This is a genomic window from Pseudomonas sp. LBUM1646 (assembly GCF_059716165.1).
Map to the genome: position 1 here is coordinate 6,049,021 of NZ_CP166810.1, position 114,025 is coordinate 6,163,045.

Genomic DNA, 114,025 nt, shown 5'->3' on the forward strand with positions numbered 1-114,025 from the left:
CAATTGCGGGCAAGTCTTGCTCGTACAGGGTTCGTGTTGCCCGAATTCGGGGTTACACAATCTGTAGGCGCAAGGCTTGCCCGCGATTGGGGCGCCACGGTTAAAAGATCTACTTCTCAGGCATCGGCATCGGAAACGGCATCACATTGCCGACCGCTCCACGGGCTTCGCTGATTTTCGGCGTACCCAGGCGCTCGACTTCATCGATGCGCACAATCGAATGCATCGGCACAAAACTGCGCACCACGCCCTCGAACTGAGCCTTGAGTTTCTCTTCGCTCGGATCGACGACCACTTGCGTGCGCTCGCCAAAGACGAACTCTTCCACTTCCAGGAAGCCCCACAGATCACTTTGATAGATCTGCTTGGCATACATTTCGTACACCTGGCCCTGGTTGAGGAAAATCACCTTGTAGATTGGGGCTTCACGTTTGGTCATGGTGGGCGGGCAACACATTGGGGATAAAAATGAGGGCGCGAACTATAGCATAGCCGCCGGACGCACAACGGTAGGAACCTGGGGACATGTTCCCTATAATGCGCGGTTCTTTGAATCACGTGATGACTCTGTCCATGGCCAAGAAGCTTTACATCGAAACCCACGGTTGCCAGATGAACGAGTACGACAGCTCGCGCATGGTCGATCTGCTGGGTGAACACCAGGCCCTGGAAGTCACCGCTCGCGCTGAAGATGCCGACGTGATCCTGCTCAACACTTGCTCGATCCGCGAACGCGCCCAGGACCGGGTGTATTCCCAGCTCGGTCGCTGGCGCGAACTGAAACTCGCCAACCCGGACATGGTGATTGCCGTCGGCGGTTGCGTGGCCAGCCAGGAAGGCGCCGCTATCCGCGACCGCGCACCGTACGTGGACGTAGTCTTCGGCCCGCAAACCCTGCACCGCCTGCCGGAAATGATCGACGCCGCCCGCGCCACCAAGCTGCCGCAAGTGGACGTCTCGTTCCCGGAAATCGAAAAGTTCGACCACCTGCCCGAGCCGCGCATCGATGGCCCGAGCGCCTATGTGTCGGTGATGGAAGGTTGCAGCAAGTACTGCACCTTCTGCGTGGTGCCCTACACCCGCGGTGAAGAAGTCAGCCGTCCGTTCGACGACGTGATCGCCGAGATCATTCACCTGGCCGAAAACGGCGTGCGCGAAGTGACCCTGCTGGGGCAGAACGTCAATGGTTATCGCGGCACTACTCACGATGGTCGCCTGGCGGATCTCGCCGAACTGATCCGCGTGGTCGCCGCCGTCGATGGCATCGACCGGATTCGCTACACCACTTCGCATCCGCTGGAATTCTCCGACAGCCTGATCCAGGCCCACGCCGACGTGCCGGAACTGGTGAAACACTTGCACTTGCCGGTGCAATCGGGCTCTGACCGCATTCTGTCGGCGATGAAGCGCAACCACACCGCGCTGGAATACAAATCCAAACTGCGCAAGCTGCGGGCCGCAGTGCCGGGAATCTGCATCAGTTCCGACTTCATCGTCGGCTTCCCGGGCGAGACCGAGAAAGACTTCGAACAGACCATGAAGCTGATCGAAGATGTCGGTTTCGACTTCTCCTACTCGTTCGTTTATAGCCAGCGCCCGGGCACTCCGGCAGCAGACCTGGCCGACGAAACACCGGAAGCGCTGAAAAAAGAACGCCTGAACGCCCTGCAGCATCGCCTGAACCAGCAAGGCTTCGAGATCAGCCGACAAATGGTCGGCTCGACCCAGCGCATCCTGGTGACCGATTATTCGAAAAAAGACCCCGGCGAGCTGCAAGGTCGGACCGAGAATAACCGTATCGTCAACTTCCGCTGCGACAATCCAACCCTGATTGGTCAGTTCGCCGACGTGCACATTGATGCCGCACAGCCGCACTCGTTGCGGGGCTCGCTGATTCAATAATCACCACACAACCTGTAGGAGCAAGGCTTGCCCGCGATGGCCACGCCGCGGTCTATCTGATAGACCGCGTTATCGTTCATCGCGAGCAAGCTTTGCTCCTACAGGGGCGGTGATCGACGGCGGGTTATTTAAGAGCTTTCGCACCCAGCCCACTGGCGTTATCCTTGATTTCATCTTAATTGCCCCAGGGCGGCTAAATACGACCTTGAACGCACCCATCGAACCACATCGTTTCATCCTCGAGCCCTTTGAGGCTCGCCGCTTCGCCAATCTGTGCGGGCAATTCGACGAGCATCTGCGCTTGATCGAACAGCGCCTGACCATCGAGATCCGCAATCGCGGAAACCAGTTCGAACTGATCGGCGAACCCAAGCACACCACCTCCGCGGAAAACCTGATCCGCCGCCTGTACCGGGAAACCAAGGGTTCAGAGCTGTCGCCGGATACGGTTCATCTGTTCCTGCAGGAATCGGCCGTCGAGGAAATGGACAACATCTCCCCCGCCGAACCTTCCGTCGCCCTGCGCACCAAGAAAGGCATGATTCGCCCTCGCGGCTTGAATCAACTGCGCTACGTGAAGGAAATCCTCGGGAACGACATCAATTTCGGCATCGGCCCGGCCGGTACCGGCAAGACCTATCTGGCCGTTGCCTGCGCGGTAGACGCGCTGGAACGCGAACAGATTCGCCGCATCCTGCTGGTGCGCCCGGCGGTTGAAGCGGGCGAGAAACTCGGCTTCCTGCCCGGCGACCTGTCGCAGAAGATCGACCCATACCTGCGTCCGCTGTACGACGCCCTGTATGAAATGCTCGGCTTCGAATACGTGGCCAAGCTGATCGAGCGCCAAGTCATTGAAGTGGCACCGCTGGCCTACATGCGCGGTCGCACGCTGAACAACAGTTTCATCATCCTCGACGAAAGCCAGAACACCACCGTCGAACAGATGAAGATGTTCCTGACCCGCATCGGCTTCGGCTCCACTGCGGTCATCACCGGTGACATCACCCAGGTCGACCTGCCGAAAGGCACCAAGTCCGGGCTGCACCATGTGATCGAAGTGCTCAAGGACGTGCCGGGCATCAGCTTCACTCACTTCAAGCCCAAGGACGTCGTACGCCATCCGCTGGTGCAACGCATTGTCGAAGCCTACGAGCGCTTCGAAAATCGGGTAGCCGATGAAGCGCCAAAGGACAAACGCCACGATGCTTGAGCTTGATCTGCAACTGGCCACCGAAGCGCCTGTTCCCAACGAAGCCGAGTTCCGCCAATGGTGCGAACTGGCCCTGCGCCAGCGCACTGCCGATTCCGAAATGACCATCCGTTTGGTCGATGAAGAAGAAGCCCGCGAACTCAACTTCACCTGGCGGCAGAAAGACTACGCCACTAACGTCTTGTCGTTTCCGGCCGATGTCCCCGACGAGTTTCTCGACATTCCCCTGCTGGGCGATCTGGTGATCTGCGTGGCGGTGGTCGAGCGTGAAGCCGCGGAACAAGGCAAGGAACCAAAGGCCCACTGGGCGCATCTGGTCATTCACGGCTGCTTGCATCTGCTTGGTTACGACCATATAGATGACGACGAAGCCGAGGAAATGGAAGCACTGGAACGAACGTTGCTTGCTGAGTTGGGCTATCCCGACCCTTACGCGGACGACGAAACAGACACATCCCCTATCGTTACAACAAAGGATTCAGAGTAATCGCTATGAGCGAAGATCGATCGAGCAACGGGCAGAAGTCATGGCTGGGTAAGCTCACCCAGGCTTTTGCCCACGAGCCGAAGAACCGCCAGGAGCTGCTGGAGCTGCTGCGCGACGCACACCAAAACAAACTGCTGGACAGCGAAGCGCTGGCCATCGTCGAAGGCGCCATCCAGGTGGCTGACCTGCAAGTACGGGACATCATGGTCCCGCGCTCGCAGATGATCAGCATCAAGGCGACCCAGACCCCTCGCGAGTTCCTGCCCGCCGTGGTCGACTCGGCCCACTCCCGCTACCCGGTGATCGGCGAAAGCCACGATGACGTGATGGGCGTGTTGCTGGCCAAGGACTTGCTGCCGTTGATCCTCAAGGAGAACGGCGACAGCTTCAACATCAAGGACCTGCTGCGCCCGGCCACTTTTGTGCCGGAGTCCAAGCGCCTGAATGTGCTGCTGCGTGAGTTCCGCGCCAACCACAACCACATGGCCATCGTCATTGACGAATACGGCGGTGTGGCGGGTCTGGTGACCATCGAAGACGTGCTGGAACAAATCGTCGGCGACATCGAAGACGAACATGACGTCGAAGAAGACAGCTACATCAAGCCGTTGCCCAGCGGTGACTTCCTGATCAAGGCGCTGACGCCGATCGAGAACTTCAACGAGTTCTTCGACAGCCAATTCTCCGATGACGAATTCGACACTGTCGGCGGTCTGGTGATGAGCGCGTTCGGGCACTTGCCAAAACGCAACGAAATCACTGAAATCGGCCCGTATCGCTTCCGTATCTTGAATGCTGACAGCCGTCGGATTCACCTGCTGCGCCTGACACCTATTGCCCGTTAAGGAATGACATGCTCCGCGTAACCCGCCCCGGCTGGCCCGGTAACCTGCTGGCCGTGGTGGCCGGTGCAATCACCACCCTGGCGTTGGCGCCGTACGATATCTGGCCGCTGGCATTGCTGGCGGTCGGTTTCTTCTATGCCGGTTTGCGTGAACTGAACCCGCGTCAGGCCTTGGGCCGTGGCTGGTGTTTCGGTTTCGGCCTGTTTGGTGCCGGCACCAGCTGGATCTACTACAGCATCCACCACTTCGGCGGCGCTTCGGTGCTGCTGGCCGGTTTCCTGATGCTGATCTTCACCGCGGCGATTGCCTGGTTCTTCGCCCTGCCGGCCTGGATCTGGGCACGCTGGTTGCGCCGTAACGAAGCGCCACTGGCCGATGCCTTGGCGTTTGCGGCACTGTGGGTCGGTCAGGAAGCGTTTCGTGGCTGGTTTCTCACCGGTTTCCCATGGCTGTATTCCGGTTATAGCCAGCTCAACGGCCCGATGGCCGGGCTCGCGCCGGTTGGCGGGATGTGGCTGATTTCCTTTGCCCTGGCCCTGACGGCAGCGCTGATCTGGAACGCTCCACGTCTGGTTCGTACGGGCCGTAAAGGCTTCATTGCGGCTGGCGTGGTGTTGCTGGCTGGGCCATGGGTTGCGGGCCTGTTGCTCAAGGAACATGCCTGGACCACCCCGGCCGGTCCGCCCCTGAGCGTCGCCGCCATTCAGGGCAATATCGAACAAAGCATGAAGTGGGACCCGGCGCAGCTCAATTCGCAACTGGCGCTGTACCGCGACATGAGCCTCAGTTCCAAGCGTGTCGACCTGCTGATCTGGCCGGAAACCGCAGTCCCAGTGCTCAAGGAGTCCGCCGAGGGCTACTTGACCATGATGGGAAACTTCGCCGCAGAGCGTAAGACTGCGCTGATTACCGGTGTACCGATTCGCCAGGAAGTCCGGCATGAGCGACGTTTCTTCAATGGCATCACCGTGGTCGGTGAAGGCGACGGCACGTACCTCAAGCAGAAACTCGTGCCGTTCGGTGAATACGTGCCGCTGCAGGATGTATTGCGCGGACTGATTGCGTTCTTCGACCTGCCGATGTCGGACTTTGCCCGCGGGCCTGCCGATCAGGCGATGCTGCAAGCCAAGGGTTATCAGATTGCGCCGTTCATTTGCTATGAAGTGGTCTACCCGGAATTCGCTGCCAGCCTCGCCGCCCGCAGCGATCTGTTGCTGACGATTAGTAACGACACCTGGTTCGGCACCTCCATCGGCCCGCTGCAACACTTGCAGATGGCGCAGATGCGCGCACTTGAAGCCGGCCGCTGGATGATCCGCGCCACCAACAATGGCGTGACCGGCTTGATCAACCCGTTCGGGCAGATCACTACGCAGCTTCCACAGTTCGAACGCGGGATTCTGTATGGCGAAGTGGTGCCGATGCACAACCTGACGCCGTACCTGGAATGGCGTTCGTGGCCGTTGATTATTCTTTGTGTGTTGTTGTTTGGCTGGGCGTTGATGGCTAGCCGGATGGCCAAGACCGTTTAATCGCGGCGCTGAATGATCGTTCCCACGCTCTGCGTGGGAATGCCGCCAGGGACGCTCCGCGTTCCGCTTGCGATGTGACGCGGAGCGTCACGGGATGCATTCCCACGCGGAGCGTGGGAACGATCATCTTCAGCGATAGAACATCGAATACCCGATCTGCCCCACCGCCTCGTTCAACAACTGCCCACTCTGCCAGATCGATTTGAACTCCGGCATCCAGCCGCCCAGCGGCCGGGCATTGTCCACGCCCAAAAACCCCACCGGCGCTGGCACCACCTCAAATCCTGCCTGCTTAAAGCTCCAGACCGCCCGCGGCATGTGCCAAGCCTGCGTAACCACCACCACGCGCTTGATCCCTTGCGGCAGCAACACCTCGGCACTGAACTGCGCATTTTCCCAGGTGGTGCGGCTACGCCCTTCCTGCCAACGCACGGTCACGCCGAAATCGTCGAGCAGCGAATCCGCCATCAATTTGGCCTCGGTGGGCGGCGTGCCGTAATGCAGGCCGCCGCTGGTGAGGATCGGCAAACCCGAGGCCTTGGCCAGTCGCGCGGCATAACGTTGACGCTCCAGGCCCACGCCGGTCGGCTGATCGGCGCCCCAGGCCGAATCGCCCCGCTCACGCCCCGATCCCAACACCACGATCGCATCCGCACGCTGAGCCAGAGTTGCCCATTCATCAAGCGCCAGCGCCGGCTCTCGCTCCAGCGCCTTGGCGCTCCATTGCACGACCACCGGCAGGCTCATCAGCCAGAACCCGCCAAGCCCCAAAGCAAAGCACAAACCGGCCAGTCGCGGCCTGGAACGGCGCAACCACCACGCAAGCGCGAGCAGCAGCAAAAGAATGCCGGGAGGCAGAAGAAGTTGTTTCACGAAATAACGAAAAGGCATCGAGCATCTCCAGAGATGCCCGAAGCCTAAGTGGGTTGACGCAATGCGACAACTAATGCGGAAGGACTATGCTGCAAAAAACCATTCGTCATGGCTTCAAGTGCCCTTACTTGAATTGCAGAGACCGGACCTTTACCGCGTCCCTGCCGGGTGTTTTGTCCTTGAGCCAGATGATCTTGGCCGAACGTGGTGCGTCGAGTTGCTTCACTGCGTCTGACAAGCATCCGTGTGTTTCACGTTCACTGCGATCCAGATACGCCTTGACCAGTGCAAACTCTGCGGGGCTCAGGCCACGCAACTCCAGCTCCAGGGGACGTTCATCACGCAACCGACTGGCGGTTTTCGCCGCGTCCAAGGCCATCCCCAGACGATCGATCAGTCGTTCATACAGCTCCGGCTTTGTAACTTTACGTTGTGACTCAACCATCCCTCACCTCATTGAAGATAAGACTCACTCCCCAATTAGGAGCTTAGCTTCCATGAACAAACCGGCTGAACACTGCGACCAACGGCCCTCGCGGCAGGTTTGGAGCGACATTTCGGCTGTAATCAGGGTTTCCCTCGATAGAGTGCGGTCATGTATGCTACGGCGCTTCCTGTAACTCCACTTCCAGCTCGTCTGGACACCGAACCGCCGATTTGGCGTGATCACCGTCCAACGTTGCATTGAAGAGGATTAGGCCACCCCTATTCAGTTCAAAAGTAGCCATGCACGAACAATATCAGCCCCGTGAAATCGAAGCCGCCGCCCAGTCGTTCTGGGACGAGCAAAAGTCCTTTGAAGTCAGTGAACAGCCAGGCAAGGAGACTTTCTATTGCCTATCGATGTTCCCTTACCCCAGCGGCAAGCTACACATGGGGCACGTGCGCAACTACACCATCGGCGACGTGATCTCCCGCTACCAGCGCATGCAAGGCAAGAACGTCCTGCAACCCATGGGTTGGGACGCCTTCGGCATGCCGGCGGAAAACGCCGCGATGAAAAACAACGTAGCGCCCGCCAAGTGGACCTACGAAAACATCGCCTACATGAAAACCCAGCTGCGCAGCCTGGGCCTGGCGGTGGACTGGTCTCGCGAAGTGACCACCTGCAAGCCCGATTACTACCGCTGGGAACAATGGCTGTTCACTCGCCTGTTCGAAAAAGGCGTGATCTACAAAAAGAGCGGCACCGTGAACTGGGACCCGGTCGACCAGACCGTCCTGGCCAACGAACAGGTGATCGACGGTCGCGGCTGGCGTTCCGGCGCGCTGATCGAAAAACGCGAAATCCCGATGTACTACTTCAAGATCACCGCTTACGCGGATGAACTGCTGTCGAGCCTCGACGATCTGCCGGGCTGGCCTGAACAGGTCAAGACCATGCAGCGCAACTGGATCGGCAAGTCTCGTGGCATGGAAGTGCAGTTCCCGTACAACGTCGATTCCATCGGCGAAAGCGGTGTACTGAAAGTCTTCACCACCCGTCCGGACACCCTGATGGGCGCGACCTACGTTGCCGTGGCCGCCGAACACCATTTGGCCGCCCTGGCCGCACAGAACAACCCTGAGCTGCAAGCGTTCATCGCTGAATGCAAGGGCGGCAGCGTCGCTGAAGCCGACGTCGCCACTCAAGAGAAAAAAGGCCTGCCGACCTCGTTGTTCGTCGAGCACCCGCTGACCGGTGAGAAACTCCCGGTGTGGGTCGCCAACTATGTGCTGATGCATTACGGCGATGGCGCCGTGATGGCGGTGCCGGCGCACGACGAACGTGATTTCGAGTTCGCCACCAAGTACAACTTGCCGATCAAATCCGTGGTGCGCACAAGCGCAGGCGACACCAACCCGTCGCCATGGCAAGACGCTTACGGCGAGCACGGCACGCTGATCAATTCCGGCGAGTTCGACGGCCTCGACTTCGAAGGCGCCTTCGACGCCATGGAAGTCGCGCTGATCAAGAAAAACCTCGGTGCCTCGCGCACCCAGTTCCGCCTGCGCGACTGGGGCATCAGCCGCCAGCGCTACTGGGGCTGCCCGATCCCGATCATCCACTGCGAAACCTGCGGTGATGTACCGGTCCCGGAAGATCAACTGCCGGTCATACTGCCGGAAGACGTCGTACCGGATGGCGCGGGTTCGCCACTGGCACGCATGCCCGAGTTCTACGAGTGCAGCTGCCCGAAATGCGGCGCACCGGCCAAGCGTGAAACCGACACCATGGACACCTTCGTCGAGTCCTCGTGGTACTACGCCCGCTACGCCTCGCCGCACTATGAAGGCGGACTGGTGGAAAAATCGGCAGCCGACCACTGGTTGCCGGTGGACCAGTACATCGGCGGCATCGAACACGCGATTCTTCACCTGCTGTACGCACGCTTCTTCCACAAGCTGATGCGTGACGAAGGCCTGGTGAGCTCCAACGAGCCGTTCAAGAACCTGCTGACCCAAGGCATGGTGATCGCCGAGACTTACTACCGTCGCGAAGCCAATGGTGCTTACACCTGGTTCAACCCGGCGGACGTGGAACTCGAACGCGACAGCAAGGCCAAGGTTGTTAGCGCCAAGCTGATCGCAGACGGCCTGCCGGTGGAAATCGGCGGTACCGAGAAGATGGCCAAGTCCAAGAACAACGGCGTCGACCCACAGTCGATGATTGACCAGTTCGGCGCAGACACCTGCCGTCTGTTCATGATGTTCGCCTCGCCACCTGACATGAGCGCGGAATGGTCCGACTCCGGGGTCGAAGGTTCGCACCGTTTCCTCAAGCGCGTCTGGCGTCTGGCGCAAGCACACGTGACCCAAGGCCTGCCGGGCAAACTGCACATCGCCAGCCTGAACGACGGGCAGAAAGCCATTCGCCGTTCGATCCACCAGGCCATCAAGCAGGCCAGCCACGACGTCGGCCAGAACCACAAATTCAACACCGCCATCGCTCAGGTGATGACGCTGATGAACGTGCTGGAAAAAGCCCCGCAAGGCACCGAACAGGATCGCGCATTGATTCACGAAGGCCTGGAAACCGTGGTCCTGCTGCTGGCACCGATCACCCCGCACATCAGCCACGAGCTGTGGAATCAACTGGGTCACGCTGCCCCGGTGATCGACGCAAGCTGGCCGGTGCTGGATGAGAGCGCGTTGGTGCAGGACAGCCTGCAACTGGTGATTCAGGTCAACGGCAAGCTGCGCGGGCACATTGAAATGCCAGCCAGCGCCACTCGCGAAGAAGTCGAAGCGGCCGCACGGGCCAATGAGAACGTGCTGCGCTTCGTCGATGGCCTGACTATTCGTAAAGTGATCGTAGTGCCCGGGAAACTGGTCAATATCGTCGCCAGCTAATTGGATCAGGCGCCAGGTGAGCCTGGCGCCAAGTTAAACCTTTCGGGCCGCACGGTCGGCCCACATGGTTTCAAGGGGAGCAACAAAATGATCAAACGCAATCTGCTGGTGATGGGCCTCGCAGTCCTGTTGAGCGCCTGCGGTTTCCAGCTGCGCGGCACCGGTACCACTGAACTGGCGATCAAGGAACTCGACGTGAGCGCCCGCAACGCTTATGGCGAAACCGTGACGCAATTGCGTCAGGTGCTGTCGAGCAGCGGCGTCAAGGTTTACACCGGTGCACCGTACAAGCTGATTCTGACCGACGAGCAGGAAAGCCAGCGCATCCTCAGCTACGCCGGTGCCGGTCGTACGGGTGAGTATCAGGTGACCACCGTGCTGAACTACGACATCCGTGGTGAGCACGACCTGGCCCTGATGAGCGACAAGCTCGAAGTGGAGAAGATCTTCATCCACGACGGCAACAACCTGGTGGGTTCTGACCAGGAAGCCTCGACAGCCCGCGCAGAAACCCGTCGCGAACTGGTTCAACGCATGATTCTGCGCCTGCAACAGATCACCCCGGCGCAACTGGATCAGCTGCAGCAGACCGCGACTGCCCGTGCCAAGGCTGAAGCCGATGCACTGAACGCAGCACAGAAGGCTGAAGCGGAAACCCCGCGCCAGTCGCCAATCGAAATCCCGCAGCAATAAGACTTACGGGGCGCCCAGGCGCCCCGTTCGCCCTCTCTTATGAAACTCGCCCCCGCCCAACTCGCCAAACACCTGCAAGGTGCCCTCGCACCGGTCTACATCATCAGTGGTGATGACCCGTTGCTGTGCCAGGAAGCGGCCGACGCCATTCGCGCTGCGGCTCGCCAGCAAGGTTTCGATGAACGCCAGGTCTTTGCCGCCGACGCCAGTTTCGACTGGGGAACGCTGCTACAGGCCGGTGCCAGCATGTCGCTGTTCGCCGAAAAGCGTCTTCTGGAGCTACGTTTGCCTTCCGGCAAGCCTGGCGACAAAGGTGCCGCTGCGTTCATCGAATACTGCTCGCGCCCGGCCGAAGACACGATCTTGTTGATCAGCCTGCCCAAACTCGATGGTGCTGCGCAGAAGACCAAGTGGGGCAAGGCGCTGGTGGAAGGCCAACAGACTCAGTTCGTGCAGATCTGGCCGGTGGATGCCAACCAGTTGCCGAGCTGGATTCGCCAGCGGTTGTCCCAAGCCGGGCTGTCTGCCAGCCAGGACGCTGTGGAACTGATCGCCGCGCGGGTCGAGGGCAACCTGTTGGCCGCCGCTCAGGAAATCGAAAAGCTCAAGCTGATGGCTGAAGGCGGCCAGATCACCGTCGAAACCGTGCAGGCGGCCGTCGCCGACAGTGCGCGCTTTGACGTGTTCGGCCTGACCGACGCGATTCTCAACGGCGAAGCCGCCCACGCCCTGCGCATGCTCGAAGGGCTGCGCGGCGAAGGTGTCGAACCGCCGGTGATTCTCTGGGCCCTGGCCCGGGAGTTGCGCTTGCTGGCCAACCTGTCGCTGCAATACAGCCAGGGTGTGCCACTGGACAAAGCGTTCAGCTCGGCCCGACCGCCGGTCTGGGACAAACGCAAACCGCTGATGAGCAAAGCCCTGCAACGCTACTCGGCGCAACGCTGGGCGCAACTGTTGCTCGAAGCCCAGCGCATTGATGCGCAGATCAAAGGGCAGGCAGCAGGTTCGCCGTGGATGAGTTTGAGTCGATTATCGTTGTTGATGGCTGGGCAGCGGCTGAACTTGCCCGCAGAGTAACCTGTAGCAGTTGGCGAAGCCTGCGTTCGGCTGCGAAGCAGTCGCCAAGCCAGTAGACGCGGTGTGTCAGGGTTATCCGGAATTCAGAGTTTACGACGGCTTCGCAGTCGAACGCAGCCTTCGGCAGCTGCTACAGGCCCGCAATTAGCGAAAGGTCCTACGCAATGTTGGGCTAGACAGAACCCCAACTTCAGCAGATTATTTCCCCCGCAAAATCCACTCAATCCGAGAGATCCGATCATGAGCAAAAAGCCATCTAAAAATGGCCCGAACAAGGCCAAATCCATCATCGCCCAGCCACTGTTCCGCAGCCGTCAGGAACGAGCCGGCAAGGGCAAAGGCAGCTACCGCCGCGAAGCCTTCCAGTCTAATAGCTGGGAGGCTTCTTACTTTCTGGCCGCTTAAAGCGCTGCCCCCCTTCTCCATGTTAAGGTCTGCACCTGATTCGTATTCTCTGGACCTGTGCATGCCCCTTTGTCTTTCCCGTCGTTGGCACCTACGCCAATTGATTGCTGCCTCCAGCCTCATTTTGCTTGTCGCTTGCGCGGAAAAACCGACCGCCGCCGACGCCCAACCGCTTCAGACAGTCCCCGTCGCGACCGCTCCTGCGGTGATTCCGCCGGTGGTGCCGAGTGGTGAAAACCTCGACATCCAGCCGACCCAGACCTTCGCTGAGTGGCAGGCCGGTTTCCGTAAGGACGCCCTGGCCGCCGGTATCCGCGCCGATCTGTTCGACCGCGCCTTCGCCAATGTCAGCTTCGACGACAGCGTGATCCGCGCCGACCGCAGCCAACCTGAGTTCTCCCGCCCGGTATGGGAATACCTCGACGGTGCGCTGTCGCCGCTACGGGTGCGCAAAGGCCAGGCCCTGGTCAGCCAGTACGCCGACATTCTGCAAAGCATCGAACAGCGCTACGGCGTAGACCGTCAGGCGCTCGTTGCGGTGTGGGGCATGGAGAGTAACTTCGGGCAATTCCAGGGCAGCAAGTCGGTGATCAATTCCCTGGCGACTCTGGCCTATGAAGGCCGCCGCCCGGGCTTTGCCCATGCGCAACTGATTGCCGCCCTGCAGATTCTGCAACAGGGCGATATCACGCCAGAGAAAATGCTCGGTTCCTGGGCGGGTGCCATGGGTCAGACCCAGTTCATCCCGACCACCTACAACACCCACGCCGTGGATTTCGATGGCGACGGTCGCCGCGACATCTGGGGCAGCCCGGCCGATGCCCTGGCCTCGACCGCGCATTACCTGCAAAGCTCTGGCTGGCAGAAAGGCCAGCCGTGGGGCTTCGAGGCGCAACTGCCTGGCAACTTCAATTACGTCCTGGCCGACGGCACGATTCGCAAGAGCGTTGCCGAATGGCTGCAACTGGGCGTGACCCTGCCCAATGGCGCACAGGTCCCGGCGGGTTCCGAACACTTGTCGGCCGCCCTGCTACTCCCGGCCGGCTATCGCGGCCCGGCGTTCCTGGTCCTCGACAACTTCCGCGCGATCCTCAAGTACAACAACTCATCGTCCTACGCCCTGGCGGTGAGCCTGTTGTCCGAGCGCTTCAACGGTGCCGGCCTGATCAATGGCACATGGCCAAAGGATGATTTGCCACTCAGCCGTAGCGAGCGGATCGAACTGCAAAACCTGCTGAGCGCCCAGAACTACGAAGCGGGCACCGCCGACGGCATCATCGGCGCCAATACCCGCAAGGCGATTCGCAGCGCACAGCAGTCGTTTGGCTGGCCGGCGGATGGGTATCCGACGCACAAGTTGCTGGAAGGATTGCGTAACCGCTAAAAGCAAAAGATCGCAGCCTTCGGCAGCTGCTACAGGGTTTTGTGTACACCCGTAGGAGCTACCGCAGGCTGCGATCTTTTTTTGCGACGCGTTATTACCTGACCACTACATCCTGCTCCAACACCAACACCTTGTTCCCCGCGTCCAGCTTGACCAACGCCCCCATGGGCAACGTCAGGTTCGGATCACAATGCCCGCTGCGCCACCCGGCCAGTACCGGAATCCGCAACGGCTCGAAGGTCTGCTTGAGCAATCGCTCCAGCGCCTTCGTATCAACACCCGCCACATCCCCCACCAGAACCCCACGCAACTTGCCGAGCGTGCCGGCCAGGCGCAGATGGGTCAGCAGCCGGTCGATGCGATACAGCGGCTCGTTGATGTCCTCGATGAACAGAATCACGCCCTGGGCATCGATTTCGTATGGCGTGCCCATGGTCGCCGCGATCAGCGACAGATTGCCCCCCAGCAAGCGCCCGTGAGCGATGCCAGGCTCGATGGTGCTCAACGGGTAGGCCACCGGGTGCGTCAGCACACTGCCGGCCTTCACCTGCCCACGCAGCATGTTGAAGAATGACGACTCGGTAGGCTTTTGCTTGTCGCCCAATAAATCAGCGTTGAGCAACGGACCATGGAAAGTCACGAAACCTGCATAACGGCTGATTGCCAGATGCAACGCAGTGATGTCGCTGTAACCGATAAAGGGCTTGGCGTTGGCACGCAACAGATCGAAGTCGAGGCGATCAAGCAACCGCGGCGTACCGTAACCGCCGCGCAAGCAAATGATCGCGTCGACTTCGGTGTCGGCGAATGCCCCGTGCAGGTCATTGAGTCGCACGTCGTCGCTGCCGGCCAGGTAGCCGTCTTGCTCGTACACGCCGGGAAACACCCGCAGCGCATAGCCCCGGGCGCGCATCCATTGCACGGCTTTGTCGGTATCCAGCGGCGCAGGACCGGCGGGCGCAATCACGCCGATCAGCCCTTCCGACGGCAAGGCCGGCACCGGTGCGTGAGGAAAAAGAGTATGGGTCGGTCGAACGGTCATCCATGAATCTCCCTGCGTGAAATCTTCAGCACACAGTAGTCAGGAACGGGCATAAACAGAAGGGGGTCAATCACGCCGCGCATTGCAGGAAAAGCCCCTGATGGACGTAGGCAAGGCAAAAAAACGCCCGCATGGCCGGAGCCGTGCGGGCGATTTTGTCTTTCAGCCGCGAATCACAAGGACGCTATAAGCTCGGCCTTAACCAGCTTCGCCTGCTCGTCGGCATGGTACGAGGAACGCACCAACGGGCCGGACGCAACGTTCTTGAAGCCCATCTTGTAGCCTTCCTCGGCGAACCAGGCGAACACGTCCGGGTGCACGAAACGCTGCACCGGCAAGTGGCTGCGGGACGGTTGCAGGTACTGGCCGAGGGTCAGCATGTCGATGTCGTGTTCGCGCATGCGCTTCATGACTTCGATGACTTCTTCGTCGGTTTCGCCCAGGCCCAGCATCAAGCCGGATTTGGTCGGGATGTGCGGCATCATCTGCTTGAAGCGTTGCAGCAGGGTCAGCGACCACTGGTAATCCGAACCCGGACGCGCAGCCTTGTACAGGCGCGGCACGGTTTCCAGGTTGTGGTTGAACACGTCTGGCGGCTCGGCGGCGGTGATTTCCAGCGCCACGTCCATGCGACCACGGTAGTCCGGGACCAGGGTTTCGAGCTGCACATTCGGCGACAGCTTGCGGATCTCGCGGATGCAGTCGGCAAAGTGTTGGGCACCGCCGTCACGCAGGTCGTCGCGGTCTACCGAGGTGATCACCACGTACTTGAGTTTCAGGTCGGCGATGGCAATGGCCAGGCTTTCTGGCTCATTGGTGTCCAGTGGCTTCGGACGACCGTGGCCGACGTCGCAGAACGGGCAGCGACGGGTGCAGATGTCGCCCATGATCATGAACGTCGCGGTGCCGCCGGAGAAGCACTCACCGAGGTTCGGGCAGGACGCTTCTTCGCAGACGCTGTGCAGCTTGTGTTTGCGCAGCAGGGCCTTGATGCGGTCGACTTCCGGGGACACCGGGATGCGCACGCGGATCCAGTCGGGTTTCTTCGGCAGTTCGGTGGTCGGAATGATCTTTACCGGGATACGTGCAACCTTCTCGGCGCCGCGCAGCTTGACGCCGGCTTCTACCTTGGCACGCGGGGCCGGACGCTCGGTGACATCCAGCGTCGGGATCATGGTTTGCACTGCATCAGTAGTCATATCAGTCGATTCCGCCCGTTAGGGTCGTCTGCTCAGCATAGTCGAGGTGTTTGACGAGCTGCGCGCGCAGCCGGGCACTTACCTCGGCAAATTCAATCGATCCTGCGTGATCGCTCAGCTGGGTCATCGCCAGCCCGGCGTAGCCGCAGGGATTAATCCGTCGAAACGGTTCCAGGTTCATGTCCACGTTCAGGGCCAGGCCATGAAAAGAGCATCCATGGCGGATCCGCAGCCCCAGCGAAGCAATTTTTGCCCCGTCGACGTAGACACCCGGTGCATCCGGCTTGGCCGCGGCGGTGACGCCGTAGCTGGCCAGTAACTCGATCAGGCAGTGTTCCATGCGAGTGACCAGGTCACGCACGCCGAAACCCAGTTTGCGCACATCCAGCAACAGGTAGGCCACCAACTGACCGGGACCGTGGTAAGTCACTTGACCACCGCGATCGACCTGCACCACCGGAATATCGCCCGGCAGCAACAGATGCTCAGCCTTGCCGGCCTGGCCCTGAGTGAACACTGGCGGGTGTTCCACCAGCCAGATCTCGTCCGCGGCGTCAGTGCCGCGTTCGTTGGTGAAGCGCTGCATGGCATGCCAGACCGGCTCGTAAGCCATCTGGCCGAGCTCACGAAAGCCCAGCGTGCCAGACATCACAGCACCATGTGCACGAAACCGGTAGCCCGCAACTCGCTGTTGATGTCGTACAGCTGATCTTGACCGGTGGCGATGATGTGCAACTGGATGGTGGTGTACTTGCCGTTGCTGCTCTGGCGTTCGTCCACCTTCTCATCGTTGATCGTCGCGTGTTTCTTGACGATATCGATGATCTTTTGCTTGATGTCCACAATGGTGTCGCCGATCACTTTGATCGGGTAATCATTGGCAGGGAATTCGATCTTTGGCGCCTTTACTTCGGTATCTGTCATGGCGTAACGGCCTCGTAAGCCGTGGCAACGGACATGACCCCGCTCCGGATTGGAACGGGGTCATGCAAGTCCACACTAATTCAGTTGAACAAGCCGTAGAAGAATAGACGGATGCTATCCCACATGCGGCGGAAGATACCACCCTCGTCGACCGCGTCCAGAGCGATCAGGTCAGCGCTGTGCACAACCTTGTCGTCCAGTTTCACTTCGACTTTACCGATCACGTCGCCCTTGGCGATTGGCGCAACCAGTTGCGGGTTCATGGTCATGCTGGCAGCGAGCTTTTTCAGCTGGCCTTTTGGCAGGGTCATGGTCAGGTCTTCAGCCAGGCCGGCCTTGACTTGATTGGTGGTGCCTTTCCAGACAGGGGCCTGAGCCAGCTCGGCGCCTTTCTGATAGAAGGTCTGGGTTTCGAAGAAGCGGAAACCGTAGGTCAGCAGTTTCTGGGTTTCGGAGGCGCGAGCCACTTCGCTGTTGGTGCCGAACACCACGGCGATCAGGCGCATGCCATCACGTACGGCCGAAGACACCATGCAGTAGCCGGCTTCGTCGGTGTGACCGGTTTTCAGACCATCGACGGTCTTGTCGCGCCACAGCAGCAGGTTGCGGTTAGGCTGCTTGATGCCGTTCCAGAAGAACTCTTTCTGCGAGTAGATCGCGTAGTGAGCCGGGTCTTCGTGGATGATCGCGCGAGCCAGCAACGACATGTCGTGAGCCGACGAATAGTGCTCAGGGTTCGGCAGGCCGGTCGGGTTCATGAAGTGGCTGTTGGTCATGCCCAGGTCGCCGGCCGTCTTGTTCATCATGTCGGCGAACGCGTCTTCGCTGCCGGCGATGTGCTCGGAGAGCGCAACACTGGCGTCGTTACCCGACTGAATGATGATGCCGTGCAGCAGGTCGCTGACAGTGACCTGCGAGCCAACCTTGATGAACATCCGCGAACCGCCGGTACGCCAGGCGTTTTCGCTGACGGTCACCGGGTCGTTTTCGCCGATCTGGCCACGACGGATTTCCAGCGTCGCAATGTACGCGGTCATCAGTTTGGTCAGGCTGGCTGGCGGCAGACGCTGGTCACCGTTGTTCTCTACCAGCACGTTGCCACTGCTGGCGTCCATGAGCACGTAGGATTTGGCGGCCAGTTGCGGTGGCGACGGCATCATTTCTACCGCAAAAGCGGCAGGCGTGATGAACAGCGGGACTAACAGGCACAGGCGTTTGGCAAAGGTGGTGATGTTCATCCGTCTCTCGAAATCGCTAATGGGAACTGCCCAAAGGCAAAACTAATCAGACAACCTTTAATGGGTTGTCGCGTGTTCAGTTGCTCACTCTGTAACCCTTGCCGGGCTTTTGTTCTTAACGAGCCAACAACCAGGTCCGCCCCCCAAACCGCAAGCGAACCCTCAATCAAGTACTGCGTATTACTCGGCGGTAACCAGGCTCGGCGAACCGAGATTGGCCAATCGCACACTGTTCTGCACTTGCTGGATTTCACCCTGCGAACCGATCGGCCCCAGGCGTACCCGATGCAGTGTCTGTTGGTTGCGCACGATCGAGCTGATGAACACCGGAGCGCTCACCATCCCGCTGAGCTTCGATCTCAGGAGCTCTGCAGCGTCCGGGTTGGCGAACGCGCCCACCTGCAGATACTGGCCAGAGGCTGGTACAGAAGCGTTTTTTTTTGCATTGATCTGCACAGGTACGGTGTCCGACGCATGCTGCTGCGGCGGTGGCGTCCATTGCTCAACCGTCCCCGCCGAAGCGGTAATGGTCGGCGCGGCATTTTGCGCTACTTGCGGCTCATTGAGCATCAACGGCGCCGGACGGCCTTTGGCGGCCCACCACTGTTGCGGATCGATACCTTCAACCTTGACTCGTGCCGTACCGATTTCGGCATAACCGAGTTTTTTGGCGGCCGCATAGGACAAGTCAATGATGCGGTCCGAGTAGAACGGCCCACGGTCGTTGACCCGCAGGACCACGCTCTTGTTGTTGTCCAGGTTGGTCACCCGAACGTAACTCGGCAGCGGTAACGTCTTGTGTGCGGCACTCATGCCGTACAGGTCATACACCTCGCCATTGGCGGTGTTCTGGCCGTGGAACTTGGTGCCGTACCACGACGCCGTGCCCGAGGCGACGTAGGTCTTGGACTCTTGCAGCGGGAAATAGGTCTTGCCCAGCACGGTGTACGGGTTGGCTTTATAAGGGCCGCTGTGCAGGGTCGGCGTGGCATCCGGGATGCGCGACACGTCGACGTCCCACCATGGCGCGCCGTCTTTGTGCGCGCGGTTGATGTCCAGCCCCGGCGTAGCACGCACGGCGGTGGAGGGCGACTTCTGGGTCGGCGCGCGGCTGGTCGTACAACTGGCGACCAACATCGCCAACGCGGCGTATGCCATCAGCTTCAGGGGTTTATTCATAGGCAATGCCCGCATTACTTGACGCCCCGTGCTTGGACCAGCTGTTCAGACAGTTGATGTACGGCCATGGCGTACATCACGCTGCGGTTATAACGCGTGATCGCGTAAAAATTCTTCAGGCCCATCCAGTACTCGGGGCCATTGTCACCTTCCAGGCGGAAAGCGGTGACCGGCATATCATCGCGCAGCGCATCATGACTCGACCACCCCAACGCCCGCAACTCCCCGACGGTTTTCGTCGGCTCGATGCCGGTGGTCAAACCCTCGTCCACCTGATCGCCACGCACATCGGCGCGGCTGACCACAGGCTCGCCGGCGACCCAGCCGTGACGCTTGAAATAACTGGCGACACTGCCAATGGCGTCGTCCGGATTGGTCCAGATATTAATGTGGCCGTCACCGTCGAAGTCCACCGCATAGGCGCGAAAACTGCTCGGCATGAACTGCGGCAGCCCCATGGCACCGGCGTAGGAGCCCTTGAGGGTCAACGGATCAACCTGCTCTTCCCGGGCCAGCAGCAGGAATTCACGCAATTCCTTGCGGAAGAATTCGGCACGGGGAGGATAGTCGAAACCCAGGGTCGACAATGCGTCGATCACCCGGTAATTGCCGGTATTGCGGCCGAAAAAGGTTTCAACGCCGATGATCGAGACAATCACCTGGGCCGGCACGCCGTATTCCTGCTCGGCACGGGCCAATACCGCCTCGTGCTGGCGCCAGAAGTCCACACCGCGGGCAATGCGCGCGTCAGTGATGAACATCGGGCGATATTCGTTCCACTGTTTAACCCGTTCGGCGGGTTTGGAAATGGCGTCCAGGATCGCCTGCTTGCGCGCGGCTTCGCGGAACACGCCCATCAGCTGTTCACCGGCAAAGCCGTAGTCGCGGGTCATTTCACCGACGAATTCGGCCACCTGGGGTGAGCCTTCGTAATCGCCGGCCCGCGTTTCTGCGGTACCAAGGATGCCTACCAGGCCGACCCACGGCGCGTATCGAGTCGCCCAGCCACGCATTGCTTGCATTGAAATCTTCACCTTATTCAAACCTGTGCGATCCACTTACGATGGGTATGGATCGACATCAAAACCCCAAACGCTGACAGCAGCGTCACCAGCGAAGTTCCTCCGTAGCTAATGAACGGCAACGGCACCCCCACAACCGGCAACAGGCCACTGACCATACCGATGTTGACGAAAACGTAAACAAAAAACGTCATAGTCAGGCTGCCCGCGAGCAATTTGCCGAACAATGTCTGGGCCTGGGCGGTAATCACCAGCCCGCGACCGATCAACAACAAGTAAATCAGCAGCAATGCACAAATGCCCACCAGGCCGAATTCCTCGCCCAGCACCGCAATAATGAAGTCGGTGTGGCTTTCCGGCAGGAAGTCCAGGTGCGACTGGGTGCCCAGCAACCAGCCCTTGCCGAATACGCCACCGGAACCGATGGCCGCCTTGGACTGAATGATGTTCCAGCCAGTGCCCAACGGATCGCTTTCCGGGTCGAGGAAGGTCAGGATTCGCTGCTTCTGGTAGTCGTGCATGATGAAGAACCACATCGCCACCGCCACCGGCACCGCCGCGGCGATCACGCTGAGGATCCAGCGCCAGCGCAGGCCGCCCATGAACAGCACGAATGCACCGCCGGCAAGGATCAGCAGCGAAGTGCCGAGGTCCGGCTGACGGACGATCAGGATAAACGGCAAGCCGATCAGGAACAGACTGACACCCACGTGCTTGAGCTGTGGCGGCAAGGTGCGTTTGGACAAGTACCAGGCGATGGTCGCCGGCATCAGGATCTTCATGAATTCCGAAGGCTGGAAGCGGATCACCCCGGGGATGTTGATCCAGCGCGTGGCACCCATGGCGTTGTGGCCCATGACGTCCACCACCACCAGCAACAGCACGCCGAGCACATAGCCGATCGGCACCCAACGGGCCATGAAACGCGGTTCGAACTGGGCGATGACGATCATCGACACCAGGCCGATGCCGAATGAGGTGGCTTGCTTGGCCAGCAGGTCCCAGCTCTTGCCACTGGCCGAATACAGCACGAACAGGCTGCCGGCGGCGAGGGTCAGCAGCAGGATCAGCAATGGGCCATCAATGTGCAGGCGTTGCAACAGCGTCGCCCGGCGACGCATCACGTCCTCACTGGAGAGGATGCGATCGAAATTACTCTTCACGGGCCGTAGCCTCCGCGCTGATAGGGCCGGCGTATTCCGGTTTGAGTCGGCCTTCCTGGTCCAGGAGCCAGGCATCCATCACTTGTCGCACGACCGGCGCGGCGACGCCGGAACCGGACTCGCCGTTCTCGACCATCACCGACACCACGATTTTCGGGTTGTCGGCCGGCGCGAAGCCGACGAACAAGGCGTGGTCGCGGTGGCGCTCCTGAACCTTGGAGCGGTCGTACTTCTCGCCCTGCTTGATCGCGACCACCTGGGCCGTACCGCTTTTGCCGGCAATCCGGTATTGCGAACCGATCGCCGCTTTACGCGCAGTACCGCGAGCACCGTGCATCACTTGCTGCATGCCGTGGTTGACCTTGGTCCAGTCGGACGGGTCGCGCAGGACGATGTCCGGCATCGGATCTTCATCCTTGGGCTTTTCGCCTTCGACAGTCTTGGCCAGGTGCGGACGGTTCCAGACGCCTTTGTTGGCGACCAGCGCCGTGGCTTGCGCCAGTTGCAGCGGCGTGGACTGCATGTAGCCCTGACCGATCCCCAGAATCAGGGTTTCGCCCGGGAACCAGGCCTGACGCCGGGTCGCACGCTTCCACTCGCGGGACGGCATCAGCCCCGGCGACTCTTCGAACATGTCCAGGGAAACCTTCTGGCCAATGCCGAACTTGCCCATATACGAGGACAACCGATCGATGCCCAGCTTGTGGGCCAGGTCATAGAAGTAGGTGTCGTTGGAACGCATGATCGCCGTGTCCAGGTCCACGTAGCCGTCGCCGGTACGGTTCCAGTTACGGTATTTGTGATCGTAGTTGGGCAGTTGGTAGTAACCCGGGTCGAACACGCGGGTCGAGGCCGTGACCACACCGGAATCCAGGCCGGCAATCGCCACCGCGGGCTTGATGGTCGAGCCCGGCGGGTACAGGCCGCGCAGTACGCGGTTGAACAGCGGCCGGTCAATCGAATCGCGCAACTCGGCATAGGCCTTGAAGCTGATGCCGGTGACGAACAGGTTCGGGTCGAAGCTCGGCTGACTGACCATCGCCAGCACTTCGCCGGTTGCCGGGTCCAGCGCCACCACCGCACCACGGCGACCACCGAGTGCCAACTCGGCGGCTTCCTGCAATTTGATGTCCAGGCTCAGGACGATGTCCTTGCCGGGAATCGGATCGGTACGCTTGAGAACGCGCAATACGCGGCCCCGAGCGTTGGTCTCGACTTCTTCGTAACCCACCTGGCCGTGCAGTTCGGGCTCGTAGAAGCGCTCGATACCGGTCTTGCCGATGTGGTGAGTGCCGCTGTAATTGACCGGGTCGAGGGATTTCAGCTCTTTCTCGTTGATCCGGCCCATGTAACCCACGGAGTGCGCAAAGTGCGCGCCCTGCGGGTAATGCCGCACCAGTTGCGCGACCACTTCCACACCCGGCAGCCGGAACTGATTCACCGCGATCCGGGCGATCTGCTCTTCGGTCAGCTCGAACAGGATCGGCACCGGCTCGAATGGCCGGCGCCCCTGCTTCATGCGTTTCTCGAAGATCACCCGATCCTCGGGCGTCAGTTCCAGCACCTGGACGATCACGTCGAGCACTTGCTGCCAGTCGCCGGAGCGCTCGCGCGTCATGCTCAGACTGAAGCTGGGCCTGTTATCGGCCACCACCACGCCATTACGGTCGAAGATCAGCCCACGGGTGGGCGGAATCGGCTGCACATGGACGCGGTTGTTTTCCGACAGAGTCGAGTGGTACTCGTACTGGATGACCTGGAGGAAATACAGCCGTGCGATCAGCACGCAGATCAGCGCCACCACCGCAATTGCCCCGAACACGACGCGGCCACGCACCAGACGGGCGTCTTTTTCGTGGTCCTTGATGCGGATCGGCTGGGACATGAGGGCAAAACTACTTGTGGTAAGGGTGGCCGGACAGCACTGTCCAGGCACGATACAACTGTTCGCCGATCAGAATCCGCACCAGTGGGTGCGGCAACGTCAACGGTGACAACGACCAGCGCTGATCAGCCCGGGCACAGACTTCCGGCGCCAGCCCTTCGGGGCCGCCGACCATGAAATTCACCGTGCGCGAGTCCAGCCGCCAGCGATCGAGTTCGACCGCCAGTTGCTCGGTACTCCAGGGCTTGCCGTGGACTTCGAGGGTGACAACCCGCTCGTTCGGCCCGACCTTGGCCAGCATGGCTTCGCCTTCCTGACGGATGAAGCGCGCCACGTCGGCGTTCTTGCCACGGGTGTTGAGCGGTATTTCCACCAGTTCCAGCGCCAGCTCGGACGGAAGACGCTTGGCATATTCATGCCAGCCTTCTTCCACCCACTTGGGCATGCGTGAACCGACGGCGATCAGTCGCAGTCGCACAGCGGTCCCTTACAACTGGTCTTTGTTGAGCTTGATGAAATGCTCGTGGGTGTTTTCCGGGCTGTGGTGAGCCGCGTTCAGCGCACGGCTCTGCTCGGCACCGGACCAGAGACGCTCGAGGTCGTAAAACTGACGAGCCGAAGCGGTCATCATGTGCACGATCACGTCGTCCATATCCAGCAGGACCCAGTCGCTGTCGCCCTTGCCTTCTTCACCCAGTGGCTTGACGCCCAGGGCTTTGACGGCTTCGCGAACCTTGTCCAGCATCGCGCCGATCTGGCGGTTGGAGGTACCGGTAGCGATGATCATGTAGTCAGTGATGCTCTGCTTTTCACGAACGTCGATGACCTGGATGTCCTGGCCCTTGACGTCTTCCAGGGCGGCCACGGCAACCTTGACCAGCTCATCACCCTTCAGCGGCTCGGTGGTGAGAACCGGCTCAGGCAGCGGGGCGCTCTTGAACGTGCCTTTGCGCTTTACTTTAGTTACGTCTTTGTTCGTCATATAAAACTCGTTTTGCTCGTATGTTCGGGCGCTTCAATACACGTCATTACGTGCCTTGAAGCGGCCCTCTTTTCAGTTCGACGCACGGTAGAGACCGTGCGCATCGATGTAGGCCAGGACCGCGTCGGGCACCAGGAAACGTACCGACTTACCGCTGGCCAGCAGTTGACGGATCTGGGTGGCGGATACCGCGAGCGGCGTCTGCCAGACGAATGCAATCTGTCCGCTCGGCCCTTTGAGGGCCAGCGGGTCGCTCACCGAGCGTGCCGCCAACAGATTGCGCAAGGCATCCGGCGGTTCGCTGTCGGCATCCGGGCGTTGCAGCACCAGGATGTGGCAATGCTGGAGCAACTCTTCCCAGCGGTGCCAAGTGGGCAGGCCGCAAAATGCGTCCCAGCCCAAAAGTAGAAAAACCTGGGTATCCGCGGCCATTTCAGCGCGCATCAATTCCAGGGTATCGATAGTGTAGGACGGTTTGTCCCGCTGCAATTCGCGGGCGTCCACCACCAACGGTGCCACACCGGCCACCGCGCACTCGACCATCGCCAGACGATCCTTGGCCGACACCTGCGGCGCGTCCCGATGGGGCGGTCTGGCACTGGGTGTCAGACGCAGCTCATCGAGGCCCAAGGATTCGGCGACTTCCAGTGCACCGCGCAAATGGCCGATGTGCACCGGGTCGAAGGTTCCGCCCAGCACGCCAATGCGTCGAGGCTCAGCCTTACCGACAGTGACCGGGGCTGACGGGTCGAGGTCGCCCAAGTCAGACCGACTCCTGTCCGCGCAACTGGCCGTCACCGACCACGATGTACTTCTCGCAGGTCAGACCTTCGAGGCCCACCGGACCGCGGGCGTGCAGCTTATCAGTAGAAATGCCAATCTCGGCACCCAATCCGTATTCAAAACCATCGGCGAAGCAGGTCGGGGTGTTGATCATCACCGACGATGAGTCGACTTCGGCCACAAAACGCCGGGTGTCAGCGAGATTTTCACTGACGATGGAATCGGTGTGATGGGAGCCGTATTTGTTGATGTGCTCGATGGCCTGGTCCAGCCCATCGACGACGCGGATCGACAGAATCGGCGCCAGGTATTCGGTAGACCAGTCTTCTTCAGTCGCCGCCACGGCATCAATGATCGCCTGCGTACGCTCGCAACCCCGCAATTCGACGCCTTTTTCGCGGAACTGGGCAGCCATCGACGGCAGGAAATCCTTGGCAACGGTTTGATCCACCAGCAGGGTTTCCATCGCGCCGCAGATGCCATATCGGTAAGTCTTGGCATTGAAGGCGATGCGCTGGGCTTTCGCCAGATCGGCGTGGGCACTGACGTAAACGTGGCAAATGCCGTCCAGGTGTTTGATCACTGGCACGCGGGCGTCGCGGCTGACCCGTTCGATCAAACCTTTGCCACCGCGCGGCACGATGACGTCCACGTACTCCGGCATGGTGATCAGCGCGCCAACGGCAGCACGGTCAGTGGTTTCGACCACTTGCACCACGGCGGCCGGCAGTTCGGCTTCGGCCAGGCCGCGCTGGATGCAGGCGGCAATGGCACGGTTGGAATGTATCGCTTCGGAGCCGCCACGCAGGATGGTGGCGTTGCCGGACTTCAGGCACAGGCTGGCGGCATCGATGGTCACGTTCGGCCGGGATTCGTAGATGATTCCGATCACGCCCAATGGCACACGCATCTTGCCGACCTGAATGCCCGACGGGCGAAAGCTCATGTCGCGGATCGCGCCAACCGGGTCCGGCAGGGCCGCGACCTGGCGCAGACCGACGATCATGCCGTCGATGCGCGCCGGGGTCAGCGCCAGGCGCTCCAGCAACGCAGCCTCAAGCCCATTGGCCCGACCAGCGGCCAGATCCAGCTCATTGGCCGCCGTCAACTCGGCACGCGCGGCGTCCAGCGCATTGGCGGCAGCCTGCAACGCGCGGTTTTTCTGCGCAGTGCTGGCACGGCCGATGATGCGCGACGCTTCGCGAGCAGCGCGACCCAGGCGGGTCATGTAGTCGAGGACGGACTCAGTCATGTCTGATGGGATCTTGGCAAAGATGAAAGCGGCAGATTATAGCTGTCGCGTCCCCTGACTAACAGCGGTGACGGGCGGATGGTCGAAATGGAGGGCAATTTGCCGACGTTCAGCCGTGATTAAGCTGCAAATTGTTATCATCACCGCTCAATCAGCCCTGATAAACGCCGTTCATCATGTCCAACCTGACTGTTCGCGCCTCCCTTTCAGCCCTGCCCACGGCGCTGCCGGATGCTTTTTTCGACCGCGACGCCCAAGTTCTGGCCCGGGATTTACTGGGCAAAGTCATCCGTCACCGGGTCGGCGACCTGTGGCTTAGCGCCCGGATCATTGAGACCGAAGCCTATTACTGCGAAGAAAAAGGCAGCCATGCGTCCCTCGGCTACACAGAAAAACGTAAGGCTTTGTTTCTGGATGGCGGCCACATCTACATGTATTACGCCCGGGGCGGCGATTCGCTGAACTTCAGCGCCCTGGGGCCGGGCAACGCTGTCCTGATCAAATCCGCCTACCCTTGGGTCGATGAACTGAGCGGGCCGGCGAGCCTGGCGCAGATGCTGTTGAACAACCCCGACGCTCAAGGCCGCCCTCGCCCCTTGCAAAAACTTTGTGCCGGCCAGACGTTGCTGTGCAAATCTCTGGGATTGAAGGTGCCCGTCTGGGACGCCAAGCGCTTTGATCATGAAGTGCTGCTGGTGCAAGACATCGGCCCCGCTCCCGTCCACATCATTCAAACCACCCGCTTGGGCATTCCCCATGGCCGTGATGAACACCTGATGTACCGCTTCGTCGATGCGGCATATGCGCCGTACTGCACGCGGAACCCGATACGCCGGGGGCAGGTCGAAGGTCGCGATTATTTTTTGCTGTAAACCCAATTCCCTGTAGGAGCTGCCGAAGGCTGCGATCTGTTGATCTTGACCTTTCCGATACCGCTGAAAATCAAGATCAACAGATCGCAGCCTTCGGCAGCTCCTACGAGTTTATGAACAATGATGGAGTTGTACGTATGGGCCCATGGCTCGATAGCATCACCGGCTGGTTGACGGTCAATCCGCAGTGGCTGGCCGCCGCGGTGTTCATAGTGGCCTGCGTGGAGTGTTTGGCGATTGCCGGGCTGATCGTACCGGGCACCGTTTTGCTGTTTGCCGTGGCGGTGCTGGCCGGCAGTGGTGCGTTGTCGCTGGGCGAGACGCTGTTGCTGGGGTTTCTCGGCGGCTTGCTGGGTGACGTGGTTTCGTACTTTCTGGGACGACATTTCCATCAGAACATCCGGCGCCTGCCGGGCTTGCGACATCACCCGGAATGGATTGCCGGGGCCGAGTCTTATTTCCAGCGCTATGGCATCGCCAGCCTGTTGGTCGGGCGCTTCATCGGCCCCTTGCGGCCGATGCTGCCAATGGTCGCCGGGATGTTCGACATGCCCTTCCCGCGCTTCGCTGCCGTCAGCCTGCTGGCCGCCGCGGGCTGGAGCATCGCCTATCTGCTGCCGGGATGGGCCACGGGAGCGGCGATTCGCCTGCCATTGCCGGAAGGTTTCTGGCCTGAAGCGGGGATCGTCGCCGGTAGCATCGCGGTGATGATCGGCTTGAGCGTCACCAGCAGCCTGCGTCGCCATCGCCACGCCACCGCTTATATTGCCGGCCTCGGTCTGCTGATTTTGCTGGGACTGTTTATTGGCTATCCGCACCTGACCGCCCTCGACCAGGGCGTGATGACCCTGGTGCAGGAACACCGCAGCCCGATGCTCGATGAAGTGGCCGTAACCTTCACGCTGATCGGCGAATTCCGCAATATGCTGGTGTTCAGCGCGCTGCTGACCGGCTTACTGTTGCTCTCCCGACAATGGCGCCAGGCGATTTTTGTCGGCGGCACCTTGCTCGTCACTGCGTTGGCCAACACCGGCACCAAGTATTTTTTCGCCCGTGTGCGCCCGGAAGTGCTGACTGATCCACTCACCAGTTACAGCATGCCCAGTGGCCACGCCTCCGGCTCGTTCGCGCTGTTCTTGTGCCTCGCAGTCCTGGCCGGACGTGGACAACCACCGCGTATGCGTTTGACCTGGCTGCTGCTGGGCTGCCTGCCGGCGCTGTCGATTGCCCTGTCGCGGGTCTACCTCGGCGCGCATTGGCCAACGGACGTGCTGGCCGGCGCGATGCTGGCGGCGTGTGTCTGTGCGGCGGGCCTGTGGCTGAGTCAACGCCAGACGCCACTCAATGCCATGCCGCCGAAGGTTTGGTGGTTGGTGCTGCCGTCATTGCTGGCGCTGTTTGCCTTCTTTGCGTTGCGGCATTTGCCGCACACGATGTTGCGTTACGCCTACTAAAGATCAAAAGATCGCAACCCTGTAGCAGCTGCCGAGCCCGCGAGACTGCGTTCGGCTGCGCAGCAGTCGCCATTCAGGCAAACCGCATTTACAGGATTTGCGAGGACTTCGTCCTCGAACGCAGCCTCGCGGGCTCGGCAGCGGCTACAAGCGCCTGTCAGGCAAACAACTCGCCCTGCAATTCATCCAGTAACGCCTGAATCGCATCCAGCCGTTGCTGCGGATCATCGAGTTGCAGCAGGTCGATTTTGTCCACTTCAGCGAAAGGCAAAAGATACGCCAACTGATTGGCCAGTGACTGTTGCCCGGTCGCTTCGGTGCCCATGTTCAGCGCTTCGACCATCGGGTGTTCGGCCAGAGCCTTGAGCAAGGCGACCAGGTCGGCGTCCTCATCTTGCAGCGGTTGTTCAGGTTCGTCTTCTAGCCACTCGACGTCGGCAACGGTCAGGTGATCGCGCTGGACTTCGGAGCGCAATACATGAAAACGCCGCCCACCCTGCACCCGAATCCCCAGCAGGCCGTTGTCCTGCTGCTTGAAATCGGTAATCAGTGCTTCACAGCCCACCAGCGCGTAACCCGCCGGGGCGATGCCGACCTCCTCGCCGTCGAGGATGCACACCACGCCGAAGCCGCTGCCTTGTTTCATGCAGCGGCTGATCATGTCCAGGTAGCGCGCCTCGAAAATCTGCAAGTCGAGGATGCAACCGGGAAACAGCACCGTGTTCAGCGGAAAAAGCGGCAAGCTCATAGACATTTCCTTACACCACCATCGACACGGCCAACGGCAGGAACACCGCCGTGGCTACGCCCATCAGACTCATCGCCAGCGCCGCGAAGGCGCCGCACTCTTCACTTTCCTGCAGCGCCACCGACGTGCCGACCGCGTGGGCGGTCATCCCCAGGGCCATGCCGCGGGCCTCCGGGCTATGGACACCGAGCCGGGTCAAAAGACTCGGGCCGAAAATCGCACCGATCACGCCAGTAATCAGCACAAACACCGCCGCCAGCGCCGCGACGCCACCGATTTGCTCGGCCACCAACATGGCGATCGGCGAAGTCACGGATTTGGGCGCCATGGTCATCAGGATCATGTGTTCGGCGCCGAACCACCACCCCAGCAACACGCCCATGCCGGTGGCGACCACGCCGCCTATCACCAGCGTAGTAAAAATCGGCCAGAACAACTGCCGAATCCGTCGCAGATTCAAGTACAGCGGCACCGCCAATGCAACCGTGGCGGGGCCGAGCAGGATGCTGAGGATCTCGGTGCTCTTGCGATACTCGGCATAGGTAAGACCGCAGCCTACCAAGACGCCGATCACCAGCAGCATGGAAACCAGCACCGGTTGCAGGAAGATCCAGCGGGTTTTCTCGAATGCCGCGAGCACCAGTTGATAAGCGCCGAGGGTAATGCCGATGCCGAACAGCGGATGGTGAATCACCGAGTCGAGAGCGCCCTGCCAATCGAGGATCATGGGCGATCTCCACGATGGGCGTGGCGCTTGACCAGACGCTGCATCAGCACGCCGACGAAGGCCATGGACAGCACCAATGACAACACCAACGCGCCGGTGATGGCCCAGAAGTCCGCGGCAATGTCCTTGGCGTAAACCATCACACCCACCGCCGGCGGCACCAGCAACAACGGCAGGTAACGCAGCAGGCTGCTGGCGGCCAGGTTCAGTGGCTCACCGACCTCGCCACGACAGATCAGGAACACCAGCAACAGCAGCAGGCCGACAATCGGCCCCGGCAGCACCGGCAAAAACAGGTGGTTGATGGCTGTGCCCAGCAATTGGAACAGCACCAGCCAGGTCAGGCCACGTAACAACATCCAGCAATCTCCCCACGCGTTGTCCCCACCAAAAAGGGTCCGGGCATTATAAGCACGCCAACGCTATAGACCGGCATTCGCCAAAAGCATGGTCAGTTGACCGGAGCAATTTGCCATGTTGATCTAAAGTGGTACTCCGGGAGGTCAAATCCCCCCACCTCAAAACTATAAAACCGATGAACCCAAGGAGAGTCTCAATGCCCTATGTTCCTGTTGCAGAGCTCAAAGATTATGTCGGCAAGGAACTTGGACGTTCCGAATGGCTCACCATCGATCAGGAACGCATCAACCTGTTCGCCGAAGCCACCGGGGATTATCAGTTCATTCACGTCGACCCGATCAAAGCCGCGCAAACGCCATTTGGCAGCACCATTGCCCACGGTTTCCTGTCGCTGTCGCTGATCCCCAAACTGATGGAAGACATCCTGATCCTGCCGGAAGGCGTGAAGATGGTGGTCAACTATGGCCTGGACAGCGTGCGGTTCATCCAGCCAGTGAAAGTCAATTCACGGGTCCGACTCAAGGTCGACATGAACGAAGTCACCGAGAAGAAACCCGGCCAATGGCTGCTCAAGGCCACCGCTACCCTTGAGATAGAAGGCTCGGACAAACCGGCGTACATCGCCGAACCGCTGTCCCTCTGTTTCGTGTAAACCATCCTGGATGCGAAGCAGCGCACGCTGTTTCGCGACCTTCTCTATATATACGACACATAGCTGCGGCATACTCGGTCGCCTAATTGCCCGGATCCCGCTATGCGCTCACTTGCACTCCTCGCTTTGACCCTGATGCTCACCGCTTGCGGCGATGGTGAATCGCTGTTGTCCCCTGACGCCCGCCTGCCGGACGGCGGACGCTATCGAGGGGATCTGGTCAACGGGTTGTTGCAGGGCCAGGGTCGCATCGACTACCCGAGCGGCAGTTGGTACGCGGGCCAGTTCGACAAAGGCCAGTGGCATGGCCAGGGCGAATGGCACGGCAGCAATGGCGAAGTCTATCGTGGGCAATTCCAGCAAGGGCTGTTCGACGGCCAGGGCACGCTGACCACCAACGGCAGCAGCTACACCGGCGGCTTCAAGCTTGGCCGGCGCGACGGCGAAGGCACCCTCAAAGAAAACGGCATGACTTACCGCGGTGAGTTCAAGGCCGATCAGTATTCAGGGCTCGGTCGTCTCGAACTCGAAGACGGCAGCTCGTATCAAGGCCAGTTCGCCCACGGCAAGCCCAACGGCGAAGGCCAGCGCGGCGATGCCAGTGGCAACCAGTTCAGCGGGCATTTCGTCGATGGCCAGTTGGAAGGCAACGGCACGTTCAACAGCGCCGACGGCGATATCTACATCGGTGGCTTCAAGGACAATCAGCTCAACGGCAAGGGTCGCTACGAGAACGCCGATGGCGATGTCTGGATCGGTCAATTCAAGGAAGGTGTGCTCAGCGGCAAGGGCGAGCTGATCGGCACCGACGGCAGCCATTACCTCGGTCAGTTCAGCGATTGGCGCTTCACCGGCCAGGGCCGCTTGAACCTGGCCGATGGCAGTTTCTACGTCGGCGGTTTCGACAGTGACAGTTATTCCGGTCGCGGCACTCTGGTGCTGACCGATGGCTCCGTGATGAGCGGCACCTGGATCAATGGCCAGCGCGTACGCGATGCCGATGGCAAGTTGTTGCCCGACACCCTGGAGCTCGGTTTGCTCGCCCAGGGTCGCTTGCTCGATGAAGCGCTGGCCAATGTGCCCGCCTCGACCCCAGCGGTCGAGTTATACACCCTGACCCTCGGTGGCGACGGCAAGCAGAGCGTGTTCCTGCGCGAGTCCGATTACGTCGCCAACATGCTCGCCAGCCGCTTCGGCGCTTTTGGCCAGATCCGCCTGGTCAACCATCGTGAGCACCTCGCTGATCGGCCGATGGCCACCCGCGAAAATCTGCGCCGCGCCGTCCAGACCCTGGCCGAACGCAGCGGCCCGGAAGATTTGATGTTCATCTACCTGACCAGCCACGGCACCAGCGAACACGAATTGGTGCTCGACCAGCCACGCATGGAACTGGCTGACCTGCCGGCCGACGAACTGGCCGCGGTCCTCGCCCCGCTGAAAAATCGCGACAAGATTATTGTCATCTCTTCCTGCTATTCCGGTGGTTTCATCCCGGCATTGAAAGACGAGCGCACCCTGATCATGACCGCCTCGCGGGCGGACCGGGTGTCCTTCGGTTGCTCGGAAGAAGCCAACTTCACCTACTTCGGCGACGCGTTGTTCGCCCAGGCGCTGAACCAGACTGACGACCTGGAGCAAGCCTTCAAACTGGCCAAGGCCACCGTGGCCGAGCGTGAACTGGCGGACAACTTCGAAGCCTCTGAACCGCAGATCTGGGCGCCGAAAACCGTCCTCTCCCATTGGCAACTGCTGCGCAAGCAACAAGCGCGCAAAGCATTACAAAGTGCTGCTATCAGCAGCAAGGATGCCAAGCTCAACTAAGCTGAACAGTATCAAGGGGGAAACACTATGTACTTGACGCCTCAGCATGTATTGCTTGCCGGAGCTACCGGATTAACCGGCGAACATTTGCTTGATCGCTTGCTCAATGAGCCAACGATTACGCGGGTATTGGCACCTTCACGCCGGCCACTGGCCGAGCATCCCCACCTGGAAAATCCCGTCGGCGACCCGGCCGTGTTCCTGCCGCAACTCAATGGTCGCGTCGACATCGCCTACTGCTGCCTCGGCACCACGATCAAGCAGGCGGGTTCCGAGCAAGCGTTTCGCGCGGTGGACCTGGACATGGTGGTGGCGTTCGCCAAGCGCGCGCGGGAAATGGGTGCGCGGCACCTGATCGTGATCAGTGCCTTGGGGGCCGATCGCAGATCCTCGATTTTCTACAACAAGGTGAAAGGCGAGATGGAATACGCATTGCGCGCGCAGGATTGGCCGCAACTGACCATTTGCCGTCCTTCGCTGCTGCTGGGTGAGCGCCTGGAACCGCGTATGGCCGAGCAATTCGCCGGACCGTTTTCGCGCTTGATCCCCGGTAAATACCGCGGCATCGAAGCCTGCCAACTGGCCCGTGCGATGTGGCGGCTGGCGCTGGAAGAGCAGGATGGGGTGCGGGTGGTTGAGTCGGATGAGTTGCGTAAGCTCGGTAAATAACCCCACATAGATCGTTCCCACGCTCTGCGTGGGAATGCAGCCCGGGACGCTCCGCGTCCCAAAAGCGGACGCAGAGCGTCCATTGAGGCATTCCCACGCAGAGCGTGGGAACGATCAGTCAGAGTCCACCTGTCGCCTGAAAACTCACGCCAATCACCGTCAGCAATGAGAGCGGCAACAGCAGCGTATCGAGCAACGCACTGCCCGGTAGGTCAACACCGGGATAGCTCGGCGCTTCAGCACCAAAACGGTCCTTGGCGCAGCAACCGCCGTTCATCGCATACAAATCCAGTCGAGTCCCCGAATACACTATCGGCGCCCCCGGTTTGGCGGCATCCAGCGTGCGCGCCGTGGCGCAGCCAGCCAGTTGCAGCGCCAGCAAGACCACCAGCAGCTTATTCATCGCTGCTCAGATGATGCTCGCCCCAACGCGGCAGCATGTCCTGAGGAATGTTCAGCAGGTTGAGAATCCGCGCCACGACGAAGTCGATCAGGTCGTCGATGGTCTGTGGCTGATGATAGAAACCCGGCGAGGCCGGCATAATCGTCACGCCCATGTTCGACAACTTGAGCATGTGCTCCAGATGAATGCTCGAATATGGCGCCTCACGCGGCACCAGAATCAACTGGCGGCGCTCCTTCAAGGTCACATCGGCGGCGCGTTCGATCAGGTTGTTGCAGGCACCGGTGGCGATGGCTGACAACGTACCGGTCGAACACGGCACAACCACCATCGCCGCAGGCGCACCGGAACCCGAAGCCACCGGCGACATCCAGTCTTCCTTGCCATACACCTTGATCTGCCCGGCAGCGGCGCCGGTGTATTCGGTGAGGAAGGCTTGCATGGTTTGCGGTTTCGGCGGCAGCGTAACGTCCGTTTCGGTGGCCATCACCAATTGCGCGGCCTTGGAGATCAGGAAATGCACCTCACGGTCTTCGCGCACCAGGCAATCGAGCAGGCGCAAGCCGTACTGAGCGCCGGACGCACCGGTCATGGCCAGCGTGATGCGTTCCGGGCCGTTGTTCATTGCAGCGCCTCGGCCAATTTGCCGTGCAGGCCGCCGAAGCCGCCGTTGCTCATGATCACCACGTGGGTGCCGGGCTGGGCCTGGCTTTTCACTCGTTCGATGATGCCTTCCAGCGAATCGCTGACGATCGATGGCACGGTGCAAAGCGCGGCGGTAGCACCCAAATCCCAACCGAGGTTGGCCGGCGCGTACCAGATCACCTGATCGGCATCGACCACGCTTTCCGGCAAGCCGTCACGGTGCGCGCCGAGCTTCATGGAGTTGGAGCGCGGCTCGATGATCGCGATCAACGGCGCGTCACCGATCTTCTTGCGCAAGCCGTCGAGGGTGGTGGCGATGGCGGTCGGGTGGTGGGCGAAGTCGTCGTAAATGGTGATGCCGTTGACCTGTGCCACCACTTCCATCCGGCGCTTCACGCTTTTAAACGCGCTCAACGCCGCAATGCCCATCGACGGCACCACGCCGACATGGCGCGCGGCGGCCAAAGTGGCCAAGGCATTGGCGACGTTGTGCTGACCGGTCATGTCCCAATCCACTACACCTTGGGCGACGCCTTCGAACATCACTTCAAACTTGGAGCCGTCTTCGCTCAGCAGCTTGACCTGCCACTGACCGCCGGCACCGGTGGTTTGCACCGGGGTCCAGCAGCCCATTTCAATGACGCGCAGCAAGGCTGGCTCGGTGGTCGGATGGATCACCAGACCTTCGCTTGGAATGGTTCGCACCAAATGATGGAACTGCCGCTCGATAGCCGGCAGATCGGGGAAGATGTCGGCATGATCGAACTCAAGGTTGTTCAGGATCGCCGTGCGTGGGCGGTAGTGAACGAACTTGGAGCGTTTGTCGAAGAAGGCGCTGTCGTATTCGTCAGCTTCGATCACGAAGAACGGTGTACCGCCCAGGCGTGCGGAGACCGAGAAATTCTGCGGCACGCCGCCGATCAGGAAGCCCGGGCTCATGCCTGCGTGCTCCAGCACCCAGGCGAGCATGCTGCTGGTGGTGGTTTTGCCGTGAGTACCGGCAACGGCCAGCACCCAGCGACCTTGCAATACGTGATCCGCCAGCCATTGCGGGCCGGAGACGTAAGGCAGGCCTTTGTTCAGTACGTACTCGACCGCCGGGTTACCGCGGGACATGGCGTTGCCGATCACCACCAGGTCCGGGGCCGGATCGAGCTGCGCGGGGTCGTAACCCTGGGTCAGCTCAATGCCCTGCGCCTCAAGCTGAGTGCTCATCGGCGGATAGACGTTGGCATCGGAGCCGGTCACGTGATGGCCCAGCTCTTTGGCCAAAACAGCCATCGAACCCATGAAAGTGCCGCAGATACCAAGAATATGAATGTGCATAGTCGACCTCGTAAAACATGGCCGCAGGTTAGCGTAGGGTGGGGGAATTCGCACTCTTTAGGTGATGATGATCGTTCCCACGCTCTGCGTGGGAATGCAGCCAGGGACGCTCCGCGTCCCAAGAGCGGACGCAGAGCGTCCGTTGAGGCATTCCCACGCAGAGCGTGGGAACGATCGGTTACGCAGAGCGGGCTATGCCGTGTTTACGCAGCTTCCTGTAAAGCGTATTGCGACTGACGCCGAGTTGTTCAGCGGTATGCGTCATATGCCACCGCTGCTGCTCCAGCGCATTCAGCAGCGCCAACCGTTCGGCATCTTCCAGCGGATGCTCCGACGGCTCGTCCACCACCAACGCAACCACCGGCCGCGCCTGGCGAATCATCGCCGGCAAATCCTCCAGCCCGATCCGCCCGCCATCACACAACGCCGCCAAGGTGCGCAGCACATTGCGCAACTGCCGCACGTTGCCTGGCCAGGCAAAACCGAGCAACGCTTCTCGTGCCGGCTGATCAATCAACACCGTCTCCCCGCCCGCCTCTTCCGCGAGAAGGAAATCCAGCAACTGGGATTTATCGCTGCGGTCGCGCAAGGCCGGCAACGCCACTTCCAGGCCATTGAGCCGGTAATACAAATCCTCGCGAAAACTGCCGTCCTGCACCCGATCCAGCAAATTCCGGTGGGTGGCGCTGATGATTCTTACGTTCACCGACTCCGGCTCACCGCCAATCGGCACAACCTGGCGATCCTCCAGCACCCGCAGCAACCGGGTTTGCAAGGCCAGGGGCATGTCGCCAATCTCGTCGAGGAACAGTGTGCCGCCATCGGCCTGCTGCAACTTGCCGCGCATGCCTTCCTTGCGCGCGCCGGTGAAACTGCCGCCGCGATAGCCGAACAACTCGCTTTCGATCAGGCTTTCCGGGATGGCCGCGCAGTTGAGGGCGACGAAGGCTTTTTCCGCCCGTTGGCTGGCGTGGTGCACAGCTTTGGCGAAGGCTTCCTTGCCGGAACCGGTTTCGCCATTGATCAGCAGCGGCACATCCCGTTCGAATACGCGCAGGGATTTGCGGAAATCTTCTTGCAACGCGACATCGCCCAGGCAAATGCCTGACAAGCGCGGACGCTCGGCAATCACCGGACATTGCACCACCGGCACCGGAATACTGCGTGGCTGGCCGCGCAACACGGCAAACAGACTGCGCCCGTCACGGGTGCGCAACGGCCAACTGGCGCTGGCATTCACGCTCGCGCGGCCAAGCAAATCATCCAGCGAGCAATCGAAAAACGCTTCCACCGGTTTGCCCAGCAACCCGCCGCGAATATGCCCCAGCAAATTCAGCGCACTCTGGTTGACCGCGCTGATCCGCCCGTCGCCATCGAACGCCAGCAGCCCTTCGCTGAACAGCCCGACGGATTCGGCCTGCAAGTGAAAACGCAGCAACCATTGATTATCGAAGTAACGCAGGAAATAACAGCTCTCGATCATCTTCGCCGAGAGATTGACCAACGCCATGGTGTGGAACTGGCTCTGGCGCGAGACTTCATGGCGCGCCGATGACACGTCGAGCACCGCAAGCAGTTCGCCATGCGGGTCGAACACCGGGCTCGCCGAGCAGGTCAGGCCGGTGTGGCGGCCGCGAAAGTGTTCGTCCTGGTGGATGGTCAGCGACTGACGCTCCACCAGGCAGGTGCCGATGCCGTTGGTGCCTTCGCAGGCTTCGCTCCAGTCGGCGCCGAGCCAGAGCCCGGCGCGTTCGAAAATCTTCCGTTCGGCGGGGGCGGTGACGCAGTTGAGGATCACCCCGCGGGCGTCAGTCAACAGCACTGCGTGGCCGGCGCCGGAGAGTTGCTGATGCAGGCTGGTCATTTCGTTGCCGGCAATCTGCAGCACTTGCTGCAAGCGTTCGCGGCTTTCCAGCACGCGGCCATGTTCAAGCACCGTCGGCGCCATGGTCAGGGCTGGGTCGAGGTGATAATCCTCAAGACAACGCAGCCAGGAACGGGCAATCGACGGATCGCTGCCGGGGCCGTGCAGGTGCGATTTGCCCTGGGTGACGGTCAGGACTTGCTGGGCATGGCGACTCAAATGGTTGTCGTGCATTTCTTATTATTCTCCCCGCAGAGTCTGGTTCGCTTCCGTGTAGCAGCTGCCGAAGGCTGCGTCCGGCCGCGAAGCGGTCGTAAAACCTGTGTCCCGTATTTCATCGCCAAACGACGCGAGCGCTTCGCATTCAGACGCAGCCTTTGGCAGCTGCTACATAAAGCGTGAGGCCGAGCATCCTCCACGTCAGCGTGCTTTGCAATGCTGGCAAGACCGTCCAGTCACACGCTGTGCCACCTGCGGTACAAACTGTCACCCAGGCTGTACCGAAACCGTCACAGACGCCGCCCGCTTGTCCGACAAAAACCGCGCAAGGCCTTGATTTACCTGCCCTGCAAGGCAGTGGCCCAACCTTTGCTCTACGCTTATAGCAGGCGCACATGCGCTCTCCCTTATAAGCACAAAAGCCAAGGAGAAATCACCATGCGTTACGCTCACCCCGGTACTGAAGGCGCTATCGTTTCGTTCAAGAGCAAATACGGTAACTACATCGGCGGCGAGTTCGTCGCGCCTGTCAAAGGTCAGTACTTCACCAATACGTCGCCAGTGAATGGCCAACCGATTGCCGAATTCCCGCGTTCCACGGCCGAAGACATCGACAAAGCCCTGGACGCCGCCCACGCCGCTGCCGATGCCTGGGGCGCCACGTCCGTCCAGGCGCGCTCGCTGGTGCTGCTGAAAATCGCCGACCGCATCGAGCAGAACCTGGAAGTGCTGGCGATCACCGAATCCTGGGACAACGGCAAAGCCGTTCGCGAAACCCTCAACGCCGACATCCCGCTGGCGGCGGATCACTTCCGCTACTTTGCCGGCTGCATCCGCGCCCAGGAAGGCAGCGCTGCCGAGATTGACGGCAACACCGTGGCGTATCACATCCATGAACCGCTGGGCGTGGTCGGGCAGATCATCCCGTGGAACTTCCCGATCCTGATGGCCGCCTGGAAACTCGCCCCGGCCCTGGCCGCCGGTAACTGCGTGGTGCTCAAGCCTGCCGAGCAAACCCCGCTGGGCATCACCGTGCTGATGGAACTGATCGGCGACCTGCTACCACCCGGCGTGCTCAACGTCGTCCAAGGGTTCGGCAAAGAAGCCGGCGAAGCCCTGGCCACCAGCAAGCGCATCGCCAAGATCGCCTTCACCGGTTCGACCCCGGTTGGTTCGCACATCATGAAATGTGCCGCCGAAAACATCATCCCGTCCACCGTGGAGCTGGGTGGCAAGTCGCCGAACATCTTCTTCGAAGACATCATGCAAGCCGAGCCGACGTTCATCGAGAAAGCCGCTGAAGGCCTGGTGCTGGCGTTCTTCAACCAGGGCGAAGTCTGCACCTGCCCGTCCCGCGCACTGGTACAGGAATCGATCTACGACGACTTCATGAAAGTAGTGATGAAGAAAGTCCTGTCGATCAAACGTGGCGACCCGCTGGACACCGACACCATGGTCGGCGCCCAGGCGTCCGAGCAGCAATTCGACAAAATCCTTTCGTACCTGGAAATCGCCAAGGGCGAAGGCGCCGAGCTGCTGACCGGCGGCAAGATCGAAAAACTCGAGGGCAACCTGGCGACCGGGTACTACATCCAGCCGACCCTGCTCAAGGGCACCAACAAAATGCGTGTGTTCCAGGAAGAAATCTTTGGCCCGGTGGTGAGCATCACCACGTTCAAGGACGAAGCCGAAGCCCTGGCCATCGCCAACGACACCGAGTTCGGCCTGGGTGCCGGCCTCTGGACCCGCGACATCAACCGCGCCTACCGCATGGGCCGCGCCATCAAGGCCGGTCGTGTGTGGACCAACTGCTATCACCTGTACCCGGCGCATGCCGCGTTCGGTGGTTACAAAAAGTCCGGCGTCGGGCGTGAAACCCACAAAATGATGCTCGACCACTATCAGCAGACCAAGAACCTGCTGGTGAGCTACGACATCAATCCGTTGGGCTTCTTCTGATCCGGCGCGATATCGCGTAACGGCCATCACCGGCAGGCCTTGCTCCTACAGGAGCATGGCTTGCCTGCGAAGGCGTCCTCAAATACACCGTAATTCATCGCCCTGCCCTCTGGCACGGGCTTTGCGTGCTCGCTTCACAGGTAAACGCCACACCCGAAAGTCCAACCGATCAAACAATAAAAAACAGAGAGGACTTATGACTTCTACTACTCAGCTCAAACCCACACTCGGCACCCTGCATTTATGGGGCATTGCCGTCGGCCTGGTGATTTCCGGCGAGTACTTCGGCTGGAGTTACGGCTGGGGCACCGCAGGTACATTGGGTTTCCTCGTCACCGCACTGATGGTGGCGACGATGTACACCTGCTTCATCTTCAGTTTCACCGAGCTGACCACCGCCATTCCCCACGCGGGCGGGCCGTTTGCCTACAGCCGGCGAGCCTTTGGCGAGAAAGGCGGATTGATCGCCGGCATCGCCACCCTGATCGAATTCGTCTTTGCGCCACCGGCGATTGCCATGGCCATCGGCGCGTACCTGAACGTGCAATACCCGGAACTGGACCCGAAGATTGCGGCGGTCGGCGCCTACTTCGTGTTCATGACCCTGAACATCCTCGGCGTCAGCATCGCCGCGACGTTTGAACTGGTGGTCACGGTGCTGGCGGTTGCTGAATTGCTGGTATTCATGGGCGTCGTGGCGCCGGGCTTCAGCTTTAGTAACTTCGTGCTCAACGGCTGGTCGGGATCCAACGAATTCACCATGGCCTCGATCCCCGGAATCTTTGCGGCGATTCCCTTTGCGATCTGGTTTTTCCTGGCGATTGAAGGCGCGGCAATGGCGGCCGAGGAAGCCAAAGACCCAAAACGCACGATTCCCAAGGCTTACGTCAGCGGCATTCTGACCCTGGTGTTCCTCGCCATCGGCGTGATGGTGATGGCGGGCGGCGTCGGCGACTGGCGTCAACTGTCGAACATCAACGACCCGTTGCCGCAAGCGATGAAGGCCGTGGTCGGCAACAATTCGAGCTGGATGCACATGCTGGTCTGGATCGGCCTGTTCGGTCTGGTGGCGAGTTTCCACGGGATTATCCTTGGCTACTCGCGGCAGTTCTTCGCCCTGGCTCGCGCCGGCTACTTACCCAAAGGCCTGGCCAAACTCTCGCGTTTCCAGACCCCGCATCGGGCAATTCTGGCGGGCGGCGTGATCGGCATCGCGGCAATTTACAGCGATGGCCTGGTCAACCTGCAAGGCATGACCCTGACAGCGGCGATGATCACCATGTCGGTGTTCGGCGCCATCGTGATGTACATCATCAGCATGCTAAGCCTGTTCAAACTGCGTAAAACCGAGCCGAACCTGGAACGCAGCTTCCGCGCGCCGGGTTATCCGATCGTGCCGGGGATTGCGCTGTTCCTGGCGGTGGTATGCCTGGTGGCGATGGCGTGGTTCAACACGGTGATTGGCCTGGTGTTCCTCGGTTTCATGGCGGCCGGCTACCTGTATTTCCAACTGACGGCCAAGCAACGCCTCGCGGCACCAGCGGACGCTATGCTGACAGGTGTCTGAGTTGCACCGGTGCCGGGCTCTGCGCCCGGTGCCTGCCACATCGAAGTGCACACCGCTTTTGTAGGAGCTGGCGAGTGCACGAGGCTGCGATCTTTTGATCTTGCCTTTAAAGATCGCAGCCTCGTGCACTCGCCAGCTCCTACAGAGGGGTTCGGTGGTGTATTTGAGACCTTTACAGAATCAGGAGGACCCCGTCCCATGGCCGCATTTGCCCATTCCGTCGGCGCCCAGACCTACCGCTTCGAGAGCCTCAAGGAAGTCATGGCCAAGGCCAGCCCGGCGCGCTCCGGGGACTTTCTGGCCGGCGTTGCCGCCCTCAACGATGGCGAGCGTGTGGCCGCGCAAATGGCCTTGGCCGACATCCCGCTGACACACTTCCTACAAGAAGTACTGATTCCTTACGAGGCCGATGAAGTCACCCGACTGATCATCGACACTCACGATAAACAAGCCTTCGCCGTGGTCAGCCACCTGACCGTCGGCGGCTTTCGCGACTGGCTGCTCAGCGATGCCGCCGACGAACAGAGCCTGCGCGCCCTCGCCCCCGGTCTGACCCCGGAAATGGCCGCCGCGGTGTCGAAAATCATGCGCGTGCAGGACTTGGTGCTGGTGGCGCAGAAGATCCGCGTGGTCACGCAATTTCGCGGCACCATGGGCCTGCGCGGGCGCTTATCCACACGCCTGCAACCGAATCACCCGACCGACGAGCCGGCCGGCATCGCCGCGAGCATTCTCGACGGTTTGTTGTACGGCAACGGTGACGCGATGATCGGCATCAACCCGGCCACCGACAGCATCGCCTCGATCTGCGCCATGCTGGAAATGCTTGATGCGATCATCCAGCGCTACGGAATTCCTACACAAGCTTGCGTTTTAACCCACGTAACAACGTCTATCGAAGCTGTAAATCGTGGGATTCCGTTGGACCTGGTGTTCCAGTCAATCGCCGGCACCGAAGCGGCCAACGCCAGTTTCGGCATCAACCTGAATGTGTTGCAGGAAGGCTATGACGCCGGTTTGAGCCTGAATCGCGGCACCCTCGGGCAAAACCTGATGTATTTCGAAACCGGCCAAGGCAGTGCTTTGTCAGCCAACGCCCACTACGGCATCGATCAACAGACCTGCGAGACGCGGGCCTACGCCGTGGCGCGACATTTCAAGCCGTTTCTAGTGAACACCGTCGTAGGATTTATCGGCCCGGAGTACCTCTACAACGGCAAACAGATCATCCGCGCCGGCCTCGAAGACCACTTCTGCGGCAAGTTGCTGGGCGTGCCGATGGGTTGCGACATCTGCTACACCAACCATGCCGAGGCCGATCAGGACGACATGGACACCCTGCTGACTCTGCTGGGCGTGGCCGGGATCAACTTCATCATGGGCATCCCCGGCTCCGACGACATCATGCTCAACTATCAGACCACCTCGTTTCACGACGCCCTCTACGCCCGGCAAACACTGGGCTTGAAACCCGCGCCGGAATTCGAGCAGTGGCTGGCGAAAATGGGCATCTTCACCCAGGCGGATGGCAAGGTTCACTTCGGCAATAGCCTGCCGCCGGCCTTCCGCCAAGCCTTGGCGCAATTGGGATGAGTGTTGATATGGATAAACCACCCGTCGATCCGCAGAACCCGTGGCTGGAACTGCGCCGCCTGACCCCGGCACGCATCGCCCTGGGCCGCACCGGCACCAGCATGCCGACCAAGGCGCAACTGGATTTCCAGTTCGCCCACGCCCAGGCCCGGGACGCGGTGCACTTGCCGTTCGATCATGCAGGGCTTAGCGCGCAACTGGCCGAGCGCGGGCGCGAGAGTTTATTGCTGCACAGCGCCGCCACGGACCGGAACAGCTATTTGCAGCGCCCTGATCTGGGGCGCAAGTTGAGTGATGAATCGGCGCAGACCCTACGTGATTACGCCTTGGCCCATCCGGGCGGTGTGGATTTGGTCATTGTTGTCGCTGATGGCTTGTCGGCATTGGCCGTCCATCGCCATACCGTGCCGTTTCTGACACGCATGGAAGAACAAGCGGCAGCGGACGGTTGGTCCGTCTCCCCGGTGATTCTGGTGGAACAGGGCCGAGTGGCCGTGGCCGATGAGATCGGCGAGTTGCTGGGCGCAAAAATGGTGGTCATTTTGATAGGTGAACGCCCTGGACTCAGCTCTCCTGATAGTTTGGGTTTATATTTCACCTACAATCCAAAGATTGGCCTCACGGATGCCTATCGCAACTGCATCTCCAACGTCCGGCTCGAAGGCCTCAGTTACGGCATGGCGGCCCACCGCTTGCTGTATCTGATGCGCGAAGCCTGTCGGCGGCAGTTGTCGGGGGTCAATCTGAAGGACGAAGCCCAGGTTCAGACATTGGAGTCGGACGCTGGCGCGGACATGAAAGGAAATTTCCTACTCAGTCCGCCGGATGCCTGAACCGTTTCCGCATTGCGTTTCTGATTCGGTTTCAGGCAGGATCGACGCACGGCTGCCCGAGTAACCGATCGCCGTCAGAGCACGTGAAGACAGCCACTTGAAGACGAGACCAATCAATGCGGATTATTCAAGCGACCCTCGAACACCTGGACCTCCTGACTCCATTGTTCGTCAAATATCGTGAGTTTTACGGTTCCCTGCCGTATCCGGACTCGTCCCGGGCGTTCCTCGAAAAACGCCTGCGTCGCAAGGAATCGGTGATCTACCTGGCCTTGGCCGATGACGACAGCAACAAATTGATGGGTTTCTGTCAGCTGTACCCGAGTTTTTCGTCGCTTTCGCTCAAACGTGTGTGGATCCTCAACGACATCTACGTCGCCGAAGACGCCCGCCGCCAACTGGTGGCCGACAACCTGATTCGTACCGCGAAGAAAATGGCCAAGGAAACCAACGCCGTGCGCATGCGCGTTTCCACCAGCAGCAATAACGAAGTGGCGCAGAAGACGTACGAGTCGATCGGGTTCAAGGAAGACACCGAATTCAAGAACTACGTGTTGCCGATTAGCGACGAGTTATAACAACCCCGTGGCGTGGCTAGCTTCTGTGGCGAGGGAGCTTGCTCCCGCTGGAGGGCGCAGCATTCGCAAACCCAGCCAACAAGATTCTCCTGACACGCTGTAAATGCAGGCTTTGGGAGTGCTTCGCCCTCCAGCGGGAGCAAGCTTCCTCGCCGCAGGGATTTGTACGCGGCCTGTCGGAGTCCGATTAATCGCGACATCCCCCGCTACAAACTCGACGCGCTTTTCACTATTCCCGCCGTATAATCCCGAGCTTCCCGGCTTGTAAGAAAAACTACTCTCGCTTGTAGCCTTACACGAAGTCATATGCACAGGTCTGCCGAGTCGGACCGTCACCACAGGTGCCCCCCATGGATTTCAACCTGATCGACCTTATCCTGCATCTCGATGTGTACCTCGACTTGCTGGTGAACAATTACGGTCCATGGATTTACGCCATTCTGTTCCTGGTGATCTTCTGCGAAACCGGCCTGGTGGTGATGCCGTTCCTGCCGGGTGATTCCCTGCTCTTTATCGCCGGCGCCGTCGCGGCCGGTGGCGGCATGGATCCGGTGCTGCTGGGTGGCCTGCTGATGCTGGCGGCGATCCTCGGTGACAGCACCAACTACGTGATCGGACGAACGGCGGGCGAGCGACTGTTCAGCAACCCGAATTCGAAAATCTTCCGTCGCGATTACCTGCAACAAACCCACGACTTCTACGACAAGCACGGCGGCAAAACCGTGACCATGGCGCGCTTCCTGCCGATCATCCGCACCTTTGCACCGTTCGTCGCCGGTATCGCCCGGATGCCTTACCCGCGTTTCTTCTTCTTTAGTGTGCTCGGCACGATCCTGTGGGTCGGCGGCCTCGTGACCCTCGGTTACTTCTTCGGCAACGTGCCGTTCATCAAGAAAAACCTGTCGCTGCTGGTAGTGGGCATCATCCTGCTGTCGCTGATTCCAATGATCATCGGCCTCGTGCGCAGCCGCTTCGGCGGTTCGAGCTCCAAAGCCGAAACCCGCTAAGCGCCCATGTGGTCCCTAAGCGCCTGGCGTCGCCGGCGCGTCCTGGCCAGGCACCCGATTGCCGACGAGATGTGGCAACGGGTGCGCCATCATTTGAGTTTTCTGGACGGACTCAGCGCCGCCGAAGACCAATGGCTTCGTGAAGCCTGCGTGCTGTTCCTGGAAGACAAACACCTGACTGCCCTGCCCGGCGTCGAACTCCATCAGGAGCAACGCCTGTTGCTCGCCGCCCAAGCGCAATTGCCGCGGCTGAATCTCGGCGACTTGAATTGGTATCAGGGCTTTCACGAAATCGTCCTCTACCCCGACGACTTCCTCAGCCCCCAGCGCCATCGCGATGCCAGCGGCGTCGAACACGAATGGGACGGCGAACACAGCGGCGAAGCCTGGCAGCAAGGCCCGGTCATCCTCGCCTGGCCCGGCGTCATGGCCAGTGGCGGCTGGGAAGGCTACAACCTGGTGATCCACGAACTGGCGCACAAACTCGACATGCTCAACGGCGATGCCAACGGCCTGCCGCCGCTGCACCCCGACATGCGTGTCAGCGAGTGGGCAACGGTCATGCAACAGGCCTACGATGACCTCAACCGGCAACTGGACCGCAATCCGGACGCCGAAACCGCCATCGACCCCTACGCCGCCGAGAACCCGGCGGAGTTCTTCGCCGTCACCAGCGAATACTTCTTCAGCGCCCCGGATTTGCTGCACGAGGCTTATCCACAGGTCTACGAGCAGTTGCAGCTGTTTTACCGCCAGGACCCGCTGGCCCGGTTGCAGCAACTTCTGGCCGAGAACCCGGTCTATCAGGCACACGACTAAGGTCTACACGACCTCTGGCACATAGCAACGGTGGCGGAATATGCCTATAATCGCCGCCACTTTTTGGTCAATCCGGCCAAGTGTTTTTGGTCAACTAACGGGGGCACCGCCCAATGAGCTACAGCAAGATTCCGGCTGGCAAAGACCTGCCGAACGACATCTACGTCGCGATCGAGATCCCGGCCAACCACGCGCCGATCAAGTACGAAATCGACAAAGACAGCGATTGCCTGTTCGTTGACCGTTTCATGGCCACCCCGATGTTCTACCCGGCCAACTACGGTTTCATCCCGAACACCCTGGCTGACGACGGTGATCCCCTCGACGTGCTGGTCGTGACCCCTTACCCGGTTGCTCCAGGCTCGGTTATCCGCGCCCGTCCAATCGGCATCCTGCACATGACCGACGACGGCGGCGGCGATGCCAAAGTCATCGCAGTCCCACACGACAAGCTGTCCCAGCTGTACGTCGACGTGAAAGAGTGCAGCGACCTGCCACCCCTGCTGATTCAGCAGATCGAGCACTTCTTCGCGAACTACAAAGACCTCGAAAAAGGCAAATGGGTGAAGATCGAAGGTTGGGGCGACTCAGAAGCCGCTCGCACCGAGATCATGAAGTCGGTTGCTGCTTACAAAGGCTAAAGCCAGCTTGTAGCTGCAAGCTTCAAGAAGAACCCCGGTGATCCGGGGTTTTTTGTGGGCGCTGATAAATGCCGGCTTAAACAGGACGTTTAACGGTTTTGCCATTTGGTTTTTTCTTGTTTAAAAATCCCGAAAAGCGTCTTACATCCGGTCGTAAAATTCCCGCGCAATTTGAACGGTTCGTTTATTCAAACCCCTCCCCGGCGCCCGTAAACTCGCGTTCATGAAAAAGAACACTAGCGGTCCACGGTTTAAAGCGCTCCTCAAGGCGGCGAACATCACGACAACAGGATTCGCCGAATTCCTGAACACGGCGCCGCAAAACGTCCACAACTGGTACACCCGCGGTGTGCCCGCCCACTGCATGGAAGAGGTCGCCCGAAAGCTGTCCGTCAACAGCCACTGGCTGAAAGCCGCCGAAGGCCCCAAAGACCTGTGCCTGCTCGACGACTCCGGCAACACCTACGACGCCCAAGCCATCCGCGGCGTCTATACCGTCATCGAGCCCACCGACGTCGAACTGTCCTTCTACAAAGAAATGCCCGTCGCCCCGGGTTCCAGCAAAACCCACGTCATCGAGGACGCCAGCCAACCCATCCGCCTGCCCCGCAGCCACCTCGACTCCCTGGAAGTCAACCATAAGGACGCCATCTGCGCCCAGATGATCGGCAATAGCATGGCCGAGAAGATTGAAGACGGCTCAACCATCGCCATCGATCGCGGCCTGACTCAGATTATCGATGGGGAGATTTATGCGATCGAGCACGACGGAATGCTGCGGATCAAATACCTGCACCGGATGCCGGGGAATGGGTTGCGACTGCGCAGCCACAACAGAGCGGAGTATCCGGATGAGGTATTCAGAGCGGCGCAGATCGAGGAGCAGAACATTCGGGTGTTGGGGTGGGTGTTCTGGTGCTCGACACTGAACAAGCGGCGGCCGCCGGCGCCGTTCCTGTAACGCACCTTGTAGCAGCTGGCGAAGCCTGCGTCCGGCTGCGCAGCAGTCGTAAAACCATAATTTGCGGTGTCCAAGAAAGACCGCGATTGCCGGGTTTACGACTGCTGCGCAGCCGAACGCAGCCTTCGGCAGCTGCTACACATCATCGCAATCGCTCTACCCGGCACTTCCCACTGGGAATTGAAGAAAAAAATCAGTATGCTGCGCCCCACATTTGCGCATCACCCCGCCCCGCGGCGCTGATCGCACCGACAAGGCAGATCACTTTCTCGCCAAGTCCCACAGCCGGACGCAAGATCCGGGTGTACGTTTTGAAGGCTGGCGCGGTTTACCAAAAATGAACCAAGCCAGTCCCCGAGAAGCCGGCCACAAGCCGGCTTTTTAATGCCTGAAATCCTTGCAGGATAAGGGCCTGGCACAAAGCGTCATGTTTGACCCACACTTTGACCCACACCTAACCGCTGGTTAGCCGCCACTCTATCCCCTCGATTTCTTTAGCGACGGCCGACTGCACTCATGAACACTCCTGCGGTGGACACAATCCACCTTAAGTTAGTTGTCCACTCGGCCCGGGACAGACCAGTTTGAATGCTACCGGAAAAGGCTCTAATCGCAGGCAGTGCTAATTTGGCGTTGGAAAGCTCGCCAAACCTACTAACCTGACCACTATCCAATACGCCCAGTAATCACAATATAAGGCGCCCAGTGAGCCGCCTGACTTAGCTCAGCGTCCACAACATCGTCACGGTAGTATTGACTAAGGCTGATCTGAGCCGATTGCAACGCGACAGCGATAGCACGAGGGGATTCGAACGTTACACACGCTTCGTAAAATGCTTTGAAAAAAACCGGCGCGCTAACGTCCAAGGTTTCCCAAAGACTGGATATCACGCTTCGAACGCCCCCACGCAGCAGGGTCAAAGAAAAACCTTCCACATCCAAATCCTGCCGGGCTGTGCCACAGGCTGAAAGCACAAACAATCCCAAATCCGAGGTGTTTCGCTCAACTGCTTTGCGTAGGCGGCTCATGCTCAAGTTACCATCGGCAAGAGCCAGTATGGAAAGTGCGTCGCTAGTCGCGTTAAACGCGGCATGCGTCGCTAGGTGAATGGCGCTGTTGCTTTGTCCGGCCAGCCCAAGATTGTCTAGCATACGCTCGATGGTGCATTCGTCATGGCTGTAACTCACGAAGGCTTTAGATGGTGTTTTAGGTTTAAGCGCTTGCTGGATCACCTCGCACTCCAGAGCCGCCCCGGGCAACTGCGCGCCTGGCAACTCAGAGCAGGCAAATACGGTCACGGAGGAGGCGATCTGTGCTGCATTAGTCAATTTTCCACTCCCTGCAGCATTGAGATAAGCGATGGAATAGCATTCAAATACGTATCGCTTGCCATCAAACAAGGCTGCAAATGGCACTCCATCCAGGGGGCTGTCTGTCTCGATCCATAGGTGAGTAACGCCTTTCAGAACTTCAGCCAGAGGCCTAATCAAAACTCCATGCAAAGAGGAAGACATCTCCAAAAAATCGCTCTGACTGCGGGAATGCGATTGACGCAAAGCAAAGGTCATCAAAGAAACCTCTTCGAAGGATATGCTGATTCGATGTGTTGTGATCGAATCGCCTACCTGCACCGTTATCGTCATGTATGTACGCGATACCAAATAGCGAATACGTGCATCCCCTGGGAGCAACGTACGAATGGAGACACTCCCTTGAGCTTCGATCTGCCTTGTTTTGCGCAGCCAGATATGGGTCTCCAACGCATGATCCAACCCAGCTAGCAATTCTCCCATGCGCGCTATTGTCGAATCGCCAATGCTCTCCTTCTGTGGAATCGAGGCCAGAAACGAGGGTATGCCCGAGTGATTCATCCCAGCTGCCTCAGCTTTGCTGACGGCCACAGCTGCTTCGATCTCGACCGGGACGCCCTCACGTCGCGTATACACTCCCCAAGCGTCATCCTTGAGCAAGGCAAAGGCCTGTTCCGCCTCATTATATCTGCCCGCAATCGTCAGACTTTGAGCGAGCTTTCGGTGGGTGTCAGATCGCGATCTCAAATACATAGCCGATCCAGCCGAATCAAGGTCGTCGCTGGGAAACGCTTCCCTGTATACGGCGTGAACCGCAGCCTTACCGAAAAGCACAGCGGCGTGGCGAGCACCGAGTTGCTCAAAACCCTCCATTATCTTCAAGCGGATGTAGGAATCGGGGTTCAAAAAACCTATCAATGTAGCAGGATCACTTTTCACACCCCAATTGGAAAAGCCAGCGAGCAACGCCCATGCAAAATAAAACCAGGCTTGCTCAGGACGACCCAGGTTCGACTCGACCAGTCCGGCACACGCCCAAGCACGGCCTTCAAACCACGCTCTTGATCCGATCTGTTTGCACAGCTGCGCTGCTTTGGCGAACCAAGATGCAGCCTCGTGAAATGCTGTCTGTTGCTTGGCTGGAGAATCCGCATGATTACCTATGTTGAAATACACAAAGCCCATTCCACCGTAGGCATGAATGCATTGGTAATCCGCGTCAGCTTGTTGATCGGCGTCCCAGTTGTCCCCTGCACACCGAATTGTCTCTTCAAAAGCAGCCAACGAACGCTCGTACAATCCCGCGCTTAAAAGGGCATTGCCATAGTTGTTAAACAGGATTGCTCGATCGTATGCCGTGGAAACAAACGCTGGTGCCTCACGCGCAAGCCAGATGGTCGTATGAGTCGACAAGATGGCAAGGTTTATGTGCGACGTCCTGTTCAGAGCATGTAAAAGGCCATCGATATCGACGAATCGTTCGGTAGGATCTCTTTTCTCTGATATGTCATTGAACGCAATCAGCATGGCCGTTCGTAGCGAATATGGAGCACGCTCCGCAAGAAACGCATGTGTACAAATAGCGATCGTCCAGCCGATGGCAGCTTGTAGAGGAGTCGCGCCGTTTACACCGGCGTCCAACGCGGCTGCTTGATCCATGCGCTTCAGAGCTGTATCCAGATTACCGCTCCAAGCTTGCGCGGCTGCGGATAGCCTCAAACATCCATCGATTGCTCCTGGCTCAACCTGATGAACGTCACACAGACGGCAAGCGAGCTCCAGAACCCGAGTCGCACGATAGCGCCTTCCAGTTTCGTCAAACGCTATTGCCAGCTGCAATAGCGTAACGACCACTGGAGACCAGTCGCGACATTCGCGTCTGCGTATGGAAAAAGCGCAGAGCAGCCCTCGTAGTGCACAATGAAGGCTTTCATTCTTTGCAAGGTAGAAAGTTCCCCATTCGTACAGAAAATCTGCACGTTCGAGTTGTCGTTTATTGAAAAGAATTCCAGACAACCAAACCATAAATGTAGCTTGGTGAACTGAAGTCGGCGAAGCGATGGGCCGCACCACGAGAGATCGTAATAACCAGTGTTCCGCATTCAAAAAAAGCTGGGCCGCTCGCTCATTATCACCAGCACCCAATTTGCGAGCACACGCAATCAATGCGTCTCGGTTTTCTTCCGCCCTTGGGCTGTTGAAGGTCGAATGGCACAAGCGAAAGAACTTCGTTTCCTTCATTGTCGTAATCACACGTCCTGCGCGAACCAACGGTCGTTATCCCCTGGCCGGATTAGCGCTACTGCATCGGCCCGTGCCGGGTACTCTGCGAGCCTTTCGAGTACGCCTTTTATGTCGCTATGGTCACCATAGCGGGTATGGAAGGCTGCCTGAAGAAACTCCAATGATTTCCCGCTGGGATCTTCACGCAGCAGCGTTAGCACGAAGAATTCTTTCTCTTCAAGCCGTACCCCTTTTTTATATATCTTCAGCGCTAAGCTGGTGAGGGTTTTGCCCACGGAGAGCGCCAATGAAAGCATCTTGGTATCGGAAACTTGACCGGATGAAGCGAGCACAGATCCGGCAATCACGTCTCGCAAAACGACAAACAGGCTGCTCAGAAGCTGCAGATCTCCGTCCCTGATAACCCAGCGCGCCGGTTTGAAAACTGCGCGATGTGTGCTTTCACCGCCTTCTGTCTGGGGTAGCACGCGCCATTCATCAACCAGCGCTTGCGCAAGAGCATTGGCGTTATCTCCCATTCCGTCACTGGCTAGGTGTTCTGTAAGAAAAGTGATTGCTTCAGCACGATCCAAGAACTGGTTGGTCAAGACTCTACTCCCAAGTTTAAATTCGTCTGCACGATACTCGCGAACGTCATCGTCCACAAACGTCTCGAAAATGAAGGTAGATTGGTACATTACTTTTACAGTGTGGAAAGACGAAATGGGGATCGTAAATAACCTCCAGCATTATCCTGACCATGACACATGCCCCTCCATGCCTAGCGTCAGCATGGGCGTCAAAAGCTGCGCTCTTCAACAGGCCGATATCGGCCGATTCTGTTGAAAAAGTCAGTTCTCCCAGACTGACGGAATATTGGCCAGTACACCGTTTTTTTTGCGCGCCGGCACGCGTAATCTACGTCCGAAATCCTTTGCTCAATCTTAAAAATTTCAATCTCAAGCGCGTACTTTATTGCCGTAGAAACCAAGACCGTCCCTTTCAAAGAGTTGACCAAAGCAGCCCCCCTCTCAGCAGCTGCTCATGACCTAAAGCAAGCGGACGCTCCTGATATTCATCCTCGGGTGTTAGGCTTGCGCTTTTGCTCCTACCTCCAAGGTGTTGTTGCGTGAATACGGAAAATCATTCCCAGACGGCCGCTTTTCTCTGGTCGATTGCCGATCTGCTACGCGGTGACTTTAAGCAGTCTCAGTACGGTCGCATCATCCTGCCATTCACCCTCCTTCGGCGAATGGAGTGTGTGTTGGCGCCGACCAAGGATGCCGTGATTCGCGAGTTCTATGCTCAGGAAGGCCGCCCCGACACCGTACGTGAAATGTATATGCTGCGTGCAGCAGGTGGCCTGCAGTTTTTCAACGCCTCGTCGCTGACCCTCGGCACTCTATCCGATACCCAGACCCCAGCCGACCTGATGAGCTATGTGCAGGCCTTCAGCAAGGATGCCCGCGAGATATTTGAGCACTTCCACTTTGAAGATTTTGTTCAGCAACTTGCGAGCGCTAACCTGCTTTATCAGGTTGTGCAAAGGTTTGCTGGCACCGACCTGAGCCCCGAGCGCATTAGCAACTTCGGCATGGGCATCATCTTCGAAGAGCTGATCCGCAAGTTCGCCGAAAGCTCCAACGAAACTGCGGGTGAGCATTTCACCCCGCGCGATATCGTGCACCTCACCACTTCGTTGGTGATCACCGATCAGGACCACAAGCTCGCGCCGAATAGCATTGTCACCATCTATGACCCAACGGCGGGTACGGGTGGCTTTCTGTCCGAGGGCGATGAGTACATCCAATCCATCAGCGAAAAAGTCAGCGTCTCCTTACACGGCCAGGAGTTGAATCCAGAGTCCTACGCCATCTGTAAAGCAGACATGCTGATTAAGGGCCAGGATGTGGGCAGCATCAAGCTCGGCAACACCCTGTCCAACGACCAACTGGCCGGCAAGCACTTCGACTTCATGCTCAGCAACCCGCCGTTTGGCGTGGAATGGAAGAAGGTGCAAAAGCAGATCACCGACGAGCACAGCCAAAAAGGTTTCGACGGTCGCTTCGGCCCTGGCCTACCACGAGTGTCCGACGGCTCACTGCTGTTCCTTCTGCATCTGGTCAGCAAGATGCGCGACCCGCGCGACGGTGGTTCACGCATTGGCATTATCCTCAACGGTTCGCCGCTGTTCACCGGCGGCGCGGGTTCGGGTGAGTCGGAGATTCGCCGCTACCTGCTGCAGAACGACCTGGTAGAAGCCATAGTCGCTTTGCCGACGGACATGTTCTACAACACCGGCATCGCCACCTATGTGTGGATACTCAGCAACCACAAGGCCGCTGCGCGCCAGGGCAAGGTTCAGTTGATCGACGGCAGCCAGCACTACGCCAAGATGCGCAAATCGTTGGGTAGTAAGCGCCAGTACATCACTGAAGATCAAATCAGCGAGCTGGTGCGGCTTTATGGCAGCTTCGAGCAAACCGCGCAGAGCAAGATCTTCCCCATCGACGCCTTCGGCTACCGGCGCATCACTGTTGAGCGCCCGCTACGCCTGAACTTCCAGACCAGCGCCGAGCGCATCGCTAAAGTGCTGGAGGAAAAAGCCTTGCAGAAACTCGACAGCTCCGCTCAGCAGCAACTCTTGGCCGCCTTGCAAGGGATGGACGCCAACTTGCTGCACCGTAACCGCGAGCAGTTCAGCAAAGTGTTGAAAAAAGCCCTCACCGCGTACAGCGTCAGCCTCAGCACGCCGGAGCTAAAAGCCCTGCTCAATGCCCTGAGCGAGCGCGACCCCATGGCGGATATCTGCATGACTAAGGGCCAACCGGAAGCAGACGCCGGCCTGCGCGATAACGAGAACGTGCCGCTGGGCGAATCGGTGTATGGCTATTTCCAGCGCGAAGTCATCCCCCATGTTCCGGATGCCTGGATCGACGAAAGCAAAACCGATGCCCAGGATGGCGAGGTCGGCATCGTCGGCTTCGAGATTCCCTTTAACCGCCACTTCTATGTGTTCCAGCCACCGCGCCCGCTGACCGAGATCGACCGAGACCTAAAAGCCTGCACTGACCGTATCAAGCAGATGATTGACGGGCTTTCGGCATGACGTTTCTAGCGTATTCGGAATACAAGGATTCTGGCGTTGAATGGTTCAAAGAGGTGCCGGTGAATTGGGTACTGACGCCTATAAAACACCTCGCGTTACTTAATCCGAGGAAGTCAGGTTTCAATGGTGATACTGAGCAACTATGTAGCTTCGTACCTATGGAGAAGCTTAAAACGGGTGTTGTGCAGTTGGATGAAGAGCGATCCATCGAAGAGGTTATCGGCGGCTACACCTACTTCGAAGACGGAGACGTACTTCAGGCCAAAGTCACTCCGTGTTTCGAGAACAAGAATGTTGCTATTGCCAAGTGCCTGACAAATGGCATTGGGTTCGGCTCTAGCGAAATAAATGTACTCAGGCCCTACCCGGGCGTCAGTGCTGTGTACCTTTATTACCGCTTGCAAGAAGACACCTACATGAGCTTTTGCACATCCAGCATGATCGGTGCTGGCGGACTAAAGCGGGTTCCTACTGATGTGATCAATAACTTCAAGATCGCCGCGCCCGAGCTATTCGAGCAAACCCAAATCGCCCGCTTCCTTGACCACGAAACCGCTCGCATCGATGCGCTTATCGAAGAGCAGCAGTGCCTGATCGAGTTGCTCAAGGAAAAATGTCAGGCCGTGATCTCCCATACCGTCACCAAAGGCCTCGATCCGTCGGTGCCGATGAAAGACTCTGGCGTGGAGTGGTTAGGCGAAGTACCGGCGCATTGGGATATTTCTCGCCTCAAATACCACAGTTCCAAGATTGGTGATGGCTTGCACGCCACCCCAGAATATGACGATGAGGGTGATTATTTTTTTATCAATGGAAATAATCTTGTGGATGGGTGCATTGTCACTAACCCAACAACTCGAAAAATAAACTATCAGGAATTTTTAAAGCACAGAGTGCAGCTTGATACGAGCACTGTGCTTATCTCGATAAATGGCACCATAGGGAATCTTGCGCTTTATAGCAGTGAGCCGGTGATCCTTGGAAAAAGCGCAGCCTATATCAACTGCACCGAGTCACTTTCTCGGTTATTTTGCCTTTATCTTTTTTCCTCTGAGCAGATTAAGCGTTTCTTTGAAAGTCAACTTACAGGAACGACAATTTATAATCTTTCTCTCCGGGCAATTGCGGAAACGCCGACTCCTTTGCCCTCTCTAGATGAACAAATATCCATAGTAAAGTTCTTGAATCAACGCATCGCTGAGTTTGACGAGTTGATAGATAATGCGGAGCAGCTTTCTAAACTCCTTCAAGAACGTCGCTCCGCGCTAATCTCTGCCGCCGTTACCGGGAAAATCGATGTGCGCGACTGGCAGCCTACGGCTGGCGCACTATCCCATGAATTAGAACTAGAGGCCGTGTAATGGCAGACAGCAAGGAAGCGCAATTCCAGCAGGACATTATCGACACCTTAGCCGGCCAAGGCTGGTTGGTGGGCAAGGCCAGTGGCTACGACCGCCGCACGGCGTTGTATACCGAAGATGTGCTGGGATATTTCAAGGAGGCCTGGCCCGAGCGCTGGGATAAATTCGCCAAGGCCAACCCGAATGCACCAGAAGATGTGTTGATACAAAAGCTGGTACGCGAGCTAGAGCAGAGCGGCACCTTGGACGTGCTACGCCATGGCTTCAAGCTGCCAGCGGTGAAAGTGGAGCTTTGCAGCTTTCAGCCAGACCACGGCATGAACCCGGACACCTTGAAGCGTTATCAATGCAACCGTCTGCGCGTGGTGTCCGAGGTGTCCTACTCGCCGCATGCTCGAGAGGCGGGCAGTAACGGGCAGAGTTACAATCCACGGCTGGATCTGGTGCTGTTCGTTAATGGCATCCCCACCGCCACGTTGGAGCTAAAAAGCGAGTTCAAGCAATCGATCGAGAACGCCAAGCGTCAATACCGTTACGACCGGCCCGTGAAAGACTCTCTGACGCGTAAGCCCGAGCCGCTGCTGACCTTCAAGCGTGGCGCGCTGGTGCATTTTGCCGTAGGGCAGAATGAGGTGGCGATGACCACAAAGCTGGCAGGTAAAGACACCTTCTTCCTGCCCTTTAACCTCGGCAGCGAGGAAGGAGGTGCTGGCAACCCGATGCCTGCCGACGACAGCCAGTATGCTACCGGCTATCTGTGGCAGCGGCTGTTGCAGCCAGATGCTTGGATCAAAGTGCTGGGGCGCTTTCTACATCTGGACAAAAAAACCAGCGAAGGTTTCGACGGCGCGTTAGTGACCAAGGAAACGATGATCTTCCCGCGCTACCACCAATGGGAAGTGGTCAACAAGCTGGTCAACACCACCCGCGCCGAAGGGCCTGGCAAGCGCTATTTAATCCAGCACAGCGCCGGTTCGGGCAAGTCCAATTCTATCGCCTGGACTGCGCATCAACTGGCGTCACTGTACGACGGTGCTGGCCAGCGTTTGTTCAACTCGGTGATCGTGGTCACCGACCGCACAGTGCTCGATAGCCAGTTGCAGAACACCATCTACCAGTTTGAGCACGCGCAGGGCGTAGTCAAACCAATCAGTCGCGATGTCGGTAACCAGAGTAAGTCAGAACAACTGATTGACGCGCTGGCCGAGCAGACGCGCATCATAATCGTCACCATCCAGACTTTTCCTGCGTTGTTCGATGCCCTAGACAAGTACCCCAAGCTGGCTAGCGGGCGTTATGCGGTAATCGCTGACGAGGCGCATTCCTCGCAAACTGGCTCGTCAGCCAGCAAGCTGAAACAGATTCTAGGCAGCGATGCGCTGGACGCCGAGGAAGTTAGCGCCGAAGAGTTGTTGGACGCCGCGGTGCAGGCGCGCCAACCGAATGAGCGCATCAGTTACTACGCCTTCACCGCCACGCCCAAGGCCAAAACCCTGGAGCTGTTCGGTCGCCCGGCCGACCCCACGCTGCCGGCCAGTTCCAGCAACAAGCCGGAGGCTTTTCATTTGTATTCCATGCGCCAGGCTATCGAGGAGGGTTTCATCCTCGACGTGTTGCGCAACTACACCACCTACAGCACCGCCTGGAAGATCGCCCACCCGGATGGCGAAGACGACGAGGTGGACAGCAAGAAGGCGCGCATCAAGCTAGCGCGCTGGGTGCGTTTGCATCCATACAACATCAGTCAAAAGGTTGAGGTGATCGTCGAGCACTTCCGCGCCAATATTCGCAGTCTGCTCAATGGGCAGGCTAAGGCCATGGTGGTTACCAGCAGCCGCCAAGAAGCGGTGCGTTACCAGTTGGCGGTGAGAGCCTATGTACAGCAGATGGGTTACAAGGATGTATACCCGCTGGTGGCGTTCTCCGGCAGCGTGCTTCCGGATGAGGTGATCCCTGAAGAGGTGACGGAAAGCAGCAGTCTGCTCAACCCCGGCCTGAATGGCCGCGACCTGGCAGTGGCGTTCGACACCCAAGACTTCAACGTGATGATCGCGGCCAACAAGTATCAGACCGGCTTCGATCAGCCCAAGCTGTGTGCCATGTACGTGGACAAGAAGCTGCAAGGCGTGGACTGCGTGCAGACCTTGTCGCGGCTGAACCGCACTTTCGGTGACAGCAAGGAAACCTTCATCCTCGACTTCTTCAACGAACCGCAGGATATTCTCGACGCCTTTTTGCCGTACTACACCAAGGCCGAGCTGACCGATGTAACCGACCCGCAGATCATCTATGACCTGCAGAAGAAGTTGGATGCAGAGGGGATCTATCACTGGCAGGAAGTCGAGGCGTTCGCCATGGCCTTCTTCGACCCTAAGGCGGCGGCCAGCAAGCTCAGCTACTACTGCACTCCGGCAAAAGAGCGCTTCGCCAAGCGATACACCTTCTCGGTGGAGTCGCGTGAGCAGGCGCTGGACTTCAAACGTACGGCCGAAGCTAACGGCGACAGCAACGGTCTGAAAAAAGCCGAACACGCGCTGAAAGAGGCCGGCGAGCAGATCGATCAACTCGACCTTTTCCGAAAGAGTCTGCAGAGCTTCGTGCGCCTGTACGAGTTCCTCTCGCAGATTGTGCCCTACGAGGACCGCGAACTGGAGCAACTCTGCGTGTACGCCAAGCACTTGCACCCGCTGCTGCGCGTGGATCGCTTGCAACAAGACGACGTGGACGTGGGCGAGCTTCAGCTGAGCCATTACCGCCTGAGCAAACGCGCCGAACATCAACTACGCCTGAACGAGGAAGAAGGCGAATACACCCTCAAACCTGGCAGTGATGTGGGCAGCGGCAAGCCCCATGACCCGGAGAAGAAGCGCTTGTCGGAAATCATTGAGGCGCTGAACGATATCTTCGGTGCCGAAGTGAGCGATGACGATCAACTGCAGTTCCTCACAGGCATCGCGCAGCGTATTAGTCGCCAAGAAGATGTGATGGCTCAGGTGAACAATCACTCAGTGGATCAAGTGATGCATGGCCTGTTCCCTAAGCGCGTTTTGGACACCGTACTGGATGCCATGACCGACCACGAGAAGCTGTCGCTGGAGGTTCTGGATAACGAGACCAAAAGCCGGGCATTTGCCTTGGTAATTTTGAAGATGCTGAAGTCGGCGGCCGCTCCAGATGAATCCGGTTTGCGTGAGGTCTGAAACCATATAGATCGCATCAACGAAATATGCTCCAACAGTTTTTTGCTGATTCCTGCTTTTCGTCACCGGCTGCCACGGGACATTTCAGCCGGTCGCGACGGGCTGAAATCGGCCTAAAGTAGGCCTTGATACCTGACACCTCAATTCACTTCGCTCACAAGGACTTCGAAGCATGTTTTTTGACCTCAACGACCGTGTCAAAATCGCCTACAAGAAGTTGAAGCAGATGATTCACTTCGAAAAAAATTCACTGCGACTGCGACGACGTTTGGCTGAGTTTGAGTGCGGAGGTGACTTTGAAGAGCGTCTCCAAATAGTCGTAAAAGTCGCAGAATCCCCAGCGCCTCACGAAACTGCCGAATTCAAAGCTTGGTTAGAAGACATTGACTTCGAGATAATACCTAAAGGCCTCGTATCTCCAGAAGAGCCAAGTAAGGAACAAGGTTCTTTTGTATCAAATGTTACAACTGCGCCAGTGCATTTCACAGCTAAAGTTAACTACATGTTTGATGGCCCGATTGAACTGCATCTACTGTCAGTGTTGTGGCTGATGACCGAGGGAGCTGATTATGACCACACATTATCCGGTCACTGCTTTGGCTCTCGCCTTCATCAATTCGTCGGAAATGAGGATGATCGCTCAGCCTACCTTTTCAAGAAATACCATGAGCTGTATGCAAAATGGCGGGATTCAGGTATTCAAAAAGCCCAAGACCTCCTCTCCGAGGACAGGCAGAGTGTCTACTTAGTCGGTCTTGACGTGCAGGAATATTATTACCGAATCCAACTTGACTGGAAAAGCCTTCAAGCCCATATCAAGCGCCCTGTGCCGAAAGGACCGTTTCACGAATTATTCATGGGTAGCCAGCAGCTGGGCGCTAATCTTTTTAGATGCATCGAAGAGGTGTGTAAGAGCTATCGGGGTAAACTCAGTCCAATGCTCGCAATAACACACCCTGATTTACCGGACGAAGCAACGTGCCTACCAATTGGACTCAGTGCATCTCCTGTGATTGCGAATTGGTATCTGAAAGAGTTCGACGACGCAATACTTGAAAAGGTCAGACCTGCATACTACGGGCGCTATGTCGACGACATTCTAATGGTTGTCGCCATGCCCCAAGCACCTGATGAAAATGACCCTATTATGAGTTTCATGAATCGGATTCTTGTAGATACCGAAATTCTGAAGTGGGATGAAGGTAGTTCACGTTTTGAGCTTTGCTCTAAACCAGGGCTCTTCTTACAGCGGCAAAAATGCGTTTTACAATTCTTCGATGCAGAACACTCGACCGCTGGGCTCGATAAGTTTAAAAAACAGATCGAGGAGAATGCCAGTGCCTTTGCGCTCCTGCCAGTGGATGGGGATGACAGCCCAGTGGCCCAAGTTGCCTATAACCTTATGTATGACGGTTCGGTAAACAAATTCCGTAGTGTGAAGGCGGTCGCCGAAAATCGTTGGGAACTTGCTGGTCATCTTGCAAAACAAATCCAGCTTCACCTGATGACGGAAGGTATTGTTAATAAGGGCTTGAAGGACGATCTGTTCAGATTTTTTAAAGGCCGCAATGCGATTGAATACTGGGACATGTGGGAGCGTGTCATTAGCTTCCTGGTTGTTGCTGGTGACGCCAAGAGCGCTGAGTTTTTCCGCCAGGCAATTTATGGCGAGATCATGAAGGTAAAGTACAAATCTCAAACTGAGCGCTCGACAAGAGGACGCTCGCGGATCTCTAGGGGGCTCCAGCAAGCATTGAAGAACCATCTCGAGCTTTGTATGGAGCTAGGGACTGCTGTAATTGGCACAACTCGCAGTCGATCTACTGACGCCATGCTTCTATGGCGTAAATCAAATCTTATACGACATCACCTCGTAGCAATACCGCTGGTGAACTACACCAGCTACGACGGTAATTTATCATCACCTTGGAGTGCGTCAGGGTTGGTGATCGACCCTCAGAAGGCAAACAATAGTCCGCGCTTTGTACATTTTGACGAGTGCCTTGAGTTCGTCGAGTCTGGATGCACTAAAGACAGTGAACAGGATTCAGTAACCAGAGCGAACGAGATTTATCGGCTTTTCCATGGCTCTGCATTTGGTGAAGTAACGAGTGAATTCTTTGGTGAGGTTGATTCGAATTGAAGACATTCCAAAAAATATCGATTGGCGCTCGAACCCCTGATTTGCACAGCGGTTTACGGGTAGCTGTCGGACACCTAGCTGTTGATCAGAAGAACATCGAAGGCAGCTTCATGGCAACACCGAATGTTTCGGACCAACGGATGAAAGCGCTGTCAGAACTCCTCAACGACATCGTGAAGCATGGCGGACGTTACCCTGATCAACGTGTGGACTTGCTGGTTCTTCCAGAGGTGTCGGTGCCGCATAGATGGGCTTCATTCATAACTCGGTGGGCAAGGGACCATCAAGTGGGAGTCATCTGTGGGCTTGAACATCGAATCGACGATCAAAATCAAGCATGGAACGAACTGCTGGCGGCATTACCTTTTCGTGGAGAGAACGGATCGAAGGAATGTGCGCCGATTCGACGACTTAAAAAACATTACTCACCTGGAGAAGAGTTTGAGCTAGTCAACAATGGCCTTCATGTTCCGAAACAACCGAGGAAAAGCCACTACCAGCTCTTTCAATGGCGAGGTGCAAGTTTTGCTGTCTACAACTGCTATGAGTTGGCTAGTGCCGAGGACCGTTGCCTTTTCAAGGGAATGGTCGACTTCATCGTTTGCTCCGAGTTCAACAAGGACATTAATTACTTTTCTAATATCGTAGAGTCAGCCGCCCGAGACCTTCACTGCTATGTTATCCAAGTTAACAGCTCTCAGTACGGTGACTCTCGAGTTGTCAGTCCATCAAAGACTGACTCCCTAAGCCCTCTTCGCATAAAGGGAGGTGATAACCAGACATTTCTCACTCTGCGGCTTCCGCTGCAACAGCTGCGCAGTCATCAGCTCAAGGGATATGGTCTCCAAAAGGACTCAAAAGAATACAAACCAACACCTCCAGGTTTTGATCCTGAACAGATTAGGAAGAGAGTTGATCTTGGTCGATGAGTGAACAGCCACACTGAACAACGATCATCAAGGTTGAACAGGAAACGCAACGTCTCGGGCCACAGAATCGCCCATGACCTGGGGCAGGCGCTGGCTCAGCGCCTCGTTACGGGTTGTATCCGTGATCTCCAGCGTATGCAGACTATCTGTTGTCGGGGGATGACTCGCGAGGGCGAATATCGGGATTGCAAATCGGAAGGTGGTCGCGCGTCCTACCCGGTGCTTCAAGAGGACGTGGTCGTTTACATTCGGGACGAAATACTCGGTCGAGCCAGCGACTGGAGCAATGAGCGTATTCGACGCTTCTTAGCACACTGTTATGAGGTGAATTGATAGTAAGCGCCCTCTCTGGTGTTTCGCTCAGCCTAGGATCTCGCGACGAATCTTGTCCTGCTCTCGCAGCTCTTCGGCCAGCTCTCGCAGCATCGGTCTCATCCCGCCTGTCCAGGCATTGCGCGATGAAGCGGCCTTACCCTCGGCGCTTCGCGGCCCGGTGCTTTGTTCCCAAGGTCGCCATTTCCGGATCAGTTCCGCCTGCCTTGCGCGTCGCTCGGGAGTCCAGCCGTTCGCCATGCTCAACCTCCAATAGTTCGTTCTGCCCTTTTTTGGTTTTCCGCGTGCGCGTAGGAGTCGCTTGATTGCCGTTGTTCACCTGAACCTGATTGCCGATATTAGCCTGCTTCACAAAGGCAATCTGCTTTGGTGCCTTCAGTTCGGCCAGAGTCTGCAAGGTGGCGCGGCTTTGGCTCTGTGCCTTGAGCGCCAGCCGCAAAAGCTTATCCACTCTGTCCAGATGATTTGCCACCAGTGCTTGACCAGCCAGCTTGGCAAATAGCCCATCAAGGGTATGCGCCTGAGCCAAAAGCATATTCTCCGCACGGGTCATGTCGCCGCTATTCATTGCGGCGGTTTGACGCTTGAGTTCCTCTACGACCTCTGTAACCGGCTCATCAAAGTGCTTGCACGTTACCAGTACGGCGGCGCTCAGGCACTCCGGAGTGAGTGCTATGCGGGCCTGAAATTGAGACTGTGTTTCCTCGTCGCGTTTGGGAATACTGAGTGATTCGCTCATGAGGTCGACTCCATATGGGTGTTGTCATAACGCAGCGCTGCCCCTGTCACAAAGTAACGAAGTTTCAGTGCGTGACAGGTTACGGACACAATCAGGCGGATTTCGGACTGATTTATGAACAGACGGTTCTTGCTCATCGCTTACTCCCCCTGCCCTACTTTTTCATATCGCCTCTCAGCCACATAAGCCGAAGATAGGACGACATCTTGGGTGGGCACTTCTTTGCGCCGATTGCGCCGATGGTGTTCGGCGCTGCGCCGGTCATGTTTGGCGCACTGGCGCAAGCATACTCATGCGCTGCGCCGATGCGCTGGGGGGTTATAGGGGGTGGCGCGGCGCACGTTAAACATACGGAATTGGTACACCCTCGGGCGCATCAGCGGAATTCTTTGACAGCTCGACCAACTCCAGGAACTCTCGGATTTTACGCTGTGGCGTCCGGTATTTAATGCGCCGAATGTGCCCGGCGCGGATCAGCGCAGTAATGGCGCGTGCTGCGCGCTGACCACCCGCTTTGCCCCGGAAGGTCTGACTATATTCTGGGAGCGACTCCAACGCCTTCATGGCCGAATACGCGCTAGGGGCCAAACTGGCCGGCACGTTGATACCCGCGTCATGGGCTGCCTTAAAGGCACGAATAATTTCGGTGTGGTCGAGGTTCTCAGTGGTCAGGCCTTCGCCTTGCGTACCAGCCTCGGGGACTGGAACCCCATCCACAAACATGAAGGCCAAAGGCTCTGCCCGCACGCTAAGGTTGGCCTTCTCCTGTACGAGCAGAATGCGCCCCTCCTGCTCCATCAGCGCCAAACGCGAGCGAGCGCTGTTGTGCCAGGCAGTCGAACCACTGTAGTTGTTACCGCGTGCGCCATCCCTGGCGGCGCTCTTGTCGATATGCGCCAGCAGGACCACGGCGGCATCGTGGTTGCGGGCAATGTCGGCCAGACCACGCACAAAAGCGCGGACCATGCGGCGGCTGTTTTCGTTCGCATCGAACGCATCAGAAGCGTTATCGATCACGATCAACCCTGCACCGTGGGCAGCGTCCTCCAGTTCCCGGTATGCGTTGGTGAAAACAGGCTGTGCGCTGAAGCCGTCGCCCTCCGTCATCAGAGCGGCGATGGTCTGCGTACCGTCCAACAGGCGAAGGGAGGCAAGCACACGTTCCGCGGGCAGCCCGTATGCTTCAATGATACTCCGCAGGCGCAGACGCACGATGCAGGCCTCATCTTCCAAGCTCACGAACAGAACGGTGGATTGCTCGACAGCCATACCGGCGAAGGGAAGGCCGCATGCAACATGTGCGCTGATGGCCAAGGCAAGGCTCGACTTACCGATACCACCATGCCCCCCCAGCAGGGTCACGTGCCGGCGAGGCATCCATGGATTTACGGCATAGCGAACGGTTTCCAAACTGGCGCTCATAACGTCGTCCAACTTCACCTCCCGCAATGCACGGTACGGCGGTGTTTCGGAGCTACCCAGCTCTTCCAATTGGCGATTCAAATGGTCGACTCGTTCCTGTGCCAGTGCCAGCCGGGCGGTGCTCTCCTCACTCAAGGCGCCGGCCATAGCCTCGGCTTTTGCCGCCTCGATAATCAAATACTCCGAACCGCGCACTGTTTGCAGCTTGATGCGCCGAAATTGCTTGCGCTGCTCTTGGCTCAAACTCTCCGGGAACAGGTCTCGCATTTCCAAGCCTACAGCGCCCAGTACGTCACGGGTCTTGCAACCGGCAAAACAGTGAACCAGTGCGCGGCCATCCTCGGCCTGCGACAGGCTCAAGGATGGGGACTTGTCTTGATGAGCGGGGCATACGGCCATGAAGCGGTCGCCGTGTTGCTTGACACCTTTCAGACGCGAGCGCAGCACGGCGAGTGGTTCAACGTGTTTGTGAATGGCGATTTTGCTCATGCTGCCTCCATGATCAGCCGATACAGCAGTGCTACAAACGTCAGCAGCACAGGCAGGCGGAGGGCGTACTCAAGGACCGACAAGACGCCGATGAGGGTGATAAGCTGACCACGCGACGGGCGGCTCTGCTGGTATGGGGGGCTGCTCTTTTTCATTTAGAGCACCTCGCCGATGTACACACCACCAGCCTTCAGGCTACCGAAGCAGCCCTTATCGACGGGGTCGGAAGACAGCAGATACCAGCCGTTCTGACTGCCAGGCTTGTCACCGGGGACGTGGAAGCGATGGATATCGCCGTCTGGCAACGGGAGAAAATCAAGCGAGCCATAAGCGGATTGCAGTTCATCAAGAAACAACAAGGAGTGGCCGTTATTCATTACAGGCACTCCAACTGCTCGGAAATCCAGGCTTCGATCTCCAGCGAGTCCCAGCCAACAACATTCGCACCGGCGATGCGATGAGCCTTCGGAAACCGGCCCTCCTTCATCAAATCATAGATTTTGGTACGCCCCAAACCCGTTGCAGACTTCACGGCAGGGAGCCGCAAGATGCGGCGCTGCTGGCGCTGGGTGGCTTTCTGTTGAGCGTACTCTTGGTTGGTTGCTGCCATCGTCAATACCTTTGAGGATCACCCCGGTTTGGGGCGGACGATGGCATTTCATCTGGAGGTGACGCAGGCTCTAACCAGCCATAACGCGCTTTATGAGGGGAGTGTCGGCAAACGGCCCCAAAATCTCCATGAGGGTGCCGTCAGGGTAGTGTTCAACCTCAGATTTATAATGTGCATAGGCTTCCTTGACAGCTTTGTCCCCTTCACCATCAGGAAACATAATGTTCGCAGCGTCTCCGATTGCGTCCTGCCAGCGGATGTCTTTACGCATCAGCAACACTACAAAAGCTGTCGCCTTCACATCGCGCTCCGTCGTATCAACACGATCGTACCCACCTCTCCATAGCTTTAAACCAAATGCTTGGCTCCCTGTCCGTTTATCCTCCACCATTCTCGAGAAGACCAAGGCCATCAGTTCGCGGAGAATCTCTTCGTCGTATGGATACCCGCTGCTCATGCGCTCATGAAAGTACTCAATGAGGTTTTGGGCCGCCTCCGGATCAAAGCCATTCTTGATCGAGGCTAATGCTGCCTTCAGGTCATCGTGCGTAACGTTTGCCCACTTCATCACTTACTCCTCTCTTAACAGGTGTAGGCCGCGGGCATTGACCATATTTTTCCCGCGAGACCTACTTTTAAGCGCACTTGAAATCGCCTTGAATGACATTCGCCGCTGGCGGCGTGGTTATGAACTTCGCCCAATCGGCCATCAGGACGCGTCGCTTTTCGATGAAGTCGGATCGGGAGTAAGCGGCCTCAGTTTGGTCGCGCTCGTCGTGGGCAAGCGCTAGCTCGCAGACTTCTCGCGGATATTGAGTGTATTCGCTTGCCCAGTCACGGAAGCTGGACCGGAAGCCGTGACGGGTTACGTCATCATGTCCAAGGCTATGTAATAAGGTGCGGATGGCGTTGGCATGCATAACGCCAGTCTTGCCTTGACCAGGGAATAAGTACGAGCTGTCCTCATCGCGCGGCAGGGCTTCCAGCAGCTCGACAACCTCTGGAGCCAACGGGATGTTGAAGGCCTGGCGCATTTTCATCCGCTCGGCAGGTAGCGACCAGATACCTGCTTTCAAGTCGATCTCCGACCATTTTGCAAAGCGGACCATGAGCGCACGCGCACCAGTGAGGATGAGCAGTCGAGCCGCTACTGAGGCGCGAGATTCGTCCATCGCCAGCTTGACCATAAGCGTCGGCACATCCTTCCACTTCATCGCAGGAAAATGCTGGCGCTGGCGGGCTTTTTTCTTTTCCACTTTGCTCAGCAGGCTGTCCAGGTGCCCGCGCCAGCGTGCCGGATTGTCGCCATCGCGCAGCTTGTGCGCCTTGGCGGCGTCTAGGACCTGCTCGATTTGTCCACGAACTTCGTCGGCGGTGCGGGTCTTGGTTGGCCAGATGGGGCGAAGCACCTTCAGGACCTGCTCGGTCTGAACCTCAGCAGCAGGCAGCTTGCCGATGACGGGGAAGGCATACAGCTCTAGTTTCCGCAGCCAGCCTTTACGCCACTTTTCCGACCAAGTGGAACCATGCGCGTTCCGGTATTCGGTCGCCAGCGACTCAAAAGTCACACGACGCGATTGCGCTTGTCGCTCTGCTTCGCGCTTCACCTCTCGCTCGAAATCACGGGAGGCCAGAGGGTCACTGCCAGCTGCCAAGACCTTGCGTTGATCTGCGGCCAGTTCGCGGGCCTTCGCGAGAGTTATGGTTGGAAAAGGGCCTAGACCCATTTCACGGCCTTTGCCCTCAATCTTGTAGCGGAAAATCCAACTGGACACCCCTGCTTTGCTTACCTGGAAATACAGACCATCACCGTCGTTGGTTTTGCCTGCGTCTCCAGACCGGGCTAGTGATTCGATTGCCTTGATCGTCAGCTTGCCCATAAAGCCTCCTCAGTCCGACCCACACTTTGACCCACACCCTAATCGCGGTTTCCAGCGATCAACGGCGGACACTTACGAACTGATAGTAGGCTTAAAGCCCTGTAAAATCTAGGCTTTAAGGAAGTCGGCGAAAAGCTGCGGACGAAAGAAAAGCCGGCCACAAGCCGGCTTTTTAATGCCTGAAAGAAAGCCTACCTGTCATCTGAAACGACTGAATGAGGGGTTGTCGAGCCAAGGACTCATTGATGCCGTAACGACAAACGTCATTACAGGTATCTCACCATGGCTTCCATCAACATCCGCATCGACGATGACCTGAAGCAGCGTTCATTTGCTGAGCTGAAAAAGCTCGGGGTAACGCCTTCCGAACTTCTGCACCAAACCCTTCAATACGTCGCCGAACACGGTAAGTTGCCTTTCAAAGCAGCATTACTCAGCGAAGAGGATGAAGCGCTCATCGCCGTAGTCACCGAACGTCTTACCGCCCCTCAGCGAGTCAAGGTAAAGCTGGATGAGCTATAGCCAATCGCACCACCCTCAAAGCTCAAACCGTATCCGACTTTCCCGCCGCTGCCCCACCGGCAAATCCTCCCCTCGCCTCACCGCCACCAACAACTGCTCAACCCCCACATGAACCGCATCCGCCTGCACATTAGCCGGTTTGAAACCCGCCGCGTTATCAAGCCCTTCCCTATGCGCCTGAATGATTTTCACGTCCTGACGAATGACGATGCGGGTGTACAGATGAATAAACGGGCGCAATGTTCGCAGTAGCCAGCGGGGTAAGCGGAAGCGGTAGGCGATGTAGGTGTAGACGCGGGACTGGCGGGTATTGATCGGTGTGATTTGGCTGATGATGTAAAAGGCCGAGCGGTCGCCCCACTGGTAGTCGCAGCGCGTGACGTTGGGGGCAAAAAAACGATCGGTGTGGACCAGTGGCTCGCCGTCGGGGTTGCTCAGCCAGTTCAGGAGTCCGATCTTGTCGCCATCGTCGTGATAGGTCACTTCGATGCTTTGTGCCTTGCAGGCGAGTGTGGCTTCCATGGTGCGGCCGGTGCCGGACCTGAAGATGCCTTCGTGGACGAAGACGGTGTGGGGCACGTCCATGAAGTTTTGCACCAGGCTGCCGACGTCGGCCTCGAAGGTGTTGATCATGAAATAAGACTGCCAGCCTTTTTCAGCGTAGGCCGGTAGCCTGAACACCGGTTTGGCCTGCGGGTCGCCGGTGCCGGTGTACACCCAGATCAATCCGTCCAGTTCTTGCACGGCGAAATGGCGCTGTTTGAATCGAGGCTCTCGCGATGTCGATGAACACTGTTTATCGCCGACACTGGGGATGTGCACCACTTGCCCCTGAGCGTCATAGCGCCAGCCATGGTAGGGGCAGACGAGGCAATCGTCGGCGATCTTGCCTGCCGACAATCGCGTGCCTCGGTGCACGCATTGGTCGAGCAATGCCGCGACCTGGCCGTCACGCTGACGAAAGAGCACAAGGTTGAGTTCAAGAATCCTTGCCCGGTAAGGCTTGCCCTTGGGCAGTTCCTTGCTGGAGCAAGCCACATACCATTGTTCGAGGGTTGCATCGCAAGGCACCTCGACGGTGCTGATCAAAGGTGCTGACATTGGGTTTCCGTCAGGGCAAGAATGGCGTCGGCTGTCTCAAGCCGATTGATAAGTGGGCGCGGTTTGACGTCACCTGCGCGGATACCGCTTAACTCCGCCGCCTGTTGCAGGACCTGAGCGAGCAGATCAGCGCCACCGTTGAGCAATCGAACCCGTAGCGGCGCCAGTTGCCCAAGGCTGCGGGCCTGGGCGTAATGAAAGACGCCCGACAGTGCCGACTCGATAGCCAGCGCCAGCGCCTGTGGAGCAATGTCTTCGCCAGTGGCGACCAACGCCAGGTAATAAGGCGGCGTGGCCGAGGCATTGGGGATCAGGCACGCGGCGGCCGCTGTGGTAAGGCAACGATCGAAGATGCCCTGGACGATTTGCTCATCGAGCTTCTCACCTACCAGATCACTGGTCACCGCGGCGCGCCCGATAAACTCCACGCGCGGCGTACGACCCTGCATACCAACGACCCGGACCCGATCCCCCAATGCGTAGCGATAAAGGCCGCCACCGGTGGTCAGCAAGACTTGTGCAGTTTCTCCCACGCGTAAGGAGTGAGCATTGCGCAAGGAACCGTCGTCGCAGAGAAACTCCAGGTAATGACTGCCGATCGCAAGCGGGCATCCGGCCTCGTCCCCATAGGGCACGCTGACCACGCCTTCGGTGGCGAACAGACCTTTGGGCAGCCATTGTGCCTGCGGAAAACGCAGCGCCAATTGCTTGAAGTAGTTGCGGCTGGGGCCGTCCATCCAGCAACTGACGGCGGCCAGTCGCGGCCATAGTTCGGTGCACACGCCCTGCGACCTTGCTCGGCGCAAGACGGACTTGCGCGATGAGGGAAGCGTCTCTTCCAGCCAGGCAAAGGTCTGTGCATGTTCAGGTGTTTCGCCGTCAAACAACGGCTGCAAAAGACTGCTCAGGAACGTCGGGCTCCACACACTGATAAAACTCAAATCAGCATCGGCCAGCAAAGCCAGCAGGGTCTGCCGGCGCCACTGCGACGGATCACAGGCAAACCCTGGAATCAGCAAAGTCCCCGCCAGGCTGGCGATGTTACTGCCGCGCAAATACTCCAGATCACTGGCGGAACCGATGGAAATCCCATTGGGGCCGGCCACCGGCATTTGCAGTGGCGGAGACATCGACCAGTAGCCTGAGCCATGACTGATTTCGGGCACTTGGCGATACATGTCGGCGAGCCAGACGTTTAACGCGCTGTGCATCTCACCGAGGAAGGCGCGCGTATAGGGAATCGCTTTCTGCAGCGCGCTACTGCCACTCGTGCGTTCGAAAAACACGGGTGGGGCGGAGGTCAAAATCGCTTCCGACTCGTGTTGCGCGCGCTCGATCCAGGGATGCAGTTGCGCATAAGAGTGGATCGGTACGTTGTCACGAAACTGCGTTGAATCAGCGATATGGGCGAAGTCGTGGGCACGCCCGAACGCGCAGTCACGATTGGCTTTCAGCAGTCGCTGCAATACACATTCTTGCGCCAGCTCTGGCTGTTCAAGTTGTTGTTGCCACTGATCAAGCGTGGGCTGGGCACTTTCGATAAAGGTCTGCCACAGGGCGCGTTTGGCGCCGTTGTCGGCGCTCATCAAAAGTAGGTCTTGTCGAGTTGGGTCAAGTCCTCGGGCAACCGTTGCGGCGGCAGGAACACCTGCAGCCAGCCAAACCATAATGGCCGGGTTTCCTTGAGATTCGACACCCTGTGCATCTGCTGCCAGTGCAGCCCCGATTGCCGATGATGGGTCAGGTTGTAGTTAAAATTCAGAAATGCCCAGCGAACGAGGCGCGGCGCCCGCATGTTATAGGCCCCTTCGACGACATCCAGCGGCGTGCGCATGTGGTACACCCACTGCAGCGACGACCAGGAAAATGCAAAGGCGATGTAGGCCATAAGCACCACCTGCCATGTCCAGCCCAGCAATAGCCCGACCGATAACCACACCGCGAGACTGGCAATCACCTCCAGGCGGATACGCCGGAAGTCACTGCTGGAGAAATCCTTGAAGGCCGCGGCGTAAGTATTGACCTCAGCGGTTTGCGACCATTTATCAGTGATGCGCGCCGGCAGCAGCGGCAACAAGAGACTGCCGATGAACGCCGCGAGCCAGATACCGCCGAGCACCGCAAAGTAGTACTCGATCCGCTTGCGCAGCAGCGACTCGTCCGCAACCGCGAAATCCGCCAGTTCGGCGCGCGTGCGATTACGGGTGTGGTGGCCCAGATGGTTGATATGAATCAGCGTGGCCGAGGCACCAAACAGGGTTGAAGCCCACCACATGACGAAGTAGTTCAGCGATTTTTTACTGTGGGCCAACCCATGAAAGGACTCGTGCATCATCGAGAACACACCTTGCATGACCAGGCAAAACGGAATCAGGACAAGCCACTTGAGCCAACCCGCGTCGGTGTGCGAGAGCCAGGTCAGCGTCGCCCCCCACACCAGGGTTTGCAGCGCCAGAACACTCAGGTTTGCCACGTCGAAACGACTCGTTTGTGAACTGTCAGTGGAACGGCGCATGAGGGATCCTGTGGAAAGGTCGAATGTACCGAGTATACCGCCCAGTCCTCTTCACTCACGATAACTTGCCTGGCCTATGCGGCAACGACGAAGCGCTGACAACTTCGCTATTTCTACTAGTTGCGATGCTCAAGAAAAGAGATAGCCTGTAGTTTTTCAGGGCAGCTCCCGTCGATATGTCGTATCTAAAACGCCTGTTCTCCCGGTGCCCGCCAGCACAATCAACTTGCGCAAACATTCCCCATCGCAACGTTCGCTTTGCACTGGATGCGAGTATTCCCCGTTACTGGTATCGAGACTGGCCCCACGTCACGCGTTTTTTTGATGGGCTGTCGATCATGTTTCCCCTCGGTGAAAAACTGTTCATTGATAGCGTCGTGCACTTTCGTGCCGCGATCGAAACAGATGCCTCGCTTTCCAGGGCGGTTGACGAATTTGTTTATCAGGAAGCGTCGCATATTCGTGAGCATCGACTGTACAACCAGCTGCTGGCGGCACAGGGTGCGCCTATTGATGAACTGGAGAAACTGCTCCTGCGCCGACAGGAAGTCGGTAATCGGTTTACGCCCGCGACTCGTCTGGCCATGACCGCCAGCCTGGAACATTTCACCGCCATCCTCTCCGATCAACTGCTGCGCCACCCCGCCGTGCTGGAAGGCGCCGACCCGAGGATGGCCATGCTGTGGCGCTGGCACGCCATCGAAGAAATCGAACACAAGGCGGTCGCCTTCGACGTGCTGTGCGCGGTGGTGCGCAATCCGCTTTGGCGCTACCTGATGCGCTGCGGGGTCATGCTGACCATGACCGCGTACTTCGCCATCGACGTCATGTATTTCATCTACCGACTGGCCAGGAATGATGGGCAACGCCGTAATTGGCGAGGCTGGCTGCGCTTGCAATGGTGGTTGTTTGTGAATCCCGGCCCACTGACACGCGCCTTTCCGAGGTGGCTGTTCTGGTTCGTCCCGGGATTTCACCCCAACCACCTCGACAACACTCAAGCCCTGGACGCGGCACGCCGAACACTGGACGAATACGCCGGGCCCACTCGATGAACATGCCTTGGGTGCCAGAGGGCTTTGACGATTGGCCTGTGCATTTTCCAGCAACGGAATTCGCCAGGCCGGCCGCGCACCTGGATTGGACGGGGCGATTTATTTCGTGCTGGGACAAACCTACGCCAAGCCTTCCCCGAAGCACCCTGGTGGTGCTGGTGGCCGGGCTGTTTTCCGAATGGTTGCCACGGTGTTTTCAGGATTGCGCCCAGGCGCTGAGACTGGCGGGTTATCAGGTCCTGCGCATGCCCGTACGTTCTTCGCGCGGGGTCATGGCGCAAGGCAGGCATATACGCAAGATACTGACTGCAGAACTCAAGCAAGGGCAACGATTTGTCGTGTTGGCGCACAGCAAGGGCGGGCTCGACGCGTTGGCGGCACTGTTACAGGGCAAAGCCTTGAGCGATGCGTGTGATGGCGTTGCACTGGTGCAACCGCCGACCGGTCCGTCGACCGTCATGGATGAGGTGCTGGGTTGCGGCACCGGGCAATCCGCCCAAGGCTACCCGTTCGACCGCGTTCGCCGGGTGCTGGCAAAAACGCCGTGGATGGCCGCTGGCACACGCGATATCAGCAGCCTGCGCGACCCGCAGATCGCGCAACTACTCAATCAGCTGCCCGCCGACTTGCATGCTGCACACGTCGTCAGTTGGACCGCCGCGCCCAGTTCACGCTTCGACACCCATCATGCGCGCCTCAATGTCCAACGGCCGGGATGCGCCCATGACGGCCAGTTTTACATCGAGAACCTGAGAGTCGATGGCATGCCGCAGATTTGCCTGCCGTGTCTCGATCACGGCCAGCCTGTGCTGGGCGGTGGTGGCTTTGACGCGACCCGTTTCTGGCTGACGTTGCTGAACGTCTTGCATGAGACCAAGCCCGGTCAGACAAGATAAATCTCAAACCCCGGGATACGTCCTGCATCCAGCGCCAGCGCGGGTGCGGTACTGACGCAAGGCGCGGTGTACAGATCCATGGCAACGGACACTGAGCGATACCGCTTCATGGCCATCCACAACGGATCATTGTCATACAGGCACATTTGCATCAGCGCGTACTGACCGCGAAGGCGCACCCAAGCGGCATCCAGCAGGGCGGAAAAAATCTGCGGATTTCGCTGCCGAACCTGTAGATGAGTCAGGTAGATGTCCTGCAGCGCCTCGCCTGGGGCAGCGATCGCCGGACGACCCAACGCCGGCGCACAGGCATTGAACGCAAGACGTAACGCCTGGTGTGACAGCGGCAGCTTCTCCACCACCACCCGCTTGATACGCCCGGCATCCCAAGGGGCGACACAACCGAGCAGATTGTTTCGCGCGTCCACGGCCAGGAGAAATGACTCGATACCGAAGTCCGGCCACGTGTCCAGGCGCCGCGAAAACTGCGCTTCACTAAAAACGCTACCAAAGGGCTGGCCCGCCGATTCACTGTCGAGAAATGCGCGCAACGCATCGGCATGGCTGGGCTGCGCCTGGACGATGCGCACGTTCTCCAACGTTCGCGGCGCACTTCGCCAGCCCCGCTGCCCATACACGGCGACGTTGCTGTAGCCGCGCCAGTGCGAAAGCATTAGCGGATTGGCACGCCGACCACCGAGCAGCGAGTGTGCCGCCAGCCGATTACTGCGGATGACACAGCAATAAGCGTGCTGCACCCCGGTTTCATCGGCCAACGCTTCGAGCCGGACCTTGACCTCGGCCATCCACGACTTTGACAGGCGCCTGTCAGGCACCAGTCGAAGATCCCCCAGGTAGGCCACCGGCTGAATGCGCTCCTGCAGGTAGCCGTCACGCACCACCAGGCTGGCGATGCCCTTCAGCTCACCGTCCTCGCTTTCGGCAAGCCAGGTCCGATGATCTGCGGCATGGCAATGATGCAGCGCGAAATAGTCCGGCCCTCGATCAAAGCGCATCGGCAAGCCACCCTGCATGGCCCGCTGCGCCTGAAAATCGAGCAGTTTCAGGTTGTCTGCAGCGCTGGCCTGGCGGATCAGCATGGCGATGGGCGCGCGTCTGCAAACAGGCGCAGTGCCAACGGCCGAAGATTATCGGGGCGCAATTCACACAGGCAGGCCAGTTCGTCTCCCGAGGCGTAGCGGGGATTTTTTTCCAGGAAATATAAAACGTTGTTCAGGCGCAGGTGAGGCGCAGGAACCTCGGCCAGCTCCGTGGTCAGGCGACCTTGAGGCACGTCGAAGGACAGCACACCGGTGTTCGGATCATAGGCCTCGCCAAAGCGATCGATCGCTAGGTGATCCATCAACGCCTGAGTATCAGGATCCGTCACCGTACCCGCGCGCGGGGCATAGTTCAGCGCCATGGCACCCAGATACCGATAAGTCCGGTGGCCCTTGCAGATCAGGAACCAGTAGAGCGGGACTTCAGGCATCGCCTGCCAGATCTCCCCCGCCAGGCGCATCCAGGCGAATGCCAGTTGCTGGCTCCCCCAGTGTTCACGGTCAATGATGGTATCGCCCGAAAAAATCACCTTGATCGGTTTGCCCGCCCATGTTTTTTCATAAAGTTTGAGGGTGGTAAAACCGACAATAACTTCATCCGCATCACGCAAAACGATGCAGTGGGTTTTGTCCTTGAGGTCCTGATCAAAGCGTAAACGCGAGGTATCGTGGTACGACGCAGAATAAATCTCGAACATCCGATCAATTTCTTTTAGGCGCAGCCGGGAGCATTCAAAGGACGTTGCGCATAAACTCATGGAAACCTTCTGCATCAAGAGCAAGATGGCTGGATTTTGGCGGGATCAATCGGTCAATGCAACGTAGACTTCCATTGGTAAAACAGATCATCCAACCACAGACTCAACCAATAACTGCGCAGAAGTTGCAGCACTTCGTTGCGTAGAACAGCTGAACTTGTCCTGTTACATCCAGGTGCCTTATTCATGCCCCACGCTTCTGCCAGTCTTGGTTTTAATGCCTCTAGTGTGACCCGCCCCTTTAGTTGGCTAGTGGTCTACACCCTGGTGACCGGCGTTTTATATTTTCTCGTCACACACTTCCCGATGGGGCCGGTGCGGATTATTGAGCCGGGCATGATTGACGCATACATTGCGAAGTTACCCTCCACGCTGCCGCTGTATTTGAGTTATCTGTTGATCATGCCGGTCCTGGTGTTTATGGGCAGGCGTTGCGAGTGGCTACTGCCGGCCTTTTTTGCCGCCGCCCTGGCCTCCGGGACTTGTCTGGTGAGCCACCTGTTCTGGCCAACCCTGGTGATGCGCCCGGACACTGCGTCGCAGTTGCTCACCTGGTTCTACCGGATCGACTCACCTCTGGCCGCCTCCCCCAGCGGCCATGTCGCGCTGCCGGTGGCTATCAGCGTGGTCCTGGGCTACCTGCGCGTGCGCCAAGCTTGGCTCTTTGCATTGTGGAGTGTGGTGCTGGCCATGACCGTGTTGACCACCGGGCAACATGTTTTTCTCGACGCGGTCTATGGCATCGCCGTTGGCGGCGCAGCGGGCCTGATAACCGTGCTGCTGCTTCGCCTGAAGGTGGATTTGCGCACCATGGGCGCCATCCTGCTGGAATGGTTGTGCATCATCGTGACGCTGCGCATCGCGATCTATGTCGCGGACTGGCGCTTGTATGGCCTGGCCTTCGTCATCATTGCTGCGCGCCAACATGCACTGTTCATCCTGTACCACGACGCTACGCACTACCACCTGACGCGCCATCGCCGTCTCAACGACTTTTTAATCAACCTGGCCATCGGTGTTCCGGGAACGGTACCCATCGAGTTCTATCGGCCGCTGCACCTTGAGCATCATCAGCACACGGGCGCAGCCAGAGACCCGGAACGGCGCTTTCTTTATCATCGGCAACCCTGGCAGTTCCGTCCCTTGAGCGGGAAGTTGCTGCTCCGGCAATTACTGGGCGATTTGTTCATTATCAATATGCTGCGTAATCTGCGCGCTTACAAAAACGCAGGCGGCGCATCACTGAAGATGACCCGGCCGGTTATGGCTGCGGGCATTATCTGGCTTGCGCTGTTGTCAGTGCTGGCCTGGCAATGTTCCGCACAAACACTGTTGCTGCTGGCCCTGCTATGGTTTGTGCCACTGGCCACGCTGGGCACCCTGCTGCAGAAAATCCGCAGCATTGCCGAGCACAGCGGTGGCCCCGGCGTAACCCCCGGCTGGCCGGAATGGACTTACGCATGGCGAGTGGGCTGCATCGGCAGGTTTTTCATTTGGCCGTATCACATCAATCTGCATTTGCATCATCATCGCAGCGCCAACCTTCCATGGCATGCCCTGCCGGAACTGGTCAGCGCCGATGATCGCCTCATGGACTCCCGTGCGCTGCTGTCCCTGCTCTGGTCGGGGTCGAAGCAAAAAGGCTGAGTTCATTCGCTTCGGGCGAAAAGTGCCTGGGCAAACACACCTATTACGAAGCAACTCGGGATGCCAATGGCGCATAGAAACAGGGAAGTAACGAGCGGCCTGGATGTCGTCGCAGCCAACACGGCATTAGTCGTCGAAACCAATAATCTGCGCGGCGGCCATGATTCACAGGAAGCGTTGGCGAGTCTGAAACGGCTGATCATCGCTTTTGGCCAACAAACACTGGCACCGCAGTCTTTTGCGCAGTGGGTCATCACTCATGACGGGCTGGATGCGCAGGCGCGCAACGAGATTTCCGAGCTGGCCGGGCGGCAGATCGATTTCATCGAAATTGATGCCCGCACCGGCTACTACGATGCGAAAAACGTCGGTTTCGACGCTGTCGATCAGCGCCGCTGTCAGTACGTGGTCTTTGCCGATGCCGATTGCAGTCCCTGCATCGACTGGCTGGAGCATTTGCTCTCGCCCTTTGCCCAGCCTGAGGCTACGGCACCGCTGGCGGTCGCCGGGCGCACCAGTTATGACGCGAGCATGACCGGAAGTGCTCTGACCGCGATCGACTTCATGTATTTCCCCAGCCCTTTGCGTGAAGGCGCGACGCGCAATTTTTATGCGAATAACGTCGCGTTTCGCTGTGACACGTTCGAACAGCATCGCTATGAACCACTCGATGGCGTGTATCGCGCGCATTGCCAAGTCATGGGCCTGCGCCTGCAAGCCGCCGGGGTTGCGGTGCAGTACGCCCCGCTGGCGCACACCGAACATAAACTGCCGGACACCCGTGGCGAAGTGGTGAAACTGCGCTGGCTCAGGGGCGGCGACAGCGTCGGCCTCACCCCGTATCTGGTACGCGCCTATATGCCGTCCTGGCTGCAATGGCTCGGCCGCAGTGGGCCGCTCGGCCCTTTTTGCGTGATGGCGGGACGCCTCGGTTACAGCCTGCGCGCCTTGAACCATCAGGATTTACCGCCGCTGCACGGTGTGCGACGCATCGCCGCGACGGCGATTGTGATTGGCATGTCGTTGCTCGATACCGCAGGCGCAATCGTTCGTGGGCTGGGCATCTCTGCCGGGCGCGCGAAAGCTCGCCATTCTGAAGCACTGTCCTATCACCGACCTTTGGATTGATACCGGGCAACGTCGCATTTTTTGCACGTAAGCCCGATTACAGGAAGTAATGATGAAAACTGACTCCTTCGCCTCACTCTGCTCCTACCTGACGGGCCTGGTCCTGCTGTCGCTGAGTATTCAAGCCAACGCCGCGCCCGCCGAGTTTACCGGGCGCGGCGTGTTCCACTTCGCCTCCACTGAGGGATGTCCGCCAGACCTTATGGGCGGCACTACGAGCAATAACGCACAGTGCAACCGCATCGCACTGGATCTCCCGGATGCTCACGCAAGCCTCGACACTGAAGCCCATACCATCGTGATTTCTGCCGATGCCGCCCATGACAGTAAAACCGTGATCGGCGACGTGCTGCTGCATGGCAGCGGTATCGCGTCTGACGGTCAGCGCGTGCCGTTGAGCTTGCATGTGCTGCTGCGTCGATCGGGCAAGACCTGGAAACCCGACACCTACGTCCACTCGCCGGTGCGCGGCAAATTCGACAACATCGTGATGCCTCCTTACCGGATCATCGTCCGCGAAGGCAGCACCGAGCGCGTGCTGTTCACTGCCGAACAGGCGCGCGATGTGCTCGCGCGTCCATCGCTCGCCGCGCGGGTGGCCAACTACTTCGTCGCCGTGCGCCCAAGCGATGAGAAGAATCCGTCCGCCAACGACATCACGATTTCCCTCGGCGTCGGCAAGGTCTCGAAGTCACTGATGCGGGCCGGTTTTACCTCGCAGGAACCGACCAGCACCGACCTGAACCAACTGCTCGCCAATGGCAGCTGGGGCCTCAAACTGCAAGCGTTGAGCAGCCACATTCCGGTGTGGGTGATCCAGCGCCAGCTGTTTATCTTCGGTCTCGAAGACAGTCCGCTGCTGCAGGACGTGCGCGAGCATGGCTTTAATAAACAGGACACGCTGGAATTCGGGGCGCGCAACGGCAAAGGTTATCTGCGGTACAACGATCGTGAAGAAGCATTCCCCGGCGCGGCCACTTCGGGGTACGCCTTTATGCAGGACAGCTTTATCGGTTTGATCCTCGCCTGGCACCGCAAGCCGGAAGCGCAAACCACAGCAGCTACCGTCGACACCGCACAGCAGTCCGCGCAATGAGTGTGGTTGAACAAACCTGCGTAGATGACGGATTTGCCTGCCTGGCGACACCCAAGGCACAAGGCCTGAGCGCGGTGCAGGCGCGTTGGGTAGACCGTATCAAGCGTGCCGCACTGGTTCGTTTGCACCGCAGCCAACGCGGAGAAAAGTTGCTGCTGCGCATGTACCTTGCCGGGGAAGACGCGACGGAACGCGCCCTGCTGGAAGAGTTATTGCCGCAATCACCCGACTGGCTTGAGCGTCAGGTCGAGCAACACCTGGCCGATGAACGTCGGCATGTGACGCTGTTCAGCGAAGCATTACGCGCGGTCGGGGATGATGGCGAAACGCGCCTGACCCCGGACTGGCTCAGCCGGCGCAAGATCCTGCGCTGGCAGCGCCTGGCGCATCACTATGCAAAGCACTTCGAACACGGTTTGTTGGTACCCGCTTACGCGACGGGGCTGTGCGCCGAGCAGATGGCCGAGCGCGTACTCAGTCGCCACTGTGCCGTAATCGGTCCCGAGCATGGGCTCTATCCGTTGTTATCACGGGTGCTGGCCGACGAAAAAGCCCACGTCCGGCTGTGCGAACACACCTTGCGGCGCCTCGTCGCTCCCCCGGAAACGGGCTACCTGAGCACCTTGCTGGCCGAGATTCGCGCGATCGAATCAGGCTTCGGCGTGACCGGCGCACTGGCGATGTACGCGGCCGGTTGGGTCTATGGCGGGACACGCGGTGCTGACCGATGAAGTCACGCATCCTCTACCTCGCCACCGCCGACGCACGCGGCCACTTGATGCGCGCACAATTGCTGGTGCACGCGCTGCACAAGGCGGGCGCGCAGGTAGACGTGCTGACCACTTCGGATGAAGGGCTGCGCTTCCTGGAACGCTTCGGCATCAAGGCCGAGATGCTGTCGCGGCACTATGCGGTTCAGTTCGACAGCGGGCAGAACATGCTGCGCAAGGCGACCAACAGCAATGTGGCGCACTATGTTTTCCGGCCGGGCAGGATGCTGCGCGACATCATCCGCTTGCACGGCAAACTGCGCCGCGTCGACCTTGTGATCAATGACTCCTTCCACCCGGCGCTGCTGTTCATGGGCACGGTACCCGGGTGGCGACACAAAGTCGTGCATGTGTACGGCGCGAGCCTGAAGGTCGCGCTGATTAACAATTTCGAGGGGATGTGGCCGCGTTTCTTCGGGCGGTTATTCGGCTGGATTGTCGGCCGGCAGATAGACGCGGCGCGGGCGTGTATCGAGCATGACTTCGCCTACGAGATCGACGATTCCAAGGCACCGGCATTGTTTCGATTGCCGACCCCGGTTGCCCTGGCTGACACACAAACGGCGCTACACCCGGTTGGCGCGGCGATTTATCTGAACCCGCATTTCAGCGACGTCCGTCTGGCCGAAGCCTTGAGCGCGGGCATCGCCGATGCAGGCCTTAGCGCCCATCAGGTAGGTGAAGGTTACGCCGGTGTTGGCGGCTGGCTCGGGGTTGACCCGGACTGGGCCAGCCGCGCGGCGCAGGCACAATTGATCGTGTCTGCACCTGGCATGGCCGCGCTGTCGATTGCGCGGGTCTATCGGCGCCCGATCATCCTGGTCCTCACCGATCAGCCCGAACAGGCCACCAATGCCGCCCGCGCGGCACAGTTACAGCTCAAACACCGGGTAGTGACCTGGCGCGGTGACGCCGATGATTTTCGCTGCCAGGTGGCAAAAGCCGCAGCGGAACTGACCGAGACTCAAGCGCCTGATCCCGACGGGGCGACCGGCAACGCGTGCGCCCAGGCGCGGATCGACGCGTGGGTCAGTCGCCTGCTCAGCTTGTGAGTCCGGCCAATGACGTCGTCACAATCACAAGGAGGTGACATGTCCAAACCCAAATCCCGTGCAGGCGACAATCCGGCCCTGAATGCTTTCACGCCGCCCGCCGAACTCTTTGCGTTGAAACCGTGGCTCACACTGTTGGCGCTGCTGGCGGACTGGGGATTGATCGCTGCGTCATTTGCCGCGGCGGCGCTTTGGCCGCACCCGATCACTTACCTGCTGGCGGCGATCATCATTGCCCGCAGCCAACTGGCGCTGGCGGTGATCATGCATGAAAGCGCCCATGGCGTTGTCCTGCGCCACCAGGGGTTGAATGATTTTATCGGGCAGTTTTTGGCCGCCGGGCCGTTGTTCCTGTCGCTGCAAACCTACCGTGCCGGGCATCTGAAACATCACCTCGCGCCGATGCGCCATGACGATCCGGTGGTCGCGGTGTTTGGTCTCGGTGACTTCCCGCTGCCCCGAGGCAAACTCGCCGCAAAGCTGTTAGCGGACATCTGTGGGGTGGGCTACTTCATCAGTGCCGGCAAATTTGCGCGCGGCGACTATCGGGACATCATGCCCAAGGTCGATAAATCGCGGGGCCAGGTGGCGTGGGAAGTTTTTTCGATGCTCGCCAGCAATGGCCTGCTGCTCGGCGTACTGGCGTGGAGCGGACACGCGTTACTTTACCTGGCCTTGTGGTTGCTGCCGGCCATTACCCTGCTGCCCTTCATGGGCCGCGTCAGGGCAATCATGGAACATGCCGGCCTGCTCGCCTGCGATGACCAGAGCCAGAATGCGCGGAGCATTGTCCGTGGCAACTGGCAGACCTTCTTGTTCGGCCCGCACGCCATTCACTACCACATCGAGCACCACCTCTATGTGCGCGTCCCCTTCTACCATTTGCGCAGCATGCATCAGCAACTTGTGGCCCGGCAGCTGGTACCCACCAGTAACCTCTATAACGGCTATATCGGGGTCTTGCGGGATGCCAGTCTCCCGGCCGTCGAACGGCCAACAGCCTGATTCGACATCCCAGCGAGGTCGCTCAACTGACGGCGTCGCCTTTGGCGCATTGAACTGTCCCTTTTGTCAAAGTAGTGAGCAGACCCAACGAGTAAAAAAACCCGCACGCATCAGGCCTCAGCTTTCATTTCTTGAACAAGCGTTATCCTCTGGCTACCCCCTCACGGATAACTAAACCCCTTAACCAGCGTCAACTCCCCCACCGCCCGCATCGGCACCAGGAATGTCTCCATCTTCTCGTTGGGCGTCCCTTCCTCGGTGATCACCGTCACTTGCGCCGTGGTCAACGCCTGAACCGCATCCTCCTGCCCTTCTTCATCACTGCGATAACCACCGCCGAAGTAATTCACATACACCAGATACTGCCCCTTGATCGGCGCCGGCATGGCGAAGATTTCCGGGCCGTAACCCGTGGTCACGTCCACGTCGAGCGCCGCGCCATTGGGGGCAACCCGGTCGCCGTACCAGATGTGGGCGCCGTCCGGGGTAATCAGGTGCAAGTCCAGGTCGGTGTTGTCGCTGTCCCACGACAGCAGCACCCGCAACTTGGCCGGCGTCGCCCCACCGCTGACATTGAGGAACTGCGTGCGATGCCGTTGCTGGCCATCAGGACTGCGCACTTCAACGCTGTTGCTGCCATTGGGGAATGAATACGGGCGATCAAAACGTCCTGCCGGGTCGATTTTCAGCGGCATGCTGATGCCGTTGACAATCAAGCGTCCGGGTTCGTTCGACTTGGGCGTGGCTTTGATCTGCCCGGTAATGCGCGCGGTATTGGCCTGGCCTGCCGGTGTATTCACCGACGAGGCCGGGTAGTTGACGCTCTGGCGAAAGTTTTCGCCTTCGCCCTCGATGGCGCCCGTGCGCCAGCCGCCGATGGGGGTGTCGAGTTTGACCGCGGCATCAGCGGCGAAGGTCGTCGGCAATACGCAAAAAGAACAGAGGAACAGGAAGACCTGTGGATAACGGAGTTTCATGGCCTATTCCAGCAAGAGGTGGCGGGCGAGCCCTTCGATGTAGGTTTCATCCTGGCCGTTGGGATGTGCTTCGAAGGCCAGGTGCAGGTATTCGTGGGTCAGGTCGAGGCGGTCCTGCAGGGACTGCACGCCGCGCACGTAAATGCGCTGACGTTCGCGGTCGACATAGGGACGGCCGAAGGCCAGGCGGCAGACGGCGAAGGTGTTGACTTCGTTGTAGCCGACTTCGTTTTCGAGGCGCGGGCGCCAGCCGCGGCGCTGGGTTTTTAGCCAGTCTTGCGCGGCGGGCAACGCTTCGCAGGAGGCGACGGGATTGTCCCAGCGGCTGAGGCTGGCGCGCGGGTAGGCGTGCAGCAGGATGGCGTCGTAGCGTTGGCCGGCGTTGGCTTGTTCGACGGCTTGCTGCCAGGACAGTTTGTCCGGGCCGGGTTGATCGGAGTGATAAGTGACGGTGCTGCCGGCCAGGACCAGGTCGCTGGTCCATGCGGCGATGTCGCGCGATTCGGCGGTGGCCGGGCGTGGGGCGACGCGCTGGCGGCTGCTGCTGTCGTCGATGCTCAGGCAGTCGCCGTTGCGCGTGGCGTTTTGCAGCAGGTAGGTGCGGATGGCCACGGCCAGGGCTTTCGCGGCTTCAGCGGGCTCGGACTTGGCTTCACGCTGGAGGACGCGGGCGACGTATTCTTCGCGGTCCAAGCGCGCGACCAGCTTGTCGTTGAGTAAAAACAATTCGCCGTCGCTGTGGATGTCCAGTTGATTGCCGTTGGCGAATTCGACGCGGTAGTCGCCCTGCAACGGTCCGGAAGAAACCACCCGATCCCCCGCCAGAACGCGCCCGATCGGGTAACGTGAAAACAGCCCCACCTCAACGCAACGCCCAGCATCCAAGGGCCAATCCATCGGCAACACTGACGCCAGCGCCACACCGTAATTGCGCAGAACCATTTGACTGGTCCCGCGCCCACCGGCCCAGATCGGCGTGCCATCCACCGTCCAACCGGCGAATCCGCCCTGACGCGACGACGGATCTTGATCCCCCAGCCAGCTCCAGGTTTTCACCCGCAAGCGGCCACCGAGTTCACCCACGGCATTGCCGTCAGCGGCGTTCAACACCACGTCCAGCAACACCCGCCGCGCCTGATCCTGCGCCGGCATCACGGTCAGCGCCTTCAATAACTCCGCCACGGAAACCCGCGTAGCAGGCTGCAACGACGGCAAGTTCAGTAACCATTCCGGCGCCTGTCGAGCCTGCCAATAGGTGCGCCAGTCAGCGTTAGCAATGCCCAGCCGCGCAGGCTCAAAGTACAACCCGCAAGACTTCACCAACGCCTGATCACGCCCAATCTTCCCGCCAGCCGTGCAGCAATAGACTTCTTCCTTCGACTGCCCGCGACATTCATACGCTGGTTCTCGCGCACCGGTATCGACCAGCCAGCCGTAAACAAACAGCTTCCACAAACTCCCTAATGGCGTCTGCAGATCTGAAGGCAACGGCTCGCGGGAGATCAGTTGAGTCCGGCTCAGCGACAGCAATTCGCCCTTGAAGCCCAGTCGCAACGGTTCGTCCTGCGCTGTCGCCAGCGCAGGGAGCAAACACAGCAGCCACCAGACCAGAGGCCGGATCATGTCAGTTGACCGTGACCTGGCCGAGCGCCGGTTTCTGTTCCTGGGCCTGATGCTGTGGCGCATAGACCTGGGTGAAACGCACCGGCGGCAGGTTGAACTGGCCTTTCTGCGAGAAGCGCACCAGATGCCGCACGCGCAATTCGCCGCTCAAGGCATCCACCGGAATCGCGTAAGCCATCTGGCCCGGTTCGAAACGCGCCTTTTCCAGCGCCGTCGGTTCAGTGCCAGCCTTGCCCATCAACTTGATGCCCCACGTGGTGCGCTCGACATCGGCGCCCGGTGGCAACGGCACTTCGATCATGCCGTAGCGCAGCGGCTTGGCGGCTTTGCTGGTGATGATCACTTCGTCCAGGTACAGGCTGTCGCTGGACAACGGCTTGGTGCCGACCGCTTCGAGTTTGAATTCGAACGCTTCGTCACCCGGCACCAGACGCGACAGGCGACGGGTAATGGTCACGGCCATTGGGTCGATTGCCGGTTGCTTGGTCTGATAGCTCAGCGCGGCGCGCAGCGGACGTTCCTGTGTCCCGGTCAACGACAACGCTGCCGGCACTGGCGTAGCGCCCTGCCACGTCCAATACATCTCGCCGGTATCGCCATAGTTTTTCTTCCAGCCTTCACCCGGCGCCAGGGCGATGGTCGGCGACGCCTGCTCGATGCTGTGTTGCAACCAGCTCAGCGCCAACGCGCGTTCAAGGGTCGATTGCTGTGGCAGCAGGCGCTGCAACAACTGCTGCGCATGAACCTGGTCGAAAGCTTGCAGCGACAGGTTCAAGGCTTCAGCAAACGGCTGCGAACTCACGGCCAGACGTTGTTGCGCGTCTGGCACTTGCCGATTGAACACATCCGGCAGCGCGACCTTGGACTGCTTGGCCAACGAAGCCGTCAGCGCACGCGCCGCCGCCAGGCCCAGCGCCGAATCCGGATCGCTCATGACCAGACTGTCTTCGCCATCGTCCATCAGGTTCGCCGCGTTGCCGTCGCCGGCCTTCGCCAGGTCATCCATCAAGCCACTGAGCAAGGTGTTCACCGGCAATTGCATCTGCTTGGCGAACGACAGGATCAGCGCCCGTTGCAACAGCGGCGTGTTTTTCGCCTGCTTCGAATAGACCTCCAACACCCGCTGCCAATGCTCCGGCGGCAGGCTCAGTTCCAGCGCTTTGCTGGCGTACCAGTCGGCGTAATAGGCGTACGCAGTGAGGAATGTATCCGGCTCACCGTCCTGGCCCCACCAGGTGAAGCTCGCCGACGGGCCGGCCATTTGCACCAGGCGCAGACGGCTGTTTTGCATGATCAGGCGCAAGCGATCACGAACCTGTGGATTCGATGACAGCGACGGATAGGCAATGCTCAGTGGCAGCAAACGGCTAGCAGTCTGCTCGACGCCGCCATACGGATAGCTCAGCAAATCATCGAGGGCCGAACGGAACAGCGCTTGCGGACTGTCATCCAGGCGCAGGCGAATATCCGTCGCGTCCGCCGGCAAGGTCAGCGCTGTGTCACCGCTGAGCGCGTCCACGACTTGGCTCTGGGTCACTTGCCAGCCTTCACCGGGCGCGGTCAGGCGCACGGCCAGGGCATCGGCGGTCTTGCCGTCCTGCACCAGTTCGGCGGTCCAATCACCACTGGCCAAGGCAAATGCCGGCAACGCAATGTAGTTGATGCCGCTGTTCAAGGTTACCGGCAGGCGCTGCTCGGCACCGCCGTAATGGGTCACCAGTTCAGCCTTGACCGGTTTCTCGGCCTGACTGAAGGCGAACACACCGAGTGCCGGTTTGTCGCCCGTGCGGAATTTGCTCGGGCCGCTCCACTTCAGGTACAGCGGTTTTTCCGAGCGCACGAATTGCTTCTTCTGCCCGACCTGACCGTCATCGGCGATAGCCCGAGCGGTAATGCGCCAGCGGGTCAGCGAGTCCGGCATCTTGAAGGTGAAGCGGGTTTTGCCGTTAGCGTCGGTGATCAATTCCGGCTGCCACGCGGCGGTGTCGACGTCTTCACGACGCGGCCGCTCCAGCACTTTCACGCCCCTTTCGCTGCGGTTGGCCTTGCCCGGCGCGCCGGGGCTGCCCGGCAATGCCACGTCGTAGCTGATGAACGACAGGCTGGCGCTGGTGCGCACGTTGTTGCGGCGCGGGTGGTAGAAGAACTGGTCGATGGTCGGCGCGACTTCCGGTTGCAGCGCGTAGATCATTTCATCGACGACGCTGACCGTCAGGTGCGCCGGAATCGGCTTGCCGGCGAACTGCGTGGTCAGGTCCACCGACACGGTATCGCCCGGCTGATAAGCCTCTTTATCGGTGGCAATTGCCACGTCGATTTGCGGTGCAATTACCTTGATGCCGGCGTTCTGGAAGCTGTACTGACCACCCTTGGTGTAGAGCACGGAGAAGGTCAGGTTCGGCGCAAAATTGTCCTTCACCGCAATGCGTGCGCGGTATTGGGTGTCGCTGAGTTTTTCCATCTTCAGCCAGTCGCCGCCCTTGGACAGCAGCGCCGTGGCCTCGACCTTGTCCCGCTCCAGGGACAGCAGCGCATCGCTGACCGGTTCCGGGAAGGTGATCAACGCCATGGCTTCGTCGCCGGCCTTGTACTCGGGTTTGTCGAGAACGATTTCCACCGTGCCCGGCACGGCTTTGACGCCCTCGCCGGTGACCGAATGACCGGTCGCGCCAATCACACGGCCGTGATCATCCTTCAACGTCAGGTTGTAAGTGCCCGGTCGCGCGAACGCCACGCTGAAGCCTTTGTCTTTCGCGGTGAGTTTGCCGTCGCCGGTGCTCTGGTCTTCCAGACGCACCCAGTTATAGCTGCTCGGGGTGACCGCTTTACTTGGCTCGCTGCCACCTTCGTTCACATAACTGAACGCAACCTTGTCGCCCACCGCGCTGAACCGCTGCGGGGCGCGCAGGCTGAAACTCGCGGCGCCACGGTCGATGAGGATTTCCTTGGTGGTCTTGACCCGATACGCCGCGCCATCGCTGGCGAACACGGTGAGCATGTAGCGGCTCGGTTTGTCGGCGGCCGGCAGGTCGAGGGTCGCGTTACCCTTGGCGTCGGTGGTCAGTTCGGTGCTGGTCAGCTCAATCGGGAATTGCCCGAGGTATTGCAGCTCGTTGTCGACCATCGACAATTGCTGGGCGCGCAGGCTCAGGGTCAATTTGGCGTCAGCCACCGGTTTGCCGTCCGGGTACAACAGCACCAGGCTGCCCTTCACCGGTTCGCCGGTGCGGTAATCCTGCTTGGCCAGGTTCAGCGAGATTTCAAAGTGCGGTTTGATGTATTCAGCGACACGGAAGGCGCTGCTGTAGGCCTGATCCTTGTAGCTGAAACGCAGTTCATAACCACCCGCCACCGCGTTGTCCGGCAACTGGAAACGGCCTTGGGTGCCAGACTTGGAATCGAGCTTCAGCGCCAGGGATTGCAGCGCGGTGCCGGTGGCGTCGAGCACGGTCACGTTGACGTCAGCCGCCGTCGGCGCCACAGAATCCCGGGCATTCTTGAACTCGCGACCGACGATTTTCAGCGACACCCAATCCCCCGGCCGGTACAGCGGTCGGTCGGTGAAGGCGTAGAGTTTGGTGTCGTAGATTTCGCTGTCGTAATAGAAGTTCTCGGAGACAAACACCCCGCCCTCCTCGTCCTCGCCAATCACGAACGAACGCTCGGGGCTGACGTGTTTCAGGCGCAGCAAACCATCAGCATCGGTCGCGCCGCTGCTCATCACGCCCAGGCCATCGGTCCACAGCACATTGACCTTAGGCACCGAACTGCCTTCGTGTTTGCGCGCAGCCCACACCAGCAACTCATCACCGGCAATCTTGCTCACGGCCACGGTATTGGAGACGAAAACCATGGTGGTCGCGCGGTACTTGCCGATCAGCGCTTCCACCAGGTAAAGGCCCGGTTTCAGATTACCCAACGGGATATAAACGTTACCCGGTGCAACGCTGACAAATTCACTGGAAGAACCGGCCAGGTTCACGCCGGCTGGCGGCTGGATCGGTTTGGCTTCCCACAACGGATAACGGAATTGACTGACGACGGGCAGGCCCGGAATCAGTGCGAATTGCGGCTGAGCGTCGTAAGGCGTTGGCGCGGCAATCGCGGCGCCCATCTTCAGCTCAGGCACTTCCTCGGTGACTTGTTTACGGGACTCGTAGGAAAACGCCCGCTGCATCACGCGACGGGATTTGCGGTACCAGTTGTCCCACAGGTACGCGAGGGTGTTCGACAGGCCTTCGCCCTTGAACTGGCCGTCACTGACCACGCGATGCAGGTTCTTCTGGCGCTTGAGGAAATCCAGCGGCTTGTCGATGCGATACACGCGGATGTCGGCGCCGCCGTAAGGCTCCATACGGAAGCGGCGATAGTCGCGACCCGGTGCTTCGAGGCGAACCATGGCCTGTTCATCGGCGGCGAAGCTGCTGTCCGCCAGCAGGAAAAAGCTTTCACCGGCCACCGGCGTGTAGCCGCTGGGTTCGACGGTGTCTTCGGCGTTGACCGCCGAAAACGGCAGCACTAAAACCAACAGCAGAGGCAGTAAACGCAGCATGCGGGCACCGATCATTGGGAGAGAAAGTTCAGTCGATAGACGCCGATGAAGTTGGGGTTGGCTGCGTCGGGTATCCATCGGGTGTCCTTCCATGTCATGAGTTGCTGCAGGCTCGCGGAGCGCATGCCGTTGTCAGTGGGGGTGGTGGTGCCGGTGTGATAGGCGATGTAGCGGCCCATCCAGATCATCAGGTGCTGGTCGTCGCCCTGATCGAAAAACATCAGGTCGCCGGGCCGGGCTTGTGACACGTCGCGGCTGATCAAATGGCTGTTGAACTGAATCAATTTGATCGCGTTCACGTACGGCCCGACCTTGCCGCCGCCCTGCTGCCATTGCTGGGCGAGGCCGCGCTGGGCTTCGCTCAGTTGCAGCTCCGGCGGCAGGTAACGATTGGACAGGCCATTGCTGCGCAGCCATTTGTCGTCATGGACTTTCAGCGCTTCATTGGCGGCAAAGCGCACCAGGCCGGCGCAGTCCTGCTGGAACCAGCGCGGGCTCGGGCCTTGGGTTAGTTGTTCTTGGGCGATGCGCACGAACCAGGCGCGGAACACCTGGGATTGCTGCACGTCGAGCGGCGGCGTCTCAGTGGCAAACGCCCGACTGCCGAGCAGCATCGCCAGCAGGCCGAGGCCTCGGATAAGGGCTGTCACAGGGCTTTCCACTCCAGCGGCAGCCATTGCCAGTGGCCATCGGGCTCGCTGCCTTTGGGCAGGGTCAGGGCGTATTTGCCGTAACCGCCGAGCTTGCGCAGTTTCGGGATCAGGTAGGTTTGCGCGGCGTTGTAGAACACCGGCTCCATGTCCTGGGGCAGGCTGTCGAGGGTTTCCTGTTGCATCAGCTGCGCCATGGAATCCGGGCCGAAGTAGACCGGCATCAGCAGGTCCTTGGGCACCACGTCAGCCATCGGCGGGAAGCGTTTGTCGAGGGTGCCGAGGGCTTTGTCGACAAGTTTGTCATCGAGGGAAAACAGCAGCGTCGAACCGTGACGGGCGAGGCTGACTTTCATGAACGCCTTGCCGGTGATCGCGTCCGGGTTCTCGGCATCCTTGGCTTTATAAGGGCCGAAGTTGGAGCTGACCTGGCGCTGCCATTGGTGGCTTTCAACTGCCTGCTTCTCAACCACCGGGAACGCGTGTTCTTCGACGTTACCTTCATAGGCCCCGACCATCGAGCCGAACAGGTTGCCCAGATCACCGTCGAGCTTGGCGCTGTCGCTATCGTCGAGGCTGGCCACCAGCAGCGGCGTGTACAGCCGCGAATCGGCGTACCAGCACAGGCCTGCGGCACCGGCCATGTGTTCGGTCAGGGCCTGGGCGACTGTCTCTTCGGCGCCGAGTTTGACCAGCAACGGTTTCTGTTGCTCTGCCGCAAGCGGCAAAGCTACGCAGGCGCTGGCGCCCATGGGCATGGCTTGCCAGATCGGTTTGAAATCGAAGTCCGGTTGGTTGTCCAGTTCGTCCATGGCGAGGAAGCTGTGCCAGCCCTTGTCGTCCATGTCGAAGCGCAGGCCGGCGAAGTTCGGGATGAAGCGCTGATAACCCATGGCCAACACGCTGGAATTGACCGACAGGCGTTGCTTCACCTCAGGCAAGCGCTGTTGCAGGCCAAAAGCTTCGGGGAACAGTTTTTCGCCCCCGAGCAGTGCTTCTAACGCCTGAGTCGAGACCATGCCCGGTTCATCGACCGGACCATGGCCGCCTTCGTACAGCTTGGCCGGGTTCGACAGCACCACCAGTTTGTCGCCATGGGAGGCGAACATCAGCGCCTTCGTAGCGTTGTAGGTCAGTTGATAAAGCGCCACATCATCAGCGCCGACTTTCACAGTGCCGACTTGGGTCAGCTGTGTGTCGTCCAGTGCGACCTTGGCCAACGGTTCCAAGACTTTGGCCAGGCCACCGCGATCCATCACCATCAAGAAATCTTTCAGGCGACCATCCGCCCCACGCCACAGCGCCACGTCAGCCGGCTGATCGAAGAGTTGCTCGATCAGGCTGTCCTGCAACTTGAGGTCATGCTCGTAAATGATCCGGCGCAAGCTGCCGATCAAGCCGAGGCGATCCGCGTGGGCTTCGTAATAGAAGACGAAATCTTCGGTCAGGGTTTCCTTGAGGAACGGCACGGCCAGCAAGTCCTTGGGCAATTGGCTCAAGGAGTGGGTTTCCAGCAGACCGTCCGGGCGGCTCATGCCCAGTTTGTCACTGGCAAGCGCCGCTGCTGGCACCTTGGGTTTGTGCATGAACCAGCCCAACCCGCCCGCCACGCCGGCCACCAGGCACAGCCCGATCAGCACGGCTGGCCAGCGACGTGGAGTTTTAGCGGCAGGCGTTTCGGCGGCCGGAGAAGCAGTGTTATCGCTCATGTTCACGCTCATGTTCCCAAAGCTCAGCAATTCATCCGTGGAGCGGGATGCTTAATAGTTGAAAGTCTTGACCAGCAACAGGTCACCGATGGCCCGCAGGGGCACGATGAAGGTCTCGCGTTTTTCGTCGACGGTGTTTTCGTTGAGCACCAGGTTGATTTGCGAGGTGATGACCTCGTTCTGGTTGCTGGTCTCATCGAAGTTATAGCCTTCGCTCCCGAAGTTGCCCCAATAGTTCACGTAAACCAGATAGGTGCCATGCATCGGCGCGGTCATGGTGAACATTTCCGGGCCGGGGCCATCGACGCCGTCCGGGTCCAGGCCGCCGCCGTTGGTCAACGCCGTGTGGGCGAAGAACGCGTGCTGGCCGTCGGGGGTAATGATGTGCAAGTCGAGCTCGGCTTTGGGATCGTCCCAACCCAGCACCACGCGAATCCGCGCCGGGGTGCGCAGGCTATTGGCTTCATAGAATTGAACACGCTTGAGCGACTTGCCCTCGGCGCTGCGCACTTCGACGCTGTTGGAACCGGCGCCGAACGCATACGGCCGGGCGAAACGCCCTTCGTCGTCGGTGTACAGGTTCAGTGGATTGCCGTTGACCGCCAGGGTGTGCGGCCCGCGCTGGGTGCCGATGGCCTTGAGCTGGCCTTCGATCATCGTGCGATTGCGCTGCACGCCGCGGTCGATGGGCGGAGTGGGATAGGCGACTTGAGGGTTTTCACTGCGATCGAGCAAGCCGTTATAACGCCAGCCGCCTATCGGCTCCGACAACTGGGCCGTCGGCTCCGCCCAGGCCGCGCGGGCCCAGACCAGCAGCATCAGCAGTGAAAGAAAGCAACGCATGTGACGCCTCCTGCCATGCACAACGAAACCCTGCGCCCGATCCTCGGCGCGTTACAGATGCAAAAACTGCGTTTCGTCAAAATGACCCGTGACTATTGGGTCGTAGAAGGCACGAAGGTTAGCGATGTGGCGGTTTTTTAACAATCAGATACATGTTGATTTGTGGTGAAAATCACGATGATTGTTGGGTGTGAGCCGAATAGAGCGGTTATTCGGCTCACGAAATGAGCCGAATAGGCCACAAAGTTCATTTGCAACACGACCTGTAGCAGCTGGCGAAGCCTGCGTTCGGCTGCGCAGCAGTCGTAAAATTGGAACTCTCGGTACATCAGGTACGCCTTGCAAGCAGGGTTGGCGGCTGCTGCGCAGCCGAACGCAGGCTTCGCCAGCTGCTACAAAGGTTGCGTCGAACCCCCCGCTCATTTGCCCATACCCCCCATGTCTGCTAGTGTCGCGCCGGTTTAACGTCAACCGGAAATAGCCGCCATGGCCCGCAAAAAAGCTGCACTGGATTTCGAACAATCCCTCGCTGACCTGCAAACGCTGGTCGAGCGACTGGAGAACGGCGAGCTGTCGCTGGAAGATTCGCTGACAGCTTTCGAGCAAGGCATCGGTCTGACCCGCGATTGCCAGGCAGCGCTGGCTCAGGCTGAGCAAAAGGTTCAAGTGCTGCTCGAACGTGATGGCGAGTTGGCCGAGGAACCCTTCGAAGCGGATCAGCCAGAATGATTGCAGCGTATTCGGCGACCAGCCAGGCCCGCGTTAACGCTGCGCTGGAAACCCTGTTCAACCCACCGAGCCCCGAGCTCGTCCGCCTCTATGACGCCATGCGCTACAGCGTGATGAATGGGGGAAAGCGTGTGCGGCCGCTGCTGGCCTACGCCGCGTGCGAAGCACTGGGCGGAAAGGCTGAGCAAGCCAACGGCGCGGCGTGTGCGGTGGAGTTGATCCACGCCTATTCCCTGGTGCACGACGATTTGCCGGCGATGGACGATGACGATTTGCGTCGCGGCCAGCCGACGACCCACAAAAAATTCGATGAAGCCTGCGCAATCCTTGCCGGTGACGGCTTACAGAGCCTGGCCTTCAGCGCCCTGCTCGACCCGCGCCTGAGCACATCGGACGCCGAGATCCGTCTGCAAATGGTCAGCGCCCTGGCGTTGGCGGCAGGCCCGGCGGGCATGGTCGGCGGTCAGGCCATCGACCTTGGCTCGGTTGGCTTGAAGCTTGATCAGAAAGCCCTCGAATACATGCACCGGCACAAGACCGGCGCGTTGATCGAGGTCAGCGTCAAACTCGGCGCCCTGGCCAGTGGTCGGGCCGAGAAAGACGAACTCAAGTCCTTGCAGACTTATGCACAGGCGATCGGCCTGGCGTTTCAGGTGCAGGACGACATTCTCGACGTCGAAAGCGATACCGAAACCCTCGGCAAACGCCAGGGCGCCGACATTGCTCGTGATAAGCCGACTTACCCGGCCCTGCTCGGTCTCGAGGCGGCCAAGGTCTACGCCCTGGAACTGCGCGATCAGGCCCTGCATGCGCTGCGACCGTTTGACGCGGCAGCCGAGCCATTACGCGATCTGGCCCGCTATATCGTCGAACGCCGCAGCTGACAGCGTATCCGCCAAAAAAGCGCAACGCGTGGGCAGGGGCCGATGCATCAGGTAAACTGCCGCCTCTTCTATACCTATAACGATTCGCCTGATGCCCACGACGTTTCATGAGATTCCCCGCAAGCGCCCGACCACGCCCCTGCTCGACCGTGCTAATACGCCGGACGGCCTGCGCCGGTTAGGCGAAGCCGAGCTGGAAACCCTGGCCGATGAGTTGCGCCTGGAATTGCTCTACACGGTCGGTCAGACCGGTGGGCATTTCGGTGCCGGCCTGGGCGTCATCGAGCTGACCATCGCGCTGCATTACGTGTTCGACACCCCGGACGACCGGCTGGTGTGGGACGTGGGTCATCAGGCTTATCCGCACAAAATTCTCACTGGCCGTCGCGAGCGCATGGGCACCCTGCGCCAGAAGGACGGCGTTGCTGCCTTCCCGCGTCGTTCCGAGAGCGAGTACGACACCTTTGGCGTCGGCCACTCCAGCACGTCGATCAGCGCCGCGCTGGGCATGGCCATTGCCGCCCGCCTGCAGAACAGTGATCGCAAGGCGATTGCAGTGATCGGCGACGGCGCACTGACCGCCGGCATGGCCTTCGAGGCGCTGAACCATGCGCCGGAAGTGAACGCCAACATGCTGGTGATCTTGAACGACAACGACATGTCGATCTCGCGCAACGTCGGTGGGCTATCGAATTACCTGGCCAAGATTCTCTCCAGCCGCACTTACGCGAGCATGCGTGAAGGCAGCAAAAAGGTCCTGTCGCGCCTGCCCGGCGCCTGGGAAATCGCCCGGCGTACCGAAGAATACGCCAAGGGCATGCTGGTCCCGGGCACCCTGTTCGAAGAGTTGGGCTGGAACTACATCGGCCCGATCGATGGCCACGACCTGCCAACCCTGATCGCCACTCTGCGCAACATGCGCGATTTGAAAGGCCCGCAGTTCCTGCACGTCGTCACCAAGAAAGGCAAAGGCTTCGCCCCGGCGGAAGTCGACCCGATTGGTTACCACGCCATCACCAAACTCGACCCCCTGAATGCGCCGGCTGCTGCGCCGAAGAAGTCTGGCGGGCCGAAGTATTCCGGTGTGTTCGGCGAATGGCTGTGCGACATGGCCGCCGCCGACCCGCGCCTGGTCGGGATCACCCCGGCGATGAAGGAAGGCTCCGACCTGGTGGCGTTCAGCGAGCGTTTCCCGCTGCGCTATTTCGACGTGGCGATTGCCGAGCAACACGCCGTCACCTTCGCCGCCGGCATGGCCTGCGAAGGCGCGAAACCGGTGGTGGCGATTTATTCGACCTTCCTGCAACGCGGCTATGACCAACTGATCCATGACGTGGCGGTGCAAAACCTCGACGTGTTGTTCGCCATCGACCGCGCAGGCCTGGTCGGCGAAGACGGCCCGACGCATGCGGGTAGCTTCGACCTGTCATTCCTGCGCTGCATCCCCGGCATGCTGGTGATGACCCCGAGCGACGAAAACGAATTGCGCAAAATGCTCACCACCGGCCACGTGTACAACGGCCCGGCGGCGGTGCGTTACCCGCGCGGCAATGGCCCGAACGCGGTCATCGAGAAAGACCTGCAACCGATTGAAATCGGCAAGGGCGTGGTTCGCCGTCAGGGCAATAAAGCCGCCCTGCTGGTGTTTGGCGTGCAACTGACCGAGGCACTGAAAGTTGCCGAGACGCTGGATGCAACCGTGGTCGACATGCGTTTCGTCAAACCGCTGGATGAAGCACTGGTCCGCGAAATTGCCGACAGCCATGAGTTGCTGGTGACCATTGAAGAGAACGCGATCATGGGCGGTGCTGGCGGCGCGGTCAGCGAGTTCCTCGCCCGGGAAAACATCCTCAAGTCGATGCTGCACCTGGGCTTGCCAGACAGCTATGTCGAGCACGCCAAGCCGGCGCAGATGCTGGCCGAATGCGGGTTGGATGAAGCCGGGATCGAAGCATCGGTTCGTCAGCGCTTGCAACTGCTGAACCTGTAAACCCGCTCCCCTGTAGGAGCTGCCGAAGGCTGCGATCTTTTGATCCTGATCTTCGGCAGCGCCACTACCGCCATAAGATCAAAATCAAAAGATCGCAGCCTTCGGCAGCGCCTACGGGATTGCGCCCGAATTCGACACGGATTGCCAATGAAACTCTCCCGCCTTGCTCTAACGCTGACGCTCCTGCCGGCCGGCCAGCTCTTGGCCGACACCTTCGAACGCGACCAGGCGCTGAAGCTCCCCGACGTGCTGATCAGCGCCAACCGCCAGGTCGAAGCGCGCAATGACAGCAGCGCCGCCAACACCGTGTTCACCCGCGAAGACATCGATCGTCTGCAACCGAGCAGCGCCACTGACCTGTTGCGCCGTGTGCCGGGCGTACAAGTCGGGCAAACCGGTGGGCGCGGCAGTCTGCCGGGGATTTACATTCGCGGTACCAAATCGGCCCAGAGCCTGGTGCTGGTGGACGGTCAGCGCATTGGCAGCACGACATCAGGTGACAGCAATCTGCAACACATCAACATCGAACAGGTCGAGCGCGTAGAAGTGCTGCGCGGCTCCCGTTCGGTAATTTATGGCAGCGATGCGATTGGCGGGGTGATTCAGATTTTTACCCGGCGCGGCGGCGAGCAAGGGCTGCAACCGCGACTGCATATGGGGTTTGGCAGCAACCAGACCTGGGAGCGCAGCCTTGGATTGTCGGGCGGCGATGAGAAAACCCGTTTCAATCTGGGCGCCAGCCTGGATGAAACCGCCGGGATCAATCGCAGCCACGAGTCATATCCAAGCGACGGCGATCACGACGAATACCGCAATAAATCGATGAGTCTGAGCCTGAGCCATGCACTCACCGACGACATCGAAATCGGTGCGAACGTGCTGGATAACCGCGGCAAAAATGAACTCGACAGCCCCTTCTACCAACAGCAGCCTTACAGCGATTTCACAGTAAGCGGCACTAGCGGTTACATCGATGCGCGCATCAACGACCTGTGGAAAACCCGCATAGAGTTCGGCCATAGCGAGAACCGAGAAAAAAACCTCGACAAACTTAGTGATGAACGCAGCGTTTTCAACACCTACCGCGATTCCGTGAACTGGCAAAACGACCTGACGCTCAACGAGCGCAACAGCCTGATCCTCGGCGGCGATTGGTACGAAGACCGGATCAACAGCAGCACACTGTTCGATGAGGACAGTCGCTGGAACCGCGCGGCCTTCATCCAGCATCGCTATCAAGCGGACAGCTTCTCCACGGAGCTGGGCTTGCGTCGCGATCAGAACCAGCAGTTCGGCGGCCAGAATAGTTGGAGCGGCACCTTCACCCTGCCGTTGAACCCGGACAACGACGTGCTGCTGACCTACAGCGAAGGCTTCCGCGCGCCGACCTTCAACGACTTGTATTACCCGCTTTACAGCAACCCGAACCTCAAGCCTGAAACCTCGAAAAGCTATGAGCTGCAATGGCGCAGCCAGCTCACCGACACCAGTCGACTGGAAGCGTCGCTGTACCGCACGGACCTGGAGGACGCGATTATCTTCGGCAGCAACAATCGTCCGCAGAACGTGGCCTCGGCGCGCATCAATGGTTTCGAAGCGGCGTTGAAACAGGAACTGTTCGGCTGGCAGAGCAACCTCGGCGTGGCGATCATCGACCCACGGGATCGCGACAGTGGCCACACCCTGGCCCGGCGTGCGCGGCGCACATTGAGTCTGGACCTTGATCGACAGTTTGATCAGCTAGGGCTGGGCGCCAGTTGGCAGGCGGTGAGCGGCAGTTATGACGATGAGAAGAATCAGCAGCCGTTGGGTGGCTATGCGTTGCTCGGGTTGCGCAGCAGTTGGGCGTTGAATCGGGAAGTGAAGCTTGAGCTGAAGGTCGATAACCTGCTGGACAAGGGTTACAGCCGGGCGTTGTACAGTTTTGACGGCAGTCAGTATGGGTATCGCGAGGAAGGTCGAGCGTGGATGTTTGGGGTGACCTGGACGCCGGAGTTCTAGTTACGATCGTTCCCACGCTCCGCATGGGAATGCATCCCGTGACGCTCTGCGTCACATCAAGAGCGGACGCGGAGCGTCCATGGCGGCATTCCCACGCAGAGCATGGGAACGATCAGCGTGATGGCGCGATGATTTGGCACAACTTGGCCGTCGCCTCAATCATCTGCCCACTCGGCCGCTCTAACCCCTTATCCGTCACCAACAACAACCGCCCCTGCGCCACCGCCGCCACCTGCGGCCACGCCTTCCAGGCATCCAGTTGCGCCTGATCACTGGCCAGAATCACCTCAGGATTGCGCTGCAACACCGCCTCGACGCTAACCTGCGGCGCCGGCAAGGTCAGGTCAGCAAACACATTGCGTGCGCCGCATACTTCCAGCGCATCGCTGATGATTTGCCCGCCGCCCACGGTGTAGAGCGGCCGATCCCAGACTTGATAGAACACCGTTAGCGGCTTGTCCCGGCGATAGCGCTGGCGCAGGTTATCCAGTTTCAACCGCAAGTCAGCCGCCAAGGTCACGCCCCGCTCCGGCCGGCCAAGTTGCGTGGCGATCGTCTCAATCTGCGCCGTGAGCTGGCCGAGGTTGTGGGGTTCAACGACGTAGGTGGGAATGTTCAAGCGCTTGAGCTGTTCACGCTGAGCCGGCCCTACGCTGCCGGGCCAGAGTAATAACAGATCGGGTTTGAGGCTGAGCAAGCGCTCCATGTCCAACTGACCGTAGCGGCCAACGGAAGGAAGATCCTTGAGCTCGGCAGGACGCTCACCGGCATCCAGCACCCCGACCAACAAGTCGGCGGAACCCAATTCAACAACGATTTCAGAGAGCGACGGCGCGAGACTGACAACGCGCTCAACGGAAAAAACCGAACCGCTGACGGCCAGCAGCAAAACCGCTAACCCGACGCGAAGCATCAGCCGAGTTGACGCGGGATACGGTAGAGGTAGAACAGCACCGTGGTCGACAGCGCCAGCAATACCAGCGGCACCGCTTCGAGGCCGACGAACACCGCCAACGCACCGATCCACGCCGGCAGACCGGCCGCCAGGAACGCCGTGCGACGCTTGGCTGCCAGGGCAATCCAGGCGGCGGGTTCTTCAGGGGTGTCGAGGGCTTTCTGGGTGGCGATTAGCGCGTGTTTATAGCCGCCGAAAAACTTCAGGCTGACAAACATCGAGGCCACACCGGCGATAAACAACGGCATCGCCAGCACCGGCAGGATCGCCTCGCTCTGGCCGAACACGCCGTTAATCACGAACAGTGGCACCAAGGCCAGCGCCAGGTATTGCCACCAGTTAAAGGACAGTCGCCGCCGCACTTGACCGCGAGTCACGCCCGATCAGCCTCGCCTTGGTGCTCGTTGCCCATCATGTGGTCGAGCTTGCTGGCCTTGGTGGCCAGGTAGAGTTTGTTGTGCGGGTTGTGCCCGGTGTGCAGCGGCACACGCTCGGCGACCACGATGCCCATGTCGGTCAAGGCTTTGACCTTGCGTGGGTTGTTGGTCATCAGGCGCAGGGATTTCACGCCCAGGTGCTGCAGCATCGGCAGGCACATGGCGTAGTCACGCTGGTCGGCGGCAAACCCCAGGCGCTCGTTGGCTTCAACGGTGTCGGCTCCGCCATCCTGCAACTCGTAGGCGCGGATCTTGTTCAGCAAGCCAATGCCTCGGCCTTCCTGACGCAAGTAGAGCAACACGCCGCGGCCTTCACGGGCAATGGCTTGCAACGCCGCCTCAAGTTGCGAGCCGCAATCGCAACGCTGGCTGAACAAGGCGTCGCCAGTCAGGCATTCTGAGTGCAACCGGCCGAGTACCGGGGCACCGTCGGCGAACTCACCCAGGCTCAGCACGACGTGCTCACGCCCGTTCTCTTCATCGAGAAAGCCGTGCATGGTGAATTGCGCAAAAGGCGTTGGCAGCTTCGAAGCGGCGACAAAAACGACAGGCACCGGTGTGCTCCTGATCAATAAGTACTGGAGATTCGCAGAGGCGGCATTGTAACAGCACGTTCCGACCGACGCTTAGGCTGAATTATGGGGCATAACGATCAAAAAGTTTGATCTGAGATACCTACGCCCGGTCTGCGTTCGCTTGTAGCAGCTGCCGAGGCACGAGGCTGCGTTCGCCTGTAGCAGCTGCCGAGGCACGAGGCTGCGTTCGCCTGTAGCAGCTGCCGAGGCACGAGGCTGCGTTCGCCTGTAGCAGCTGCCGAGGCACGAGGCTGCGTTCGCCTGTAGCAGCTGCCGAGGCACGAGGCTGCGTTCGCCTGTAGCAGCTGCCGAGGCACGAGGCTGCGTTCGCCTGTAGCAGCTGCCGAGGCACGAGGCTGCGTTCGCCTGTAGCAGCTGCCGAGGCACGAGGCTGCGTTCGGCTGCGAAGCAGTCGTGAAACCAGGCAACGCGGTGTTTCAGTAAAACCGCGTGCTCAGGGTTTACGACTGCTGCGCAGCCGAACGCAGCCTCGTACCTCGGCAGCTGCTACAGGCCGACGCGTACCTCGGCAGCTCAGGCCGAACGCACCTCGTGCCTCGGCAGCGGCTACAAACGCTAGCCGCGACGGTTCAATTCGCATCGAATGGATAAGGCTGTTTCCACTTGGCAAAGATCGGTTTCAACTGGTCGCTTTTCACCAGCAGTTCCATACGCTGGTCGAACAACGCCATCAGTGCGCGGGCCTTGGGGTTGTCGGCAAAACACAGGTATAGCGGCAACTCGGCGATGTGGGTGCGGCGGAACTGCGATGGATCCTTGGCTCGGGCGACTACATAGTCGACTTCGGTCAGCGCATCGATGTAATAGTCGGCGCGGTTGTGAGTCAGCATCGACAGGATCCCGGTGCGCCGCACCACTTCGTTGTAGCGCTGCACATTGGGCAGGTAATCCTGATACCTGTAGCCGCGCACCCAGGCCAATCGATAGCTGCCAAGGTTGTCCAGGGTTGGTGACGGATTGCTCGCCAGGCCCAGGGCATAGATGTGATCGGTGTCGAAGTTCCAGTGCGGATAAAGCACGCCGTTGGTTTCATTGCGATAGGCGCCGACGCAGGCATCCACTTCCCCGCGCTGAGCCAGGCCGACGGCACGGGTGTAGGGTTCGGTGCGGATATCCAGCTTGACCCCGGCCGGTTCGAAGATGGCGCGCAGCACGTCCCAACCCAAGCCATGACCGTCAGCGGCGGTGTAGTCTTCCCAGTCTTCGCTGGCCAGATGAATCACGGACGGCGGCGCGGCGTCCCCCGCCTGGGCGAGGGAGCAGAACATCGCGAAAACCACCATCAACCAGCATCGAACCATCCCTAATCCCTGCTTCACCACTCAGGCGAAAAACCACACCAGGCCCTGCATCCCCAGCCATGCAAAGACTCCGGCCAATACGTCGTCGAGCATGATCCCGACGCCACCGTGCACATGCCGGTCCACCCAGTGAATCGGCCATGGCTTGAGAATGTCGAAGAAGCGAAACATCAAGAACCCCGCCAACAACCAGTACCAGCCTTCCGGCACCAGCCACAGGGTAATCCACATCCCGACCATCTCATCCCAGACGATGCCTTCGTGATCGTGTACCCGCAAATCGTCGGCTACTTTGCCGCACAGCCAGAAACCGAACAGCATGGTGACGCCGAGCATCAGCCAGTAGCCCCAGTCAGGCAGCATCTGCCACAACGGGATAAAGGGTAGCGCAACTAAAGAACCCCAGGTCCCCGGAGCCTTTGGCAAGGTGCCCGAGCCGAAGCCGAACGCCAGGAAATGCCAAGGGTTGCGCCAGACCGAAGGCGGTACGAACTCCGCCGGAGTCTGCTTGGGATGATCGGTCACGGGGTCTCCGGAAAATGTTGATAACCCCGGGATTGCGGGGTGATGTCGCGTCCATCGGCGTCCAGCAGCACAACGCCCTGCCCGGTCACGACCCGGCCGACCACATGGATCGGCCAGCCGTCCGCCAGCAACCGAGGCAATTCGACGGGCGGCAAGGTGAAGGCCAGCAGGTAGTCGTCGCCACCGCTCAGCGCGGCGTCTTCGGCGCCTGACTGGCCAAGGAAGGCCAGCAATGCCCGCGAAATGGGCAGCTTACTCCGCTCAACCTGAAGGCCGACCTTCGACGCGAGCGCTATGTGCCCGCAGTCAGCGAGTAGACCATCGGAGATATCCATTGCCGAAGTGGCTTTGCCGCGCAAAGCCTGACCGAGGGCCAGTTGCGGTTGCGGCGACCAATAATGGCGCAGCAGTGGATCGGCGATGGCCTCGTCAGCGGTCCGTTGACCGAGCACCAGCGGCAAGGCGCCAGCGGCATTGCCCAATTCACCACCGACACACAGCAAGTCGCCCGGCTGCGCGCCGCTACGGGTCAGGGCCTGACCGGCCGGCACGCGCCCAAACACGGTCATGGTCAAACTCAACGGCCCACGGGTGGTGTCACCGCCAACCAGCGCCACGCCACAGCTCTGCGCCATGACATTCAAACCACGGGCGTAGGCGTCCAGCCAATCGGCGGTCACCGTCGGCAGAGTCAGGGCAAGGGTAAAGGCAACGGGGGTGGCGCCCATGGCGGCCAGGTCACTGACCGCTACAGCCAGCGAGCGCTGACCGAGCAAAAACGGGTCGCAAGGATCTGCGAAATGCACACCGGCAACGAGTGTGTCGGTGGAAATAGCCAACTGCTCCCCTGGGGGAACAGCCAGCAAGGCGCAATCATCGCCGATCCCCAGGGCAACGCCCTCGCCGCCTTGCGCACAAGGCGCGGCGGCGAAGAAATTGCGGATCAGCTCAAACTCGCCCATGGCAACTACAAGCGCTTGTTAGCGCTTGAACGCCTTCACTTCAGCTTCACGCAGACGCGGGGCCAGCTTGTCGAGTACACCGTTGACGAACTTGTGGCCGTCGGTGGAACCGAAGACTTTCGCCAGCTCGATACCTTCGTTGATCACAACGCGGTACGGCACATCGACGCGTTTGAGCAGTTCCCAGGTGGACAGGCGCAGAACGGCCAGTTCAACCGGGTCCAGCTCGTCGATGGTGATGTCCAGGCATGGCGACAGTGCAGCGTCGATCTCAGGCTTGTGGGCCGGAACGCCGTGCAGGATGTCGTGGAAGTAGGCGGCATCGACATCGCTGAAATCGTTATCGACCCGGAATTGCGCTTCGATCTCGTTCAGCGACTGCTTGGCCATGTGCCATTGGTACAGCGCTTGAGTCGCGAGCTGACGGGCTTCGCGACGCTTGACGCTTTTCGATGGCTTGCCGGCATCCGCAGGCTTTGGATCGCGCGGGTTGAACTGATCGCTGTCGTCGCTAATCACTTGGCCTCCAACTGTGCCAGCAGGCTGACCATTTCCAGGGCGGACAGGGCAGCTTCAGCACCTTTGTTACCGGCCTTGGTGCCGGAACGTTCGATGGCTTGCTCGATGGAATCAACGGTCAGGACGCCGAAAGCGACCGGTACGCCGAACTCCATGGACACCTGGGCCAGGCCCTTGGTGCATTCGCCTGCCACGTATTCGAAGTGCGGAGTACCGCCACGAATGACCGCGCCCAGGGCGATGATTGCTGCGTACTCGCCCTTCTGAGCGACTTTCTGTGCAACCAGCGGGATTTCGAAGGCGCCAGGCGCACGGATGATGGTGATGTCGCTTTCGCTCACGCCATGGCGAACCAGGGCATCAACTGCACCGCTAACCAGGCTTTCAACGACGAAGCTGTTGAAGCGGCCCACTACCAAAGCGTAGCGGCCTTTAGGGGCGATGAAGGTACCTTCGATGGTCTTCAGGGTCATTCGTTAGATCTCTTAAAGAGCCGGGACGCGTTTTCTACGCGTCCCTCAGTGATGTGTTAACCGCGAATCAAGGCCCGGAAACAACCGGTCATTATTCGGAGGGCACGTATTCTACAACTTCCAGATCGAAACCGGATATCGCATTAAATTTCATTGGCGCACTCATCAGGCGCATTTTGCGTACGCCCAGGTCCCGGAGGATCTGCGAACCGGCACCAACGATGCTGTAGGTGGTCGGTTTTTTAGCCGGGACGTGCTCCGCGGTTTCGCGGATGTGCGCCAGCAACACGTCGCCATCGAGCGGATGACCGAGCAACAGCACCACACCGCTACCCGCCTCGGCGACCGCGGCCATGGCGGCGCGCAGGCTCCAGCGGCCCGGCTGCTTGACCATCAGCAAGTCGCGCAATGGGTCCATGTTGTGTACCCGAACCAGGGTCGGTTCTTCGGCACACACGGTGCCCAGGGTCAACGCCATGTGGACGTCGCCTTCCACGGAATCACGATAGGTCACCAGGTTGAATTGGCCCAGTTCGCTGTCCAACGGCTGCTCGGCAATCCGCTGAACGGTACGTTCGTGGATCATCCGATAGTGAATCAGGTCGGCAATGGTGCCGATCTTGATGTTGTGTTCGGCGGCGAAGGTTTCCAGTTCGGCGCGACGGGACATGGTGCCGTCGTCGTTCATCACTTCGCAGATCACACCGCTCGGCTCGAAACCGGCCATGCGCGCCAGGTCGCAGGCGGCTTCGGTGTGGCCGGCGCGAGCGAGGGTGCCGCCCGGTTGGGCCATCAGCGGAAAGATGTGGCCGGGGCTGACGATGTCTTCAGCCTTGGCATCCTTGGCAGCGGCGGCCTGCACGGTACGGGCGCGGTCGGCGGCGGAGATGCCGGTGGTCACGCCGGTGGTGGCTTCGATCGAGACGGTGAACTTGGTGCCGAACCCGGAACCGTTGCGCGGTGCCATCAACGGCAGCTTCAGCAATTCGCAGCGCTCGCGGCTCATCGGCATGCAGATCAGGCCACGGGCGTGCTTGGCCATGAAGTTGATGTGTTCAGGCTGGCAGCACTCGGCGGCCATGATCAGGTCGCCTTCGTTCTCGCGGTCTTCGTCATCCATGAGGATGACCATCTTGCCTTGGCGGATGTCTTCAACCAGTTCTTCGATGCTATTGAGCGCCACAAGGCACCCCCTTGGGTCAGGATTTGAGGTAGCCGTTGGCGGCCAGAAAGCTTTCGGTGATGTTTCCAGAAGTTGGCTCTGCGGCCTTATCGCCCAACAACAGGCGTTCCAGATAACGTGCCAGCAAGTCCACTTCCAGATTCACCCGGCGACCTGGCTGGTAAGACGCCATGATGGTTTCGCTCAGGGTGTGGGGAATGATCGTCAGCAAGAACTCGGCGCCATCGACTGCGTTCACGGTCAGGCTGGTGCCGTCGACGGTGATCGAGCCTTTATGGGCGATGTACTTGGCCAGGTCTTTCGGCGCGCGGATGCGGAATTCCACTGCGCGAGCATTCTCGGTGCGGGTTACCACTTCGCCCACGCCATCAACGTGGCCGCTGACCAGATGCCCACCCAGACGCGTAGTCGGGGTCAGCGCTTTTTCCAGGTTCACCGGGCTGCCGCTTTTCAGGTCATTCATGGCGGTGCAGTCGAGGGTTTCACGGCTGACGTCCGCCGCAAAGCCGTTGCCTGGCAGCTCAACCGCGGTCAGGCATACGCCGTTGACCGCGATGCTGTCGCCCAGTTTGACGTCGCTCAGGTCGAGCTTGCCGGTTTCTACGTAAACCCGCACATCTCCGCCTTTTGGGGTCAATGCACGAATACTGCCGATGGATTCGATGATGCCGGTAAACATGGAGTCCTCCTCGAGAACAAAGCCGTCGCGTGGCGCAGGCCGGGAATTATACGCTCGCGGCAGGCACAGGAATGGCGATGACTCGCCAGTCATCGCCAACCGCGCGAATTTCGGTGATTTTAAGCTCGGGCGCATCCTTCATTTGCGCCAGCGGCCAGTCCAGCAATGGGCGGGCCGAGGAGCCGAGGAACTTGCCAGCGATGAAGATCTGGAATTCATCCACCAGACCTTGCTGAGCAAAAGCGCCAGCCAGGCGCGGACCGGCCTCGACCAACACTTCGTTGACCCCACGGTGGGCGAGTTCGACCAGCAACTTGCGCAGGTCCACCAGTCCGTCATCGCCCGCCACAATCAGGCATTCCGGGCCATGGGCGTATTGCTCTTCAATCGCCATGCAGGTGGCGACCAGCACCGGGCCAGCCTTGAAGAATGGCGCATCCAGCGGCACGCGCAGACGGCCGTCAATCAGCACGCGCAGCGGCGGACGGCTCATGGCCAACGCGGTTTGCTCGGCGTCCAGACCCAGTTCGGCCGCACGCACGGTCAAACGCGCATTGTCTGCCAGCACCGTGTCGGCGCCGGTCAGCACCACGCTGGCCTGGGCGCGCAGGCGTTGCACCGCCGAACGTGCGGCCGGGCTGGTGATCCATTGGCTTTCGCCGCTTTCCATCGCCGTGCGACCGTCGAGGCTCATGGCCAACTTGACCCGCACGAACGGCAAGCCGTGTTCCATCCGCTTCAGGAAACCTTCGTTGAGCTTGCGCGCTTCGCCTTCCAGCACACCGCTTTCGGTGGCGATGCCGGCCTGGGCCAGGCGCTGCATGCCGCGACCGGCGACTGACGGGTTCGGGTCTTGCATCGCCGCGACCACACGGGCCAAACCGGCATTCACCAGTGCATCGGCGCAGGGCGGTGTATGGCCATGGTGGCTGCAAGGTTCGAGGGTTACGTAAGCAGTGGCGCCACGGGCCTTGTCGCCAGCGGCGCGCAGGGCGTGGACTTCGGCGTGGGGTTCACCAGTGCGCACATGCCAGCCTTCGCCGATAATCTGCCCGTCCTTCACGATCACGCAGCCAACACGCGGATTGGGGTGGGTCGTGTAGTGACCTTTGCGTGCCAATTCCAGCGCGCGGGCCATGTAATGGGCGTCGAGGATGGCTTGTTCGGCGGATGCGGTCATTCTTTCACCGGCTCACGGGCCAGGCGATCGATCTCTTCGCGGAACTCGTTGAGGTCCTGAAAGCGCCGATACACGGAGGCGAAACGAATGTAGGCGACTTCGTCGAGCTTTTGCAGCTCGGCCATCACCAGTTCACCGACCACGAGGGATTTGACCTCGCGTTCGCCGGTGGCGCGCAGTTTGTGTTTGATGTGCACCAGCGACGATTCGAGGCGCTCGACACTCACCGGGCGCTTCTCCAGCGCACGCTGCATGCCGGCGCGGAGTTTTTCTTCGTCGAACGGCTGACGGCTGCCGTCGGTTTTGATCAGGCGCGGCAACACCAGTTCGGCGGTCTCGAACGTCGTGAAACGCTCGCCGCAGGCCAGGCATTCACGCCGGCGGCGCACCTGTTCGCCCTCGGCGACCAGACGCGAGTCGATGACCTTGGTGTCGTTGGCACCGCAGAAGGGACAGTGCATGGTGGCAGGCAACAAAAAAAGGGAGGGCCATGGTAGCGCATCCCTGTGGCAAGACAAGCCATAGGGTTTGCGGTATACAGACGAGCTATATGTTTGATTCATGGATTTCACCTTGCTGGAGCCACACATGTCGCTACGACCGCTCGTCCTGCTCAGTGTTTTAAGCCTGCTGGTGGCCTGCGGCAGCGACGCGCCCAAGCCCCAGCCACCTACCCCAGGCCCAGCGCCACAAGCTGCGCAGAAGAAAGCCAAGGAATCGGCTGACCTCGGCCCGCTGCCGGCCTATCAGCGAGAACTGAGCGGCACCCTGCAAGGCGTACCGGCCGGCGCCGAAGTCGAACTGGCGCTGCTGGTGATCGACGACAGATCCCGTCCGCAACAGTTGCTGGCCAGTTCCAGCCTGATCGGCACCAATCAAGTTCTGCCGTTTCACCTGCGTTTCAATCCCGAATCCTTTCCAGTTGGCGCCCGCGTTGAACTGCGCGGCCGCGCGAGCCAGTCCGGCCAGCTGATTTTGCACCTGCCGTCGCAGAGCATCACCCAGCCGACGACTCAGGCCTTGGGCCAGCTGCAATTCGTCAAAGCCCCATGATTGCACCGCTCGACCTGCAACAGGCGTTAGGTGAACTGCTCGGTGATGCGCAACTCGTCGCCTGCCCATTGCCGGACACCGACCTGAAACTGTGGCTGATCGACGGCGACAACATGGACCGCGCCTTCAGCCCGGAAGAAACCCGGCGAATTCTGCATGAGCCGCCTTATTGGAGTTTCTGCTGGGCCAGCGGCTTGGCGGTGGCGCGGTATCTTGCCGAGTTCCCCGAGTGGGTCAAAGGCAAGCGGGTGCTGGATTTTGGCGCCGGGTCTGGCGTTGCAGGGATTGCGGCGGTAAAGGCCGGGGCACTGGAAGTGGTGGCCTGTGACCTGGACCCGCTGGCGATTGCCGCGTGTCGGGCGAATGCTGAACTCAATGATGTGCAGCTCAACTATTCGACAGATTTCTTTGCCGAGGCGGATCGCTTTGATCTGATTCTCGTCGCCGACGTGCTGTATGACCGGGCCAATCTGCCGCTGCTCGACGAATTTCTGAGTCGTGGCCGGGAAGCGTTGGTCGCGGATTCTCGTGTGAGGGATTTTCGCCATCCGTTGTACCGGCGCATCGAGACGCTGGAGGCAATGACGTTACCCGATCTGGCCGAGCCCGAAGAGTTTCGGCATGTGAGCCTTTACCACGCCTCCCGCCCATGATCGTTCCCACGCTCCAGCGTGGGTATGCAGCCCGGGACGCTCCGCGCCCCAAAAGCGGACGCAGAGCGTCCATTGAGGCATTCCCACGCAGGGCGTGGGAACGATCAGTGTTCCGACTTTCAGCGACACCCCGCCAAGCCTTATAGTGGCCTTATTCACGCTTCCAAGAGATCCCCCATGAGTCAGGAAACGCCGTACATCTTCGACGCCACGACTGCTGATTTCGACCAGTCGGTGATCGAGAACTCTTTTCACAAACCGGTGCTGGTGGATTTCTGGGCCGAATGGTGTGCGCCGTGCAAGGCGTTGATGCCGATGCTGCAAACCATTGCCGAGAGCTATCAGGGCGAATTGCTGCTGGCCAAGGTCAACTGCGACGTCGAGCCGGACATCGTCTCGCGCTTCGGCATTCGCAGCCTGCCGACCGTGGTGCTGTTCAAGGACGGTCAGCCGGTGGACGGTTTTGCCGGTGCGCAACCGGAATCCGCCGTGCGCGCGATGCTTGAACCGCATGTGCAAATGCCGCCGCCGGCCGCTGCCGATCCATTCGAACAGGCTCAGGCATTGTTTGACGAAGGGCGTTTTGCCGACGCCGAGGCGATCCTCAAAGTGCTGTTGGGCGAAGACAATACCAATGCGAAAGCGCTGATCCTGTACGCCCGTTGCCTCACCGAACGTGGCGAACTGGGCGAAGCGCAAACCGTGCTCGACGCGGTCAAGACCGATGAGCACAAGGCTGCGCTGGCCGGCGCCAAGGCGCAGATCCAGTTCCTTGGTCAGGCCAAGGATTTGCCGGATGCGGCGGATTTGAAAGCACGCCTGGCGAAAAACCCGCAGGACGATGAAGCGGTGTATCAATTGGCGATTCAGCAACTGGCACGCCAGCAATACGAACCGGCGCTGGATTCGCTGCTGAAGTTGTTTATCCGCAACCGCAGCTACAGCGAAGGCTTGCCGCACAAAACCTTGCTGCAGGTGTTCGAGTTGCTCGGCAACGATCACCCGCTGGTGACCACGTACCGTCGCAAGTTGTTTGCGGCGTTGTATTAAGTCGGGTCGATCCAACTGTAGAGCGGCGTGTCCCCGCCGCTCACCACTTTCACATCCGCACAATGGCGCAGGCGAACCAACAGGCGCTTACCCGACACCGCGCTGCCGGTCAGCCCTTCCAACTGTTCCAACAAATCCGGCCCGCTCAATTGCCCGGCCTTGCGCAGCAAGTCCTTGGCGATCTGCCACAGCGCGTCATCCTGGTTCAGCGGTTTGGCCGCCGGGGCGCTGACTTCCTCGGTTTTGCTGACCTGCAACTGCGCGCCGAGCCGTGCCCAATCGCCGTCGTCCATCTCCAGGGTCAAATCCACCGGCCAGTCGCCGATGCTTCCGCGTATTCGCAACATAAGTCTGCTCCTGCACATTTCTGACCTGCATGCTCCCATGGGTCTTGTGTAACGCCAAGCGGGCGGTCAAACTCCCCGCACTTTCGTTATAAGATTACATAACAAACCTTTCACTTTACTGCCGGAGACCCGCCATGCGTCGTCTGCTTCTCGCTCTGCCGTTTGCCCTGTTGCCGTTGGCCGTCGCCTTTGCCGCCAATGAACCTGAACACGGCAGCCTCGGCGCCCATGAACATGGCGTCGGTCGCTTGAACGCGGCGCTGGACGACCAGACCCTGGAGCTGGAACTGGAAAGCCCGGCGATGAATCTGGTGGGCTTCGAACACGCCGCCACCACCGACGCTGACAAGGCCAAAGTCGCCGCCGCCAAGGCGAAACTGGAAAATCCGCTGGTGTTGTTCAACCTGCCGAAAGCCGCCGGTTGCAAGGTCGCGACCCAGGAACTGGAGAGCCCGCTGTTCGGAGACAAGCCAGACGCCGACGATGACCACGACGAAGCGGCCAAGGACGGTCACGAGCATCACCACGACCATAGCGAAATCCACGCCCACTACCAATTCAGCTGCTCGGCACCCGGCGCGCTGAAGACCCTGGACCTGGTGAACATCTTTAACACCTTCCCGGCGACCCAGAAGATTCAGGTACAACTGATCAGCCCGAGCGGCCAGCAAGGCGTTGAAGTGACGGCTAAGGCTGCTGCCCTGAAATTCTGATCCACCACAGATCCCTGTAGGCGCTGACGAGTGAAACGAGGCTGCGATCTTTTGATCTTGATCTTTAAAGTCAAAAGATCGCAGCCTCGTTTCACTCGACAGCTCCTACACAGCCCCTACACAGATCATCAACACCCATGAAATCGGCGCCATGACCCAAGCACTCATCGAACTGTCCGACCTGGGCTTCAGTTGGCCCGGTCACCCGCTGCTGCTGGATATCCCGGCGTTTCGCCTGGAACCGGGTGAAACCCTGTTCCTCAAAGGCCCCAGCGGCAGTGGCAAGACCACCCTGCTCGGCTTGCTCGGCGGTGTGCAGAAGCCTGATCGCGGCAGTATTCGTTTACTCGGCCAGGAGCTGACCGAACTCGGCGCCGGCGCTCGCGACCGCTTTCGCGTCGATCACACCGGCTACATCTTCCAGCAGTTCAACTTGCTGCCGTTTCTTTCGGTGCGCGAGAACGTCGAGTTGCCTTGTCACTTCTCCAAACTGCGCGCCGAACGGGCGAAACAGCGCCACGGCAGCGTCGACCAAGCCGCCGCCACCCTGCTCGCCCATTTGGGTTTGAAGGATGAAAGCATCCTCAGCCGCCGCGCCGACTCGCTGTCCATCGGCCAGCAGCAACGGGTCGCCGCCGCACGCGCGCTGATCGGTCAGCCAGAACTGGTGATCGCCGACGAACCGACCTCAGCCCTGGATTATGACGCCCGCGAAAACTTCATTCGCCTGCTGTTCGCCGAATGCCGCGAAGCCGGGTCGAGCCTGTTGTTCGTCAGCCATGACCAGAGCCTCGCGCCGCTGTTCGATCGCAATTTGTCGCTGGCCGAGCTCAATCGCGCCGCCACCCCGTTCGAGGTCTGAGATGTATTTGTTTCGTCTAGCCCTGGCCAGCCTGGCTAACCGCCGCTTCACCGCGATCCTCACCGCGTTCGCCATTGCCCTGTCGGTTTGCTTGCTACTGGCCGTGGAGCGGGTGCGCACCGAAGCCAAGGCCAGTTTCGCCAGCACCATCAGCGGCACTGACCTGATCGTTGGTGCCCGTTCCGGTTCGGTGAACCTGCTGCTGTACTCGGTGTTCCGCATCGGCAACGCCACCAACAATATTCGCTGGGACAGCTTCGAACACTTCGCCAACAACCCGAAAGTGAAGTGGGCGATCCCGATGTCCCTCGGCGATTCCCATCGCGGTTATCGGGTGATGGGAACTACCGAGGCGTACTTCGAGCACTACCAGTACGGCCATCAACAACACCTGGAACTGGCGGATGGCCGCGCCTTCGCCACCGATCCGTTCGAAGTGGTGCTCGGCGCCGAAGTGGCGGATGCGCTGCACTACAAGCTCGGCGACAAACTGGTGCTGGCCCACGGTGTGGCGGTGATCAGCCTGGTCAAGCACGACGACAAACCGTTCACCGTGGTCGGCATCTTGAAACGCACCGGCACCCCGGTGGACCGCACGTTGCACATCAGCCTCGGCGGGATGGAGGCGATTCACATCGACTGGCATAACGGCGTGCCTGCCCAGGGCAAAGGCCGGATCAGTGCCGATCAGGCGCGCAATATGGACCTGACGCCGCAAGCAATCACCGCGTTCATGCTCGGCCTCAACAGCAAGATTTCGACCTTCGCCGTGCAGCGTGAAATCAACGAATTCCGTGGCGAACCGATGCTCGCAATCCTCCCGGGTGTGGCGTTGCAGGAGCTGTGGAGTTTGATGAGCACGGCGGAAAAAGCCTTGTTCGTGGTCTCGCTGTTCGTGGTGTTGACCGGGTTGATCGGCATGCTCACGGCGATTCTCACCAGCCTAAACGAGCGGCGGCGCGAGATGGCGATCCTGCGCTCAGTAGGAGCGCGACCGTGGCATATCGCGACCTTGCTGGTGCTGGAAGCCTTTGCTCTGGCCCTGTCCGGAGTGATTGCCGGCGTGGCGCTGCTTTATGTATGCATCGCTGCGGCGCAAGGTTACGTGCAAGCAAATTATGGTTTGTACCTGCCGCTGGCCTGGCCGAGTGAATATGAATGGACGCTGCTCGGTGGCATCCTGATCGCCGCGCTGCTGATGGGCTGCGTGCCGGCCTGGCGCGCGTATCGCCAATCGTTGGCCGATGGCCTGTCGATCCGTTTATGAGGACGTTAAAGATGCCCCGCGCTCTGCTCGCGCTGTTGATGCTGGTCGCCCTGCCGCTGTGGGCGGCCGAACCTGCGGATTTGACCTGGTCGGAAATGATCCCGCCAGACGCCCCGGCGGAAGTGCCGAACATGACCCCGCTGCACGACCTGTCGCAGATGAGCAGCACCCTTGAGTCGGCGCCCGCCGCCAAGCAAGACCTGCCCAATGCGCCGGTGGTGAAAAGCCTCGACGGCAAGAACATCCGCCTGCCGGGCTACATCGTGCCGCTGGAAGTGAGCGAGGAAGGTCGTACCACGGAGTTTTTGCTGGTGCCGTATTTCGGCGCCTGCATCCATGTGCCGCCACCGCCGTCGAACCAGATCGTGCATGTGAAAAGCGAAGTCGGCGTGAAGCTGGATGAGCTGTATCAGCCGTATTGGATCGAGGGAGCTTTACAGGTTAAAGCGTCCAGCAGCGAATTGGCGGATGCCGGGTATCAGATGGAGGCGGACAAGATTTATGTGTATGAACTGCCGGAGTGAATCCGGTGATTCTGTGTTGATTGTTAGTTAGCCATCGCGAGCAAGCTCGCTCCCACATTGGATCTGTGCATCAACACAAATCCCCTGTGGGAGCGTGCTTACCCGCGATGAGGCGCTCATAAGGTTCCACAAAAACCAAACCCATCACTGTTTCATTGAGCTGAATCAAAAGACCGTATCAGATGGCTCTTTACCATTGGACATCGAATATTTTTAACGTCCTTTGGAGCCCCCATGAACAAGTCCTTGCTCAGCGCTTCGCTGTTTGCCCTCGCGCTCGCAGCCCCGCTCGCCCATGCCCACGA

Annotated in this window: 107 protein-coding genes (1 of these 107 cut by a window edge); 51 read left to right on the forward strand and 56 right to left on the reverse strand. The window is 59.4% G+C overall.

Annotated elements, in window-relative coordinates; genetic code table 11:
- Window positions 1-109 precede the first annotated feature (109 nt).
- Entirely contained in the window at window positions 110-439 is a 330-nt protein-coding gene (locus ACA071_RS27600; protein WP_007894425.1) for a DUF1820 family protein, read from the reverse strand.
- Window positions 440-573: 134 nt separating this feature from the next.
- Here ACA071_RS27600 and miaB point away from each other — a divergent pair, with 134 nt between their 5' ends.
- From miaB to lnt, 5 genes are all read left to right on the forward strand, one after another.
- Entirely contained in the window at window positions 574-1,902 is a 1,329-nt protein-coding gene (gene miaB / locus ACA071_RS27605) for a tRNA (N6-isopentenyl adenosine(37)-C2)-methylthiotransferase MiaB (RefSeq protein ID WP_167370432.1), read from the forward strand.
- A 205-nt stretch (window positions 1,903-2,107) separates the two neighbouring features.
- A complete protein-coding gene (locus ACA071_RS27610; RefSeq protein ID WP_497641959.1) occupies window positions 2,108-3,112 on the forward strand; it encodes a PhoH family protein in 1,005 nt (334 codons plus the stop codon).
- On the forward strand, window positions 3,105-3,599 hold the full coding sequence (ybeY, locus tag ACA071_RS27615; RefSeq protein WP_497641960.1) for an rRNA maturation RNase YbeY: 495 nt from the start codon (window positions 3,105-3,107) through the stop codon (window positions 3,597-3,599). Before ACA071_RS27610 ends, ybeY begins: the two co-directional genes overlap by 8 nt.
- Window positions 3,600-3,604: 5 nt before the next feature.
- Window positions 3,605-4,444, forward strand: a complete 840-nt coding sequence (locus ACA071_RS27620; RefSeq protein WP_008152854.1) for a CorC family transporter — start codon at window positions 3,605-3,607, stop codon at window positions 4,442-4,444.
- 8 nt (window positions 4,445-4,452) lie between these two features.
- Window positions 4,453-5,976: an apolipoprotein N-acyltransferase gene (gene lnt, locus ACA071_RS27625; RefSeq protein WP_497641961.1), complete on the forward strand. Its 1,524-nt coding sequence runs from the start codon at window positions 4,453-4,455 to the stop codon at window positions 5,974-5,976.
- A 129-nt stretch (window positions 5,977-6,105) separates the two neighbouring features.
- Here lnt and ACA071_RS27630 read toward each other — a convergent pair whose 3' ends face one another.
- Together ACA071_RS27630 and ACA071_RS27635 are read right to left on the reverse strand one after the other, a co-directional pair.
- Window positions 6,106-6,867: a YdcF family protein gene (locus tag ACA071_RS27630; protein WP_497641962.1), complete on the reverse strand. Its 762-nt coding sequence runs from the start codon at window positions 6,865-6,867 to the stop codon at window positions 6,106-6,108.
- A 106-nt stretch (window positions 6,868-6,973) separates the two neighbouring features.
- Entirely contained in the window at window positions 6,974-7,294 is a 321-nt protein-coding gene (locus ACA071_RS27635; RefSeq protein ID WP_497641963.1) for a hypothetical protein, read from the reverse strand.
- 281 nt (window positions 7,295-7,575) lie between these two features.
- Between ACA071_RS27635 and leuS the strand changes: the two genes are divergently transcribed.
- From leuS to ACA071_RS27660, 5 genes are all read left to right on the forward strand, one after another.
- Window positions 7,576-10,182: a leucine--tRNA ligase gene (gene leuS, locus ACA071_RS27640; protein ID WP_497641964.1), complete on the forward strand. Its 2,607-nt coding sequence runs from the start codon at window positions 7,576-7,578 to the stop codon at window positions 10,180-10,182.
- An 87-nt stretch (window positions 10,183-10,269) separates the two neighbouring features.
- A complete protein-coding gene (locus tag ACA071_RS27645; protein ID WP_497641965.1) occupies window positions 10,270-10,875 on the forward strand; it encodes an LPS-assembly lipoprotein LptE in 606 nt (201 codons plus the stop codon).
- 39 nt (window positions 10,876-10,914) lie between these two features.
- Window positions 10,915-11,952, forward strand: coding sequence for a DNA polymerase III subunit delta (gene holA / locus ACA071_RS27650; protein WP_497641966.1), 1,038 nt, complete (start codon window positions 10,915-10,917; stop codon window positions 11,950-11,952).
- A 240-nt stretch (window positions 11,953-12,192) separates the two neighbouring features.
- Window positions 12,193-12,357 (forward strand): alternative ribosome rescue factor ArfA, encoded by a 165-nt coding sequence (gene arfA / locus ACA071_RS27655; RefSeq protein WP_094470475.1) that lies wholly within the window; start codon window positions 12,193-12,195, stop codon window positions 12,355-12,357.
- Window positions 12,358-12,418: 61 nt separating this feature from the next.
- Window positions 12,419-13,741 carry a lytic murein transglycosylase gene (locus ACA071_RS27660; protein WP_497641967.1) on the forward strand — a complete coding sequence of 441 codons (1,323 nt, stop codon included), beginning with the start codon at window positions 12,419-12,421 and terminating at the stop codon, window positions 13,739-13,741.
- A 94-nt stretch (window positions 13,742-13,835) separates the two neighbouring features.
- Here the strand turns inward: ACA071_RS27660 and ACA071_RS27665 are convergent, their stop codons facing one another.
- From ACA071_RS27665 to ACA071_RS27725, 13 genes are all read right to left on the reverse strand, one after another.
- Entirely contained in the window at window positions 13,836-14,783 is a 948-nt protein-coding gene (locus ACA071_RS27665) for a S66 peptidase family protein (RefSeq protein ID WP_497641968.1), read from the reverse strand.
- Between the two features lie 173 nt (window positions 14,784-14,956).
- On the reverse strand, window positions 14,957-15,982 hold the full coding sequence (gene lipA / locus ACA071_RS27670; protein ID WP_123509883.1) for a lipoyl synthase: 1,026 nt from the start codon (window positions 15,980-15,982) through the stop codon (window positions 14,957-14,959).
- A 1-nt stretch (window position 15,983) separates the two neighbouring features.
- On the reverse strand, window positions 15,984-16,631 hold the full coding sequence (gene lipB, locus ACA071_RS27675; protein WP_169372926.1) for a lipoyl(octanoyl) transferase LipB: 648 nt from the start codon (window positions 16,629-16,631) through the stop codon (window positions 15,984-15,986).
- The gene (locus ACA071_RS27680; RefSeq protein ID WP_054052426.1) at window positions 16,631-16,906 is read right to left on the reverse strand and encodes a DUF493 domain-containing protein; all 276 of its coding nucleotides are present in this window, start codon (window positions 16,904-16,906) and stop codon (window positions 16,631-16,633) included. Before ACA071_RS27680 ends, lipB begins: the two co-directional genes overlap by 1 nt.
- Before the next feature lie 80 nt (window positions 16,907-16,986).
- Window positions 16,987-18,144, reverse strand: a complete 1,158-nt coding sequence (locus ACA071_RS27685; protein ID WP_149660886.1) for a D-alanyl-D-alanine carboxypeptidase family protein — start codon at window positions 18,142-18,144, stop codon at window positions 16,987-16,989.
- A 180-nt stretch (window positions 18,145-18,324) separates the two neighbouring features.
- The gene (locus ACA071_RS27690) at window positions 18,325-19,338 is read right to left on the reverse strand and encodes a septal ring lytic transglycosylase RlpA family protein (protein WP_497641969.1); all 1,014 of its coding nucleotides are present in this window, start codon (window positions 19,336-19,338) and stop codon (window positions 18,325-18,327) included.
- Window positions 19,338-20,345 (reverse strand): lytic murein transglycosylase B, encoded by a 1,008-nt coding sequence (gene mltB, locus ACA071_RS27695; protein ID WP_169372924.1) that lies wholly within the window; start codon window positions 20,343-20,345, stop codon window positions 19,338-19,340. The genes ACA071_RS27690 and mltB overlap by 1 nt, the downstream gene beginning before the upstream one ends.
- 17 nt (window positions 20,346-20,362) lie before the next feature.
- Window positions 20,363-21,466, reverse strand: a complete 1,104-nt coding sequence (rodA, locus tag ACA071_RS27700) for a rod shape-determining protein RodA (protein WP_166656017.1) — start codon at window positions 21,464-21,466, stop codon at window positions 20,363-20,365.
- Window positions 21,467-21,497: 31 nt separating this feature from the next.
- Window positions 21,498-23,393: a penicillin-binding protein 2 gene (mrdA, locus tag ACA071_RS27705; protein ID WP_497641970.1), complete on the reverse strand. Its 1,896-nt coding sequence runs from the start codon at window positions 23,391-23,393 to the stop codon at window positions 21,498-21,500.
- A 10-nt stretch (window positions 23,394-23,403) separates the two neighbouring features.
- Window positions 23,404-23,871 carry a 23S rRNA (pseudouridine(1915)-N(3))-methyltransferase RlmH gene (rlmH, locus tag ACA071_RS27710; protein WP_007937439.1) on the reverse strand — a complete coding sequence of 156 codons (468 nt, stop codon included), beginning with the start codon at window positions 23,869-23,871 and terminating at the stop codon, window positions 23,404-23,406.
- A 9-nt stretch (window positions 23,872-23,880) separates the two neighbouring features.
- The gene (gene rsfS, locus ACA071_RS27715; RefSeq protein WP_133837580.1) at window positions 23,881-24,375 is read right to left on the reverse strand and encodes a ribosome silencing factor; all 495 of its coding nucleotides are present in this window, start codon (window positions 24,373-24,375) and stop codon (window positions 23,881-23,883) included.
- Window positions 24,376-24,447: 72 nt separating this feature from the next.
- Window positions 24,448-25,137: a nicotinate-nucleotide adenylyltransferase gene (nadD, locus tag ACA071_RS27720; RefSeq protein WP_497641971.1), complete on the reverse strand. Its 690-nt coding sequence runs from the start codon at window positions 25,135-25,137 to the stop codon at window positions 24,448-24,450.
- 1 nt (window position 25,138) lies between these two features.
- A complete protein-coding gene (locus ACA071_RS27725) occupies window positions 25,139-26,410 on the reverse strand; it encodes a glutamate-5-semialdehyde dehydrogenase (protein WP_497641972.1) in 1,272 nt (423 codons plus the stop codon).
- Between the two features lie 176 nt (window positions 26,411-26,586).
- Here ACA071_RS27725 and ACA071_RS27730 point away from each other — a divergent pair, with 176 nt between their 5' ends.
- Both ACA071_RS27730 and ACA071_RS27735 read left to right on the forward strand, forming a co-directional pair.
- Window positions 26,587-27,282 carry a DNA-3-methyladenine glycosylase gene (locus ACA071_RS27730; protein ID WP_497641973.1) on the forward strand — a complete coding sequence of 232 codons (696 nt, stop codon included), beginning with the start codon at window positions 26,587-26,589 and terminating at the stop codon, window positions 27,280-27,282.
- A gap of 137 nt (window positions 27,283-27,419) precedes the next feature.
- Window positions 27,420-28,736, forward strand: a complete 1,317-nt coding sequence (locus ACA071_RS27735; RefSeq protein ID WP_497641974.1) for a bifunctional DedA family/phosphatase PAP2 family protein — start codon at window positions 27,420-27,422, stop codon at window positions 28,734-28,736.
- Window positions 28,737-28,893: 157 nt separating this feature from the next.
- Here ACA071_RS27735 and ACA071_RS27740 read toward each other — a convergent pair whose 3' ends face one another.
- Genes ACA071_RS27740 through ACA071_RS27750 form a run of 3 tightly spaced genes read right to left on the reverse strand, consistent with a single transcriptional unit; the run spans window position 28,894 to window position 30,570 of the window.
- On the reverse strand, window positions 28,894-29,484 hold the full coding sequence (locus ACA071_RS27740) for an LON peptidase substrate-binding domain-containing protein (protein WP_090179434.1): 591 nt from the start codon (window positions 29,482-29,484) through the stop codon (window positions 28,894-28,896).
- Window positions 29,485-29,494: 10 nt separating this feature from the next.
- Entirely contained in the window at window positions 29,495-30,211 is a 717-nt protein-coding gene (locus ACA071_RS27745) for an LrgB family protein (RefSeq protein WP_497641975.1), read from the reverse strand.
- Complete coding sequence (locus ACA071_RS27750; RefSeq protein WP_497641976.1) at window positions 30,208-30,570, reverse strand: CidA/LrgA family protein; 363 nt, start codon at window positions 30,568-30,570, stop codon at window positions 30,208-30,210. Before ACA071_RS27750 ends, ACA071_RS27745 begins: the two co-directional genes overlap by 4 nt.
- 197 nt (window positions 30,571-30,767) lie before the next feature.
- Between ACA071_RS27750 and ACA071_RS27755 the strand changes: the two genes are divergently transcribed.
- From ACA071_RS27755 to ACA071_RS27765, 3 genes are all read left to right on the forward strand, one after another.
- Window positions 30,768-31,223 (forward strand): MaoC family dehydratase, encoded by a 456-nt coding sequence (locus ACA071_RS27755; RefSeq protein WP_497641977.1) that lies wholly within the window; start codon window positions 30,768-30,770, stop codon window positions 31,221-31,223.
- A gap of 102 nt (window positions 31,224-31,325) precedes the next feature.
- Window positions 31,326-33,044, forward strand: coding sequence for a C13 family peptidase (locus ACA071_RS27760; protein WP_497641978.1), 1,719 nt, complete (start codon window positions 31,326-31,328; stop codon window positions 33,042-33,044).
- A gap of 27 nt (window positions 33,045-33,071) precedes the next feature.
- A complete protein-coding gene (locus ACA071_RS27765) occupies window positions 33,072-33,713 on the forward strand; it encodes an oxidoreductase (RefSeq protein WP_497641979.1) in 642 nt (213 codons plus the stop codon).
- A 118-nt stretch (window positions 33,714-33,831) separates the two neighbouring features.
- Here ACA071_RS27765 and ACA071_RS27770 read toward each other — a convergent pair whose 3' ends face one another.
- The 4 genes from ACA071_RS27770 to ACA071_RS27785 all read right to left on the reverse strand — a co-directional run bounded on the left by ACA071_RS27770 (window position 33,832) and on the right by ACA071_RS27785 (window position 38,185).
- Window positions 33,832-34,116 carry a YceK/YidQ family lipoprotein gene (locus ACA071_RS27770; protein WP_497641980.1) on the reverse strand — a complete coding sequence of 95 codons (285 nt, stop codon included), beginning with the start codon at window positions 34,114-34,116 and terminating at the stop codon, window positions 33,832-33,834.
- A complete protein-coding gene (ubiX, locus tag ACA071_RS27775) occupies window positions 34,109-34,741 on the reverse strand; it encodes a flavin prenyltransferase UbiX (protein ID WP_201198165.1) in 633 nt (210 codons plus the stop codon). The genes ACA071_RS27770 and ubiX overlap by 8 nt, the downstream gene beginning before the upstream one ends.
- The gene (gene mpl, locus ACA071_RS27780) at window positions 34,738-36,087 is read right to left on the reverse strand and encodes a UDP-N-acetylmuramate:L-alanyl-gamma-D-glutamyl-meso-diaminopimelate ligase (protein ID WP_497641981.1); all 1,350 of its coding nucleotides are present in this window, start codon (window positions 36,085-36,087) and stop codon (window positions 34,738-34,740) included. Before mpl ends, ubiX begins: the two co-directional genes overlap by 4 nt.
- A 178-nt stretch (window positions 36,088-36,265) precedes the next feature.
- Window positions 36,266-38,185 (reverse strand): sigma-54-dependent Fis family transcriptional regulator, encoded by a 1,920-nt coding sequence (locus ACA071_RS27785; protein ID WP_497641982.1) that lies wholly within the window; start codon window positions 38,183-38,185, stop codon window positions 36,266-36,268.
- Window positions 38,186-38,608: 423 nt separating this feature from the next.
- Between ACA071_RS27785 and exaC the strand changes: the two genes are divergently transcribed.
- The 9 genes from exaC to ACA071_RS27830 all read left to right on the forward strand — a co-directional run bounded on the left by exaC (window position 38,609) and on the right by ACA071_RS27830 (window position 48,128).
- Window positions 38,609-40,129: an acetaldehyde dehydrogenase ExaC gene (exaC, locus tag ACA071_RS27790; protein WP_497641983.1), complete on the forward strand. Its 1,521-nt coding sequence runs from the start codon at window positions 38,609-38,611 to the stop codon at window positions 40,127-40,129.
- A gap of 196 nt (window positions 40,130-40,325) precedes the next feature.
- Window positions 40,326-41,696, forward strand: coding sequence for an ethanolamine permease (gene eat / locus ACA071_RS27795; protein ID WP_497641984.1), 1,371 nt, complete (start codon window positions 40,326-40,328; stop codon window positions 41,694-41,696).
- Window positions 41,697-41,894: 198 nt separating this feature from the next.
- Window positions 41,895-43,289 carry an ethanolamine ammonia-lyase subunit EutB gene (locus ACA071_RS27800; protein ID WP_497641985.1) on the forward strand — a complete coding sequence of 465 codons (1,395 nt, stop codon included), beginning with the start codon at window positions 41,895-41,897 and terminating at the stop codon, window positions 43,287-43,289.
- An 8-nt stretch (window positions 43,290-43,297) separates the two neighbouring features.
- Window positions 43,298-44,122 (forward strand): ethanolamine ammonia-lyase subunit EutC, encoded by an 825-nt coding sequence (gene eutC, locus ACA071_RS27805; protein WP_497641986.1) that lies wholly within the window; start codon window positions 43,298-43,300, stop codon window positions 44,120-44,122.
- Between the two features lie 116 nt (window positions 44,123-44,238).
- On the forward strand, window positions 44,239-44,700 hold the full coding sequence (locus ACA071_RS27810; protein ID WP_169372906.1) for a GNAT family N-acetyltransferase: 462 nt from the start codon (window positions 44,239-44,241) through the stop codon (window positions 44,698-44,700).
- 350 nt (window positions 44,701-45,050) lie between these two features.
- Window positions 45,051-45,707 carry a DedA family protein gene (locus ACA071_RS27815; RefSeq protein WP_497641987.1) on the forward strand — a complete coding sequence of 219 codons (657 nt, stop codon included), beginning with the start codon at window positions 45,051-45,053 and terminating at the stop codon, window positions 45,705-45,707.
- Window positions 45,708-45,713: 6 nt separating this feature from the next.
- A complete protein-coding gene (locus ACA071_RS27820; protein WP_497641988.1) occupies window positions 45,714-46,526 on the forward strand; it encodes a M90 family metallopeptidase in 813 nt (270 codons plus the stop codon).
- A 113-nt stretch (window positions 46,527-46,639) separates the two neighbouring features.
- Window positions 46,640-47,167, forward strand: coding sequence for an inorganic diphosphatase (ppa, locus tag ACA071_RS27825; protein WP_008153565.1), 528 nt, complete (start codon window positions 46,640-46,642; stop codon window positions 47,165-47,167).
- Window positions 47,168-47,390: 223 nt separating this feature from the next.
- On the forward strand, window positions 47,391-48,128 hold the full coding sequence (locus ACA071_RS27830) for a S24 family peptidase (protein ID WP_497641989.1): 738 nt from the start codon (window positions 47,391-47,393) through the stop codon (window positions 48,126-48,128).
- A gap of 666 nt (window positions 48,129-48,794) precedes the next feature.
- Here the strand turns inward: ACA071_RS27830 and ACA071_RS27835 are convergent.
- Window positions 48,795-51,680: a CHAT domain-containing protein gene (locus ACA071_RS27835; protein ID WP_497641990.1), complete on the reverse strand. Its 2,886-nt coding sequence runs from the start codon at window positions 51,678-51,680 to the stop codon at window positions 48,795-48,797.
- Window positions 51,681-51,688: 8 nt separating this feature from the next.
- Window positions 51,689-52,270, reverse strand: coding sequence for a hypothetical protein (locus tag ACA071_RS27840; protein WP_497641991.1), 582 nt, complete (start codon window positions 52,268-52,270; stop codon window positions 51,689-51,691).
- Window positions 52,271-52,791: 521 nt separating this feature from the next.
- Here ACA071_RS27840 and ACA071_RS27845 point away from each other — a divergent pair.
- From ACA071_RS27845 to ACA071_RS27865, 5 genes are all read left to right on the forward strand, one after another.
- The gene (locus tag ACA071_RS27845; protein WP_497641992.1) at window positions 52,792-54,771 is read left to right on the forward strand and encodes a type I restriction-modification system subunit M; all 1,980 of its coding nucleotides are present in this window, start codon (window positions 52,792-52,794) and stop codon (window positions 54,769-54,771) included.
- Window positions 54,768-56,132 carry a restriction endonuclease subunit S gene (locus ACA071_RS27850; protein ID WP_497641993.1) on the forward strand — a complete coding sequence of 455 codons (1,365 nt, stop codon included), beginning with the start codon at window positions 54,768-54,770 and terminating at the stop codon, window positions 56,130-56,132. Before ACA071_RS27845 ends, ACA071_RS27850 begins: the two co-directional genes overlap by 4 nt.
- A complete protein-coding gene (locus ACA071_RS27855) occupies window positions 56,132-59,332 on the forward strand; it encodes a type I restriction endonuclease subunit R (protein WP_497641994.1) in 3,201 nt (1,066 codons plus the stop codon). The genes ACA071_RS27850 and ACA071_RS27855 overlap by 1 nt, the downstream gene beginning before the upstream one ends.
- Before the next feature lie 172 nt (window positions 59,333-59,504).
- The gene (locus ACA071_RS27860; protein WP_497641995.1) at window positions 59,505-61,475 is read left to right on the forward strand and encodes a hypothetical protein; all 1,971 of its coding nucleotides are present in this window, start codon (window positions 59,505-59,507) and stop codon (window positions 61,473-61,475) included.
- The gene (locus ACA071_RS27865) at window positions 61,472-62,404 is read left to right on the forward strand and encodes a hypothetical protein (protein ID WP_497641996.1); all 933 of its coding nucleotides are present in this window, start codon (window positions 61,472-61,474) and stop codon (window positions 62,402-62,404) included. Before ACA071_RS27860 ends, ACA071_RS27865 begins: the two co-directional genes overlap by 4 nt.
- Before the next feature lie 469 nt (window positions 62,405-62,873).
- Here the strand turns inward: ACA071_RS27865 and ACA071_RS27870 are convergent, their stop codons facing one another.
- The 7 genes from ACA071_RS27870 to ACA071_RS27900 all read right to left on the reverse strand — a co-directional run bounded on the left by ACA071_RS27870 (window position 62,874) and on the right by ACA071_RS27900 (window position 67,877).
- Window positions 62,874-63,476 (reverse strand): hypothetical protein, encoded by a 603-nt coding sequence (locus ACA071_RS27870; RefSeq protein WP_497641997.1) that lies wholly within the window; start codon window positions 63,474-63,476, stop codon window positions 62,874-62,876.
- Between the two features lie 342 nt (window positions 63,477-63,818).
- Window positions 63,819-65,387 (reverse strand): AAA family ATPase, encoded by a 1,569-nt coding sequence (locus ACA071_RS27875; protein WP_497641998.1) that lies wholly within the window; start codon window positions 65,385-65,387, stop codon window positions 63,819-63,821.
- Window positions 65,384-65,542 (reverse strand): hypothetical protein, encoded by a 159-nt coding sequence (locus ACA071_RS27880; RefSeq protein WP_497641999.1) that lies wholly within the window; start codon window positions 65,540-65,542, stop codon window positions 65,384-65,386. Before ACA071_RS27880 ends, ACA071_RS27875 begins: the two co-directional genes overlap by 4 nt.
- The gene (locus ACA071_RS27885) at window positions 65,543-65,764 is read right to left on the reverse strand and encodes a hypothetical protein (protein WP_497642000.1); all 222 of its coding nucleotides are present in this window, start codon (window positions 65,762-65,764) and stop codon (window positions 65,543-65,545) included.
- Window positions 65,764-65,997 (reverse strand): helix-turn-helix transcriptional regulator, encoded by a 234-nt coding sequence (locus ACA071_RS27890; protein WP_497642001.1) that lies wholly within the window; start codon window positions 65,995-65,997, stop codon window positions 65,764-65,766. Before ACA071_RS27890 ends, ACA071_RS27885 begins: the two co-directional genes overlap by 1 nt.
- A 70-nt stretch (window positions 65,998-66,067) precedes the next feature.
- A complete protein-coding gene (locus tag ACA071_RS27895; RefSeq protein WP_497642002.1) occupies window positions 66,068-66,565 on the reverse strand; it encodes a hypothetical protein in 498 nt (165 codons plus the stop codon).
- A 67-nt stretch (window positions 66,566-66,632) separates the two neighbouring features.
- Entirely contained in the window at window positions 66,633-67,877 is a 1,245-nt protein-coding gene (locus ACA071_RS27900) for a tyrosine-type recombinase/integrase (protein ID WP_497642003.1), read from the reverse strand.
- 282 nt (window positions 67,878-68,159) lie between these two features.
- On the opposite strand from ACA071_RS27900, the gene ACA071_RS27905 reads away from it, so the two are divergent.
- Entirely contained in the window at window positions 68,160-68,399 is a 240-nt protein-coding gene (locus ACA071_RS27905; protein ID WP_169372900.1) for a type II toxin-antitoxin system RelB/DinJ family antitoxin, read from the forward strand.
- A 15-nt stretch (window positions 68,400-68,414) separates the two neighbouring features.
- Here the strand turns inward: ACA071_RS27905 and ACA071_RS27910 are convergent, their stop codons facing one another.
- The 3 genes from ACA071_RS27910 to ACA071_RS27920 are packed head-to-tail and all read right to left on the reverse strand — an operon-like array spanning window position 68,415 to window position 72,015.
- Entirely contained in the window at window positions 68,415-69,500 is a 1,086-nt protein-coding gene (locus ACA071_RS27910) for a Rieske 2Fe-2S domain-containing protein (RefSeq protein ID WP_497642004.1), read from the reverse strand.
- Window positions 69,485-71,086 carry a GH3 family acyl-acid amido synthetase gene (locus ACA071_RS27915; RefSeq protein WP_497642005.1) on the reverse strand — a complete coding sequence of 534 codons (1,602 nt, stop codon included), beginning with the start codon at window positions 71,084-71,086 and terminating at the stop codon, window positions 69,485-69,487. Before ACA071_RS27915 ends, ACA071_RS27910 begins: the two co-directional genes overlap by 16 nt.
- The gene (locus ACA071_RS27920) at window positions 71,086-72,015 is read right to left on the reverse strand and encodes a fatty acid desaturase family protein (RefSeq protein ID WP_497642006.1); all 930 of its coding nucleotides are present in this window, start codon (window positions 72,013-72,015) and stop codon (window positions 71,086-71,088) included. Before ACA071_RS27920 ends, ACA071_RS27915 begins: the two co-directional genes overlap by 1 nt.
- Before the next feature lie 176 nt (window positions 72,016-72,191).
- On the opposite strand from ACA071_RS27920, the gene ACA071_RS27925 reads away from it, so the two are divergent.
- Window positions 72,192-73,070, forward strand: coding sequence for a metal-dependent hydrolase (locus ACA071_RS27925; protein ID WP_497642007.1), 879 nt, complete (start codon window positions 72,192-72,194; stop codon window positions 73,068-73,070).
- Window positions 73,067-73,966 carry a lipase family protein gene (locus tag ACA071_RS27930; protein ID WP_497642008.1) on the forward strand — a complete coding sequence of 300 codons (900 nt, stop codon included), beginning with the start codon at window positions 73,067-73,069 and terminating at the stop codon, window positions 73,964-73,966. Before ACA071_RS27925 ends, ACA071_RS27930 begins: the two co-directional genes overlap by 4 nt.
- Here the strand turns inward: ACA071_RS27930 and ACA071_RS27935 are convergent.
- The gene (locus ACA071_RS27935; RefSeq protein WP_497642009.1) at window positions 73,954-75,066 is read right to left on the reverse strand and encodes a hypothetical protein; all 1,113 of its coding nucleotides are present in this window, start codon (window positions 75,064-75,066) and stop codon (window positions 73,954-73,956) included. The genes ACA071_RS27930 and ACA071_RS27935 overlap by 13 nt on opposite strands.
- The gene (locus tag ACA071_RS27940) at window positions 75,060-75,725 is read right to left on the reverse strand and encodes a hypothetical protein (RefSeq protein WP_497642010.1); all 666 of its coding nucleotides are present in this window, start codon (window positions 75,723-75,725) and stop codon (window positions 75,060-75,062) included. Before ACA071_RS27940 ends, ACA071_RS27935 begins: the two co-directional genes overlap by 7 nt.
- A 246-nt stretch (window positions 75,726-75,971) precedes the next feature.
- Here ACA071_RS27940 and ACA071_RS27945 point away from each other — a divergent pair, with 246 nt between their 5' ends.
- The 6 genes from ACA071_RS27945 to ACA071_RS27970 all read left to right on the forward strand — a co-directional run bounded on the left by ACA071_RS27945 (window position 75,972) and on the right by ACA071_RS27970 (window position 82,483).
- Window positions 75,972-77,432 carry a fatty acid desaturase gene (locus tag ACA071_RS27945; RefSeq protein WP_497642011.1) on the forward strand — a complete coding sequence of 487 codons (1,461 nt, stop codon included), beginning with the start codon at window positions 75,972-75,974 and terminating at the stop codon, window positions 77,430-77,432.
- 66 nt (window positions 77,433-77,498) lie between these two features.
- Window positions 77,499-78,560: a glycosyltransferase family 2 protein gene (locus ACA071_RS27950; protein ID WP_497642012.1), complete on the forward strand. Its 1,062-nt coding sequence runs from the start codon at window positions 77,499-77,501 to the stop codon at window positions 78,558-78,560.
- Between the two features lie 52 nt (window positions 78,561-78,612).
- Window positions 78,613-79,656 (forward strand): hypothetical protein, encoded by a 1,044-nt coding sequence (locus tag ACA071_RS27955; protein WP_497642013.1) that lies wholly within the window; start codon window positions 78,613-78,615, stop codon window positions 79,654-79,656.
- Window positions 79,653-80,387: a ferritin family protein gene (locus ACA071_RS27960; protein ID WP_497642014.1), complete on the forward strand. Its 735-nt coding sequence runs from the start codon at window positions 79,653-79,655 to the stop codon at window positions 80,385-80,387. Before ACA071_RS27955 ends, ACA071_RS27960 begins: the two co-directional genes overlap by 4 nt.
- Complete coding sequence (locus ACA071_RS27965; RefSeq protein ID WP_497642015.1) at window positions 80,384-81,478, forward strand: glycosyltransferase family protein; 1,095 nt, start codon at window positions 80,384-80,386, stop codon at window positions 81,476-81,478. The genes ACA071_RS27960 and ACA071_RS27965 overlap by 4 nt, the downstream gene beginning before the upstream one ends.
- A 39-nt stretch (window positions 81,479-81,517) precedes the next feature.
- The gene (locus ACA071_RS27970; protein WP_497642016.1) at window positions 81,518-82,483 is read left to right on the forward strand and encodes a fatty acid desaturase family protein; all 966 of its coding nucleotides are present in this window, start codon (window positions 81,518-81,520) and stop codon (window positions 82,481-82,483) included.
- A 161-nt stretch (window positions 82,484-82,644) separates the two neighbouring features.
- On the opposite strand, the gene ACA071_RS27975 is transcribed toward ACA071_RS27970, so the two are convergent.
- The 6 genes from ACA071_RS27975 to ACA071_RS28000 are packed head-to-tail and all read right to left on the reverse strand — an operon-like array spanning window position 82,645 to window position 92,837.
- Window positions 82,645-83,460, reverse strand: a complete 816-nt coding sequence (locus ACA071_RS27975) for a YfaP family protein (protein WP_497642017.1) — start codon at window positions 83,458-83,460, stop codon at window positions 82,645-82,647.
- Between the two features lie 3 nt (window positions 83,461-83,463).
- Window positions 83,464-85,083 carry a DUF2300 domain-containing protein gene (locus ACA071_RS27980; protein ID WP_497642018.1) on the reverse strand — a complete coding sequence of 540 codons (1,620 nt, stop codon included), beginning with the start codon at window positions 85,081-85,083 and terminating at the stop codon, window positions 83,464-83,466.
- Window position 85,084: 1 nt separating this feature from the next.
- Entirely contained in the window at window positions 85,085-89,650 is a 4,566-nt protein-coding gene (locus ACA071_RS27985; RefSeq protein ID WP_497642019.1) for an alpha-2-macroglobulin family protein, read from the reverse strand.
- Window positions 89,647-90,312, reverse strand: coding sequence for a DUF1175 domain-containing protein (locus ACA071_RS27990; RefSeq protein WP_497642020.1), 666 nt, complete (start codon window positions 90,310-90,312; stop codon window positions 89,647-89,649). Before ACA071_RS27990 ends, ACA071_RS27985 begins: the two co-directional genes overlap by 4 nt.
- On the reverse strand, window positions 90,282-91,994 hold the full coding sequence (locus ACA071_RS27995; RefSeq protein WP_497642021.1) for a DUF2138 domain-containing protein: 1,713 nt from the start codon (window positions 91,992-91,994) through the stop codon (window positions 90,282-90,284). Before ACA071_RS27995 ends, ACA071_RS27990 begins: the two co-directional genes overlap by 31 nt.
- A 51-nt stretch (window positions 91,995-92,045) precedes the next feature.
- Window positions 92,046-92,837, reverse strand: a complete 792-nt coding sequence (locus tag ACA071_RS28000) for a YfaP family protein (protein ID WP_497642022.1) — start codon at window positions 92,835-92,837, stop codon at window positions 92,046-92,048.
- 15 nt (window positions 92,838-92,852) lie between these two features.
- Between ACA071_RS28000 and ACA071_RS28005 the strand changes: the two genes are divergently transcribed.
- The 5 genes from ACA071_RS28005 (at window position 92,853) to ACA071_RS28025 (ending at window position 98,441) form a co-directional block, all read left to right on the forward strand.
- The gene (locus ACA071_RS28005; RefSeq protein ID WP_497642023.1) at window positions 92,853-92,978 is read left to right on the forward strand and encodes a hypothetical protein; all 126 of its coding nucleotides are present in this window, start codon (window positions 92,853-92,855) and stop codon (window positions 92,976-92,978) included.
- Window positions 92,979-93,323: 345 nt separating this feature from the next.
- Window positions 93,324-93,566, forward strand: coding sequence for an exodeoxyribonuclease VII small subunit (locus tag ACA071_RS28010; RefSeq protein WP_056743654.1), 243 nt, complete (start codon window positions 93,324-93,326; stop codon window positions 93,564-93,566).
- Window positions 93,563-94,450, forward strand: a complete 888-nt coding sequence (gene ispA / locus ACA071_RS28015) for a (2E,6E)-farnesyl diphosphate synthase (RefSeq protein WP_497642024.1) — start codon at window positions 93,563-93,565, stop codon at window positions 94,448-94,450. The genes ACA071_RS28010 and ispA overlap by 4 nt, the downstream gene beginning before the upstream one ends.
- 91 nt (window positions 94,451-94,541) lie before the next feature.
- Window positions 94,542-96,440, forward strand: a complete 1,899-nt coding sequence (dxs, locus tag ACA071_RS28020) for a 1-deoxy-D-xylulose-5-phosphate synthase (RefSeq protein ID WP_497642025.1) — start codon at window positions 94,542-94,544, stop codon at window positions 96,438-96,440.
- Between the two features lie 147 nt (window positions 96,441-96,587).
- On the forward strand, window positions 96,588-98,441 hold the full coding sequence (locus tag ACA071_RS28025; protein WP_497642026.1) for a TonB-dependent receptor domain-containing protein: 1,854 nt from the start codon (window positions 96,588-96,590) through the stop codon (window positions 98,439-98,441).
- A gap of 112 nt (window positions 98,442-98,553) precedes the next feature.
- On the opposite strand, the gene ACA071_RS28030 is transcribed toward ACA071_RS28025, so the two are convergent.
- The 12 genes from ACA071_RS28030 to nrdR form a co-directional block, all read right to left on the reverse strand.
- Window positions 98,554-99,354, reverse strand: a complete 801-nt coding sequence (locus ACA071_RS28030; protein WP_497642027.1) for a cobalamin-binding protein — start codon at window positions 99,352-99,354, stop codon at window positions 98,554-98,556.
- The gene (locus tag ACA071_RS28035; RefSeq protein ID WP_497642028.1) at window positions 99,354-99,773 is read right to left on the reverse strand and encodes an MFS transporter; all 420 of its coding nucleotides are present in this window, start codon (window positions 99,771-99,773) and stop codon (window positions 99,354-99,356) included. The genes ACA071_RS28030 and ACA071_RS28035 overlap by 1 nt, the downstream gene beginning before the upstream one ends.
- Window positions 99,770-100,387, reverse strand: coding sequence for a GTP cyclohydrolase II (ribA, locus tag ACA071_RS28040; RefSeq protein WP_219097479.1), 618 nt, complete (start codon window positions 100,385-100,387; stop codon window positions 99,770-99,772). Before ribA ends, ACA071_RS28035 begins: the two co-directional genes overlap by 4 nt.
- A 611-nt stretch (window positions 100,388-100,998) precedes the next feature.
- Window positions 100,999-101,730 (reverse strand): substrate-binding periplasmic protein, encoded by a 732-nt coding sequence (locus ACA071_RS28045; RefSeq protein ID WP_497642030.1) that lies wholly within the window; start codon window positions 101,728-101,730, stop codon window positions 100,999-101,001.
- Between the two features lie 21 nt (window positions 101,731-101,751).
- A complete protein-coding gene (locus ACA071_RS28050; RefSeq protein ID WP_497642031.1) occupies window positions 101,752-102,255 on the reverse strand; it encodes a phosphatidylglycerophosphatase A family protein in 504 nt (167 codons plus the stop codon).
- Window positions 102,252-103,217, reverse strand: coding sequence for a thiamine-phosphate kinase (thiL, locus tag ACA071_RS28055; protein WP_497642032.1), 966 nt, complete (start codon window positions 103,215-103,217; stop codon window positions 102,252-102,254). Before thiL ends, ACA071_RS28050 begins: the two co-directional genes overlap by 4 nt.
- A gap of 18 nt (window positions 103,218-103,235) precedes the next feature.
- Window positions 103,236-103,736, reverse strand: coding sequence for a transcription antitermination factor NusB (nusB, locus tag ACA071_RS28060; protein WP_497642033.1), 501 nt, complete (start codon window positions 103,734-103,736; stop codon window positions 103,236-103,238).
- The gene (gene ribH, locus ACA071_RS28065; RefSeq protein WP_003185938.1) at window positions 103,733-104,209 is read right to left on the reverse strand and encodes a 6,7-dimethyl-8-ribityllumazine synthase; all 477 of its coding nucleotides are present in this window, start codon (window positions 104,207-104,209) and stop codon (window positions 103,733-103,735) included. The genes nusB and ribH overlap by 4 nt, the downstream gene beginning before the upstream one ends.
- 91 nt (window positions 104,210-104,300) lie before the next feature.
- The gene (gene ribBA / locus ACA071_RS28070) at window positions 104,301-105,392 is read right to left on the reverse strand and encodes a bifunctional 3,4-dihydroxy-2-butanone-4-phosphate synthase/GTP cyclohydrolase II (protein ID WP_123596788.1); all 1,092 of its coding nucleotides are present in this window, start codon (window positions 105,390-105,392) and stop codon (window positions 104,301-104,303) included.
- Window positions 105,393-105,408: 16 nt separating this feature from the next.
- On the reverse strand, window positions 105,409-106,071 hold the full coding sequence (locus ACA071_RS28075) for a riboflavin synthase (RefSeq protein ID WP_123509923.1): 663 nt from the start codon (window positions 106,069-106,071) through the stop codon (window positions 105,409-105,411).
- Window positions 106,072-106,117: 46 nt separating this feature from the next.
- Complete coding sequence (gene ribD, locus ACA071_RS28080) at window positions 106,118-107,251, reverse strand: bifunctional diaminohydroxyphosphoribosylaminopyrimidine deaminase/5-amino-6-(5-phosphoribosylamino)uracil reductase RibD (protein ID WP_497642034.1); 1,134 nt, start codon at window positions 107,249-107,251, stop codon at window positions 106,118-106,120.
- Window positions 107,248-107,712: a transcriptional regulator NrdR gene (nrdR, locus tag ACA071_RS28085; protein ID WP_003228656.1), complete on the reverse strand. Its 465-nt coding sequence runs from the start codon at window positions 107,710-107,712 to the stop codon at window positions 107,248-107,250. Before nrdR ends, ribD begins: the two co-directional genes overlap by 4 nt.
- A gap of 127 nt (window positions 107,713-107,839) precedes the next feature.
- Between nrdR and ACA071_RS28090 the strand changes: the two genes are divergently transcribed.
- The 3 genes from ACA071_RS28090 to trxA all read left to right on the forward strand — a co-directional run bounded on the left by ACA071_RS28090 (window position 107,840) and on the right by trxA (window position 110,007).
- The gene (locus ACA071_RS28090) at window positions 107,840-108,304 is read left to right on the forward strand and encodes a hypothetical protein (RefSeq protein WP_497642036.1); all 465 of its coding nucleotides are present in this window, start codon (window positions 107,840-107,842) and stop codon (window positions 108,302-108,304) included.
- Window positions 108,301-108,957 carry a class I SAM-dependent methyltransferase gene (locus ACA071_RS28095; RefSeq protein ID WP_497642037.1) on the forward strand — a complete coding sequence of 219 codons (657 nt, stop codon included), beginning with the start codon at window positions 108,301-108,303 and terminating at the stop codon, window positions 108,955-108,957. Before ACA071_RS28090 ends, ACA071_RS28095 begins: the two co-directional genes overlap by 4 nt.
- 177 nt (window positions 108,958-109,134) lie before the next feature.
- Entirely contained in the window at window positions 109,135-110,007 is an 873-nt protein-coding gene (trxA, locus tag ACA071_RS28100) for a thioredoxin (RefSeq protein ID WP_149660947.1), read from the forward strand.
- Here the strand turns inward: trxA and ACA071_RS28105 are convergent.
- Window positions 110,004-110,354, reverse strand: coding sequence for a hypothetical protein (locus ACA071_RS28105; RefSeq protein ID WP_497642039.1), 351 nt, complete (start codon window positions 110,352-110,354; stop codon window positions 110,004-110,006). The genes trxA and ACA071_RS28105 overlap by 4 nt on opposite strands.
- 134 nt (window positions 110,355-110,488) lie before the next feature.
- On the opposite strand from ACA071_RS28105, the gene ACA071_RS28110 reads away from it, so the two are divergent.
- The 5 genes from ACA071_RS28110 to ACA071_RS28130 form a co-directional block, all read left to right on the forward strand.
- Window positions 110,489-111,067: a DUF2796 domain-containing protein gene (locus ACA071_RS28110; RefSeq protein WP_497642040.1), complete on the forward strand. Its 579-nt coding sequence runs from the start codon at window positions 110,489-110,491 to the stop codon at window positions 111,065-111,067.
- 151 nt (window positions 111,068-111,218) lie between these two features.
- A complete protein-coding gene (locus ACA071_RS28115; RefSeq protein WP_497642041.1) occupies window positions 111,219-111,929 on the forward strand; it encodes an ABC transporter ATP-binding protein in 711 nt (236 codons plus the stop codon).
- 1 nt (window position 111,930) lies between these two features.
- Window positions 111,931-113,196, forward strand: coding sequence for an ABC transporter permease (locus ACA071_RS28120; protein ID WP_497642042.1), 1,266 nt, complete (start codon window positions 111,931-111,933; stop codon window positions 113,194-113,196).
- Between the two features lie 11 nt (window positions 113,197-113,207).
- The gene (locus tag ACA071_RS28125) at window positions 113,208-113,720 is read left to right on the forward strand and encodes a DUF3299 domain-containing protein (RefSeq protein ID WP_463258604.1); all 513 of its coding nucleotides are present in this window, start codon (window positions 113,208-113,210) and stop codon (window positions 113,718-113,720) included.
- A gap of 234 nt (window positions 113,721-113,954) precedes the next feature.
- Window positions 113,955-114,025 carry the start of an OmpW/AlkL family protein gene (locus ACA071_RS28130; RefSeq protein WP_497642043.1) on the forward strand. Its footprint extends 628 nt past the window's final position, so the window shows 71 of its 699 coding nt (coding positions 1-71); it begins with the start codon at window positions 113,955-113,957; its stop codon lies beyond the right edge, outside the window.

What these genes read in the sequence shown, in the direction of transcription:
- ACA071_RS27600 (WP_007894425.1), bottom strand. Translation starts at nt 439, where the DNA reads ATGACCAAACGTGAAGCCCCAATCTACAAGGTGATTTTCCTCAACCAG.
- miaB (WP_167370432.1), top strand. Translation starts at nt 574, where the DNA reads ATGGCCAAGAAGCTTTACATCGAAACCCACGGTTGCCAGATGAACGAG.
- ybeY (WP_497641960.1), top strand. Translation starts at nt 3,105, where the DNA reads ATGCTTGAGCTTGATCTGCAACTGGCCACCGAAGCGCCTGTTCCCAAC.
- ACA071_RS27620 (WP_008152854.1), top strand. Translation starts at nt 3,605, where the DNA reads ATGAGCGAAGATCGATCGAGCAACGGGCAGAAGTCATGGCTGGGTAAG.
- lnt (WP_497641961.1), top strand. Translation starts at nt 4,453, where the DNA reads ATGCTCCGCGTAACCCGCCCCGGCTGGCCCGGTAACCTGCTGGCCGTG.
- ACA071_RS27630 (WP_497641962.1), bottom strand. Translation starts at nt 6,867, where the DNA reads ATGCCTTTTCGTTATTTCGTGAAACAACTTCTTCTGCCTCCCGGCATT.
- ACA071_RS27635 (WP_497641963.1), bottom strand. Translation starts at nt 7,294, where the DNA reads ATGGTTGAGTCACAACGTAAAGTTACAAAGCCGGAGCTGTATGAACGA.
- leuS (WP_497641964.1), top strand. Translation starts at nt 7,576, where the DNA reads ATGCACGAACAATATCAGCCCCGTGAAATCGAAGCCGCCGCCCAGTCG.
- ACA071_RS27645 (WP_497641965.1), top strand. Translation starts at nt 10,270, where the DNA reads ATGATCAAACGCAATCTGCTGGTGATGGGCCTCGCAGTCCTGTTGAGC.
- holA (WP_497641966.1), top strand. Translation starts at nt 10,915, where the DNA reads ATGAAACTCGCCCCCGCCCAACTCGCCAAACACCTGCAAGGTGCCCTC.
- arfA (WP_094470475.1), top strand. Translation starts at nt 12,193, where the DNA reads ATGAGCAAAAAGCCATCTAAAAATGGCCCGAACAAGGCCAAATCCATC.
- ACA071_RS27660 (WP_497641967.1), top strand. Translation starts at nt 12,419, where the DNA reads ATGCCCCTTTGTCTTTCCCGTCGTTGGCACCTACGCCAATTGATTGCT.
- ACA071_RS27665 (WP_497641968.1), bottom strand. Translation starts at nt 14,783, where the DNA reads ATGACCGTTCGACCGACCCATACTCTTTTTCCTCACGCACCGGTGCCG.
- lipA (WP_123509883.1), bottom strand. Translation starts at nt 15,982, where the DNA reads ATGACTACTGATGCAGTGCAAACCATGATCCCGACGCTGGATGTCACC.
- lipB (WP_169372926.1), bottom strand. Translation starts at nt 16,631, where the DNA reads ATGTCTGGCACGCTGGGCTTTCGTGAGCTCGGCCAGATGGCTTACGAG.
- ACA071_RS27680 (WP_054052426.1), bottom strand. Translation starts at nt 16,906, where the DNA reads ATGACAGATACCGAAGTAAAGGCGCCAAAGATCGAATTCCCTGCCAAT.
- ACA071_RS27685 (WP_149660886.1), bottom strand. Translation starts at nt 18,144, where the DNA reads ATGAACATCACCACCTTTGCCAAACGCCTGTGCCTGTTAGTCCCGCTG.
- ACA071_RS27690 (WP_497641969.1), bottom strand. Translation starts at nt 19,338, where the DNA reads ATGCGGGCATTGCCTATGAATAAACCCCTGAAGCTGATGGCATACGCC.
- mltB (WP_169372924.1), bottom strand. Translation starts at nt 20,345, where the DNA reads ATGCAAGCAATGCGTGGCTGGGCGACTCGATACGCGCCGTGGGTCGGC.
- rodA (WP_166656017.1), bottom strand. Translation starts at nt 21,466, where the DNA reads ATGCGTCGCCGGGCGACGCTGTTGCAACGCCTGCACATTGATGGCCCA.
- mrdA (WP_497641970.1), bottom strand. Translation starts at nt 23,393, where the DNA reads ATGTCCCAGCCGATCCGCATCAAGGACCACGAAAAAGACGCCCGTCTG.
- rsfS (WP_133837580.1), bottom strand. Translation starts at nt 24,375, where the DNA reads ATGACGAACAAAGACGTAACTAAAGTAAAGCGCAAAGGCACGTTCAAG.
- ACA071_RS27725 (WP_497641972.1), bottom strand. Translation starts at nt 26,410, where the DNA reads ATGACTGAGTCCGTCCTCGACTACATGACCCGCCTGGGTCGCGCTGCT.
- ACA071_RS27730 (WP_497641973.1), top strand. Translation starts at nt 26,587, where the DNA reads ATGTCCAACCTGACTGTTCGCGCCTCCCTTTCAGCCCTGCCCACGGCG.
- ACA071_RS27735 (WP_497641974.1), top strand. Translation starts at nt 27,420, where the DNA reads ATGGGCCCATGGCTCGATAGCATCACCGGCTGGTTGACGGTCAATCCG.
- ACA071_RS27740 (WP_090179434.1), bottom strand. Translation starts at nt 29,484, where the DNA reads ATGAGCTTGCCGCTTTTTCCGCTGAACACGGTGCTGTTTCCCGGTTGC.
- ACA071_RS27745 (WP_497641975.1), bottom strand. Translation starts at nt 30,211, where the DNA reads ATGATCCTCGATTGGCAGGGCGCTCTCGACTCGGTGATTCACCATCCG.
- ACA071_RS27750 (WP_497641976.1), bottom strand. Translation starts at nt 30,570, where the DNA reads ATGTTGTTACGTGGCCTGACCTGGCTGGTGCTGTTCCAATTGCTGGGC.
- ACA071_RS27755 (WP_497641977.1), top strand. Translation starts at nt 30,768, where the DNA reads ATGCCCTATGTTCCTGTTGCAGAGCTCAAAGATTATGTCGGCAAGGAA.
- ACA071_RS27760 (WP_497641978.1), top strand. Translation starts at nt 31,326, where the DNA reads ATGCGCTCACTTGCACTCCTCGCTTTGACCCTGATGCTCACCGCTTGC.
- ACA071_RS27765 (WP_497641979.1), top strand. Translation starts at nt 33,072, where the DNA reads ATGTACTTGACGCCTCAGCATGTATTGCTTGCCGGAGCTACCGGATTA.
- ACA071_RS27770 (WP_497641980.1), bottom strand. Translation starts at nt 34,116, where the DNA reads ATGAATAAGCTGCTGGTGGTCTTGCTGGCGCTGCAACTGGCTGGCTGC.
- ubiX (WP_201198165.1), bottom strand. Translation starts at nt 34,741, where the DNA reads ATGAACAACGGCCCGGAACGCATCACGCTGGCCATGACCGGTGCGTCC.
- mpl (WP_497641981.1), bottom strand. Translation starts at nt 36,087, where the DNA reads ATGCACATTCATATTCTTGGTATCTGCGGCACTTTCATGGGTTCGATG.
- ACA071_RS27785 (WP_497641982.1), bottom strand. Translation starts at nt 38,185, where the DNA reads ATGCACGACAACCATTTGAGTCGCCATGCCCAGCAAGTCCTGACCGTC.
- exaC (WP_497641983.1), top strand. Translation starts at nt 38,609, where the DNA reads ATGCGTTACGCTCACCCCGGTACTGAAGGCGCTATCGTTTCGTTCAAG.
- eat (WP_497641984.1), top strand. Translation starts at nt 40,326, where the DNA reads ATGACTTCTACTACTCAGCTCAAACCCACACTCGGCACCCTGCATTTA.
- ACA071_RS27800 (WP_497641985.1), top strand. Translation starts at nt 41,895, where the DNA reads ATGGCCGCATTTGCCCATTCCGTCGGCGCCCAGACCTACCGCTTCGAG.
- eutC (WP_497641986.1), top strand. Translation starts at nt 43,298, where the DNA reads ATGGATAAACCACCCGTCGATCCGCAGAACCCGTGGCTGGAACTGCGC.
- ACA071_RS27810 (WP_169372906.1), top strand. Translation starts at nt 44,239, where the DNA reads ATGCGGATTATTCAAGCGACCCTCGAACACCTGGACCTCCTGACTCCA.
- ACA071_RS27815 (WP_497641987.1), top strand. Translation starts at nt 45,051, where the DNA reads ATGGATTTCAACCTGATCGACCTTATCCTGCATCTCGATGTGTACCTC.
- ACA071_RS27820 (WP_497641988.1), top strand. Translation starts at nt 45,714, where the DNA reads ATGTGGTCCCTAAGCGCCTGGCGTCGCCGGCGCGTCCTGGCCAGGCAC.
- ppa (WP_008153565.1), top strand. Translation starts at nt 46,640, where the DNA reads ATGAGCTACAGCAAGATTCCGGCTGGCAAAGACCTGCCGAACGACATC.
- ACA071_RS27830 (WP_497641989.1), top strand. Translation starts at nt 47,391, where the DNA reads ATGAAAAAGAACACTAGCGGTCCACGGTTTAAAGCGCTCCTCAAGGCG.
- ACA071_RS27835 (WP_497641990.1), bottom strand. Translation starts at nt 51,680, where the DNA reads ATGAAGGAAACGAAGTTCTTTCGCTTGTGCCATTCGACCTTCAACAGC.
- ACA071_RS27850 (WP_497641993.1), top strand. Translation starts at nt 54,768, where the DNA reads ATGACGTTTCTAGCGTATTCGGAATACAAGGATTCTGGCGTTGAATGG.
- ACA071_RS27855 (WP_497641994.1), top strand. Translation starts at nt 56,132, where the DNA reads ATGGCAGACAGCAAGGAAGCGCAATTCCAGCAGGACATTATCGACACC.
- ACA071_RS27860 (WP_497641995.1), top strand. Translation starts at nt 59,505, where the DNA reads ATGTTTTTTGACCTCAACGACCGTGTCAAAATCGCCTACAAGAAGTTG.
- ACA071_RS27870 (WP_497641997.1), bottom strand. Translation starts at nt 63,476, where the DNA reads ATGAGCGAATCACTCAGTATTCCCAAACGCGACGAGGAAACACAGTCT.
- ACA071_RS27875 (WP_497641998.1), bottom strand. Translation starts at nt 65,387, where the DNA reads ATGAGCAAAATCGCCATTCACAAACACGTTGAACCACTCGCCGTGCTG.
- ACA071_RS27880 (WP_497641999.1), bottom strand. Translation starts at nt 65,542, where the DNA reads ATGAAAAAGAGCAGCCCCCCATACCAGCAGAGCCGCCCGTCGCGTGGT.
- ACA071_RS27885 (WP_497642000.1), bottom strand. Translation starts at nt 65,764, where the DNA reads ATGAATAACGGCCACTCCTTGTTGTTTCTTGATGAACTGCAATCCGCT.
- ACA071_RS27890 (WP_497642001.1), bottom strand. Translation starts at nt 65,997, where the DNA reads ATGGCAGCAACCAACCAAGAGTACGCTCAACAGAAAGCCACCCAGCGC.
- ACA071_RS27895 (WP_497642002.1), bottom strand. Translation starts at nt 66,565, where the DNA reads ATGAAGTGGGCAAACGTTACGCACGATGACCTGAAGGCAGCATTAGCC.
- ACA071_RS27900 (WP_497642003.1), bottom strand. Translation starts at nt 67,877, where the DNA reads ATGGGCAAGCTGACGATCAAGGCAATCGAATCACTAGCCCGGTCTGGA.
- ACA071_RS27905 (WP_169372900.1), top strand. Translation starts at nt 68,160, where the DNA reads ATGGCTTCCATCAACATCCGCATCGACGATGACCTGAAGCAGCGTTCA.
- ACA071_RS27910 (WP_497642004.1), bottom strand. Translation starts at nt 69,500, where the DNA reads ATGTCAGCACCTTTGATCAGCACCGTCGAGGTGCCTTGCGATGCAACC.
- ACA071_RS27915 (WP_497642005.1), bottom strand. Translation starts at nt 71,086, where the DNA reads ATGAGCGCCGACAACGGCGCCAAACGCGCCCTGTGGCAGACCTTTATC.
- ACA071_RS27920 (WP_497642006.1), bottom strand. Translation starts at nt 72,015, where the DNA reads ATGCGCCGTTCCACTGACAGTTCACAAACGAGTCGTTTCGACGTGGCA.
- ACA071_RS27925 (WP_497642007.1), top strand. Translation starts at nt 72,192, where the DNA reads ATGTCGTATCTAAAACGCCTGTTCTCCCGGTGCCCGCCAGCACAATCA.
- ACA071_RS27930 (WP_497642008.1), top strand. Translation starts at nt 73,067, where the DNA reads ATGAACATGCCTTGGGTGCCAGAGGGCTTTGACGATTGGCCTGTGCAT.
- ACA071_RS27935 (WP_497642009.1), bottom strand. Translation starts at nt 75,066, where the DNA reads ATGCTGATCCGCCAGGCCAGCGCTGCAGACAACCTGAAACTGCTCGAT.
- ACA071_RS27940 (WP_497642010.1), bottom strand. Translation starts at nt 75,725, where the DNA reads ATGTTCGAGATTTATTCTGCGTCGTACCACGATACCTCGCGTTTACGC.
- ACA071_RS27945 (WP_497642011.1), top strand. Translation starts at nt 75,972, where the DNA reads ATGCCCCACGCTTCTGCCAGTCTTGGTTTTAATGCCTCTAGTGTGACC.
- ACA071_RS27950 (WP_497642012.1), top strand. Translation starts at nt 77,499, where the DNA reads ATGGCGCATAGAAACAGGGAAGTAACGAGCGGCCTGGATGTCGTCGCA.
- ACA071_RS27955 (WP_497642013.1), top strand. Translation starts at nt 78,613, where the DNA reads ATGAAAACTGACTCCTTCGCCTCACTCTGCTCCTACCTGACGGGCCTG.
- ACA071_RS27960 (WP_497642014.1), top strand. Translation starts at nt 79,653, where the DNA reads ATGAGTGTGGTTGAACAAACCTGCGTAGATGACGGATTTGCCTGCCTG.
- ACA071_RS27965 (WP_497642015.1), top strand. Translation starts at nt 80,384, where the DNA reads ATGAAGTCACGCATCCTCTACCTCGCCACCGCCGACGCACGCGGCCAC.
- ACA071_RS27970 (WP_497642016.1), top strand. Translation starts at nt 81,518, where the DNA reads ATGTCCAAACCCAAATCCCGTGCAGGCGACAATCCGGCCCTGAATGCT.
- ACA071_RS27975 (WP_497642017.1), bottom strand. Translation starts at nt 83,460, where the DNA reads ATGAAACTCCGTTATCCACAGGTCTTCCTGTTCCTCTGTTCTTTTTGC.
- ACA071_RS27980 (WP_497642018.1), bottom strand. Translation starts at nt 85,083, where the DNA reads ATGATCCGGCCTCTGGTCTGGTGGCTGCTGTGTTTGCTCCCTGCGCTG.
- ACA071_RS27985 (WP_497642019.1), bottom strand. Translation starts at nt 89,650, where the DNA reads ATGATCGGTGCCCGCATGCTGCGTTTACTGCCTCTGCTGTTGGTTTTA.
- ACA071_RS27990 (WP_497642020.1), bottom strand. Translation starts at nt 90,312, where the DNA reads ATGGCTGCCGCTGGAGTGGAAAGCCCTGTGACAGCCCTTATCCGAGGC.
- ACA071_RS27995 (WP_497642021.1), bottom strand. Translation starts at nt 91,994, where the DNA reads ATGAGCGATAACACTGCTTCTCCGGCCGCCGAAACGCCTGCCGCTAAA.
- ACA071_RS28000 (WP_497642022.1), bottom strand. Translation starts at nt 92,837, where the DNA reads ATGCGTTGCTTTCTTTCACTGCTGATGCTGCTGGTCTGGGCCCGCGCG.
- ACA071_RS28005 (WP_497642023.1), top strand. Translation starts at nt 92,853, where the DNA reads ATGCACAACGAAACCCTGCGCCCGATCCTCGGCGCGTTACAGATGCAA.
- ACA071_RS28010 (WP_056743654.1), top strand. Translation starts at nt 93,324, where the DNA reads ATGGCCCGCAAAAAAGCTGCACTGGATTTCGAACAATCCCTCGCTGAC.
- ispA (WP_497642024.1), top strand. Translation starts at nt 93,563, where the DNA reads ATGATTGCAGCGTATTCGGCGACCAGCCAGGCCCGCGTTAACGCTGCG.
- dxs (WP_497642025.1), top strand. Translation starts at nt 94,542, where the DNA reads ATGCCCACGACGTTTCATGAGATTCCCCGCAAGCGCCCGACCACGCCC.
- ACA071_RS28025 (WP_497642026.1), top strand. Translation starts at nt 96,588, where the DNA reads ATGAAACTCTCCCGCCTTGCTCTAACGCTGACGCTCCTGCCGGCCGGC.
- ACA071_RS28030 (WP_497642027.1), bottom strand. Translation starts at nt 99,354, where the DNA reads ATGCTTCGCGTCGGGTTAGCGGTTTTGCTGCTGGCCGTCAGCGGTTCG.
- ACA071_RS28045 (WP_497642030.1), bottom strand. Translation starts at nt 101,730, where the DNA reads ATGGTTCGATGCTGGTTGATGGTGGTTTTCGCGATGTTCTGCTCCCTC.
- thiL (WP_497642032.1), bottom strand. Translation starts at nt 103,217, where the DNA reads ATGGGCGAGTTTGAGCTGATCCGCAATTTCTTCGCCGCCGCGCCTTGT.
- ribH (WP_003185938.1), bottom strand. Translation starts at nt 104,209, where the DNA reads ATGACCCTGAAGACCATCGAAGGTACCTTCATCGCCCCTAAAGGCCGC.
- ACA071_RS28075 (WP_123509923.1), bottom strand. Translation starts at nt 106,071, where the DNA reads ATGTTTACCGGCATCATCGAATCCATCGGCAGTATTCGTGCATTGACC.
- ribD (WP_497642034.1), bottom strand. Translation starts at nt 107,251, where the DNA reads ATGACCGCATCCGCCGAACAAGCCATCCTCGACGCCCATTACATGGCC.
- nrdR (WP_003228656.1), bottom strand. Translation starts at nt 107,712, where the DNA reads ATGCACTGTCCCTTCTGCGGTGCCAACGACACCAAGGTCATCGACTCG.
- ACA071_RS28090 (WP_497642036.1), top strand. Translation starts at nt 107,840, where the DNA reads ATGTCGCTACGACCGCTCGTCCTGCTCAGTGTTTTAAGCCTGCTGGTG.
- ACA071_RS28095 (WP_497642037.1), top strand. Translation starts at nt 108,301, where the DNA reads ATGATTGCACCGCTCGACCTGCAACAGGCGTTAGGTGAACTGCTCGGT.
- trxA (WP_149660947.1), top strand. Translation starts at nt 109,135, where the DNA reads ATGAGTCAGGAAACGCCGTACATCTTCGACGCCACGACTGCTGATTTC.
- ACA071_RS28105 (WP_497642039.1), bottom strand. Translation starts at nt 110,354, where the DNA reads ATGTTGCGAATACGCGGAAGCATCGGCGACTGGCCGGTGGATTTGACC.
- ACA071_RS28110 (WP_497642040.1), top strand. Translation starts at nt 110,489, where the DNA reads ATGCGTCGTCTGCTTCTCGCTCTGCCGTTTGCCCTGTTGCCGTTGGCC.
- ACA071_RS28115 (WP_497642041.1), top strand. Translation starts at nt 111,219, where the DNA reads ATGACCCAAGCACTCATCGAACTGTCCGACCTGGGCTTCAGTTGGCCC.
- ACA071_RS28120 (WP_497642042.1), top strand. Translation starts at nt 111,931, where the DNA reads ATGTATTTGTTTCGTCTAGCCCTGGCCAGCCTGGCTAACCGCCGCTTC.
- ACA071_RS28125 (WP_463258604.1), top strand. Translation starts at nt 113,208, where the DNA reads ATGCCCCGCGCTCTGCTCGCGCTGTTGATGCTGGTCGCCCTGCCGCTG.